Source organism: Pantoea sp. Fr-CA_6, from assembly GCF_024520895.1.
Taxonomy (GTDB): domain Bacteria; phylum Pseudomonadota; class Gammaproteobacteria; order Enterobacterales; family Enterobacteriaceae; genus Pantoea; species Pantoea agglomerans.
On the sequence record NZ_JALNPO010000007.1, the window covers coordinates 113,082 to 228,424 of the forward strand.

82 protein-coding genes (2 of these 82 cut by a window edge) are annotated in these 115,343 nt (G+C 56.7%); 61 read left to right on the forward strand and 21 right to left on the reverse strand.

Translation table 11 applies throughout. The annotated features are described in order from the left end of the window. Both fadJ and sixA read left to right on the forward strand, forming a co-directional pair. A protein-coding gene (gene fadJ, locus NR201_RS14420; RefSeq protein WP_256849922.1) for a fatty acid oxidation complex subunit alpha FadJ crosses the window boundary here: on the forward strand, nucleotides 1-1,747 show its 3' portion. The gene continues 350 nt to the left of window position 1, outside the view; the window shows 1,747 of its 2,097 coding nt (coding positions 351-2,097); its start codon lies beyond the left edge, outside the window; it ends in the stop codon at nucleotides 1,745-1,747. Between the two features lie 224 nt (nucleotides 1,748-1,971). Then, nucleotides 1,972-2,454 (forward strand): phosphohistidine phosphatase SixA, encoded by a 483-nt coding sequence (sixA, locus tag NR201_RS14425; protein WP_010257941.1) that lies wholly within the window; start codon nucleotides 1,972-1,974, stop codon nucleotides 2,452-2,454. A 29-nt stretch (nucleotides 2,455-2,483) separates the two neighbouring features. On the opposite strand, the gene smrB is transcribed toward sixA, so the two are convergent. Next, the gene (gene smrB / locus NR201_RS14430; RefSeq protein WP_010257944.1) at nucleotides 2,484-3,032 is read right to left on the reverse strand and encodes an endonuclease SmrB; all 549 of its coding nucleotides are present in this window, start codon (nucleotides 3,030-3,032) and stop codon (nucleotides 2,484-2,486) included. A gap of 159 nt (nucleotides 3,033-3,191) precedes the next feature. Between smrB and prmB the strand changes: the two genes are divergently transcribed. The 6 genes from prmB to NR201_RS14460 are packed head-to-tail and all read left to right on the forward strand — an operon-like array spanning nucleotide 3,192 to nucleotide 7,778. After that, nucleotides 3,192-4,124: a 50S ribosomal protein L3 N(5)-glutamine methyltransferase gene (gene prmB / locus NR201_RS14435; protein ID WP_182504370.1), complete on the forward strand. Its 933-nt coding sequence runs from the start codon at nucleotides 3,192-3,194 to the stop codon at nucleotides 4,122-4,124. Nucleotides 4,125-4,169: 45 nt separating this feature from the next. Beyond that, the gene (gene aroC / locus NR201_RS14440) at nucleotides 4,170-5,255 is read left to right on the forward strand and encodes a chorismate synthase (RefSeq protein WP_010257950.1); all 1,086 of its coding nucleotides are present in this window, start codon (nucleotides 4,170-4,172) and stop codon (nucleotides 5,253-5,255) included. 4 nt (nucleotides 5,256-5,259) lie between these two features. Next, nucleotides 5,260-6,084 (forward strand): penicillin-insensitive murein endopeptidase, encoded by an 825-nt coding sequence (gene mepA, locus NR201_RS14445; protein ID WP_010257953.1) that lies wholly within the window; start codon nucleotides 5,260-5,262, stop codon nucleotides 6,082-6,084. A gap of 8 nt (nucleotides 6,085-6,092) precedes the next feature. Then, nucleotides 6,093-6,896, forward strand: coding sequence for a sulfite exporter TauE/SafE family protein (locus NR201_RS14450; RefSeq protein ID WP_010671439.1), 804 nt, complete (start codon nucleotides 6,093-6,095; stop codon nucleotides 6,894-6,896). Between the two features lie 19 nt (nucleotides 6,897-6,915). Continuing rightward, a complete protein-coding gene (locus NR201_RS14455) occupies nucleotides 6,916-7,461 on the forward strand; it encodes an elongation factor P hydroxylase (RefSeq protein ID WP_003854284.1) in 546 nt (181 codons plus the stop codon). Nucleotides 7,462-7,493: 32 nt separating this feature from the next. Beyond that, nucleotides 7,494-7,778, forward strand: coding sequence for a YfcL family protein (locus tag NR201_RS14460; protein WP_010257960.1), 285 nt, complete (start codon nucleotides 7,494-7,496; stop codon nucleotides 7,776-7,778). A 33-nt stretch (nucleotides 7,779-7,811) separates the two neighbouring features. Here the strand turns inward: NR201_RS14460 and mnmC are convergent, their stop codons facing one another. Further along, nucleotides 7,812-9,818: a bifunctional tRNA (5-methylaminomethyl-2-thiouridine)(34)-methyltransferase MnmD/FAD-dependent 5-carboxymethylaminomethyl-2-thiouridine(34) oxidoreductase MnmC gene (mnmC, locus tag NR201_RS14465; RefSeq protein WP_256844622.1), complete on the reverse strand. Its 2,007-nt coding sequence runs from the start codon at nucleotides 9,816-9,818 to the stop codon at nucleotides 7,812-7,814. Between the two features lie 154 nt (nucleotides 9,819-9,972). On the opposite strand from mnmC, the gene fabB reads away from it, so the two are divergent. Continuing rightward, nucleotides 9,973-11,193: a beta-ketoacyl-ACP synthase I gene (gene fabB, locus NR201_RS14470; RefSeq protein ID WP_010257968.1), complete on the forward strand. Its 1,221-nt coding sequence runs from the start codon at nucleotides 9,973-9,975 to the stop codon at nucleotides 11,191-11,193. An 85-nt stretch (nucleotides 11,194-11,278) separates the two neighbouring features. Here fabB and NR201_RS14475 read toward each other — a convergent pair whose 3' ends face one another. Beyond that, on the reverse strand, nucleotides 11,279-12,703 hold the full coding sequence (locus tag NR201_RS14475; RefSeq protein ID WP_010671441.1) for a PLP-dependent aminotransferase family protein: 1,425 nt from the start codon (nucleotides 12,701-12,703) through the stop codon (nucleotides 11,279-11,281). Between the two features lie 87 nt (nucleotides 12,704-12,790). On the opposite strand from NR201_RS14475, the gene NR201_RS14480 reads away from it, so the two are divergent. Next, the gene (locus tag NR201_RS14480) at nucleotides 12,791-13,234 is read left to right on the forward strand and encodes a rhodanese-like domain-containing protein (RefSeq protein WP_010671442.1); all 444 of its coding nucleotides are present in this window, start codon (nucleotides 12,791-12,793) and stop codon (nucleotides 13,232-13,234) included. A gap of 1 nt (nucleotide 13,235) precedes the next feature. Here the strand turns inward: NR201_RS14480 and flk are convergent, their stop codons facing one another. Together flk and NR201_RS14490 are read right to left on the reverse strand one after the other, a co-directional pair. Further along, a complete protein-coding gene (gene flk, locus NR201_RS14485; protein ID WP_010257977.1) occupies nucleotides 13,236-14,285 on the reverse strand; it encodes a flagella biosynthesis regulator Flk in 1,050 nt (349 codons plus the stop codon). Nucleotides 14,286-14,488: 203 nt separating this feature from the next. Next, nucleotides 14,489-15,388 carry a DMT family transporter gene (locus tag NR201_RS14490; protein WP_187484429.1) on the reverse strand — a complete coding sequence of 300 codons (900 nt, stop codon included), beginning with the start codon at nucleotides 15,386-15,388 and terminating at the stop codon, nucleotides 14,489-14,491. Between the two features lie 97 nt (nucleotides 15,389-15,485). Between NR201_RS14490 and NR201_RS14495 the strand changes: the two genes are divergently transcribed. From NR201_RS14495 to hisP, 15 genes are all read left to right on the forward strand, one after another. Further along, complete coding sequence (locus NR201_RS14495) at nucleotides 15,486-16,265, forward strand: AraC family transcriptional regulator (protein WP_256844620.1); 780 nt, start codon at nucleotides 15,486-15,488, stop codon at nucleotides 16,263-16,265. A gap of 55 nt (nucleotides 16,266-16,320) precedes the next feature. Next, on the forward strand, nucleotides 16,321-17,454 hold the full coding sequence (gene pdxB / locus NR201_RS14500) for a 4-phosphoerythronate dehydrogenase PdxB (RefSeq protein WP_033778724.1): 1,134 nt from the start codon (nucleotides 16,321-16,323) through the stop codon (nucleotides 17,452-17,454). A 302-nt stretch (nucleotides 17,455-17,756) separates the two neighbouring features. Beyond that, complete coding sequence (locus NR201_RS14505; RefSeq protein WP_033778725.1) at nucleotides 17,757-18,764, forward strand: aspartate-semialdehyde dehydrogenase; 1,008 nt, start codon at nucleotides 17,757-17,759, stop codon at nucleotides 18,762-18,764. 2 nt (nucleotides 18,765-18,766) lie between these two features. After that, nucleotides 18,767-19,570, forward strand: a complete 804-nt coding sequence (truA, locus tag NR201_RS14510) for a tRNA pseudouridine(38-40) synthase TruA (RefSeq protein WP_045139793.1) — start codon at nucleotides 18,767-18,769, stop codon at nucleotides 19,568-19,570. 29 nt (nucleotides 19,571-19,599) lie between these two features. Beyond that, on the forward strand, nucleotides 19,600-20,262 hold the full coding sequence (locus NR201_RS14515; RefSeq protein WP_010257990.1) for a DedA family protein: 663 nt from the start codon (nucleotides 19,600-19,602) through the stop codon (nucleotides 20,260-20,262). Between the two features lie 144 nt (nucleotides 20,263-20,406). Beyond that, complete coding sequence (gene accD, locus NR201_RS14520; RefSeq protein ID WP_010257992.1) at nucleotides 20,407-21,321, forward strand: acetyl-CoA carboxylase, carboxyltransferase subunit beta; 915 nt, start codon at nucleotides 20,407-20,409, stop codon at nucleotides 21,319-21,321. A gap of 94 nt (nucleotides 21,322-21,415) precedes the next feature. Next, nucleotides 21,416-22,684 (forward strand): bifunctional tetrahydrofolate synthase/dihydrofolate synthase, encoded by a 1,269-nt coding sequence (gene folC, locus NR201_RS14525; protein WP_187492446.1) that lies wholly within the window; start codon nucleotides 21,416-21,418, stop codon nucleotides 22,682-22,684. Continuing rightward, nucleotides 22,674-23,456: a cell division protein DedD gene (gene dedD / locus NR201_RS14530; protein ID WP_010257997.1), complete on the forward strand. Its 783-nt coding sequence runs from the start codon at nucleotides 22,674-22,676 to the stop codon at nucleotides 23,454-23,456. Before folC ends, dedD begins: the two co-directional genes overlap by 11 nt. A gap of 265 nt (nucleotides 23,457-23,721) precedes the next feature. Then, nucleotides 23,722-24,207 carry a colicin V production protein gene (cvpA, locus tag NR201_RS14535; protein WP_003854265.1) on the forward strand — a complete coding sequence of 162 codons (486 nt, stop codon included), beginning with the start codon at nucleotides 23,722-23,724 and terminating at the stop codon, nucleotides 24,205-24,207. 37 nt (nucleotides 24,208-24,244) lie between these two features. Then, complete coding sequence (gene purF / locus NR201_RS14540; protein ID WP_010258001.1) at nucleotides 24,245-25,762, forward strand: amidophosphoribosyltransferase; 1,518 nt, start codon at nucleotides 24,245-24,247, stop codon at nucleotides 25,760-25,762. A gap of 112 nt (nucleotides 25,763-25,874) precedes the next feature. Continuing rightward, entirely contained in the window at nucleotides 25,875-26,444 is a 570-nt protein-coding gene (locus tag NR201_RS14545) for a UbiX family flavin prenyltransferase (RefSeq protein WP_010258003.1), read from the forward strand. A gap of 259 nt (nucleotides 26,445-26,703) precedes the next feature. Next, nucleotides 26,704-27,486, forward strand: a complete 783-nt coding sequence (gene argT, locus NR201_RS14550) for a lysine/arginine/ornithine ABC transporter substrate-binding protein ArgT (protein WP_010258004.1) — start codon at nucleotides 26,704-26,706, stop codon at nucleotides 27,484-27,486. A gap of 179 nt (nucleotides 27,487-27,665) precedes the next feature. Then, nucleotides 27,666-28,355, forward strand: coding sequence for a histidine ABC transporter permease HisQ (locus NR201_RS14555; protein WP_010258006.1), 690 nt, complete (start codon nucleotides 27,666-27,668; stop codon nucleotides 28,353-28,355). After that, nucleotides 28,348-29,064 (forward strand): ABC transporter permease, encoded by a 717-nt coding sequence (locus tag NR201_RS14560; protein ID WP_256844619.1) that lies wholly within the window; start codon nucleotides 28,348-28,350, stop codon nucleotides 29,062-29,064. Before NR201_RS14555 ends, NR201_RS14560 begins: the two co-directional genes overlap by 8 nt. Before the next feature lie 8 nt (nucleotides 29,065-29,072). Further along, nucleotides 29,073-29,846 carry a histidine ABC transporter ATP-binding protein HisP gene (gene hisP, locus NR201_RS14565; RefSeq protein ID WP_010258014.1) on the forward strand — a complete coding sequence of 258 codons (774 nt, stop codon included), beginning with the start codon at nucleotides 29,073-29,075 and terminating at the stop codon, nucleotides 29,844-29,846. 135 nt (nucleotides 29,847-29,981) lie between these two features. Here hisP and NR201_RS14570 read toward each other — a convergent pair whose 3' ends face one another. Further along, nucleotides 29,982-30,929, reverse strand: a complete 948-nt coding sequence (locus NR201_RS14570; protein ID WP_010258017.1) for a sugar-binding transcriptional regulator — start codon at nucleotides 30,927-30,929, stop codon at nucleotides 29,982-29,984. A 195-nt stretch (nucleotides 30,930-31,124) separates the two neighbouring features. Between NR201_RS14570 and dalD the strand changes: the two genes are divergently transcribed. Genes dalD through NR201_RS14585 form a run of 3 tightly spaced genes read left to right on the forward strand, consistent with a single transcriptional unit; the run spans nucleotide 31,125 to nucleotide 35,293 of the window. After that, the gene (dalD, locus tag NR201_RS14575; protein WP_010671449.1) at nucleotides 31,125-32,513 is read left to right on the forward strand and encodes a D-arabinitol 4-dehydrogenase; all 1,389 of its coding nucleotides are present in this window, start codon (nucleotides 31,125-31,127) and stop codon (nucleotides 32,511-32,513) included. A 2-nt stretch (nucleotides 32,514-32,515) separates the two neighbouring features. After that, nucleotides 32,516-33,985, forward strand: coding sequence for a xylulokinase (xylB, locus tag NR201_RS14580; protein ID WP_033758495.1), 1,470 nt, complete (start codon nucleotides 32,516-32,518; stop codon nucleotides 33,983-33,985). Nucleotides 33,986-34,012: 27 nt separating this feature from the next. Continuing rightward, nucleotides 34,013-35,293, forward strand: coding sequence for an MFS transporter (locus NR201_RS14585; protein WP_010258025.1), 1,281 nt, complete (start codon nucleotides 34,013-34,015; stop codon nucleotides 35,291-35,293). 33 nt (nucleotides 35,294-35,326) lie between these two features. Here the strand turns inward: NR201_RS14585 and NR201_RS14590 are convergent, their stop codons facing one another. Further along, nucleotides 35,327-36,223: a TIGR01777 family oxidoreductase gene (locus tag NR201_RS14590; RefSeq protein WP_010258028.1), complete on the reverse strand. Its 897-nt coding sequence runs from the start codon at nucleotides 36,221-36,223 to the stop codon at nucleotides 35,327-35,329. A gap of 182 nt (nucleotides 36,224-36,405) precedes the next feature. Here NR201_RS14590 and yfcF point away from each other — a divergent pair, with 182 nt between their 5' ends. Continuing rightward, on the forward strand, nucleotides 36,406-37,047 hold the full coding sequence (gene yfcF / locus NR201_RS14595) for a glutathione transferase (protein WP_033767474.1): 642 nt from the start codon (nucleotides 36,406-36,408) through the stop codon (nucleotides 37,045-37,047). Nucleotides 37,048-37,155: 108 nt separating this feature from the next. Beyond that, a complete protein-coding gene (yfcD, locus tag NR201_RS14600) occupies nucleotides 37,156-37,680 on the forward strand; it encodes an NUDIX hydrolase YfcD (RefSeq protein ID WP_010258035.1) in 525 nt (174 codons plus the stop codon). A 109-nt stretch (nucleotides 37,681-37,789) separates the two neighbouring features. Here yfcD and pta read toward each other — a convergent pair whose 3' ends face one another. Together pta and ackA are read right to left on the reverse strand one after the other, a co-directional pair. Next, nucleotides 37,790-39,922: a phosphate acetyltransferase gene (pta, locus tag NR201_RS14605; protein ID WP_031292718.1), complete on the reverse strand. Its 2,133-nt coding sequence runs from the start codon at nucleotides 39,920-39,922 to the stop codon at nucleotides 37,790-37,792. 85 nt (nucleotides 39,923-40,007) lie between these two features. After that, nucleotides 40,008-41,210, reverse strand: coding sequence for an acetate kinase (gene ackA, locus NR201_RS14610; protein WP_010258040.1), 1,203 nt, complete (start codon nucleotides 41,208-41,210; stop codon nucleotides 40,008-40,010). Nucleotides 41,211-41,547: 337 nt separating this feature from the next. On the opposite strand from ackA, the gene yfbV reads away from it, so the two are divergent. The 3 genes from yfbV (at nucleotide 41,548) to NR201_RS14625 (ending at nucleotide 43,313) form a co-directional block, all read left to right on the forward strand. Further along, entirely contained in the window at nucleotides 41,548-42,000 is a 453-nt protein-coding gene (gene yfbV / locus NR201_RS14615; RefSeq protein ID WP_010258042.1) for a terminus macrodomain insulation protein YfbV, read from the forward strand. Nucleotides 42,001-42,145: 145 nt separating this feature from the next. Continuing rightward, a complete protein-coding gene (locus tag NR201_RS14620; protein ID WP_010671451.1) occupies nucleotides 42,146-42,640 on the forward strand; it encodes a YfbU family protein in 495 nt (164 codons plus the stop codon). Between the two features lie 13 nt (nucleotides 42,641-42,653). After that, the gene (locus NR201_RS14625; protein ID WP_010258046.1) at nucleotides 42,654-43,313 is read left to right on the forward strand and encodes a sugar phosphatase; all 660 of its coding nucleotides are present in this window, start codon (nucleotides 42,654-42,656) and stop codon (nucleotides 43,311-43,313) included. Nucleotides 43,314-43,342: 29 nt separating this feature from the next. On the opposite strand, the gene yfbR is transcribed toward NR201_RS14625, so the two are convergent. Further along, nucleotides 43,343-43,942 carry a 5'-deoxynucleotidase gene (gene yfbR, locus NR201_RS14630; RefSeq protein WP_010258048.1) on the reverse strand — a complete coding sequence of 200 codons (600 nt, stop codon included), beginning with the start codon at nucleotides 43,940-43,942 and terminating at the stop codon, nucleotides 43,343-43,345. Nucleotides 43,943-44,017: 75 nt separating this feature from the next. Beyond that, nucleotides 44,018-45,235, reverse strand: a complete 1,218-nt coding sequence (locus NR201_RS14635) for a pyridoxal phosphate-dependent aminotransferase (protein WP_010258051.1) — start codon at nucleotides 45,233-45,235, stop codon at nucleotides 44,018-44,020. 960 nt (nucleotides 45,236-46,195) lie between these two features. On the opposite strand from NR201_RS14635, the gene lrhA reads away from it, so the two are divergent. The 15 genes from lrhA to NR201_RS14710 all read left to right on the forward strand — a co-directional run bounded on the left by lrhA (nucleotide 46,196) and on the right by NR201_RS14710 (nucleotide 63,503). Beyond that, a complete protein-coding gene (lrhA, locus tag NR201_RS14640; protein WP_010258055.1) occupies nucleotides 46,196-47,119 on the forward strand; it encodes a transcriptional regulator LrhA in 924 nt (307 codons plus the stop codon). Nucleotides 47,120-47,758: 639 nt separating this feature from the next. Next, nucleotides 47,759-48,202, forward strand: a complete 444-nt coding sequence (locus tag NR201_RS14645) for an NADH-quinone oxidoreductase subunit A (RefSeq protein WP_192072779.1) — start codon at nucleotides 47,759-47,761, stop codon at nucleotides 48,200-48,202. Between the two features lie 15 nt (nucleotides 48,203-48,217). After that, nucleotides 48,218-48,895, forward strand: a complete 678-nt coding sequence (locus tag NR201_RS14650; RefSeq protein ID WP_003854245.1) for an NADH-quinone oxidoreductase subunit B family protein — start codon at nucleotides 48,218-48,220, stop codon at nucleotides 48,893-48,895. 113 nt (nucleotides 48,896-49,008) lie between these two features. Continuing rightward, nucleotides 49,009-50,808, forward strand: coding sequence for an NADH-quinone oxidoreductase subunit C/D (nuoC, locus tag NR201_RS14655; RefSeq protein ID WP_010258063.1), 1,800 nt, complete (start codon nucleotides 49,009-49,011; stop codon nucleotides 50,806-50,808). 2 nt (nucleotides 50,809-50,810) lie between these two features. Continuing rightward, nucleotides 50,811-51,326 (forward strand): NADH-quinone oxidoreductase subunit NuoE, encoded by a 516-nt coding sequence (nuoE, locus tag NR201_RS14660; protein WP_010258066.1) that lies wholly within the window; start codon nucleotides 50,811-50,813, stop codon nucleotides 51,324-51,326. 2 nt (nucleotides 51,327-51,328) lie between these two features. Continuing rightward, complete coding sequence (nuoF, locus tag NR201_RS14665) at nucleotides 51,329-52,669, forward strand: NADH-quinone oxidoreductase subunit NuoF (RefSeq protein ID WP_029519446.1); 1,341 nt, start codon at nucleotides 51,329-51,331, stop codon at nucleotides 52,667-52,669. Between the two features lie 112 nt (nucleotides 52,670-52,781). Next, a complete protein-coding gene (gene nuoG, locus NR201_RS14670; RefSeq protein WP_256849923.1) occupies nucleotides 52,782-55,505 on the forward strand; it encodes an NADH-quinone oxidoreductase subunit NuoG in 2,724 nt (907 codons plus the stop codon). Further along, nucleotides 55,502-56,479, forward strand: coding sequence for an NADH-quinone oxidoreductase subunit NuoH (gene nuoH, locus NR201_RS14675; protein WP_003854240.1), 978 nt, complete (start codon nucleotides 55,502-55,504; stop codon nucleotides 56,477-56,479). The genes nuoG and nuoH overlap by 4 nt, the downstream gene beginning before the upstream one ends. 11 nt (nucleotides 56,480-56,490) lie before the next feature. Beyond that, on the forward strand, nucleotides 56,491-57,033 hold the full coding sequence (gene nuoI, locus NR201_RS14680) for an NADH-quinone oxidoreductase subunit NuoI (RefSeq protein ID WP_031590610.1): 543 nt from the start codon (nucleotides 56,491-56,493) through the stop codon (nucleotides 57,031-57,033). A 10-nt stretch (nucleotides 57,034-57,043) separates the two neighbouring features. Then, a complete protein-coding gene (nuoJ, locus tag NR201_RS14685; RefSeq protein WP_010258075.1) occupies nucleotides 57,044-57,595 on the forward strand; it encodes an NADH-quinone oxidoreductase subunit J in 552 nt (183 codons plus the stop codon). Beyond that, nucleotides 57,592-57,894 carry an NADH-quinone oxidoreductase subunit NuoK gene (gene nuoK / locus NR201_RS14690; protein ID WP_003854236.1) on the forward strand — a complete coding sequence of 101 codons (303 nt, stop codon included), beginning with the start codon at nucleotides 57,592-57,594 and terminating at the stop codon, nucleotides 57,892-57,894. Before nuoJ ends, nuoK begins: the two co-directional genes overlap by 4 nt. Further along, nucleotides 57,891-59,726: an NADH-quinone oxidoreductase subunit L gene (nuoL, locus tag NR201_RS14695; RefSeq protein WP_010258078.1), complete on the forward strand. Its 1,836-nt coding sequence runs from the start codon at nucleotides 57,891-57,893 to the stop codon at nucleotides 59,724-59,726. The genes nuoK and nuoL overlap by 4 nt, the downstream gene beginning before the upstream one ends. A gap of 210 nt (nucleotides 59,727-59,936) precedes the next feature. Continuing rightward, entirely contained in the window at nucleotides 59,937-61,457 is a 1,521-nt protein-coding gene (gene nuoM / locus NR201_RS14700; protein ID WP_010258081.1) for an NADH-quinone oxidoreductase subunit M, read from the forward strand. Between the two features lie 6 nt (nucleotides 61,458-61,463). Further along, nucleotides 61,464-62,921, forward strand: a complete 1,458-nt coding sequence (nuoN, locus tag NR201_RS14705; protein ID WP_010258083.1) for an NADH-quinone oxidoreductase subunit NuoN — start codon at nucleotides 61,464-61,466, stop codon at nucleotides 62,919-62,921. Nucleotides 62,922-63,044: 123 nt separating this feature from the next. Further along, a complete protein-coding gene (locus tag NR201_RS14710; protein WP_124890144.1) occupies nucleotides 63,045-63,503 on the forward strand; it encodes a GNAT family N-acetyltransferase in 459 nt (152 codons plus the stop codon). Between the two features lie 33 nt (nucleotides 63,504-63,536). On the opposite strand, the gene NR201_RS14715 is transcribed toward NR201_RS14710, so the two are convergent. Then, nucleotides 63,537-65,195: a glucan biosynthesis protein D gene (locus tag NR201_RS14715; RefSeq protein ID WP_029519710.1), complete on the reverse strand. Its 1,659-nt coding sequence runs from the start codon at nucleotides 65,193-65,195 to the stop codon at nucleotides 63,537-63,539. Nucleotides 65,196-65,530: 335 nt separating this feature from the next. Here NR201_RS14715 and elaB point away from each other — a divergent pair, with 335 nt between their 5' ends. Further along, nucleotides 65,531-65,842, forward strand: coding sequence for a stress response protein ElaB (gene elaB, locus NR201_RS14720; protein ID WP_256849924.1), 312 nt, complete (start codon nucleotides 65,531-65,533; stop codon nucleotides 65,840-65,842). A gap of 239 nt (nucleotides 65,843-66,081) precedes the next feature. After that, nucleotides 66,082-67,278: a nicotinamide mononucleotide deamidase-related protein YfaY gene (locus NR201_RS14725; protein ID WP_010671458.1), complete on the forward strand. Its 1,197-nt coding sequence runs from the start codon at nucleotides 66,082-66,084 to the stop codon at nucleotides 67,276-67,278. 333 nt (nucleotides 67,279-67,611) lie between these two features. Here NR201_RS14725 and yfaE read toward each other — a convergent pair whose 3' ends face one another. The 4 genes from yfaE to ubiG all read right to left on the reverse strand — a co-directional run bounded on the left by yfaE (nucleotide 67,612) and on the right by ubiG (nucleotide 72,615). After that, nucleotides 67,612-67,872, reverse strand: coding sequence for a class I ribonucleotide reductase maintenance protein YfaE (yfaE, locus tag NR201_RS14730; RefSeq protein WP_010258095.1), 261 nt, complete (start codon nucleotides 67,870-67,872; stop codon nucleotides 67,612-67,614). A gap of 2 nt (nucleotides 67,873-67,874) precedes the next feature. Further along, complete coding sequence (gene nrdB, locus NR201_RS14735) at nucleotides 67,875-69,005, reverse strand: class Ia ribonucleoside-diphosphate reductase subunit beta (protein ID WP_010258096.1); 1,131 nt, start codon at nucleotides 69,003-69,005, stop codon at nucleotides 67,875-67,877. A 72-nt stretch (nucleotides 69,006-69,077) separates the two neighbouring features. After that, entirely contained in the window at nucleotides 69,078-71,363 is a 2,286-nt protein-coding gene (nrdA, locus tag NR201_RS14740) for a class 1a ribonucleoside-diphosphate reductase subunit alpha (protein ID WP_010258098.1), read from the reverse strand. A gap of 526 nt (nucleotides 71,364-71,889) precedes the next feature. Continuing rightward, entirely contained in the window at nucleotides 71,890-72,615 is a 726-nt protein-coding gene (gene ubiG, locus NR201_RS14745) for a bifunctional 2-polyprenyl-6-hydroxyphenol methylase/3-demethylubiquinol 3-O-methyltransferase UbiG (RefSeq protein WP_010671459.1), read from the reverse strand. Nucleotides 72,616-72,792: 177 nt separating this feature from the next. Between ubiG and gyrA the strand changes: the two genes are divergently transcribed. Together gyrA and rcsC are read left to right on the forward strand one after the other, a co-directional pair. After that, on the forward strand, nucleotides 72,793-75,465 hold the full coding sequence (gyrA, locus tag NR201_RS14750; RefSeq protein ID WP_022625068.1) for a DNA topoisomerase (ATP-hydrolyzing) subunit A: 2,673 nt from the start codon (nucleotides 72,793-72,795) through the stop codon (nucleotides 75,463-75,465). A 704-nt stretch (nucleotides 75,466-76,169) separates the two neighbouring features. Further along, entirely contained in the window at nucleotides 76,170-79,022 is a 2,853-nt protein-coding gene (gene rcsC, locus NR201_RS14755; RefSeq protein ID WP_010248396.1) for a two-component system sensor histidine kinase RcsC, read from the forward strand. A gap of 54 nt (nucleotides 79,023-79,076) precedes the next feature. Here the strand turns inward: rcsC and rcsB are convergent, their stop codons facing one another. The 3 genes from rcsB to NR201_RS14770 are packed head-to-tail and all read right to left on the reverse strand — an operon-like array spanning nucleotide 79,077 to nucleotide 83,560. Further along, the gene (rcsB, locus tag NR201_RS14760; protein WP_009089068.1) at nucleotides 79,077-79,727 is read right to left on the reverse strand and encodes a response regulator transcription factor RcsB; all 651 of its coding nucleotides are present in this window, start codon (nucleotides 79,725-79,727) and stop codon (nucleotides 79,077-79,079) included. 1 nt (nucleotide 79,728) lies between these two features. Then, nucleotides 79,729-82,386 carry a phosphotransferase RcsD gene (gene rcsD / locus NR201_RS14765; protein WP_256849925.1) on the reverse strand — a complete coding sequence of 886 codons (2,658 nt, stop codon included), beginning with the start codon at nucleotides 82,384-82,386 and terminating at the stop codon, nucleotides 79,729-79,731. A 19-nt stretch (nucleotides 82,387-82,405) separates the two neighbouring features. After that, on the reverse strand, nucleotides 82,406-83,560 hold the full coding sequence (locus tag NR201_RS14770) for an MFS transporter (RefSeq protein ID WP_060680634.1): 1,155 nt from the start codon (nucleotides 83,558-83,560) through the stop codon (nucleotides 82,406-82,408). A gap of 737 nt (nucleotides 83,561-84,297) precedes the next feature. Between NR201_RS14770 and NR201_RS14775 the strand changes: the two genes are divergently transcribed. The 6 genes from NR201_RS14775 to ompC all read left to right on the forward strand — a co-directional run bounded on the left by NR201_RS14775 (nucleotide 84,298) and on the right by ompC (nucleotide 111,307). Continuing rightward, nucleotides 84,298-102,303, forward strand: coding sequence for an Ig-like domain-containing protein (locus tag NR201_RS14775; protein ID WP_256849926.1), 18,006 nt, complete (start codon nucleotides 84,298-84,300; stop codon nucleotides 102,301-102,303). Nucleotides 102,304-102,650: 347 nt separating this feature from the next. After that, nucleotides 102,651-104,594 (forward strand): Ig-like domain-containing protein, encoded by a 1,944-nt coding sequence (locus NR201_RS14780; protein ID WP_256849927.1) that lies wholly within the window; start codon nucleotides 102,651-102,653, stop codon nucleotides 104,592-104,594. 304 nt (nucleotides 104,595-104,898) lie between these two features. Next, entirely contained in the window at nucleotides 104,899-106,254 is a 1,356-nt protein-coding gene (locus tag NR201_RS14785) for a TolC family outer membrane protein (RefSeq protein ID WP_010248373.1), read from the forward strand. A 16-nt stretch (nucleotides 106,255-106,270) separates the two neighbouring features. Further along, nucleotides 106,271-108,424 carry a type I secretion system permease/ATPase gene (locus NR201_RS14790; protein WP_182504362.1) on the forward strand — a complete coding sequence of 718 codons (2,154 nt, stop codon included), beginning with the start codon at nucleotides 106,271-106,273 and terminating at the stop codon, nucleotides 108,422-108,424. Then, complete coding sequence (locus NR201_RS14795; protein WP_010248368.1) at nucleotides 108,421-109,590, forward strand: HlyD family efflux transporter periplasmic adaptor subunit; 1,170 nt, start codon at nucleotides 108,421-108,423, stop codon at nucleotides 109,588-109,590. Before NR201_RS14790 ends, NR201_RS14795 begins: the two co-directional genes overlap by 4 nt. Before the next feature lie 598 nt (nucleotides 109,591-110,188). Then, entirely contained in the window at nucleotides 110,189-111,307 is a 1,119-nt protein-coding gene (ompC, locus tag NR201_RS14800) for a porin OmpC (RefSeq protein ID WP_031292696.1), read from the forward strand. A gap of 17 nt (nucleotides 111,308-111,324) precedes the next feature. On the opposite strand, the gene NR201_RS14805 is transcribed toward ompC, so the two are convergent. Together NR201_RS14805 and NR201_RS14810 are read right to left on the reverse strand one after the other, a co-directional pair. After that, nucleotides 111,325-111,519 carry a hypothetical protein gene (locus tag NR201_RS14805; RefSeq protein ID WP_010248364.1) on the reverse strand — a complete coding sequence of 65 codons (195 nt, stop codon included), beginning with the start codon at nucleotides 111,517-111,519 and terminating at the stop codon, nucleotides 111,325-111,327. A gap of 149 nt (nucleotides 111,520-111,668) precedes the next feature. After that, complete coding sequence (locus NR201_RS14810) at nucleotides 111,669-111,779, reverse strand: hypothetical protein (protein WP_010248361.1); 111 nt, start codon at nucleotides 111,777-111,779, stop codon at nucleotides 111,669-111,671. A 171-nt stretch (nucleotides 111,780-111,950) separates the two neighbouring features. On the opposite strand from NR201_RS14810, the gene apbE reads away from it, so the two are divergent. From apbE to NR201_RS14825, 3 genes are all read left to right on the forward strand, one after another. Continuing rightward, on the forward strand, nucleotides 111,951-112,997 hold the full coding sequence (gene apbE, locus NR201_RS14815) for an FAD:protein FMN transferase ApbE (protein ID WP_201499660.1): 1,047 nt from the start codon (nucleotides 111,951-111,953) through the stop codon (nucleotides 112,995-112,997). Next, nucleotides 112,997-113,638 (forward strand): DNA oxidative demethylase AlkB, encoded by a 642-nt coding sequence (gene alkB / locus NR201_RS14820; protein WP_033758470.1) that lies wholly within the window; start codon nucleotides 112,997-112,999, stop codon nucleotides 113,636-113,638. Before apbE ends, alkB begins: the two co-directional genes overlap by 1 nt. 96 nt (nucleotides 113,639-113,734) lie before the next feature. Continuing rightward, nucleotides 113,735-115,343, forward strand: partial view of a multidrug ABC transporter permease/ATP-binding protein gene (locus tag NR201_RS14825; RefSeq protein WP_256849928.1) — the 5' portion only. The gene runs 44 nt beyond the window's last position; the window shows 1,609 of its 1,653 coding nt (coding positions 1-1,609); it begins with the start codon at nucleotides 113,735-113,737; its stop codon lies off the right edge, out of view.

Below are 115,343 nucleotides of genomic sequence, written 5' to 3' on the forward strand. Positions count from 1 at the left end.
ACTGGCGCTGGCCTGTGATGCCCGTATCTGCTCGCTGGATGATAAAACCCGCCTCGGTTTGCCGGAAGTGCAACTCGGCTTACTGCCAGGCTCTGGCGGCACTCAGCGGCTGCCACGCTTAATCGGCGTGCAGCAGGCGCTGCCACTGATTCTGACTGGCAAAGCCCTGCGGGCGAAACAGGCCCGTAAGCTGGGCGTGGTCGATGACGCGGTGCCGCAGGCGATTCTGCTGGAGACCGCCATTGCCCGGGTGAAAAAGGGCAAGGTTAGTGGACGAACGCTGCCGCTGCGCGATCGTCTGCTGCATGGTCCGGTTGGCCGTCAGGCGCTGTTTGCGCTGGCGACCCGACAGACCGCAGCCAAAACGCAGGGTAACTATCCGGCAGCAAAACGCATTATTGAGGTGGTGCGCATCGGGCTGGAGCAGGGCAGTCGGGCCGGACATGAGGCTGAAGCGCGCGCTTTTGGTGAGCTGGCGATGACGCCAGAATCTGTTGCGCTGCGCGGGATCTTTTTCGCGACTACGGCTATGAAAAAGGAGCGGGGCGGTGAAGCGGAACCCGGCACCGTCAAGCGTGTTGGTATCCTCGGCGGCGGCCTGATGGGCGGCGGCATCGCCAGCGTCACTGCAATCAACGCCGGGTTGCCGGTACGCATTAAAGATATCAGCCTGGAAGGGGTGAACCATGCGCTGAAAACCAGCTGGGAGCTGCTGAGCAAAAAGGTTAAACGGCGCCAGTTCACTCCGGCACAGCGTCATCAGCAGATGGCACGTATCACGGGCGGCATCGATTATCAGGGCTTCTCACAGCGCGACGTGGTAATTGAAGCCGTATTCGAAGATTTAGCCCTGAAGCAGCAGATGGTCAGCGAAGTGGAGGCACACTGTCAGCCGCATACGCTGTTTGCCTCAAATACCTCTTCGCTGCCGATTGAGGCGATCGCCGCCGGCGCCCAGCGTCCTGAGAACGTCATCGGGCTGCACTATTTCAGTCCGGTAGAGAAAATGCCGCTGGTGGAGGTGATTCCTCATCTGAATACCTCTACCGCGACGCTGGTGACGATTGTGGCGCTGGCGCGCAGCCAGGGTAAAACTCCGATTGTGGTGGCGGACAAGCCTGGCTTCTATGTTAACCGCATCCTGACGCCCTATATAAATGAAGCGATGCGCTGCCTGCTGGAGGGCGAACCGATTGACCATATTGATCGGGCGCTGGTGAAGTTTGGTTTCCCGGTCGGCCCGATTCAGCTGCTGGATGAGGTCGGTATCGACGTTGGCAGCAAAATCAGTCCCATCCTGTATCAGGCTTATGGTGAACGCTTTGCCGCGCCAGCCGCTTTTGATGCGGTGCTGAAAGATGGCCGCAAGGGACGTAAAAACAGCAAAGGCTTTTATCGCTATGACCAGCCGCGCTGGCAGCGTAAAAAACCGGACGCTTCGCTGTATACGTTGCTGAAAGTCTCGCCGCAGGCCAGGCAGAGTGAAGCGCAGATTGCTGAACGCTGCGTGATGATGATGCTGAACGAAGCGGCACGCTGTCTTGATGAGCAGGTGGTTCGCTGCGCCCGCGATGGGGATATCGGTGCGGTGTTTGGCATCGGCTTTCCGCCTTTCTTAGGCGGCCCGTTCCACTACATGGACAAACTGGGCGCGGCGGAAGTGGTCAACAGATTAACCCGGCTTGCGCAGCAGCATGGCGAACGATTCACACCCTGTGAGGCGCTGATTCAGGCGGCTGCAAAATAGACGAAATTTTACATTTCTGCTGAAAATGGAATAACCAATCCGATTCAGCGGCTTAGAAAAGCGCCGCCAGAGTGTGCGGCGCAGCATGATTCTGAGAAGTGCTTATTTAATAAACAACCGGTTGACTATACTAAAGCCATTAGGGTAAAACACAGCGTTCATTCGCAGAGTGAAGAGTCAGGCGCTACGCGTCGGGCGATGTCGACAAACAACAGCGGTGCTTTATGCAAGTTTTTATCATGCGTCACGGCGATGCGGCTCTGGAAGCAGCCAGTGATTCAGTCAGGCCTTTAACCTTATGTGGCTGCAATGAATCACGTCAGATGGCCAACTGGCTTAACAGCCAGACGCCGGACATTGAGCGTGTCCTGGTGAGTCCCTATTTACGCGCGCAGCAAACGCTCGCGACCGTGCGTGAAGCCTTTCCCCTGCCGGAAAGCCAGGACGTTCTGCCGGAATTAACGCCGGGCGGCGATCCGGAGATGGTCGGGTGCTATCTGCAGGCCCTGGCGAATGAAGGCGTGAAATCGGCTCTGGTGATCTCACATTTACCGTTGGTGGGGTATTTAGTCTCTGAACTGTGCCCGCAGGAAGCACCGCCAATGTTTGCCACTTCCGCTATTGCCTGCGTGGAATTCGATCCCGCGGCGAGTGCCGGTAAACTGCTGTGGCAGGTCAGTCCCAAAAAGCTGGCTAAAGCAATCTGACGTCTGTGGGCCGATCATTCCGGCCCCTCTCAGGGCAATTCAGGCGGTTGCCACTCCTCAATCTCAATCAAAACCAGCAGCGCGGCGTCACCGCCGAACATTTTGGGTGCCTGATGAAAAGCCATCACCCACGGATGCTGGGCCAGCCACAGCGGCGTCTGCTGCTTCAGAATATGCTTTCCATGACCGGTCATGACGCTGGCGCAGAACAGATGTTCACGGCGGCAGGCGGCGATCAGTGCCCCCAGTTCCTGCTTGGCCTGCTGCTGCGTTAAGCCGTGCAGATCGAGGAAAATCTCTGGCGTATAGTCGCCACGACGTAATTTCTTCAGCTCAAAATGGCTGACATCGGCGCGCACATAACGGGTGGCACCTTCCGTTGAGAGCAGTGGCTGAAACTCATCCGAAAAGTAATGACTGTTGTCCGCCTGCTCTGAAAGCAGACGCTTTACCGGAATGTGGCGGGTTTTAACCGGCGCTTTGTGGACAAACGTGTCCTGTTTTAACTGGCGTGTACCCGTCATTAACTGGCGAAACAGCGCCTGGTCATCCGGGCTTAGTGGTGTTTTTTTACTCATGGCAGGTCAGTCATATCAGAAAAGGCTGTCACACAGCAGAGTCGATACCTTACCGTTAAGCGTCATTAAATGTCAGCTTTTTCACCTCGCTGCGCTGAATTCTCCCCGGCTTCATGGCACACTACTGGCCGATTTAGCAAAAGGCCTGCGGAGGGCTACGTGGACAAAATTTTCGTCGATGAGGCAGTGAACGAACTGCACACCATTCAGGACATGCTGCGCTGGGCGGTCAGCCGCTTTTCCGCTGCCGGAATCTGGTACGGACATGGCACAGACAATCCCTGGGACGAAGCCGTTCAACTGGTCCTGCCGTCACTCTGGCTGCCGCTGCATATTCCTGAAGATATGCGCAATGCGCGTCTGACCGCCAGCGAACGTCTTCTGATCGTCGAGCGCGTCATTCGTCGCGTTAACGAGCGCATTCCGGTCGCCTATCTGACCAATAAAGCCTGGTTTTGCGGCCACGAATTCTTTGTTGATGAGCGCGTGCTGGTGCCGCGTTCACCGATTGGCGAACTGATTGAGAACCGCTTTGCCGGTCTGGTCAGCACGCCACCCCATCATATTCTGGATATGTGTACCGGCAGCGGCTGCATCGCGATTGCCTGCGCCTATGCCTTCCCGGAAGCGGAAGTGGACGCGGTGGATATCTCTACCGGTGCGCTGGCGGTTGCCGAGCAGAACATTGAAGAACATGGTCTGATTCATCAGGTTACGCCGATTCGCGCTGACCTGTTCCGCGAACTGCCACCGCTGAAATATGATCTGATCGTCACCAATCCGCCGTATGTTGATGCGGAAGATATGGATGATCTGCCGAACGAATATCGCCACGAACCGGAGCTGGGGCTGGCGGCAGGCAGCGACGGCCTGAAGCTGGTACGCCGCATTCTGGCCTGTGCACCAGATTATCTCAGCGAGCAGGGCGTCCTGGTCTGCGAAGTGGGCAACAGCATGGTGCACATGATCGAACAGTATCCCGACGTGCCCTTTACCTGGCTGGAATTCGACAACGGCGGTGACGGCGTCTTTACGCTGACGCGCCAGCAGATTGTCGACGCAAAACACCATTTCTCTTTTTACAAAGACTAAAAGTGGGGCGAAGCATCGCCCGCCGAACCCTGAGAAGGAAACAGCATGGCCGGAAACAGCATCGGGCAATTTTTTCGAGTAACGACCTTTGGCGAGTCCCATGGGCTTGCGCTGGGCTGTATCGTTGATGGTGTGCCGCCAGGTATTCCGCTGACCGAAGCGGATATTCAGCATGATCTTGATCGCCGCCGTCCTGGCACATCGCGCTATACCACGCAGCGCCGCGAGCCGGATCAGGTGAAAATTTTGTCCGGCGTCTTTGAGGGTGTGACTACCGGTACTTCGATTGGCCTGCTGATTGAAAATACCGATCAGCGTTCGCAGGATTACGGCGCTATCAAAGATCTCTTCCGTCCGGGCCATGCTGATTACACCTACGAGCAGAAATATGGTCAGCGCGACTACCGTGGCGGTGGACGCTCGTCGGCGCGCGAAACCGCGATGCGCGTGGCGGCCGGTGCGATTGCCAAGAAATACCTGCAGATGAAACACGGTGTCGTGGTGCGCGGCTATCTGTCACAGATTGGTGACATCGCCTGTGAGCTGAAAGACTGGAGCATCGTGGAAGAGAATCCGTTCTTCTGCCCGGATGCGGACAAGCTGGAGGCGCTGGATGAACTGATGCGCGGCCTGAAAAAAGAGGGCGACTCCATTGGCGCTAAAGTCACGGTCATGGCAGATCACGTGCCGCCAGGCCTGGGCGAGCCGGTATTTGACCGACTGGATGCCGATCTGGCGCATGCGCTGATGAGTATTAATGCCGTTAAAGGCGTTGAAATCGGCGACGGCTTTGCGGTGGTTAACCAGCGCGGCAGTCAGCATCGCGACGAGATCCGCCACGATGGTTTCCAGAGCAACCACGCCGGGGGCATTCTGGGCGGCATCAGCAGCGGCCAGACCATCAGCGCCAATCTGGCGATGAAACCAACCTCCAGCATCACCGTGCCGGGTAAAACTATTACCCGCGACGGCGAAGAAGTGGAGATGATCACCAAAGGCCGCCACGATCCCTGCGTCGGGATCCGCGCAGTGCCGATCGCCGAGGCGATGATGGCGATCGTCCTGATGGATCATCTGCTGCGCCAGCGGGCGCAGAACGGTGACGTTAACAGCTCCGTACCGCGCTGGTGATGCCATGAAGGCTCTTCTGCTTACCCTGAGTGCGCTGTTGATCAGCGCCTCCAGCCTGGCGGCGACGCCGTGGCAACGCATCCAGCAGCCGATCACCGGCGCACCGCAGTCAATCGGTGGCTTTGCCAACGGCTGTATTGTTGGCGCCGAGGCGCTGCCGCTGAATTCACCGCACTATCAGGTGATGCGTCAGGATCAGCGGCGCTACTTTGGTCATCCCGATCTGATTCAGTTTATTCAGCGTCTCAGTACGCAGGTGCATAACCTGCAACTGGGCAACGTGCTGATTGGTGACATGGGCATGGCAGCAGGCGGGCGTTTCAGCAGCGGTCACGCCAGCCATCAGACCGGGCTGGATGTCGATATCTGGCTGCAACTGCCGAAAACCCGCTGGAGCGCCCAGCAACTGCTGAAACCGCAGCCGCTCGATCTGGTCGGGCCGGGTGACAAAAATGTGATTGCGCGTCACTGGCAGCCGGAAATTGATAGCCTGATTAAACTGGCCGCCAAAGATGATGATGTGACACGGATCTTCGTCAATCCGGCGATTAAAAAGCAGCTTTGTGCCGATGCGGGTAACGATCGTGACTGGCTGCGTAAAGTGCGCCCGTGGTTTGCTCACCGGGCCCATATGCATGTGCGCCTGCGCTGCCCGGCGGGCAGTATCGGCTGTGAAGATCAGCCCGCACCGCCTGCTGGCGATGGCTGCGGCGCAGAGCTGCAGAGCTGGTTCCTGCCGAAACAGCCTGGTTCGGGCGCACCGGTGAAACGTGAGCCGCCGCCATTACCGCCTGCCTGTCAGGCCCTGCTGGATAAACATCTACTGTAAGGGATTCCATGGATTGGTTTGTGGTCAGCCCGCTGCTCGTCGGGCTGCTGTTTTTAATCGCCATGCTCGCCGGTTTTATTGATTCAATCGCGGGTGGCGGGGGATTACTTACGGTACCTTCGTTGCTGGCGGCGGGCCTTTCTCCGGCCCAGGCGCTGGCGACCAATAAACTGCAATCGGTCGGTGGATCGTTTTCCGCCAGTCTCTACTTTATCCGGCGTGGTGCGGTCAATCTGAATGAACAGTGGCTGAACATTGCCATGACGCTGCTGGGTTCCGTGCTGGGCGCGATACTGATTCAGCGCCTGCAGGCGGATTTCCTGCGCCAGATGCTGCCGCTGTTTTTAATCGCTATCGGTCTGTGGTTCCTGCTGATGCCGCGACTCGGCGAAGTGGATCGCGCGCGCCGTCTGCAGGGTCTGGCCTTTGCCCTGGTCGGCGGCGGAGCTGTGGGATTCTATGACGGATTTTTCGGACCGGGCGCAGGCTCTTTTTATGCGCTGGCTTTCGTCACGCTCTGCGGCTACAACCTTGCCAAAGCGACCGCCCATGCCAAGGTCCTCAATTTCACCTCGAACCTCGGCAGCCTGCTGTTCTTTATGTTCGGCGGCAAAGTGGTGTGGGGAACCGGCCTGATCATGATGCTCGGCGCTTTCTGCGGCGCGCGTCTGGGCGCAAGACTGGTGCTGAGCCGCGGACAGAAGCTGATCCGCCCGATGGTGGTGATTGTGTCTGCCGTCATGAGCATTAAATTACTGTGGGACAGCCATGGCAGCGCCGTTATGGCCTGGCTTGCCACGCTGCAATCGTAACCTAAAACCTGATACCGTCATGAACCCGACACATCATTATGAACAGCTGATCACGCTGTTTGATCGCTGTTTCAGCGATGAATTTCAGACCCGTCTAATTAAAGGCGATGATGAACCGATCTATCTTCCTGCTGATGCCGAATCGCCGTGGAACCGTGTGGTCTTTGCTCACGGCTTCTACGCCAGCGCCCTGCATGAGATCTCTCACTGGTGCATCGCCGGTGAAGCGCGCCGCAAACTGGTCGATTTTGGCTACTGGTACTGTCCGGATGGCCGCGATGCGCTGACCCAGAGTCAGTTTGAAGCGGTGGAAGTGAAGCCACAGGCGCTGGAATGGATGTTTTGTACGGCGGCAGGCTTTCCCTTCAACGTGAGTTGTGACAATCTCGACGGAGATTGTGAGCCGGATCGCATTGCGTTCCAGCGTAAAGTGCATGCTCAGGTCATGAGCTATCTGACGTCGGGCATTCCCGACCGTCCCGCGCGTTTTATTACCGCCCTGGCGGAATTTTATGGCAGGCCTTCATTAACAGCATCGCAGTTTCCCTGGCCGGACGATCTGTGATGCAGAAAGGCATTATTAAAAGAGGAATTGAGATGATCGCAGAATTTGAAGCGCGTATTCTGGCCCTGATTGACGACATGGTCGAGCATGCCAGTGACGATGAGCTGTTCGCCAGCGGTTATCTGCGCGGGCATCTGACACTGGCCGTCGCTGAAGTGGAGCAACTGGGCGAACATACGCCAGAAGCGCTGCAGATTCAGGTGACCCGCAGTCTGCAAAATGCCATTGCTGCCGGAGAACTCTCGCCGCGCGATCAGGCATTAGTGGTCGGGATGTGGGATAACCTGTTTGTTCAGGCACGCCAGCTCTCCGCGTAGTGGTGCAGGGCGGCGTGCCGCCCTTAGCGTCCGCTAAACGGCTTTTCCCTTCAGTAATTTCCTCACCCAGTAACGATTCGGATTGAGTGCTGCCAGGGTACTGGCATCCAGAGGCTGCGGCTCGCCCGCCAGCTGAGCTGCCAGCACTTCGGCTGCCAGCGGCGCACTGCACAGGCCGCGCGATCCCAGCGCCCCAAACAGATACAAGCCCGCAAGATCGGGTGCGTCAGCGATATCGCTGCCTGCCGCCTGCTGTGCCGGTAAATCAGCATACTGCGCCAGCGTAGCAGCATAATCCGGCACGCCGCCCACCATCGGCAGGTGATCCCGGGTGGCGCAGCGCACCCCCATTCTCGCCTCTCCGTCACTGACATCCACCGTTTCGGCCCAGCTGCTGTCAGGCAGGCAATGCAGCAGGCGGCTGCGGTTCTCCTGCTGATCCTCCTCCCGATACGCGGTTGCGGTATCGCCACGGTGATAGCTGGCCCCGATACAGTGCGTACCAAACTGCGGGCTGACAGGCGTCAGATAGCCGTCGTAACAGAGCACCGTTTGCAGCGCGTTGAGGCCCGGCGTGGAGGGAACATGGCTTACCTGACCGGCCACCGGATAGGTCGGCAGCGGGGCGCTTTGCGCAAAGTCGGCAATCGCATGACCGTTTGCCAGTACGACGGTCGGATGACGCACCGCCGGACGATCGCTGAACGTCAGCGTCCAGTGATCATCCTCCCGGGAAAGCGCGTTCACCCGGTGCAGCCAGTGAATGCGCAATCCCTGGGTCTCGCCATGCGCCAGCATCGCGGTGGTCAGCTCTGCCGGTGAGAGCCAGCCGCCTTGCGGATAGAAAATGCCGCCACAGCCATGTTCAACATTTGCCAGTTTTTCAGCTTCTGCCACATCGACGCCACAGGCGATGATTTCAGGCAGGTCCATCGCCAGCATCTGATCGATCTTCTTACGGCTTTTCTCATCCCAGCCCAACTGCAGCACACCGCTCCAGTGATGCTCATAGGTGACGGTTAATTGATCATAGAGCCGCCGGGCAAAGCTGAAGGCCGAGGGGAAAAAAGTGGCAAGCGCCGGGTCGTGCTGATTGAGCAGCGGATAGAGCGCTCCCTGACGATTGCCGGATGCGCCCAGCGCGGGCGCCTCATCGGCGCAATAAAGCGTTACCCGCCAGCCGCGACGCAGCAGCGCCAGCGCCAGGGTGGCACTGGCGACGCCGCCGCCAATCAGGGCTACATCACGCTGCTCCGCAGCCTGACGATGATACCAGGGCTGTGCGGCGGGCAGCGGAGGCGCATCCTGCAACGGCCCGCATAGCATTTCGCGCTTCGGACCAAATCCTTTGCGGCGGATGACCGCAAAGCCCGCCTGCTGCAGACCGCGCCGGACAATGCCTGCGGCGGTAAAGGTCGCGAAGGTCCCCTGCGGCCGCGCCAGTTTTGCCATCATGCCGAACAGCTCCGGCGTCCACATATCCGGGTTCTTTGAGGGCGCGAACCCATCCAGGAACCAGGCATCTACCTGACGATTCAGGCTCTCATCCAGCTGGCCCATCAGCAGGTTAATATCGCCCAGCCACAGGTCGAGCGTGATGCGGCCGCCATTAAACAGCAGACGCTGACAGCCGGGCAGGGCAGCGGGCCACTGCGCCTGCAGCGCCTCCGCCCAGGGGGCCAGTTCGGGCCAGTGCTGCTGCGCCGCAGTTAAATCTTCACGGGTTAACGGAAATTTCTCAAAGCTGATGAAATGCAGACGTTTTAAAGTGGCGTCGGGCTGTTCGCGCTGAAACGCATCGAACGCCTGCCAGAGCGTCAGGAAATTAAGACCGGTGCCAAAACCGCTCTCCGCCACGATCAGCAGATCGCGCGGATGCTCAGTAAAACGCTGGGGAAAACCGTTGCCGCCAAGGAAGACATAGCGTGTCTCTTCCAGACCGTTGTCATTAGAGAAATAGACATCGCCAAACGCTCGGGAAACAGGTGTACCCTGTTCATTCCAGTTTAGCTTTGCATGTTCAACCGGGGTCAATTTCACGGTAAAGGCTCGTTTTTCAGGCAGTGGCGCGATTCTAGCGACCCGCGTGACATGACGCAAATTTACAAAAGGAAATAGCTGATCGGACTTGTTCGGCGTACAAGTGTACGCTAGAGTGCATGCCAATTAAGAAGAAGTGGATGAGGAAGATTGAATGAAACGTGCTGTGATTACTGGCTTAGGGATCGTTTCCAGTATTGGTAATAACCAGCAGGAGGTGCTGTCATCTCTGCGTGAAGGACGCTCTGGCATCACCTTTTCTGAAGAGATGAAAGATTCCGGCATGCGTAGTCACGTCTGGGGTAACGTTAAATTAGATACCACCGGCCTCATCGATCGCAAAGTTGTGCGCTTTATGAGTGATGCGTCCATCTATGCTTATCTTTCCATGGAAGAAGCGATTAAAGATTCTGGCCTTAGCGCTGAAGCGTATCAGAGCAACCCACGTGTGGGTCTGATTGCGGGTTCAGGCGGCGGCTCCCCACGTTTCCAGGTATTTGGTGCTGACGCAATGCGCAGCCCACGCGGCCTGAAAGCGGTTGGCCCTTATGTTGTCACCAAAGCGATGGCCTCTGGCGTCTCTGCCTGCCTCGCAACGCCATTCAAAATTCATGGCGTAAACTACTCGATTAGCTCCGCCTGTGCCACCTCTGCGCACTGTATCGGTAACGCCGTTGAGCAGATCCAGCTTGGCAAACAGGATATCGTTTTTGCGGGCGGCGGCGAAGAGCTGTGCTGGGAAATGGCCTGTGAGTTCGACGCCATGGGCGCGCTCTCTACCCGTTACAACGACACGCCAGAAAAAGCGTCACGCACTTATGACAATGAGCGCGACGGCTTTGTTATCGCCGGTGGCGGTGGCATGGTCGTCGTTGAAGAACTGGAGCATGCGCTGGCACGTGGTGCGCATATCTATGCCGAAATCGTCGGTTATGGTGCCACTTCAGACGGTGCAGACATGGTTGCTCCATCAGGTGAAGGCGCAGTGCGCTGCATGAAGATGGCGATGCACGGTGTCGATACCCCAATTGACTATCTGAACAGCCACGGAACCTCTACCCCGGTGGGTGATGTGAAAGAGCTGGGCGCGATTCGTGAAGTGTTTGGCGATAACACGCCATACATCTCAGCAACGAAAGCGATGACCGGCCACTCTCTGGGTGCGGCTGGCGTGCAGGAAGCGATCTACTCGCTGCTGATGCTGGAGCATGGCTTTATCGCGCCAAGCATCAACATCACCTCGCTTGACGCGGCAGCAACCGGTATGAACATCGTCACTGAGCCGATGGAAAAAGAGCTGACTACCGTGATGTCTAACAGCTTTGGTTTTGGCGGTACCAACGCCACATTGACCATGCGTAAATATCAGGCGTAATTATTACGTCAGCACTCTGAAGGGCCGGCTTGCCGGCCCTTTTTGTTTTACAGCCCATCCGCTTTACCTCGTTCAACCCTCCGTTTTAGCCCTCCCGCTGCAGCAGCCGCAGCAATGTATCGCATCCTGCCACAATCTCGTCAGGCGTCAGTGCGGCAAAGCCCAGCATCCAGCCTTGCTGAGATGAAGGCCCGGCATAGAGCGGACTCAGACGCGGCAGCAGCAAACCCTGTTGAGCCGCCAGTGCGCTTAATCGCGCTTCATCCTGTTGCAGTCTGACAGTTACCTGTAATCCGCCGCTGCTGACAATCGGCGTGATCCACGGCGACAGTTGCTGAGCGATTAGCGTCAGCAGCAGATCGCGACGGCTGTGATAGAGCTGACGCATCAGCCGCAGATGGCTGGCGAAATGTCCCTGTTGCAGAAAGGCGGCGGTGACAGCCTGCGGCAGCAGGGCGCTGTGTCCATCCAGCACGCTGCGTGCCTGGCCTATGGGGGTAATCAGCGCGGGCGGGACCACCATCCAGGCCAGCCGCAGGGAGGGAAACAGCGACTTCGAGAAGGTGCCCAGCGTAATCACCCGCTGATGGCGATCCAGTCCCTGTAGCGCAGGGATAGGACGTTCGTCGTAGTGAAATTCGCTGTCATAATCGTCTTCGATCAGCCAGCACCGGTTGCGCTGCGCCCAGTCCAGCCACGCCAGGCGTCGCGTCAGGCTCAGCGTCACGCCGGTAGGGTAATGATGCGATGGCGTCAGATACATCAGTTTTGCACTGCCGCTGGCGGGGATGGCACCTTCGGCATCGACCTCAATCCCGCGCACCTGTGCGCCGGCAGCCAGAAAGGCGTTACGCGCACCAGGATAGCCCGGCTCCTCCATCCATACCTCATCACCGGGATCGACGAACATCATTGCCAGTAACTGCAGTGCCTGTTGTGAACTGGTCAGAATGATCACCTGTTCCGGCTGGCATGCCACGCCCCGGGAAAGTGCCAGATAATCCGCGAGTGCGCTGCGTAACGGCAGGTAGCCGCAGGGATCGCCATATCCCATTGCGGCACTGCCCAGTGAACGCTGCACGCTGCTGCCGAGGCGTCGCCACGTGTCATGGGGAAAAGCGCGTAACTCCGGTGAACCGGCGGCGAATGCATGGGGAAAAGGGGGATCCTGACAGCCACCGGTTGCCAGTACCTGCTGGCCCCGCGCTGAGAAACGGACGGGCTGAGGCCGGGCTGGAAATGATGATGAGTGGGTGGGGATGATGATGGCAACAAAAGTACCGCGACCGGTCTCGCGTCGCAGATAGCCTTCACTTTCCAGCTGTCCGTAGGCCGCTTCCACCGTCACACGTGACAGACGCAGATCCTGCGCCAGCTGCCGACTGGACGGCAACTGCTGACCAGCATGCAGATGGTGCCGGTTGATCGCCAGTCGCAGGGTAGAGCAGAGCCGCTCGCGCACGCCGCCACTGGTCTGATGCTGGAAAAGTTGTAATAACGGTGAAGACATATGGGTCTTATACCTGATGGGGAATGGGTATCAGTAAGCAGTCCACTTTGCCGTAAACTGCAGACTCACCACAACAGGAGAATCGCTATGTCATCGGTTTTACGAATTCCGGCCGCCACCCCGCAGCAAAGCCTCGACTATCTGCAGGCAAAACTCGCTTTTTACACCGACGCCTGGGATCTGGCGGAAGATCTGGGGCGGCAAATCCCGGATATCGTGGTAATCGATGCTCGCGCGCCGGAGGCTTATCGCGCCGGGCATATTTGCGGCGCGATCAACTTTCCGCATCGCGAGATGGATGCCACTACCACGGCCCGGCTCGATCGCAGCAAAGTTTATGTCACGTATTGTGACGGCATTGGCTGTAACGGCTCGACGAAAGCGGCCTGGAAACTGGCCTCGCTGGGATTTCAGGTGAAGGAGTTGATTGGCGGGCTGGATTTCTGGAAACGTGACGGTCATCCGCTGACCTGGGGTGATGCACCGGGCGAATGGCCAGTCGCCGCGCCCAAAGCATTCTGTGGCTGTTAACTCAGAGGACCACCCAGAGTAAAAGGGTGATGACGACCAGTGCGACAAAGAAGCCCAGCAGGGGGCGCTCTGCCAGAGGCTGAATCGCGGGCGGCAGCGACGCAACAAAGGGTGACCAGATCGGCTGGGGTTTTATCTCGCTGGCAGCCAGCGGCTGTTCGAGAAGTTTTTCTGCCCGGTCGGCGCGCCGGCTGAACAGGAAGTTCAGCAGATCCTGGGTCTGCGTTACGGTGAGCACCGTCTGCGGCGTGGCCTGGAAACGCTGCTGGCTGTAATCCTCCAGTTGCTGCCGCTCCTGCTGATCAAGCGGCTGTTTCAGGGACGCTTCCAGCAATTGCAGCGTCGGTGCGCTGTGCTGACTCAACGTCTGACGTACCTGCAGATACTGTGTCAGCAGTGGGAAGTGGCGCGACGGGATGGGATCACCGCTGGTCAGATTGACCAGTTTCAGCGCAGCCGTCCACAGCTTACCGGTGGATTCGCCAGTGGCAGCGGCCAGGCGTACCACCTGCTGATTCAGCGTATGGTGCTCGGCAGGCAGCAGCGTGCGATCGCTGACGCGGATCTGCTGCGGCTGAGGAATCGTCATCTGCCCGTTCTGCAGCATCGTCAGCACCTGGCGCAGCTGATCCTGGCTCAGCGCGCTCAGTACGGTCTGACCAAATTGCTGACGGATAAAGTCGCTGACGGCCTGACGGTTATTCCCTTTCGGCAGCAGATCGGTGAGCTGGGTCATCAGCTGGCGTGTGGCATGCCCATTTTGCGTCTGCGTAAGGCGGCCATTAAGGTACTGTTCCGCTGCCGGAAAATGACGCGACTGCAACTCCGCTTCACTTTTTACGCCCACTTCATGGCGTACGCCCGCCCACAGTTCAGGCGCTTTAAGATTACTGAGCGATGAGATACGCACGATCAGCCGTTCTAACGTCGTGCGCTGCGCAGGGGAGAGGGGCTGTTCACCGGCCACTGAACCGTGACGCGTAACGCCAGTTTGCGGATTGACAGATGAACGATCGCCGACCGGCACACCGGGGCCGCTGAGTGGTTGCATGGCGGATTCCTTGGGAAAACAGAACAGCGTGGGGTGCGCCGGAAAATGAATAGGCCATGATAGCAAAAGCCCCCGGGAAATCCCACGGGGGACATGCGTTTCGGCGCGAGATTTACGCTTCAGCTGTAGACTCTCTTCACTGCCATCCTCAACAGTACCCTCACTCGCCACAGCCGCTACCCGTAATCTGCCGGCCGCGCTATTCAGGGCAGCGGGTGACTCACCGGTTTACGGCGGGTTAAGGGGGTACGCAGCCGCTGCGCCAGTATCACACCGCCAAGCGTCAGACCGCCGCCAATCCAGTGGTAACTGTGTAGTTGCTCATGCAGAAAAATCACCGCGATCACCGCGGTAAATACCGGGATCAGATTCATAAAGATACTGGTGGTGCTGGCACCCAGACGCTGCACACCGTGGATCCACAGGAACGGCGCGATGATCGAAGCAAACAGACCGGCAAAGGCCACCAGCGGCAGGTTGTGCCGGTTAAGCGCCACCTCGGGGGCCAGCAGAAAACCAGGCAGCAGCAGAACGACGCCAAATAAAATCTGCACATACAGGCTTTGCCAGATCGGCAGCGGCAGTGCCCAGCGTCGTGTCAGCACGCCATACAGCGCATAGGCGGCGGAGGCGGCCAGCATCAGCAGTTCGCCTTTGCCCAGGCCATGATTCAGCAGCTGCATCACGTTACCCTCACTGACCAGCCACACCAGACCGGTAAAGGAGATGATGCTGCCAAGCAGGATGCCGAGCGTCGGCGCAATCCGCAGGATCACCACGCTCAGCAGCACGGTGAGCAGGGGGATGAGGGCGCCGATAATGCCCATAAAGAGTGCGCTGACACTGTGTGCTGCGTAGTAGGCGAGACTCTGATAGAGCACCATGCCGAGCAGGCCAAGGATCGCCAGCCGCCAGAGGTGCGGTTTAATGACCTGACGCGTGCGCCACACGCCGGGCAGCACAAAGGGCGTCAGCACCAGCAGCGCCAGTAACCAGCGGTAGAATGAGATCGCCGCCGGATCGATCGCATCCGCCGAGAGTTTGCTGACAATTGAGTTGATCGACCAGATTATTACCGCAAAGAGCGGGTACAGGAAAAACATGCTGACTCTCCACACGCCATAATGAGGCGCAGTGTACGCTTGTCCGGATTTATTCAGATAGTTAATATCGGACAAAATTAGTTGTGGAGCGGACAGAATGACCCTGAAAGTGATCTACCAGCCGCCCCTTGACGCGCCGCAACTGCGCTACTTTATGCGTTATGAGCAGGCCAATGCCCGCACCGAATATCTGCCGCATGCGCATGCCTGGGGTCAGCTCATTATGGTGAAAAGCCACGTACTGGAGATGCAGGTCGAGGGTGAGCGATTGCTGACACCGGCAGATATTCCGGTCTGGATCCCACCGGGTCAGCTTCACAGTAGCTATAACCATCGTCAGGCACAGTTCCGTACTTTTAATCTGGCGGCTCCGTTATGCGCCGATCTGCCCTGGCGCGCCTGCCTGCTGCTGGTCGATCCCATTGCACATGCCATTATGGATGAGTTTGCTGAGCAGCAAATCGAGCAACCCGAAACGGATGCGCAGTGGCGGCTGTGCGAGGTGCTGCGCGATCGCCTGCAGCTGGCGCAGGTACAGGAGAGTTATCTGCCCACCTCTGACGATAAATTTCTGGCGCCGGTGTTACATGCGCTGGAAGCGCATCCGGGCGATAACACCACGCTGGCAGGCTGGGCGGGGCGGGTCTTTACCACCGAACGGACGCTGGCGCGGCGCTGCCAGCAGCAGCTTCATATGACCTTTGGCGAGTGGCGGCAGCGGCTGCGGTTTCTGCGCGCCATTGTGCTGCTGGAGCAGGGGGAAAGCGTGCAGAGCATCGCCCATGAGCTGGGGTACAGTTCAGCTTCGGCGCTGATTGTGATGTTCCAGCAACAGGCGGGAACCACGCCCGAACGCTACCGTGCACGGTTAGGCTAACGCGTCGCTTTGTGCCAGAATAATTGCCTGATATGTAACTGACAGGAAAGCCGTGGTGAAAATTCTGGTCGATGAAAATATGCCTTATGCCCGTGAGCTATTCAGCCGTACCGGCGACGTGGTCGCGGTGCCGGGGCGTCCGCTGCCGGTGGCTGAACTGGCCGATGCCGATGGCCTGATGGTGCGCTCAGTCACCCAGGTTAATGAGGCCCTGCTGGCAGGAAAGCCGGTGAAATTTGTCGGAACCGCCACGGCGGGCACCGATCATATCGACGAGAACTGGCTGCAGCAGGCGGGCATTGCGTTCTCTGCCGCACCCGGCTGTAACGCCATTGCGGTGGTGGAGTATGTTTTTTCTGCGCTGTTGCTGCTGGCGGAACGCGATGGTTTCCAGCTGCGTGACCGCACTGTCGGCATCGTTGGCGTCGGTAACGTCGGTGGGCGACTGCAAAAGCGTCTTGAGGCCTGGGGCATCAAAACCCTGCTGTGCGATCCGCCGCGCGCCGATCGCGGTGATGAGGGGGATTTCCTGTCGCTGGAGGCTGTGACAGAGCAGGCTGATATTCTGACGTTCCATACGCCGCTGTTTAAAGAGGGCCCGTATAAAAGCTGGCATCTGGCGGATGCGGCGCTGCTGATGGCGCTAAAGCCTAATACTATTCTGATCAACGCCTGTCGCGGCCCGGTGGTGGACAACAGCGCGCTGCTGGAGGTGCTGAAAATGCGGCACGATCTTAGCGTCGTGCTGGATGTCTGGGAGCCGGAGCCGGATCTGTCGCTGGCGCTGCTGGATAAGGTCGATATCGCCACGCCGCACATCGCGGGCTACACGCTGGAAGGCAAAGCGCGCGGCACCACCCAGGTGTTTGAAGCCTGGTGCGACTTTATTGGTCAGCCGCAGCAGGTGCCGCTCAGTACCTTACTGCCGGTGCCGGAATTCAGTGAAATCACCCTGAATGGCCCGCTGGATCAGCCAACGCTGAAACGCCTGGCGCATCTGGTGTATGATGTGCGCCGCGATGATGCCCCCCTGCGTAAAGTGGCGGCGAAACCCGGCGAGTTTGATCGCCTGCGCAAGCAGTATCAGGAGCGCCGCGAGTGGTCATCGCTGCAGGTGAACTGCGATGACGCCACAACCGCTGAGCTGCTGAACCAGCTGGGCTTTAACGCAATCATCTCCCCGGAATAGCGGGCGCTGCAGGTCAGGCGCCCTGGCGCGGTTTCCGCACTGAATTAATCAGTGAACGGAAGGCGCGCGCTGCTGGCATGTCTGCATGACGGCGGGTTCTGGGGGGATATACCCAATGGATTTCGGGTTGCATTGAGGCGGCAAGAGAACGAATCCCGATGAGCTTACTCATGTAAGTGATTCGGGTGAGTGAACGCAGCCAACAAAGATGCAACGTGAAAGACGACGGGGATAAATCTGAATCCCTGGGCGGTGAATATCACCGCCTTCTGTTTTTATGTCATTGTCTGGAGTAAACCAACATGTCTGACGGCTGGAATATTGCGCTACTTGGCGCGACAGGCGCAGTAGGGAACGCTGTACTGGAACTGCTGGCGGAACGCCAGTTCCCGGTTGGTGAATTATATTTGCTGGCCAGCGAAAACAGCGCGGGCGAAATCAAACGTTTCGAAGGCCGCTCGGTGCGGGTCGAAAATGCGGAGACGTTCGACTGGTCACAGGCGCAGCTGGCCTTTTTCGTGGCGGGACGTGACGCCTCTGCGCGCTTTGCCGATGAAGCGGCCAATGCCGGTTGTCTGGTGATCGACAGCAGCGAGCTGTTTGCGCTGGAACCCGATGTGCCGCTGGTGGTGCCGGATGTGAATCCGCAGGTGCTGGCAGATTATCGCAATCGCAACATCATCAGCGTGGCGGATAACCTGGTAAGCCAGCTGCTGACCGCAATTAAACCACTGGTGGATGCGGCCGGATTGAGTCGTTTACAGGTGACTAACCTGATCTCAGTCTCCAGCTACGGCAAAGTGGCTGTTGATGCGCTGGCCGGGGAAAGTGCCCGCCTGCTGAACGGTCTTCCGGCCGATGAACACCATTTTGGTCGTCAGCTGGCGTTTAATCTGATGCCACAACAGGCCGACGCAGAAGGCAGCGTGGAGAGTGAGCGTCGCCTGATTGATCAGGTGCGTAAGGTATTGCAGGACGAAGGCTTACCGATTGCGGTCAGCAGCGTACAGGCTCCGGTGTTCTACGGTAATGCGCAGATTGTGCATATCGAAAACCTGCGCCCGCTCTCTGCGGAAGAAGCGCGTGCCGAACTGGCGCTGGCGTCAGATATTCGTCTGAGCGAAGAGGATGAAGTGCCGACGCCGGTCACGGATGCCTCAGGCAACGGCGAACTGAGCATCGGCGCAGTGCGCAACGACTACGGTATCCCGGAACTGCTGCAGTTCTGGTCAGTGGCGGACAACATTCGTTTTGGCGGCGCGCTGATGGCGGTGAAAACCGCTGAGAAACTGGTTCAGGAGTATCTGTAACCATGTCCGATGGTCAGACGCAAAAACTGGCGCTCGGCATCGAGTATGACGGCAGCCATTACTACGGCTGGCAGCGTCAGAATGAAGTCCGCAGCGTGCAGGAGAAGGTTGAGCGCGCGCTGTCGAAAGTCGCCGATCATCCGGTCAGCATTTTTTGTGCTGGCCGCACCGATGCAGGCGTACACGGGACGGGGCAGGTGGTCCATTTCGAGACCACCTCGCAGCGGCCTGATGGCGCCTGGACGCTGGGCGTCAACGCTAATCTGCCGCCGGATATTGCGGTGCGCTGGGTGAAAGCGGTGCCGGATGAATTTCATGCCCGCTTCAGCGCCACGGCCCGACGCTATCGCTACCTGATCTACAATCAGCGTCTGCGTCCGGCGGTGCTGGCGCAGGGCGTGACGCACTTTTACCATCCACTGGATGCGGAGAAAATGCAGCGCGCCGGGCAATGTTTGTTAGGCGAGAATGATTTCACCTCATTCCGAGCCGTGCAGTGCCAGTCGCGTACACCGTGGCGCAACGTGATTCACCTCAACGTGACGCGTCAGGGCCCCTACGTGATTGTGGATATCAAAGCCAACGCCTTTGTGCATCACATGGTGCGCAATATCGTGGGCAGCCTGATGGAGATAGGCTGCGGCAATAAGCCGGAGTCATGGATGGCAACGCTGCTGGCGGCGAAGGATCGGACATTAGCCGCAGCCACAGCCCGGGCAGAGGGGTTGTATCTGGTGGCGGTGGATTACCCATCCCACTTTGCGTTACCACAGCCGTCGATGGGACCGTTGTTCCTCGCGGATTAATTCACTTTCAGGACTTAAAAGGGCGCGCCATGGAGTTTCTCCATTTTCTGGTTGATTTTATTCTGCACATTGATGTGCATCTTGCCGAACTGGTTGCACAGTACGGTATCTGGATTTACGCTATTTTGTTCCTGATTTTGTTCTGCGAAACCGGTCTGGTGGTGACGCCCTTCCTGCCGGGTGACTCGTTGCTGTTTGTGGCGGGCGCACTGGCGGCGTTGCCGGGTAACGATCTTAATGTGCATGTGATGGTGGCATTATTAGTGGTGGCCGCGGTTCTGGGCGATGCAGTGAACTACACCATTGGCCGCCTGTTTGGCGAACGGTTGTTCAGTAACCCGAACTCGAAGATTTTCCGTCGCAGCCATCTGGATAAAACCCATGCGTTTTATGCCCGTCATGGTGGAAAAACCATTATCCTGGCGCGCTTCGTGCCGATCGTGCGAACCTTTGCGCCGTTTGTTGCCGGTATGGGCCATATGTCCTATCGCCACTTCGCGCTGTTCAACGTAACGGGTGCGCTGCTCTGGGTGCTGCTGTTCTCCTATGCCGGCTACCTGTTTGGCGATCTGCCGGTGGTGCAGGAAAACCTGAAGCTGCTGATTGTGGGCATTATCCTGGTCTCGATTCTGCCAGGTGTGATTGAAGTCTGGCGTCATCGCCGTCAGGCTAAGCAGCAGAAGCAGCCGTAAGGCTGCGCTCAGGGGTAAGACCAGATTTTTATCCACAGTCTGAACAGGTTGTGGTTTAATGAGCGACATTTACCGTCTGCTGAAGCGGTTTTCAGCAGTATCAAGACGACTGGACCAGGTCAGTTTTAAACAGAAAGGTCATCAATGAGCTGGATTGAACGCATTCTTAATAAAAGCACCGGAACGCCTGTGCGCAAAGCCAGTATCCCGGAAGGGGTCTGGACCAAGTGTGACAGCTGTGGTCAGGTGCTCTACCGCGCCGAGCTGGAGCGTAATCTTGAGGTCTGCCCGAAGTGTGACCATCACATGCGGATGCACGCCCGTGAGCGCCTCGGCAGTGTCCTCGATCAGGGCACGATGGTTGAGCTGGGTAGTGAACTTGAACCTAAAGATCTGCTCAAGTTCCGTGACTCCAAAAAGTACAAAGATCGTCTGATCGCGGCCCAGAAAGACACCGGTGAGAAAGATGCGCTGGTGGTCATGAAAGGTCAGCTGCACGGCATGCCGGTTGTTGCGGCGGCCTTTGAATTTGCCTTTATGGGCGGTTCAATGGGCTCTGTGGTCGGTGCGCGTTTTGTACGTGCGGTTGAGCAGGCGTTAGAAGATAACTGCCCGCTGATCTGCTTCTCCGCCAGCGGCGGGGCGCGTATGCAGGAAGCGCTGCAGTCGCTGATGCAGATGGCGAAAACCAGTGCGGCACTGGCAAAAATGCGTGAGCGCGGTCTGCCTTATATTTCCGTGCTGACTGACCCGACTATGGGTGGTGTTTCGGCCAGTTTTGCCATGCTGGGCGACCTCAATATCGCGGAACCTAAAGCACTGATTGGCTTTGCCGGTCCACGCGTTATTGAGCAGACCGTGCGTGAAAAACTGCCGCCGGGCTTCCAGCGCAGTGAGTTCCTGATTGAAAAGGGCGCGATTGATATGATTATTCGCCGTCCGGAAATGCGCTACAAACTGGCAAGCCTGCTGGCAAAAATGATGAACCTGCCGGCACCGCTGCATGACGGTGAACAGTCCGCTCCGGCGACGACTGAATCGGAAAGCAACGAGGCCTGACAGGAGATAGAGAGGTGCGTCCAAAGCACCTCTTACCAATGCACCGTATACCGCAGCAGCAGCCTGCCTGGTATAAATAAGCAAAACGGGACATATGGACAATCTTCACCTTCCCCAAGCCACGTCGCCTTTGGCCACGTGGCTTTATTATCTTGAGCACCTGCATACTCAGGCCATTGAACTGGGTCTGGACCGTATTCGTCAGGTAGCGCTTCGTCTCGACCTGCTGAAACCCGCTCCTTTTGTCTTTACCGTGGCCGGTACTAATGGCAAAGGCACCACCTGTCGCACCCTGGAAACGCTGCTGATCGCCGCGGGTTACCGCGTTGGCGTGTACAGCTCACCGCATCTGGTGCGCTATACCGAGCGCGTGCGGGTTCAGGGAGAGGAGCTGAGTGAAGCGCAGCACTGCGCCAGTTTTGCGGAGATTGAAGCCGGACGTGCAGATATTTCGCTGACCTATTTTGAATTTGGCACGCTCTCTGCGTTGAATCTGTTCCGCCAGGCGCAGCTGGATGTCGTGATCCTCGAAGTCGGCCTCGGCGGACGGCTGGATGCGACAAACATCGTGGATGCCGATGTCGCGGTGGTCACCAGCATTGCACTCGATCACACCGACTGGCTTGGTCCGGATCGCGAAAGCATCGGGCGTGAAAAAGCCGGTGTGTTCCGGGCGGGGAAACCTGCGGTAGTGGGTGAACCAGATATGCCGCAGAGTATTGCCGTGGTCGCACAGGAAAAAGGTGCGCAGCTGTTGCAGCGCAACCGTGACTGGTCGTGGCATGCGCAGGCAGAAAGCTGGTCACTGCGTGATGCGACAGGTGAGCTGAACGATCTGCCGCTGCCGCAGGTGCCGCTGCCTAACGCGGCGACCGCGCTGGTGGCGCTGCGGGTCTCCGGGCTTGAGGTCAGTGAGGCGCAGATTCGCGCCAGCCTGCCGCTGGCGATGCTGCCAGGCCGTTTTCAGACCCTCAGCGAATCACCGCGCGTTATTCTGGATGTCGCCCATAACCCGCATGCGGCAGCGTATCTGGCGTCGCGGCTGGCGTCACTGCCGAAACGCGGCAAAGTGCATGCCGTGGTGGGCATGCTGCATGACAAAGATATCGCCGGTACGCTGGCGGCGCTGGCACCGGTGGTCGATACCTGGTACTGCGCGCCCCTCGAGGGTCCGCGCGGCGCCAGTGCTGAGCAACTGCTGAACAACCTGTCGCAGGGCGAGGCTTTTAGTTCGGTTGAGCTCGCCTGGCAGCAGGCACGCCAGCGGGCAGCGCCGCAGGACATTGTGCTGGTCTGTGGTTCATTCCACACCGTTGCACAGGTCATGGAATCGATTGAAACGGAGAAAGGACGTGGCAAGTAAGTTTCAGAACCGTTTAGTCGGCACCGTTATTCTGGTCGCCGTTGGCGTGATTGTGCTGCCAGGGCTGCTGGATGGTCAGAAAAAGCATTACAAAGAGGAGTTCGCCGCCATTCCGCTGGTGCCGAAACCTGACGATCAGCAGGACAGCGAAATGGTGCCGCCGGTAACCCAGTCGCTGCCGGCACAGCCGCCGGAAGGCGCGGGCAATGCGGTCAGCAGCAGCAATGGCAACGGTAAAACCAACGCTACGGCAGAGCAGGGTCGGACTCAACCGGAAGACGAGAGCGATCCGGTAGTGGTCTCGCCGCCGCCGGTCCATCAGTCTGTGCCCGCACAGACGGTGACGAAGCCGAAGGTCGTTGAGCAGCAGAAACCGAAAGTAACAGAGCAGCCTAAGCAGAAGCCGGTCGAACAGCAGAAGCCAAAAGTCGTGGAGCAGCCTAAACCTAAACCGGTTGAACAGCCTAAAGTGGTCGAACAGCCGAAGCAGGAAGAGCCGCCGAAAACGGCAGAGACGACAGCGCCGGCAGGGCAGGCTTATGTGGTGCAGTTAGGTGCGCTGAAAAACGCCAGCAAAGTGAATGAGATTGTCGCGCAGCTGCGGCTGTCGGGCTATCGCGCCTTTACCGTTCCTTCAACGCCGGTACAGGGTCAGATCACCCGCATTTACGTTGGGCCTGATGCGTCGAAAGCCAAAATGCAGAGTGCGGTTGGCGAGCTGAAAAGTATCTCAGGACTGGGCGGTGTCGTGAAACCCTACAGCGCCCGCTAAAACGGGCGATTGGCGCTGCCGATAGCAGTAACAGGCAGCGTCTTTTACCCCTCAGGCAGCGCGTTTAATGCGCGCTGCCGTGAAAAAAATTGACGATTTTCAACGGCCTGTCCGGCTGAGAATCACCCGGGCGATAGCGTTTTTTTTCATCGCCTTTTTTATGGATGCAGAAAAAGAAAACCGCTACGCAAACGTTTTCTTTTTCTGTTAGAATGCGCCCCGAACTGGATGCAGGGGTGCAATTGCACTGGCGCTGGAAGAGTTCATGATCTGGATTGATTACGTCATTATTGCGGTAGTTGGTTTTTCGGCTCTGGTCAGCCTGGTCCGTGGGTTTGTCCGGGAAGCCTTATCTCTTGTTACCTGGGGATGCGCGTTTTTTGTCGCCAGTCATTACTACGCCTACCTTGCAGTCTGGTTTACAGGTTTTGACGACGAACTGGTTCGTAACGGTATCGCCATCGGTGTGCTGTTTGTGGCGACCCTGATTGTGGGGGCCATTGTGAACTACGTTATCGGCACGCTGGTGGAAAAAACCGGCCTGTCGGGAACCGACCGGGTGTTGGGCGTCTGTTTCGGGGCATTGCGTGGTGTGCTGATCGTAGCCGCTTTGCTGTTCTTCCTCGATACATTCACTGGGTTTTCCAAAAGTCCGGACTGGCAACAGTCTCAACTCATTCCCGAGTTCAGTTATATAATCAGGTGGTTTTTTGATTACCTGAAAAGCACGTCGAGTTTTTTACCCCGGTGATGTGACCGGGAGTGCGGCTTAATGAGGAAATGACAACATGTGCGGTATTGTCGGTATCACCGGTTTCATGCCGGTCAACCAGTCGATCTATGACGCGTTAACGGTGCTCCAGCACCGCGGGCAGGATGCCGCAGGCATTTGTACTATCGATGCGCTGAAATGTTTTCGCCTGCGAAAGGCAAACGGCCTGGTCAGCGACGTTTTCGAAGCACGCCACATGCAGCGTCTGCAGGGCAATATGGGGATCGGTCACGCGCGTTATCCAACCGCGGGAAGCTCCAGTGCCTCTGAAGCGCAGCCATTCTATGTAAACTCCCCGTATGGCATCACCCTGGCGCACAACGGTAACCTGACCAACGCCCATGTGCTGCGTAAGCACCTGTTTGAAAAGGGCCGCCGTCACGTTAATACCACCTCAGATTCTGAAATCCTGCTGAACATCTTTGCGCAGGAGTTAGATCGTTTCCAAAACGATCCGCTGACAGCCGACAACATCTTTGCTGCGGTTGCTGCCGTGCATCAGCAGGTGCGCGGAGCCTATGCGGTAGTGTCGATGATTATCGGCCACGGCATGGTCGCCTTCCGTGATCCCAACGGTATCCGTCCGCTGGTGCTGGGCAAGCGCGTTATCGCTGATGGCCGCACCGAATATATGGTCGCCTCCGAGAGCGTGGCGCTGGATACGCTGGGCTTTGAGTTCATCCGTGACGTTGCACCGGGTGAAGCGGTTTATGTGACTGAGGCGGGCCAGCTGTCTACCCGCCAGTGCGCTGAAAATCCGAAAAGCAATCCGTGCCTGTTCGAGTATGTCTATTTTGCGCGTCCCGACTCCTTCCTCGACAAAATCTCGGTCTACAGCGCCCGTGTCCGTATGGGCACCAAGCTGGGTGAGAAAATTGCGCGCGAGTGGGAAGATCTCGATATCGACGTTGTGATTCCGATTCCTGAAACCTCCACCGATATCGCGCTGGAAATTGCACGTATTCTCGACAAACCCTATCGCCAGGGCTTCGTGAAGAACCGGTACGTTGGCCGTACTTTTATCATGCCGGGCCAGCAGTTACGTCGCAGCGCGGTGCGCCGCAAGCTCAACGCTAACCGCGCCGAATTCCGTGATAAAAACGTGCTGCTGGTGGATGACTCTATTGTTCGCGGTACCACCTCAGAGCAGATTATTGAGATGGCGCGTGAAGCGGGCGCAAAAAGGGTTTATCTGGCGTCAGCGGCGCCGGAAATTCGTTTCCCGAACGTCTACGGTATCGATATGCCCAGCGCCACGGAACTGATTGCGCATGGCCGTGAAGTGGAAGAGATTCGCCAGCTGATTAAAGCCGATGCGCTGATCTTCCAGGATCTGGACGATCTGATCGAAGCGGTTCGCGAAGAGAATCCGGACATTGCACAATTTGAGTGCTCGGTGTTCAACGGCATTTACGTGACGAAAGATGTCGATCAGCAATATCTGGAGTATCTTGAGTCGCTGCGTAATGATGATGCCAAAGCGCTTCAGCGGCAGAACGAAGTCGAAAACCTCGAGCTGCATAACGAAGGCTGATACCTTCAGCAGGCGGGCAGCATAAAACAGGGCGGGAGCAATCCCGCCCTGTTTGTTTTCAGAAACCCGCAGGCCGCGTATGATGGCCCATTGGCTGACATAAGGTTGGAATATGAAACGACTCATCATTGGCATCTCTGGCGCAAGCGGGGTGATCTATGGCGTGCGCATGCTGCAGGTGTTGCAGCAGGTGGAAGAAGTAGAAACGCATCTGGTCATGAGTCAGGCGGCGCGTCAGACGCTGGGACTGGAGAGCGATTATTCGCTGCGTGACGTGCAGGCGCTGGCCGATGTGGTGCATGACGTGCGCGATATTGCAGCAAATATCTCATCTGGATCGTTTAAAACGCTGGGCATGGCGATTTTACCCTGCTCAATGAAAACGCTCTCTGGCATCGTCCACAGTTACAGTGACTCGTTGCTGACCCGTGCGGCTGACGTGGTGTTAAAAGAGCAGCGTAAGCTGGTGCTGTGCGTGCGCGAAACCCCGCTGCATGTTGGCCATCTACGAATGATGACCACTGCCGCAGAGCTGGGTGCCATTATTATGCCACCCGTGCCGGCATTCTATCATCGGCCTGAAACGATCGATCAGCTGATCGATCAGACCGTTAACCGGGTTATCGACCAGTTTGATATCGAATTATCGGAAGATCTCTTCACGCGCTGGCAGGGTGCATAAAGTTCCGCTGGCGCACTTATTTAGTGCATAAGCGCGCCTCGGATCACTCTTCGTGCATTTGACGCACCAAAAGTTAACAACGTCGCTTTTTCTCTTTTACTTCACTGCTATATTCCCCTCACAAACACAGCGTTTTCGCCTGTCTGACATCACGCTAACAGCGTGGTTAACTTGCAGAACTGGCATGAAACATGCAAATTACTTTGCGCAAACACATCACGAACCACATAACAAAAAGCACTTCACTTGAGGGTAATCTATGAAAAAGCGTGTTCTGGCTCTTTCCCTGATGCTGGGCTTATCCAGTGCTGCCAGCGTTTTCGCGGCGGTTCCGGGTTCAATCCGTATCGGCACAGATCCAACTTACCCACCGTTTGAGTCGAAAAACGCGCAAGGCAAGTTAGTGGGCTTCGATATCGACCTCGCTAACGAAATCTGTAAACGTATTCATACCCAATGTACCTATGTAGAGAGCGACTTTGATGCGCTGATCCCTTCGCTGAAAGCGAAGAAAATTGATGCCATCATCTCCTCACTTTCCATCACAGCGAAACGTCAGGAAGAGATCGCCTTCTCGGAAAAACTCTACGCCGCGAACGCGCGTTTAGTCGCGCCGAAGGGATCGAAAATTGAGCCGACCATTGAGTCGCTGAAAGGCAAAAACATCGGCCTGCTGCAGGGCACCACGCAGGAAACTTACGCCAATCAGAACTGGCGGCCAAAAGGGGTGAACGTCACGCCTTATGCAAACCAGGATCTGGTCTATCAGGATCTGAATGCCGGTCGTATTGATGCTGCCTTCCAGGATGAAGTGCAGGCCAGCGAAGGATTCCTGAAGCAGCCGGTCGGTAAAAATTACGCCTTCGCCGGTCCGGCCGTGAAAGATGACAAGATTTTTGGCGTCGGTACCGGCATGGGACTGCGTAAAGATGACAGCGAACTGAAAGCCGCCATCGACAAAGCCTTTGCTGACATGCGTAAAGATGGCACCTACGACAAGATTGCGAAGAAATACTTCGATTTCAACGTGTACGGCGACTAACCATCCTGTCGCTTTACCCTCTGTGTCCGTTTTGCCGGGTCTGAGCCGGTTCTGCCAGGTGCAGAATCGGGTTCTTTTCCGCTAATGGCGGATGGCATCTGCAACAGAGAGGTAAAGCTAAACTGCCCGTCTCGCTTGCGGGCAGCGTTTCGTTTTCACCCCACGACAGGACCCTCTCGATGCTGTATGGCTATTCTGATGTAATTCTTCGGGGCACGCTGGTGACGCTGGAGCTGGCGCTCACTTCCGTCGTGCTGGCAGTGCTGCTGGGCCTGATTGGCGCAGGCGCGAAACTGTCGCGCAGCCGGCCACTGGCGATGATTTTTGAAGGCTACACCACGCTGATTCGTGGCGTGCCAGACCTTGTACTGATGCTGCTGATCTTCTACGGTCTGCAGATTGTCCTCAACCAGATAACCGATGCGCTGGGTATGGCGCAGTTTGATATCGACCCGATGGTCGCCGGTATCATCACGCTCGGCTTTATCTATGGTGCCTACTTCACCGAAACGTTCCGCGGCGCCTTTATGGCCGTGCCTCAGGGGCAGATTGAAGCAGCAACCGCGTTTGGCTTTACCGGCGCGCAGGTGTTCCGCCGCATTCTGTTTCCGGCCATGATGCGCTACGCGCTGCCAGGCATCGGCAACAACTGGCAGGTGATTCTGAAAGCCACCGCGCTGGTCTCGCTGCTGGGGCTGGAAGATGTGGTGAAGGCGACGCAGCTGGCAGGAAAAAGTACCTGGCAGCCGTTCTACTTCGCCATTGTGGCCGGTGTGATTTATCTGGTATTCACCACGCTGTCAAACGGTGTGCTGTGGTGGCTGAACCGGCGCTATACGGTGGGTGTGAAGAGGGCGAGTTATGATTGATATTATTCAGGAATACTGGAAATCGCTGCTCTGGACTGACGGTTATCGTTTTACCGGTGTAGCTATCACCCTGTGGCTGCTGATCCTCTCGATCACCATTGGCGGATGTCTGGCAATCCTGCTGGCGATAGCGCGGGTTTCCCCTAACCGGTTTATCAGCTTTCCGGTCTGGCTCTTCACCTACGTCTTTCGCGGCACGCCGCTCTATGTGCAGCTGCTGGTGTTCTACTCCGGCATGTACACGCTGGAGATTGTGAAAGGCACTGAACTGCTGAATGCCTTTTTCCGCAGTGGTCTGAACTGTACGCTGCTCGCCTTCACCCTCAACACCTGCGCCTACACCACGGAAATTTTTGCCGGTGCGATTCGCTCGGTGCCACACGGTGAAATTGAGGCGGCACGGGCATACGGCTTCTCCACCTTTAAACTCTATCGCTGCATTATCCTGCCATCGGCGCTGCGTACGGCACTGCCGGCCTACAGCAACGAAGTGATTCTGATGCTGCACTCCACGGCGCTGGCCTTCACCGCCACCGTGCCGGATCTGCTTAAAATCGCGCGGGATATTAACTCGGCGACCTATCAGCCGTTTACCGCCTTTGGTCTGGCGGCTGTGTTGTACCTGATTATCTCTTACGTGTTGATCAGCCTGTTCCGCCTGGCGGAACGTCGCTGGCTGGCCCACGTGAAACCCTCTTCATCGCATTGAGTAGAACTATGGCTGACAATAAATTAAGCGTCACCGAATTGCATAAGCGTTACGGTGAACATGAAGTGCTGAAAGGGGTCTCGTTAACTGCTAAAGCGGGCGATGTGATCAGTATCATTGGATCGTCCGGCTCAGGGAAAAGTACCTTTTTACGCTGCATCAACTTCCTCGAAAAACCGAGTGAAGGCAGCATCATGGTGAATAACCAACAAATCACCTTAGTCCGTGACAAAGATGGTCAGCTCAAAGTGGCTGACAAAGAGCAGCTGCGCGCGTTACGTACCAGCCTGACCATGGTGTTCCAGCACTTTAATCTGTGGAGTCACATGACCGTGCTGGAAAACGTGATGGAAGCCCCGATTCAGGTGCTGGGGCTGAGTAAAGCGGCGGCGCGTGAGCGTGCCATCAAATACCTCGATAAAGTCGGGATTGATGCGCGGGCGCAGGCAAAATATCCGGTTCACCTCTCCGGTGGTCAGCAGCAGCGTGTGTCGATTGCGCGCGCGCTGGCGATGGAGCCAGAGGTGTTGCTGTTTGACGAACCCACTTCGGCGCTTGATCCGGAGCTGGTCGGGGAAGTACTGCGCATCATGCAGAAGCTGGCTGAGGAGGGCAAAACCATGGTGGTCGTGACCCACGAGATGGAGTTTGCCCGTCACGTCTCCAGCCATGTCATTTTCCTGCATCAGGGTAAAATCGAAGAGCAGGGACCGCCTGCGGAACTGTTCGGCAGTCCGAAAAGCCCGCGTTTACAGCAGTTCCTCAAGGGATCGCTGAAGTAACGGTTAGATGTTAGTTAAGGCGAGGGAATCAGGGCACCGGCGTAACGTGCCCTGCGCAGAATAAGTGCGAGCCGCGTTTGAGATTTTGCGTCATCTCTGCGTTCTGCCCTCGCACTCTGCATCCATGCTGAGATATCACTTTTGCAGTAGCTTCAGCGCCGTATCCTCATCGGTCACCAGTCCCGATACCCAGCCGCCCTGTAATGCGGCACGGATTGCTGGATACTTGCGCTCGCTACCCGCAAAGCCAATAATTTTACGCTGAGTCCGGCTTTCCAGTCGCACGCTGGTCAGTAGCTCATCCGTTTCGCCCCATACCCGCTCACCCTGCTGATTGAAAAAGTGACCGAGCATTTCGCCCACCACGCCGCGCCCATTTAGCGCCTCGACCTGCGCATCTGTGATGAATCCCTCGGCATTCAAAGGACAGCCCGGCATCACTTCGCCAATACCCACAAAAGCCACGTCCGCCTGTAATGCGCGATCAATGACGCGCTGGTAAACCTTATGCTGCACCCACATCGCTTTATCCTCTGGGGTGTCGGCGTATAAGGGGGCGGGGATAAAGAAATACTTACCTTGCATCTTTTCGGCCATCTTCAACGGTACGTCATAGCGTGTACCGGAATCATCCCGCGCAATGGCACCAATCATGGAAACGCAATGATGCTGCGGGCGATCAACCCAGGGTAGCGCATCGATCATTGAGCGCAGGGTTTTACCGGAACCAATACCGAACACCTGAGGCGTTTCCTCATTGATGAATTGTGTCATCACCGCCGCGCCTTCAACTGCCAGCATTTGTTGAATAGCCTCATCATTCAGACTGGCAGATGGCACAACGCGGCACAAATCCAGACCAAACTTCGCCTGTACCTCACGCGCCAGCTGCAGACAGTGTGTGACGGGATGATCAATTTTTACGTTCACCATGCCCATTTCACGTGCACTGGATACCAGCCGCTGCGCTACCTGTCGTGACAATCCCAATGCCTGCGCAATCTCCTGCTGTGTCACGCCTGCGACGTAATACATCCATGCGGCACGTGCGGCCAGCTCCTGCTTTTTTTCTTCTCTGCTCATCACGATGTTCCGTCGAATTTGAGGGGACATCTTAACGCCGTGCGGGTCGAAAAGCACTAACTGAGCAAAAGCCCAGGATGGGAGCAAAAATATTATTTGTGACTCAGCTCGCAGAAGGATCTTCGTAATAGGCACTATGCTACAGGTCATCGGGCAAATGCCCTTAGGTGTGGCAAATGTTTAAATGAGGCGATTATGAACAACCAATCAGTGTGGATGCACATCGGCGCGGGATCTTTTCATCGTGCACATCAGGCGTGGTATCTGCATAAACTGCGTGAGCAGGGTGATGAAAGCTGGAGCATCGCGCTCGGCAATATCCGTAATGACGCAGTGCCGCTGCTCAATCAGCTCGCGGCGCAGCAGGGAGAATATGTGCTGGAAACCGTGACGCCTGAAGGTAAGCGCGACTACGAAACCATCACTTCGCTGCGCAAAATTTTGCCCTGGGATAGTGATATCAGTGCGTTGATCGAGCAGGGGGCCAGTGCGGAAACGCGTGTGATTAGCTTTACCGTGACCGAAGCGGGTTACTACCTGACGCCCGCGTTTACCCTGGATCTCAATCAGGCAGATGTGAAGGCCGATCTGGGTGGCGATATCCGCACCCTCTACGGTGCACTCAGCCATATTCTGACACAGCGTGTTGCGCAAGGCGGTCCGCCGGTTACGCTGCTGAACTGCGACAATCTGCGGCACAATGGTGAGCGTTTCCGTGACGCCTTCCTGGCGTTTCTTACGGCCAAAGGCGATACCGCGCTGGCCGACTGGGTGCGCACGCAAACCCGTTCACCGAATACCATGGTTGATCGCATTACACCCCGTCCTACTCCGGAGGTGGCAGAACGCGTGCAGGCGGCGACCGGCAAACAGGATGGCGCAGCAGTAATGGCCGAATCTTTTATTCAGTGGGTCATTGAGGATGATTTTATTGCCGGGCGCCCGGCGCTGGAAAAGGTCGGTGTTGAACTGGTGGAATCGGTACTGCCGTGGGAAGAGGCGAAAATTCGCATCCTCAATGCGACACATGCTGCGATTGCCTGGGCGGGCACACTGATTGGTCTGAACTATATCGATGAGAGCACCAGCCATCCGGCGATTTATCAACTGGCTCACGACTATGTGACCCAGGATGTCATTCCTTCTCTGTCTCCCAGCCCGCTTGATTTAGCGGATTATCGTGACGTGGTGCTGGCCCGCTTCAGTAATCCTTACATTAAAGATACCAATCAGCGCGTCGGTGCCGATGGTTTATCCAAAATTCCCGGCATGGTGACGCCAACCCTGCAACAGTGCTACCAGCGCGGTGCGCAGCCCACCGCAACGGCGGTGATTCCGGCACTGTTCTTCCTGTTTATGCAGCGATGGGCCGATGACAATTTACCCTATTGCTATCAGGACGGTGCGCTACAGGTCGATACGCTGCGTAAGCAGTTCGCCAGCGCCGATCCGCTCCATGCATACCTGAGTGATAGCGCGCTGTTTGCGGAACTGGCATCTGATAAGGCGTTTCATGAATTAGTCACCCGCCGTGTTGCGAGTTTGCAGCAGTGGCTGAAACAGCCTGAACTGGCGGCGGTGTAATTATGTATCTCGGCATTGATATTGGTACCTCAGAGCTTAAAGCGCTGATCATTAATACGCACGGTGAGATTGTGGCGGCTCAGCACGCCACGCTGAGCGTGCAGCGTCCCCATCCCCACTGGGCTGAACAGGATCCTGAATGCTGGTGGCAAGCCTGCAGCGAGGTTCTGGCGGGATTACGTCATCAGTTTCCTCTGGCATGGGCCGCGATTCGCGCTATTGGATTATCGGGACAGATGCACGGGGCCGTGTTGCTGGATGCCGGGGGGAAGGTGCTGCGTCCGTGTATCCTCTGGAACGACACGCGCAGTGCACCGCAGTGTGAAAGGCTACGGAAGAGCAATCCCCGGATAATGGAAATTAGCGGCAATATGATTATGCCCGGCTTCACTTTGCCGAAACTGCACTGGGTCGCGGAAAATGAGCCAGAAATTTTCAGCCGCATCGATAAGGTCCTGCTGCCGAAAGATTACCTGCGCTGGCGTCTTACCGGGCGCTTTGTCAGTGAGCCTTCGGATGCTGCCGGAACGCTGTGGCTCGATGTCTCCCGGCGTGACTGGTCGGAAGAACTGCTGGCCATCACCGGACTGAAGCGTGCCCAAATGCCTGAACTGGTAGAAGGCAGTGCCATAAGTGGACGCCTGCAGCCGACGCTGGCGAGCGAGTGGGGTTTATCTACTGCGGTTACTGTCGCGGGAGGCGGCGGTGACAATGCCGCATCGGCAGTCGGTGTGGGGGCGGTGAATCCCGGTGATGCGTTTATCTCATTGGGTACCTCCGGTGTGATTTTTGTCGTAAACGACCGCTTACGGGCTGACCCTCAATGCGGGGTGCACGCCTTTTGCCATGCGTTACCGGGCCGCTGGCACCAGATGAGTGTGATGCTTAGCGCCGCCAGTTGTCTGCGCTGGTTGTGCAATCTGCTGTCGGTCAGTGAAAGCCAGCTGATGGAGGAGATGGTCCAGCTCAGTGATGAGCAAGTGCGTAGCGCCCCGGTTTTCCTGCCCTATCTGTCTGGTGAACGCACACCACATAACGATCCTGACGCATCCGGTTCTTTCTTCAATCTGCGCCATGAAACCCCGCGCGCCTTGCTGGGCTATGCGGTGGTTGAAGGCGTGGCATTTGGGCTGGCTGATGGGTTGAGTGTGCTCGGCGATGCCAGGCATCACATTCAGCAGTGCAGCCTGACCGGTGGTGGCGCACGTAGCACATTGTGGGCTCAATTGATTGCCGATGTGCTGCAACTGCCCATTGTTACCCATCCCGCCAGCGCATCTGGCGCGCTGGGTGCGGCACGTTTAGCGTGGCTGGCTGATGGCGGCCTTGAGCATGAGGTGTGTCTGAAGCCGGCTGTGCAGGCACGCTACCAACCGGACGAGACGCGCGGTGCCGTGCTGCAAAAGCGGCTATGTCTGTTCCGGGAACTCTACATCCAGCAACAACAGGTGCGCAGTTTGCTGCCTGCATAACGACTAACCAGACAGAAGGTAATTGTGATGCAATCGAACGAATACTGGTTTGGCTTACCGAAAAAGATGTTCTGGGGTTTCCTCGCTATCGCAATCTTTATGGCGGGTGATGGCTTTGAAATGGCGTTTCTGTCGCGCCATATCACCGATATGGGCTTTACGCCCGCGCAGTCTGCAGTCGTATTCACCTTCTATGGCTTAGCGGCAGCCCTGGCGGCCTGGGCATCTGGCGTGGTAGCCGAGTTGATCACACCGCAGCGCGCGATGATGATTGGCTTTGTGTTATGGATCGTGATGCATACGCTGTTTATGTCGCTGGGGCTTGGCCTGCGCAACTATCCGCTGATGGTGCTGTTCTACGGCATTCGCGGGCTGGCTTATCCGCTGTTTATCTACTCTTTCATGATGATGCTGGTGCAGGTCTTACCGCGCGAAAAACTGGCGGCGGCGACCGGCTGGTTCTGGGCGATGTATTCTGTCGGCATCGGGGTGATTGGCAGCTATCTGCCAAGTCTCACCATTCCGATGCTGGGGGAAACGGGGACGCTGTGGCTGGCTATTATCTGGGTGGCATGTGGTGGGATCCTCGCATACTTCAGCCTGCGCAAGGTACCGGTGGATCGCTCTCGTGTGAATTTGCCGATGCGTGACAAGATGACAGAGATGGCGCGTGCCGTGACCATCCTGTTCACCAATCAGAATGTGTTTTATGCCTGCCTGATTCGCATCATCAACACGCTGTCGCTGTTTGGTTTCGCCATTATCATGCCACTGCTGTTTGTCGATCGTCTCGGCTTTACCATCTCTGAATGGCTACAAATCTGGGCGGTGTTCTTCTTTGTCACTATATTTACGAATATCTTCTGGGGCCTCACGGGAGAGAAGCTGGGCTGGATCCGTCAGGTGCGCTGGTTTGGTTGCCTGGGGATGGCCATCTCCAGCCTGACCTTTTATTATCTGCCGCTGTATGCGGGTCATAACTTCTGGGTCGCATTAATCCCTGCGGTAATGCTGGGCATTTTTGTCGCCGCGTTTGTACCGATGACCGCTGTATTTCCCACGCTGGAACCGCATCATAAAGGCGCTGCGGTCTCTATTTACAACCTCTCCGCAGGACTCAGTAACTTTGTGGCACCGGCTATCGCCTCAGTCATGCTGCCGTTCTTCGACATTGTCGGTGTGGTATGGGCCTATACCGGGCTATACGTGTTCGCTGGCGTGCTGACCTTTATTATTCGTGTGCCACAACCGGGGCATACGCGTGAAGAGAAGGTAGTGAAGTCGCGTGTAGCAGAGCAGCGTAACTAACGAAACATACGGCGGCCCAGGGCCGCCGTATGTTTATCCTGCGACATCCTGCAGCGCTTCCTGCAAATCGTACCAGCGGAAGCCAAAGCCTGAGGCTTCCAGCCGTTTTGGCAGCACATGCTGTCCTCCCAGCACCAGCACCGACGATTCGCCCATCATCAGTTTAATGGCGCTGGCAGGCGTGCGCATAAAGGCCGGACGATGCATCACCCGGCCCAGGGTGGCGGCAAACTGCTCGTTACGCACCGCGTAGGGAGCGACCATATTGAACGGACCCCGCAGATCATCATGCTCCAGCAGCCAGATAATGGCGTTTAGCATGTCATCAATGTGAATCCACGGCATGTACTGTTTACCACTGCCAATCGGCCCGCCGATGCCGAGTTTAAAGGGCAGCTTCATTTTGCTGAGTGCGCCGCCCTCAGACGCCAGCACCACGCCGGTTCGCAGCAGGCAGACGCGGGTGCGTTCGCTTTCAGCCGCGAGCGCCAGCTGCTCCCAGCGGGCGCAGAGCTGATGAGTAAACTCATCCTGACCCTGATCCTCTTCAGTCAGTACCAGATCGCCGGTGTTGCCATAAAAGCCGGTTGCCGAACCTGAGATCAACACGGACGGTGGTGTGGCGCTGGCGTTGATCAGTGAGACGATCTGCTCGGTTATCTGCCAGCGGCTTTCACACAGCTGCTGTTTATGCGGCTCCGTCCAGCGTTTGTCGGCAATAGGTTCTCCCGCCAGATTAATGACCGCATCGATCGTATCCAGGTTCGACTGTTGCGCCAGCCCTGACCAGAGCGCGACCTCTTCGCCCAGTTTTTCACGTGCGCTGACCACGTCACGCGTCACCACACTGATCTGATGCCCCAGCTGTTGCAGGCGCGGAATCAGGTGACGGCCAATCAGTCCCGTGCCACCGGTAATAAGAATGTGCATGTTGCGGCTCCCTTGATGTTTTTGTTATTTGCATCTTTCAGCATAGAAGAGTCGAGCCACTCTATCGTGAGTCGCGTCGCGCTTTCTTATTCCGGAGGCAGAGATCGGATCAGCTCAGCGTTGCCTTCCCAAATAAAAATCGGTAAACATGATGCAACCCTGACAGCCAATTGAGGTAACCGATGAATTATCCGTCCATCACCCTGTGGTCAGATTCATCATTTTTCAGTCCTTACGCCATGTCGGCCTATGTTGCTCTTACCGAAAAAGGGATCCCTTTCCAGCTGAAGCGCGTCGATTTGTCGCAGAATCAGCAATACGCCGCGGCTTACCGCGAGCTGTCGCTGACCTGCCGGGTCCCGACCCTGCAGATTGATGCGTTCCTGTTAAGCGAATCCTCGGCGATTACCGAATATCTTGAAGAGCGCTTTGCGGCGCCCGAATTTGAGCGCCTCTATCCCCGCGACCGCGAGAAGCGTGCCCGCGCCAGAGAGATCCAGGCCTGGCTGCGCAGTGACTTCCTGTGGATACGTCAGGAGCGTCCCACAGAAGTGCTGTTTGCCGGTGAGCGCTTTGCGCCGCTGACCGCATCAGCGCAGCAGGCGGTGGATAAACTGGTTATGGCCGTCGATCGCCTGCTGCCGGACGGGCAACAGAACCTGTTTGGCGAGTGGTCAATTGCGGATACCGATCTGGCGGTGATGCTTAACCGGCTGGTATTGCATGGCGATCCTTTGCCCGCGCGTCTGCGGGATTATGCTGAGTTTCAGTGGCAGCGAGCCTCAGTACAGCTGTGGTTAGCAGAAAGTGGTAAAAATCGGTAACAGCCAGGGCTTGCTCAGGCTGCCGGAAGTGATTACCTTACGCCACATAAAAATAAAGACGTGGCAAACTGCGTACCCAAGTGTACGCCAAACAGGAAAGGGTTACGGATGGTGGATCAAACTGCGGGTGACGGCATCGAGTGGGTCGATATCGTAAACGAAGAGAATGAAGTTGTTGCTCAGGCAACACGTGCGCAGATGCGCGCTGAGTGCCTGCGTCACCGCGCTACCTATATTGTGGTTCATGACGGTATGGGCAAGATTCTGGTGCAGCGTCGTACTGAGATAAAAGATTTTATGCCGGGCAAACTGGACGCAACCGCAGGCGGCGTGGTGCAGAGCGGTGAAGATATGCTGGAGTCTGCGCGACGTGAAGCGGAAGAGGAGTTAGGGATTGCCGCGGTGCCGTTTGCTGAGCATGGCAAATTCTACTTCGAAGATCAGCACTGTCGCGTCTGGGGCGGACTGTTCAGTTGTGTGTCACACGGGCCATTCGCCATGCAGGAATCGGAAGTCGATGAGATTATCTGGATGACGCCCGATGAGATCACCGCACGTTGTGATGAGTTCACTGACGATTCGCTTAAAGCGCTCTCTCTGTGGATGAGCCGCAACGGCGATAACCGGGCCTGAAAACGGGCGCTTTAACGCGTCTCAGCGATCCGCATTAAAGCTTCCGGCTCTGTTACCGGCGAAAAAAAGGCATGCCCTGGGGCATGCCTTTTTCGTTCTTACCTGACGCTTAGCCTTGTTCAGCCTGCTGAGACTGAATGGCGGTTAAGGCGATGGTATAGACGATGTCATCAACCAGCGCACCGCGCGACAGGTCGTTAACCGGCTTACGCATACCCTGCAGCATCGGCCCGATTGAGATCAGATCGGCTGAACGCTGTACCGCTTTATACGTGGTGTTACCGGTGTTCAGATCCGGGAAGATAAAGACGGTGGCGCGACCGGCAACCTGTGAATCTGGCGCTTTCGACTTCGCCACATCTTCCATGATCGCGGCGTCATATTGCAGCGGACCATCAATGACCAGATCAGGACGTTTTTCCTGCGCGATACGCGTTGCTTCACGCACTTTTTCAACGTCGCTGCCTGCACCTGACGTGCCGGTAGAGTAGGAGATCATCGCAACACGTGGATCGATACCAAAGGCTTTAGCAGAGTCGGCTGACTGAATTGCGATCTCAGCCAGCTGCTCAGCGGTGGGATCCGGGTTAATCGCGCAGTCACCGTAAACCAGCACCTGCTCCGGCAGCAGCATAAAGAACACCGATGAAACCAGTGAGCTGTTAGGCGCTGTTTTGATCAGCTGCAGAGGCGGACGAATGGTGTTGGCGGTGGTGTGAACCGCACCTGAAACCAGGCCATCCACTTCGCCACTCTCCAGCATCATGGTGCCCAGCACCACGTTATCTTCCAGTTGTTCCTGGGCGACCACTTCGGTCATCCCTTTGCTCTTACGCAGCTCAACCAGACGCGGCACGTAGTTTTCACGCACCTGTTCCGGATCAACAATCTCAACCCCTTTGCCCAGTTCGACACCCTGAGCCGCAGCAACACGCTGAATCTCATCCGGGTTGCCTAACAGTACGCAGGTGGCGATACCGCGTTCAGCACAGATAGCGGCCGCTTTAACCGTACGCGGCTCGTCACCCTCTGGCAGCACGACGCGTTTGCCCGCTTTACGCGCCAGCTCAGTCAGCTGATAGCGGAAGGCCGGTGGCGACAGGCGACGGCTGCGCTCTGACGTGGCGGTCAGTGACTCAATCCAGTCGGCATTAATGTAGCTGGCAACATATTCCTGCACTTTCTCGATGCGCTGCGTATCATCAGCGGGCACTTCAAGATTAAAGCTCTGCAGGCTCAGAGAGGTCTGCCAGGTATTGGTTTTCACCATGAACACCGGCAGGCCGGTCTGGAAGGCACGGTCACAGAGGCGCGCGATACGATCGTCAATCTCGTAGTTACCGGTCAGCAGGATAGCGCCGATCTCAATGCCGTTCATGGCGGCCAGACAGGCGGCGACCAGTACATCCGGGCGGTCTGCGGAAGTCACCAGCAGTGAGCCTGGACGGAAATGCTCCAGCATGTGCGGGATACTACGGGCGCAGAAGGTGACCGATTTAACCCGGCGGGTCTGAATCTCACCTTCGTTGATGATGCGCGCATCCAGGTGGCGGCACATATCGATTGCGCGGGTGGCGATCAGATCAAAGCTCCATGGCACGCAGCCCAGCACCGGCAGCGGGCTGTCTGAGAACAGCTGCTTAGGATCGATATTGGCGATGCTGGCTTTTGACGAGTCATCAAAAATTTCTGACAGATCAGGGCGGGTACGCCCCTGATCATCGACCGGCGCGTTGAGTTTATTGATGATCACGCCAGTGATATTTTTATTCTTCTGACCGCCGAAGCTGCTCTGCGTCAGTTCAATGCGCTCTTTCAGCTGTGCCGGAGAGTCATTGCCCAGCGCCATCACGAAGACGATTTCCGCATTCAGGGTTTTCGCGATTTCATAGTTCAGCGCGTTGGCGAACTGATGCTTACGGGTAGGGACCAGACCTTCAACCAGCACCACTTCCGCATTCTGCGTGTTGGCATGGTAACGGGAGATGATCTCTTCCATCAGCACATCCTGCTGGTTCGATCCCAGCAGTGATTCAACACGTGACATCTGCAGCGGTTCAGCGGCAGGAATCGAGGAGTTCTTACGGATAATAGTGGTGGTTTGATCCGGCGTATCGCCGCCGGTACGCGGCTGAGCAATCGGCTTAAAGACGCTGAGCCGAACGCCTTTGCGCTCCATGGCGCGGATAACGCCGAGGCTGACGCTGGTCAGGCCGACGCTGGTGCCGGTCGGAATGAGCATAATTGTACGTGACACGTTTGAACCTCTCAGTAATGGCAGGGTGTCAAAAACAACTCCGTCAGCCTGAGCTGACGGAGAGAAGTGTTTACGCAGTCAGACGCGCGGCGTCCTGGGCGATGACCAGCTCTTCGTTGGTCGGGATCACCAGCGCCGGGCGGGTGCCTTCTTTATTGATGTAACCAGACTTGCCGAAACGGGCCGCCAGGTTGCGATCGTGATCGACGTCAAAGCCCAGCAGTGCCAGTTTTTTCAGTGAGAGTTCACGAACCATCGCGGCGTTTTCACCGATGCCGCCAGTAAATACCACGGCGTCCAGGCGGCCATCCATCAGCGCAGTGTAGCTGCCGATATATTTCGCCAGGCGATGACAGAAGACATCCATTGCGCGCTTCGCATCTTCTTTGGTGGTGTAGTTATCTTCCACGTAGCGGCAGTCGCTGGTGACTTCAGTCAGACCTAACAGGCCAGACTCTTTGGTCAGCAGTTTATTGATGGCATCGACGCTCATACCCAGCGTATCGTGCAGGAAGAAGATAATTGCCGGGTCGATGTCGCCACTGCGGGTACCCATCACCAGGCCTTCCAGTGGGGTCAGGCCCATTGAGGTGTCCACACACTCGCCGTTGCGAATGGCAGAGACAGAACCGCCGTTACCGAGGTGGCAGGTAATAATATTCAGTGACTCAAGCGGCTTGTTGAGCATTTTGGCCGCTTCGTGGGTCACATAGAAGTGGCTGGTACCATGCGCGCCATAGCGACGAACGCCATGCTCTTTATACAATTTGTACGGCAGCGCATAGAGATAAGACTCTTCCGGCATTGTCTGATGGAAAGCGGTGTCAAATACCGCGACATTCTTATCTGACAGGTGAGGGAAGTTTTTCATCGCTTCATCAATACCGATCAGATGAGCCGGATTGTGCAGCGGTGCAAAAGAAGAGGCGTCTTTGATGCCCTGTACCACTTCTTCAGTGATGATGACTGACTGAGTCAGCTTCTCGCCGCCATGAACGATACGATGGCCGATTGCAGCAATTTGTGCCGAAAGCTCAGGTTTTTGTGCCAGAATGGTTTTAACGATAAAGTTCAGCGCTTCACTATGCGCTGCGCCAGCACCCAGAGGCGCTTCCTGTTTTTCGCCTTCCAGCTTCCATTTGATGCGGGCTTCAGGAAGGTGGAAACATTCCGCCAGGCCAGACAGGAATTCTTCACCGCTGGCAGGGTTGAGGATGGCAAACTTAAGGGAAGAGCTGCCACAGTTCAGAACCAGAACTAACTTACTCGACATGGAAGTACCTATTTTTTGAGAGTGGCTAAATAAAACGCAATCAGACTAACAGCGTAGCCCATGAAAGCTGGTAGATTAATGACAAACATCATGCGGTAGACAGAATTCTGCATTTCCGCAAAAAATTTCGGCAATCTTACGCGAAAATTTGAAGATTGCCTCGTCTGAACCTGGCTCAGGCCTCTTCCCAAAAGCGCAATCCGCTTCCGGAAAGGGGGGAAAACGGCGTCAGAATAGCTGGAGTCACCTTTAAAGACAAAAATAATTGAAGGATGTCACGTAAAGTTGTGTAGTTATAACTATTTTTTAATTTTTACAGCATTAGTTGAGGTGAGCCATGGCGAATGAATCTGGCAGTACCAATTGGTTTCGGATGTTTCAGCGCGGCCAACACTATATGAAGACCTGGCCGGCTGATAAGCGCCTGGCACCCATGTTCCCGGAAAACCGTGTTTCATCGGCAACGCGTTTTGCTATTCGCTTTATGCCCCCTTTGGCGATTTTTACGCTGACCTGGCAGATCGCGATGGGCGGTCAGTTAGGCCCGGCCGTGGCGACCGCGCTGTTTGCCTGTACCCTGCCGATGCAGGGATTATGGTGGCTGGGAAAGCGTTCTGTAACGCCGCTGCCGCCGACGCTGCTTAACTGGTTTCATGAAGTTCGTGCCCGGCTGGAAGAAGCGGGGCAGGCGACAGCGCCAGTAGAAGGCAAGCCGACCTATCAGGCGCTGGCCGATCTGCTAAAGCGGGCGTTCAAACAACTCGACCGCACTTTCCTCGACGATCTCTGACCTATCCCGGGCTGGCGGTAAAATATTTACCGCTAACCTGCGGCCAAATCAAAGAATGGTGATACGGCGATTTCCGTGTCGCTAACGCTGTGCAATGATTTCTCCATTGTCGATTAACTGAGCGGTCTCTGACCGGGAGTAAATGATGGAAATGACCCATGCACAGCGTTTGATTCTCACTAATCAGTACAAAATGATGGCCATGCTTGAGCCGGAAAATGCGGAGCGTTTTCGTCGTTACCAGACTATCATCGAACGCGGTTATGCGCTGCAGATGCGGGAGCTGGACAAAGAGTTTGGCGAACTCAGCGAAGCGATCTGCCGGACGGTGATCGATATTATGGAAATGCATCACGCTCTCCACGTCTCCTGGTCGAACCTTAAAGAGAAAGGTGAGCTTGAAGAGCGCCGTCTGGCCTTTCTGGGCTTCGATGCGGCAACGGAAGCGCGCCTGCTGGGTTATGTCCGTTTTATGGTCAATACAGAAGGGCGTTATACGCACTTCGATTCCGGCACCCATGGTTTTAATGCGCAGACCCCAATGTGGGAAAAGTATCAACGGATGTTAGCTTTGTGGCAGACTTGTCCGCGCCAGTACCATTTAAGTGCAAACGAAATTGCGCAAGTGATTAATGCCTGATGAGGAGGAGCGCGTGACCTACAGAGGTTTTCTATTTGATTTAGACGGCACGCTGGTGGATTCACTGCCAGCGGTTGAACGAGCCTGGAGCCAGTGGGGTGCCCGTCATGGCATCGCGGCTGATGAGATTCTGGATTTCATTCATGGCAAACAGGCGATCACCTCTCTGCGTCATTTCATGGCAGGCCAGTCGGAAGAGGCTATTCAGGCGGAGTTTGTTGCGCTGGAGCAGGCTGAAGCGGCGGACACCGACGGTGTGCAGGCGCTGCCAGGGGCCAACGCGTTGCTGAACCGGCTGAACGAACTGCAGATTCCCTGGGCGATTGTCACTTCCGGTTCAGTGCCGGTCGCACATGCACGTCATAAAGCCGCAGGCTTACCGAAGCCTGCCGTGTTTATTACCGCTGAACAGGTGGCTAAGGGCAAACCGGAGCCCGATCCCTACCTGCTTGGCGCGGAGAAGCTGGGATTAGCGGCGACATCGTGCGTGGTTGCAGAAGATGCACCTGCCGGAATCTTATCCGGCCTGAATGCTGGCTGTGCGGTGATTGCCATCAATGCGCCGGCGGAGACACCCCGGCTGGATGAGGTAGCGCTTCAGCTCGACTCACTGGCGTCACTGGTGATAACCCGCGAGTCTGACGGCAGCTTTACCTTCCGTCAGCAGGCTTAAGGGCTGGCCCGGCGGCCAGACCGCCGGGCTTAGAGTGGCGTATCCTGCGAGATTTCATCCAGTGACAGGCTGAAGCTCGGAATAAACACCTCAACGAAGTAATCCATCTCCGGTGAACGCCGAAGTGCCAGGGTCTTTTCCAGCCGCGCTTTGGCCAGTAAAAATTCGTTGTTCCCGGCAGACAACTCCTCAAGACATTTTACATATGCACAGAGCGCATCCGCCTGTTTCACAACCGCCTGCTCCTCTTCGCTGTGCAGATGCTCATCGATCAACGGGCGATAGATCGCCTGAAACTCTTCAGGCAGCATCTCAATCAGCTTCTGCTGAGCAATCTTCTCGATTTTCTTGTATTCGTGGGCGATCTGCGCGTTGTAATATTTTACCGGAGTCGGTAAATCGCCGGTGAGCACTTCGCTGGCATCGTGGTAAAGCGCCAGCATGGCAATGTGATCGGCATTAAGCGACCCGTTGAATTTAAGGTTTTTGATCACGGCCAGGGCATGCGCCACCATAGCGACCTGCAGACTGTGTTCGGAGACATTTTCGGTGCGCACATTGCGCATCAGCGGCCAGCGATTGATCAGCTTAAGACGGGAGAGATGAGCAAAGAAGTGGCTTTGTGTCATGAGCGTTCCTGTTGGCTGGCGGGGGAGAGACAGGCTCTGGCTCTCCCCAAATAGCGTCAGTATACGCGGGCCCGATTATTGACGATAGCCTTGCAGGAAGCGGCCAAATTTATTGATCGCCATCTCAAGATCATCCACACGTGGCAGCGTAACAATGCGCAGGTGATCGGGCCATGGCCAGTTAAAGGCACTGCCCTGAACCAGTAGCACCTTCTCCTGTAACAGAAAATCCAGCACCATCTTCTGATCGTCGAAAATGTTGAATTTTTTGGCATCGATTTTCGGGAACATATAAAGCGCGCCCTGTGGCTTCACACAGCTGACGCCTGGGATATCATTAATCAACTCCCAGGCGCGTTGCCGCTGCTCGTAGAGACGACCACCCGGCATGATAAATTCGCTAATGCTCTGGTAGCCGCCCAGCGCCGTCTGAATCGCATGCTGCGCCGGTACGTTGGCACACAGGCGCATCGAGGCGAGCATCTCCAGTCCTTCTATATAGCCTTTAGCATGTTTCTTCGGCCCGTTCAGTACCATCCAGCCCTGACGGAAACCGGCAACGCGATAGGTTTTAGAAAGGCCATTAAAGGTAACAGTCAGCAGATCGGGTGCCAGCGCTGCGATGCAGTGATGCTGTGCATCGTCATAGAGGATCTTGTCGTAGATCTCATCGGCGAAAATAATCAGGTTATGCTGACGCGCAATTTCAACCACCTCTAACAGCAGCTCTTTGCTGTAGACCGCGCCAGTGGGGTTATTCGGGTTGATAATCACGATGCCGCGGGTACGAGGCGTTATCTTGCTGCGGATATCATCGAGGTCAGGGAACCAGCCTGCTGATTCGTCACACAGATAGTGCACTGCTTTACCGCTGGAGAGGGAAACCGCAGCCGTCCATAACGGATAGTCGGGGGCTGGCACCAGCATTTCGTCGCCGCTGTTCAGTAACGCCTGCATCGCCTGCACGATGAGTTCTGAAACACCGTTGCCAATGTAGATATCTTCTACGGTGACATCGCGCATGTCGCGCGCCTGGTAGTGCTGCATGATCGCTTTACGGGCGGAATAGAGACCCTTGGAGTCACAATAGCCCTGAGAGCTGGGAAGGTTACGAATAACATCGACCAGTATCTCATCCGGTGCTTCAAAACCAAACGGCGCCGGATTGCCAATGTTCAGCTTCAGAACTTTGTTACCTTCTTCTTCGAGGCGCTTAGCCTCTTTCAGTACCGGGCCACGGATGTCATAGCAGACGTTATCGAGTTTTCCGGATTTATCAATTTGAAAAGTCATTGTTACCGCCTTAATGGGCAGAATCCTTTTGGCTGCCACAGAAATCCAACCAGCACAATGTACTCTCCTGACAGTCACAAAAGAAGGGTGCCGCCCCGTTTTGGCGGGTTCAACAACTTTTTGCCCGGTGCGCAGCGTAAAAAATATTTGTTGTCGCGTAAACTGGTTAATAAAACCATAAATTGGCATTAATGCAGGATTTTAACTTGTTCAAAGCGCTGCTGAACCGACATATGGCTTTAGCATCATGAACGCTATCTGGAAGTTATTGAAATGGAACTTTTCTTTGCACCTGAAATATACACTTAGAGAAATAGTTAAAGGATATTTTATAAATGTTCAAATTATGGACGATTTTAGAACGTGCCTGAAGATTACGCCTTAACGCTGCTTAAGAGTGGCGCGTTTAAGGCCTTGTGTTCGCCGGAAAAGTGCCAAAAGCAGAGCTTCATATGGCACCTTTATTGCAGGATTGTGAGCCGTACTTAACACTTCCTCACTAAATTTCAGAACGCTGAAGGCTTAAAAAGTGATCAATAATGTGGCATAAGGGTCTGGAAATGCCTTTAGCACAAAATTTACAGCGCTTTTCACAAAATCATTTCCATTTTGAAGTCAAAAATGATTAAGTATAATTTATTATTTAGTGCACTTTGCCGCTTCGCTTTGATAGCCCGTAAAGTGCGCTTTCTATCCCACACGATTCTTTCTGGTGGGAATAAGACAACTACGCAGCTTCCTGCATTTGCGCACCCAGCGCCATCGGTTCAGAAGTTGTATCTGTCTTGAATAGCACTATGACCCTTCAGAGGAGTCAACAGTGCAGGATCCACATAAACTTTTTTTGTGTCAGTCTTCACACAGGACTGTCATTGAGCACCATTACTGCTTATCACTTTGATAAGCTTGTGATAACACCAGGGTAGTAGTTCGTAAAAATCTTATAAGTGAAGAAAAAACATGACTAATGCAAATCGTCCGATACTGAATCTCGACCTCGATCTGCTGAGAACCTTCGTTGCCGTTGCGGATTTGAATACCTTTGCAGCAGCCGCTGCAGCGGTCTGCAGAACCCAGTCAGCAGTCAGTCAGCAGATGCAGCGTCTGGAACAATTGGTAGGTAAAGAGCTGTTTGCCAGACATGGACGTAATAAGCTTCTGACAGAGCACGGTATCCAGCTTTTAGGCTATGCGAGAAAAATTCTTCGTTTTAACGACGAAGCCTGCACATCTCTGATGTACAGCAACATTCAGGGCGTGCTGACTATTGGCGCCTCTGATGACACCTCTGACACTATTCTGCCGTTCCTGCTAAACCGGGTGACCTCGGTTTATCCGAAACTGGCAATCGATGTGCGGGTTAAACGTAATCCGTTTATGATGGAAATGCTCAATCAGGGTGAAGTGGACCTGGTTGTGACGACTTCCAGCCCGGGCAATTTTACCTATCAGGTACTGCGTACTTCACCTACCTTGTGGTACTGCGCAGCGGATTATATCTTCCAGCGTGGCGAAGCCATTCCACTGGTATTGCTGGATGAGCCAAGTCCTTATCGTGATATGGCTATCGATCATCTCAACGAAGCGGGCATCCCGTGGCGTATCTCTTATGTCGCTTCCACACTGGCTGCAGTGCGCGCTGCGGTGAAAGCGGGACTGGGTGTGACGGCACGTCCGGTCGAGATGATGAGCCCGGAACTGCGTGTTATGGGTGCAGCTGAAGGACTGCCGGTACTGCCGGATACGCAATATCTGCTGTGCCGTAATCCAGACAGCGATAATGAACTGGCGCTGGCTATCTTCAATGCCATGCAGTCCACCAATGATCCTTATAACCTGAGCAATAATCCCGACGGTTCACTGTTGCTGGATGATGAAGAGTAATTTCGCTAACGTGTTGTACTCAATACCCGCGTGATTGCCTTAATAAACGCTTATAAATAAGCCTCTCCTTCCCTGAAAAGAACGAGAGGCTTTTTTGTGCCTGACCCCCGCCCGATGCTCCTTACTGACTCATCTGCCTCTTCTGACCCGACTAAAAAAATTTCACCATCTACTGAATTGAAATTTCCAGACCAAAAAACCGAACGCTTTGTTCCGAATCACCGTTTCAGGTGGGGAAAATTAACGCATAAAGGGCAAAAGTGTGTTCTGGATCAAAAAAATAGCCCTGGAAAGGGGAGGGAAAATTCAGTGATACCTGTCAAAATATGTTTGTTAAATGCACGATCCATGCATGTGAATACCCGCTACACTAAAATTAACCCTACAGACTGAAGCGATTTAGCTGGAAAGCGGGGCATCATTTGTTAATAATATGATGCAGGTGTGAAATAATGTTTGGATACTTTTGTCAAAGTTGACAAAAGGTTATAGAAAGGAGTAAAAAACCCCATAAAATAGCTGCTTATTACTTAATAACAGCGACATTTGAAAGGTTTTTATCCTTCCCTTGAATCGATGTGGTCAGTTTGCTGCGGGAAACGCGTGCAGGATGCCAGCGCCACTTTTGATGAGTAAGCAATGAGTATGTCAACTACCACCGAAATCATCGCTCAGCACTGGGCGTTTATCGTATTTATCGTTATTGCCTTTGGCCTGTGTGCTTTCATGCTGACCGGAGGATGGCTGCTTGGCGGCAGAGCGCGCGCCCGCTACAAAGACACGCCATTCGAATCGGGCATTGAATCCGTTGGTGATACCCATATCCGCCTGTCGGCGAAATTTTATCTGGTTGCGATGTTTTTCGTCATCTTCGACGTCGAAGCCCTCTTTTTATACGCATGGGCGACTTCAATCCGTGAAAGCGGTTGGATCGGCTTTGTGGAAGCCGCAATTTTCATTTTGGTGCTCCTGGCGGGTCTGGTCTATCTGGTACGCATTGGCGCACTGGACTGGGCTCCAGCTCGCCGTCGCGTGGTGGTAAAAACCTCTACGGTCAGCCACACCAATCCTCATAAGCAGTAAAAGAGAGGCAATAAGATGGACTATACGCTCACCCGCATAGACCCGAACGGTGGTGAGAACGACCGTTATCCTCTGCAAAAGCAGGAAATCGTCAGCGATCCGCTGGAGCAGCACGTTCATCGCAGCGTTTATATGGGCAAACTCGAAAATGCCCTGCATGACATGGTGAACTGGGGGCGTAAAAACTCCCTCTGGCCTTATAACTTTGGCCTGTCCTGTTGTTACGTTGAGATGACAACATCGTTCACCGCGGTCCACGACGTGGCACGTTTTGGCGCCGAAGTTATGCGCGCTTCGCCACGTCAGGCCGATTTCATGGTCATTGCCGGTACGCCGTTCACCAAAATGGCCCCGGTTATTCAGCGTTTGTACGATCAGATGCTGGAACCCAAATGGGTGATTTCCATGGGTGCCTGCGCCAACTCTGGCGGCATGTATGACATCTATTCCGTGGTGCAGGGTGTCGATAAATTCCTGCCGGTCGATGTTTATATTCCTGGCTGTCCGCCACGTCCTGAAGCGTATATGCAGGCACTGCTGCTGTTGCAGGAGTCGATCGGCAAAGAGCGCCGTCCGCTCTCATGGGTGGTTGGCGATCAGGGTGTTTATCGCGCCAACATGCCATCTGAGCGTGAAAGAAAACGCGGCGAGCGCATTGCAGTCACAAACCTGCGCAGCCCGGACGAAGTTTAAAACCGTATGGATGGAAAACAGCGCCTGCAGCAGAACATCACAATTTAATGCATGGCCCCATCCTGACGCCTTCATTTGAGTGCCTGAGACCAGGCCGGAATGGTGAGTAACGTATGACAGATTTGACCACGCAAGATCTCGCTCAGCCTTCATGGCAAACCCGTGATCACCTTGATGACCCGGTGATCGGCGAGTTGCGTAACCGTTTTGGGCCGGATGCCTTCACTGTTCAGCCAACCCGTACCGGTATTCCGGTGGTGTGGGTGAAGCGTGAACAGATACTGGAAATTATCGAGTTCCTGCGTAAATTACCCAAGCCTTACGTCATGCTGTATGACCTGCATGGCGTGGATGAGCGTTTACGTACCCACCGTGCAGGCCTGCCTGCGGCGGATTTTTCCGTTTTCTACCACCTGCTGTCGATTGAACGCAACCGCGACATCATGCTCAAGGTGGCACTCTCTGAAAACGATATGCATCTGCCGACCATCACCCGCCTTTTCCCGAATGCCAACTGGTATGAGCGTGAAACCTGGGAGATGTTTGGTATCACCTTTGATGGTCACCCGCATCTGACGCGCATCATGATGCCGTCGACCTGGGAAGGCCATCCGCTGCGTAAAGATTACCCGGCGCGCGCCACCGAATTCGATCCGTTTACGCTGACCAAACAGAAAGAAGATCTGGAAATGGAAGCGCTGACCTTTAAGCCTGAAGACTGGGGCATGAAGCGCAGCACCACCAACGAAGACTTCATGTTCCTGAACCTCGGGCCTAACCACCCGTCGGCGCACGGTGCGTTCCGCATCATTCTGCAGCTGGATGGTGAAGAGATTGTCGACTGCGTGCCTGACATCGGCTATCACCATCGTGGTGCCGAAAAGATGGGCGAGCGTCAGTCGTGGCACAGCTACATTCCTTACACTGACCGCATCGAGTACCTCGGCGGCTGCGTAAATGAAATGCCGTACGTACTGGCGGTGGAGAAACTGGCCGGTATCGTGGTGCCCGATCGCGTTAATGTGATCCGCGTGATGCTCTCTGAACTGTTCCGCATCAACAGCCACCTGCTCTATATCTCCACCTTTATTCAGGACGTCGGAGCCATGACGCCGGTGTTCTTTGCCTTTACCGACCGTCAGAAAATCTATGACGTGGTTGAGGCGATTACCGGTTTCCGTATGCACCCGGCGTGGTTCCGCATCGGTGGCGTCGCGCATGACCTGCCGCGAGGCTGGGAACGTCTGCTGCGTGACTTCCTCGACTGGATGCCAAAACGTCTTAAAGAGTATGACAAAGCGGCACTGCGCAACAGCGTACTGATTGGCCGTTCCAAAGGCGTTGCTGCTTACAACATGGAAGAGGCGCTGGCGTGGGGCACTACCGGTGCCGGTCTGCGTGCTACCGGTCTCGACTTTGACGTACGTAAATGGCGTCCCTACTCCGGCTACGAAAACTTCGATTTTGAAATCCCGGTCGGCGACGGCATCAGCGATGCTTACAGCCGCGTCATGCTGAAAATGGAAGAGATGTGGCAGTCGCTGCGCATTCTTGAGCAGTGTCTCAACAACATGCCAGAGGGTCCGTTTAAAGCGGATCATCCGCTGACCACGCCGCCACCGAAAGAGCGCACGCTGCAGCACATTGAAACGCTGATCACGCACTTCCTGCAGGTTTCGTGGGGGCCGGTGATGCCAGCCAATGAGTCGTTCCAGATGATTGAAGCGACGAAAGGGATCAACAGCTACTACCTGACCAGCGATGGCAGCACCATGAGCTACCGCACCCGCGTGCGTACGCCGAGCTTCCCGCATCTGCAGCAGATTCCTTCAGTAATCCGTGGCAGCCTGGTATCCGACCTGATCGTATATCTGGGTAGTATCGATTTTGTTATGTCAGACGTGGACCGCTAATTATGCACGATCAACACATTGCCATTAAAACGATCGACCCTAACGAGGTCTTCGTGCTGAGCGCGGAAGAGCATCACGCCATTGAGCACGAAAAACACCACTATGAAGATGCGCGTGCAGCCTCGATTGAAGCGCTGAAGATCGTGCAGAAACAGCGCGGATGGGTGCCGGACGGCGCCATCAATGCGATTGCCGAGGTACTGGGTATCCCGGCGAGTGATGTTGAAGGTGTGGCGACATTTTACAGCCAGATCTTCCGTCAGCCGGTTGGCCGTCATGTGATCCGTTACTGTGACAGCGTGGTCTGTCATATCACCGGTTATCAGGGCATCCAGTCAGCACTGGAACAGCAACTGAATATCAAACCGGGTCAGACCACTGCCGATGGCCGCTTTACACTGCTGCCAACCTGCTGTCTGGGTAACTGCGATAAGGGGCCAACGATGATGGTGGATGAAGACACGCATGTGCATCTGACGCCGGAAGGCATCCCTGGTTTGCTGGAGCAGTATCAATGACAATTAAACAGATCATTCGCACTGCAGAAACCCATCCGCTGACCTGGCGGATGCGTGACGACAAGCAACCTGTCTGGCTTGACGAATATCGCAGTAAAAACGGCTATGCCGGTGCGGAAAAAGCGCTGAAAAGCATGTCGCAGGATGAAATCGTTGCGGCAGTCAAAGATTCAGGCCTGAAAGGGCGCGGCGGTGCGGGCTTCTCCACCGGGCTGAAGTGGAGCCTGATGCCGAAAGATGAGTCGATGAACATCCGTTACCTGCTGTGTAACGCCGATGAGATGGAGCCGGGCACCTATAAAGACCGCCTGCTGATGGAGCAGATGCCTCACCAGCTGGTGGAAGGAATGCTGATCAGCGCCTTTGCGCTGAAGGCTTACCGTGGCTATATCTTCTTACGTGGCGAATACATTGAAGCCGCGGTGCATCTGCGTCGTGCGATTGCTGAAGCGACGGAAGCGGGCTATATCGGTAAAAATATTCTCGGTACCGGCTTTGACTTTGAGTTGATTGTCCACACCGGCGCAGGTCGTTATATCTGCGGCGAAGAGACGGCACTGATTAACTCACTGGAAGGCCGTCGTGCCAATCCGCGTTCGAAACCGCCATTCCCGGCGAGTGCGGGCGCGTGGGGCAAACCGACCTGCGTGAACAACGTGGAAACCCTCTCCAACGTTCCGGCGATTCTGGCCAACGGCGTGGAGTGGTACAAAAACATCTCTAAAAGCGAAGATGCCGGTACCAAAATGATGGGCTTCTCCGGACGGGTTAAAAATCCCGGCGTCTGGGAGCTGCCATTCGGTATCACCGCACGTGAAATCCTTGAAGATTATGCGGGCGGTATGCGTGACGGACTGAAGTTCAAAGCCTGGCAGCCCGGCGGGGCAGGGACTGACTTCCTGACCGACCAGCACCTGGATCTGCCCATGGAGTTTGCCAGCATCGGCAAAGCGGGCAGTCGTCTGGGTACGGCGCTGGCGATGGCGGTCGATCACGAGATCAACATGGTCTCGCTGGTGCGTAACCTGGAAGAGTTCTTTGCCCGTGAGTCGTGCGGCTGGTGTACACCGTGTCGCGATGGCCTGCCGTGGAGCGTCAAAATTCTGCGTGCGCTGGAGCAGAAGCAGGGTCAGCCAGGCGATATCGAAACCTTACTGCAACTCTGCCGTCAGCTTGGCCCGGGTAAAACCTTCTGTGCGCATGCGCCGGGTGCGGTTGAGCCCCTGCAGAGTGCGATTAAATATTTCCGTGAAGAGTTTGAAGCCGGCATGGCACCGCAGGTGTTTGGCAATACCCGTGCCATTGGCGGGATCCAGCCAAACCTGCTGAAAGCGCGCTGGTAATTCGCCGAAGAACACGGAACAGGCCTGGTGCCGCCGCCCCGACAATGTCGTGCGTCGGGGCAAGAATATGATTAACGCTCGTCTCTGACGAGCCTTACGGAAGCATGTCACTATGGCTACAATTCATGTAGACGGTAAAGAGTATGATGTGAACGGAGCGGACAACCTGCTACAGGCATGTCTCTCTCTGGGCCTTGATATTCCTTACTTTTGCTGGCATCCGGCGCTGGGAAGCGTTGGGGCCTGCCGCCAGTGTGCGGTAAAGCAATTCCAGAATGCCGAAGATACCCGCGGCCGTCTTGTCATGTCCTGCATGACGCCGGCCTCTGACGGCACATTCATCTCCATCGATGATGGCGAAGCGAAAGAGTTCCGCGAAAGCGTGGTGGAGTGGCTGATGACCAACCACCCGCACGACTGTCCGGTGTGTGAAGAGGGCGGTAACTGTCACCTGCAGGATATGACAGTAATGACCGGCCACAGCTTCCGCCGCTATCGCTTCACCAAACGTACCCACCGTAATCAGGATCTCGGCCCGTTCATCTCCCATGAGATGAACCGCTGTATCGCCTGTTACCGCTGCGTGCGTTACTACAAAGATTATGCCGATGGCAAGGATCTGGGTGTCTACGGCGCACACGACAACGTCTACTTCGGTCGTCCGGAAGATGGCACGCTGGAGAGCGAATTCTCCGGTAACCTGGTTGAAATCTGCCCGACCGGCGTCTTCACCGATAAAACGCACTCCGAACGCTATAACCGTAAATGGGATATGCAGTTTGCGCCGAGCATCTGCCAGCAGTGCAGTGTGGGCTGTAACACCAGCCCGGGTGAGCGTTATGGTGAGTTACGCCGTATCGAAAACCGTTATAACGGCACCGTAAACCACTATTTCCTGTGTGACCGTGGCCGCTTTGGCTATGGCTACGTGAACCGTAAAGATCGTCCACGCCAGCCGATGCTGCTGCGCGGCAACGACTGGGTGACGCTGAACGCAGAGCAGGCGGTCAATGCCGGTGCAGATTTGCTGCGTCAGGCGAAAAAAGTGATCGGTATCGGCTCGCCGCGCGCCAGCATTGAAAGTAACTTCGCGCTGCGTGAACTGGTCGGTGCAGAGAACTTCTCTACCGGCATGCCAGCGGGCGAGCAGGCCCGGCTTGAACTGATGCTGAAAATTCTGCGTGAGGGCGGTATCTATACGCCATCGCTGCGTGAAATTGAAAGCTACGATGCGGTGCTGGTGCTGGGCGAAGATCTGACCCAGGTTGGCGCACGCGTGGCGCTGTCAGTGCGTCAGGCCGTGAAAGGCAAAGCGCGCGACATGGCTGCCGCTCAGAAAGTAGCAGACTGGCAGATCGCCGCGATCCTGAACATCGGACAGAATGCGAAACATCCGCTGTTTATCACTAACGTCGATGAAACCCGTCTGGATGATATCGCGGCATGGAGCTATCGCGCACCGGTTGAAGATCAGGCGCGTCTCGGTTTCGCTATCGCCAGTGCGCTGGATGAAACCGCCCCGGCGGTGACCGATTTCGACAGCAAACTGAACGGCAAGATGGATGTCATCGTGCAGGCGCTGGCTGGCGCGAAAAAACCGTTAATTATTTCCGGGACCCATTCCGGCAGCAGCGCGATGATCGAAGCGGCTGCCAACGTGGCCAAAGCGCTGAAAGCGCGCGGTGCCGACGTCGGGATTACGCTGCTGGCGGGACACGCCAACAGCGTGGGTCTTGGCCTGATGGGCGGCAATCCTCTGGAGAGCGCGCTGGATCAGCTGAGCAACGGTGAAGCCGATGCGCTGGTGGTACTGGAAAATGACCTCTATCGCCATGCACCGAAAGCGCTGGTTGATGCGGCGCTGGCCCAGACCACTAACGTGATTGTGGTTGATCATCAGCGCACCGCGACGCTGGAGAAAGCGGGTCTGGTGTTATCAACCGCCAGCTTCGCCGAAAGTGATGGCACCTCGATCAACCATGAAGGCCGCGCACAGCGTTTCTTCCAGGTTTACGATCCTTCCTATTATGACAACAACGTAGTGATGCTGGAGAGCTGGCGCTGGCTGCATTCGCTGCACAGCACGCTGGAAAGCCGTCACGTCGACTGGACGCAGCTGGACCACGTGATCGATGCGGTGGTGAGTCATCTGCCACAGCTGGCCGGAATCAAGGATGCGGCACCGGATGCCAGCTTCCGTATTCGCGGACAGAAACTGTCGCGTTCACCGCACCGTGCCAGTGGCCGTACCGCGGCGCGCGCCAATATCAGCGTGCACGAACCGCGTCAGCCGCAGGATCAGGACACGATGTTCGCCTTCTCAATGGAAGGGAACAACCAGCCAGGCGCACCGCGTTCGCAGATTCCGTTTGCCTGGGCACCGGGCTGGAACTCACCGCAGGCGTGGAACAAGTTCCAGGTTGAAGTGGGCGGCAAACTGCGTAATGGCGATCCGGGTATACGGCTGTTTGAAGCCAGCGCAGCCAGTCTGCCCTGGTTCAGCAACGTTCCGGCGGCATTCGTCAGTGAAGCGCAGTGGCGCGTGGCCCCTCTCTACCAGCTGTTTGGTAGTGAAGAGATGTCACAGCGTTCACCGGTCTTCCAGCAGCGTATGGCACCGCCTGCACTGGTGATTAACCCGGAAGATGCAGCGAAGCTGGGCGTCAACAATGGCGCGGCGGTTGAGTTCATCTGTGCCGGTGAGACAGTGCGTCTGCCGGTCCGTTTCTCGGCGTCACTGCAGGCGGGACAGATTGGTCTGCCGCTGGGCATGCCGGGCGTTCCGCCATTCCTGGCGAACGGTAAAATCGACACTCTGCAGGAGGCGGCGCAATGAGCTGGTTAACACCGGACGTTATCGACATTCTGCTGGCCATTGTTAAAGCCATCGTGATTCTGCTGGTGGTTGTGGCCTGCGGCGCGTTCATGAGCTTCGCCGAGCGTCGTCTGCTCGGCCTGTTCCAGAACCGTTACGGACCAAACCGCGTAGGCTGGGGCGGCTCGCTCCAGCTGGTAGCGGACATGATCAAAATGTTCTTTAAAGAGGACTGGGTTCCGCCGTTTACCGACCGCTTTATCTTTACTCTTGCGCCGGTTATCGCCTTTGTTTCACTGCTGCTGGCCTTTGCTATCGTGCCGGTTTCGCCAACCTGGATGGTGACAGACCTGAATATCGGTCTGCTGTTCTTCCTGATGATGGCGGGCCTTGCGGTCTACGCAGTGCTGTTTGCCGGCTGGTCGAGTAATAACAAATACTCGCTGCTGGGTGCGATGCGCGCCTCGGCGCAGACCCTGAGCTACGAAGTGTTCCTGGGTCTGTCGCTGATGGGTGTGGTAGCGCAGGCGGGCTCGTTCAATATGAACGATATCGTCAACAGCCAGACGCACCTGTGGAACATCATTCCGCAGTTCTTCGGTTTCGTGACCTTCTGTATTGCTGGCGTGGCGGTGTGTCACCGTCATCCGTTTGACCAGCCAGAAGCGGAGCAGGAACTGGCGGACGGTTATCACATCGAATATGCCGGTATGAAGTTCGGCCTGTTCTTTGTCGGCGAATATGTGGCAATTACCACTGTTTCAGCGCTGATCGTAACGCTGTTCTTTGGTGGCTGGCACGGCCCATTCCTGCCGCCGTTCATCTGGTTCGCCCTGAAAACGGCGTTCTTTATGATGATGTTCATCCTGATTCGTGCTGCGCTTCCGCGTCCGCGCTACGACCAGGTGCTGTCATTCGGCTGGAAAGTGTGTCTGCCGTTGACGCTGTTGAACCTGCTGGCGACTGCCGCAGTGATTCTCTACACAGCGCCGTAAGGGGTTAACAAATGACTTTGAAAGATATTGTCACAGGCTTTGGCACGACAGTTCGCAGTATCTGGCTGATCGGGCTGCACGCCTTCGCCAAACGTGAAACTCAGATGTATCCGGAAGAGCCGGTTTATCTGCCACCCCGCTATCGTGGCCGTATCGTGTTAACCCGCGATCCGGATGGTCAGGAGCGTTGCGTCGCCTGTAACCTGTGTGCGGTTGCCTGTCCGGTTGGCTGTATCTCGCTGCAGAAAGCTGAAACCAAAGATGGCCGCTGGTACCCGGAGTTCTTCCGCATCAACTTCTCACGCTGCATCTTCTGCGGCATGTGTGAGGAAGCCTGTCCGACCACGGCGATTCAGCTGACCCCCGATTTCGAACTGGGTGAGTTTAAGCGTCAGGATCTGGTGTATGAGAAGGACGATCTGCTGATTTCGGGGCCGGGTAAATATCCGGAGTACAACTTCTACCGCATGGCAGGTATGGCGATTGACGGTAAAGATAAGGGCGAAGCAGAAAACGAAGCGAAGCCTATCGACGTCAAAGGCTTATTACCTTAAGGAGCAAGGCATGGAATTTGCGTTTTATCTTTGCGGACTGGTGGCGGTGCTGACGACGTTGCGCGTCATTACCCACACTAATCCGGTACATGCGTTGCTGTACCTGATCGTTTCGCTGTTATCGATCGCGGGCGTCTTCTTCTCTATGGGAGCCTATTTTGCCGGTGCGCTGGAGATCATCGTTTACGCCGGTGCCATTATGGTGCTGTTCGTCTTCGTGGTCATGATGCTGAACCTGGGCAAACAGACCGAGAAGCAGGAGCGTGAGTGGCTCAGCCCGTCACTGTGGATTGGTCCGGGTATCGTCTCGTTGCTGCTGCTGGTCGTAATGGTCTACGCCATCCTGACCGCCAACGATCAGGGCATCGATGGCACCATCATCGACGCCAAAGCGGTCGGCATCAGCCTGTTTGGTCCTTACGTACTGGCGGTTGAACTGGCCTCAATGCTGCTGCTGGCGGGTCTGGTCGTGGCGTTCCATATCGGTCGCGAAGAGCGTCAGGGCGAAGTCCTGAGTAACCGTAATGCTGACGCCGCTCAGGTGAAAAAGGAGAACGCATGATCCCGTTACAACATGGATTGATTCTTGCTGCCGTGCTGTTTGTCCTTGGACTGACGTCGCTGGTAATACGCCGCAATCTGCTGTTTATGCTGATCGGCCTTGAAATCATGATCAACGCCGCCGCCTTAGCCCTGGTGGTTGCCGGGAGCTATTGGGGTCAGGCCGATGGACAGGTGATGTATATCCTGGCGATCAGCCTGGCGGCAGCGGAAGCCAGTATTGGTCTGGCACTGCTGCTTCAGCTCTATCGTCGTCGTCAGACGCTGAACATTGATACTGTGAGCGAGATGCGCGGATGAATCTTCTCTATTTAACTGTCTTGTTTCCGCTGATCGGCTTTCTGCTGTTAGCGTTTTCGCGCGGTCGCTGGTCAGAGAACCTGTCGGCCACGATTGGTATGGGATCGGTGGGTCTGGCGGCCCTGACTACAGCGATGGTCGGTTTTGACTTCTTCGCCAACGGCCAGCAAGCCTACACGCAGGCGCTCTGGACCTGGATGCATGTCGGCAACTTCGACATGAAGGTGAACCTGACGCTGGATGGCCTGTCGCTGACCATGCTGTCTGTCGTGACCGGTGTCGGTTTCTTCATTCACATGTTCGCCTCCTGGTACATGCGTGGAGAAGAGGGCTACTCCCGCTTCTTCGCCTATACCAACCTGTTTATCGCCAGCATGGTTGTTCTGGTGCTGGCCGATAACCTGATGCTGATGTATCTGGGCTGGGAAGGGGTAGGGCTCTGCTCTTATCTGCTGATCGGTTTCTACTACAGCAATCCGGAAAACGGCAAAGCGGCGATGAAAGCGTTCATCATTACCCGCGTGGGCGACGTCTTCCTGGCATTTGGTCTGTTCATCCTCTACAACGAGCTGGGCACGCTGAACTTCCGCGAGATGATGGAGCTGGCTCCTGCGCACTTTGCCGCAGATAACCATATGCTGCAGTGGGCAACGCTGATGCTGCTGGGTGGCGCGGTCGGTAAATCGGCTCAGCTGCCGTTACAGACCTGGCTGGCAGATGCGATGGCTGGTCCGACACCGGTTTCGGCACTGATCCACGCCGCGACCATGGTGACAGCAGGTGTCTACCTGATTGCCCGTAGCCACGGTCTCTTCCTGCTGACGCCGGAAGTGCTGCATCTGGTCGGGATTATCGGGGCGATAACCCTGGTGCTGGCAGGCTTTGCCGCGCTGGTACAGACCGACATCAAACGTGTTCTCGCTTACTCCACCATGAGCCAGATTGGCTACATGTTCCTGGCGCTGGGTGTTCAGGCGTGGGATGCGGCGATTTTCCATCTGATGACGCACGCCTTCTTTAAAGCGTTGCTGTTCCTCTCTTCGGGTTCAGTGATTCTGGCCTGCCATCACGAGCAGAACATTTTCAAAATGGGCGGCCTGCGTAAGAGCATTCCGCTGGTCTACACCTGCTTCCTGGTGGGCGGCGCGGCGCTGGCGGCACTGCCGCTGATTACGGCGGGCTTCTACAGTAAAGATGAGATCCTGTTTGGCGCACTGGCTAACGGTCACATCAACCTGATGGTTGCGGGTCTGGTGGGGGCGTTCCTGACCTCTATCTATACCTTCCGTATGATCTTCATCGTGTTCCACGGCGAAGAGAAAATTCATGCGCACGCCGGTAAGGGTATTACCCATCATCTGCCGCTGATTGTGCTGCTGCTGCTCTCCACCTTTATTGGTGCGCTGATCACGCCGCCGCTGGCAGGGGTACTGCCAGCCAATGAGTTCGGTGAAGCGGGCAAAGTGGGACTTGAAATCACCTCGGGCGTCGTAGCGATTGTCGGCATTCTGATCGCTGCCGCGCTGTGGCTGGGCAAACGTGAGCTGGTTACCCGTATCGCAAACAGTGCACCAGGCCGTTTCTTCGGCACATGGTGGTTTGCGGCCTGGGGCTTCGACTGGCTCTACGATAAAGTGTTCGTCAAACCTTATCTGGGTATTGCGTGGCTGCTGAAGCGCGACCCACTGAATGGCCTGATGAACCTGCCTGCGCTGCTGTCACGTATTGCCAACAAAGGCCTGGTAGTCAGTGAGAATGGCTACCTGCGCTGGTACGTTGCGTCAATGAGCGTGGGCGCCGTGCTGGTGCTGGCTCTGCTGCTGGTGATTTAAAGATTGATGAGCGGGGCAGGTTAGCTAATCTGCCCATTGAGAATGTCAAAAATTGTCCTGAGCAAGGGCGTTATCGTCGCGGCCAGTTTGGTTACCGCCAGCGCACAGCAACCGGAGCATACCGAGGTATGTGAGGATTGCGAGCACTGCCGGGAGCCAAAATGGCAAGTAAGATAGCCCGAACTAAGACAAAGAAAAGGGAAGTGTGCCGTGTTATTACCTTGGCTAATTATCATACCCTTCGTCGGTGGTCTGATCTGCTGGCTCACTGAGCGCCTTGGCGCGAAGGTGCCACGCTGGATCGCACTGATCACTATGGGGCTGACGTTGGCGCTTTCACTGCAACTCTGGTTGCAGGGAGGCTATTCACTGACGCAGGCAGCGGGCATTCCGCAGTGGCAGTCAAGTTTCTCCGTTCCGTGGATCCCACGCTTCGGCATCAGCTTCCATTTAGCCATTGATGGCCTGTCGCTGCTGATGGTGGTGCTGACCGGCCTGCTCGGTCTGATGGCGGTGCTCTGTTCCTGGAATGAGATTTCAAAGTATCAGGGCTTCTTCCACCTGAACCTGATGTGGATCCTGGGCGGCGTAATCGGTGTTTTCCTCTCCATCGACCTGTTCCTGTTCTTCTTCTTCTGGGAAATGATGCTGGTGCCGATGTACTTCCTCATCGCGCTCTGGGGTCATAAAGCATCGGACGGCAAAACCCGTATTTCCGCCGCGACCAAATTCTTCATCTACACCCAGGCTTCAGGTCTGGTGATGCTGATTGCGATTCTGGGCCTGGTGTTTGTCCACTACAACGCGACTGGCGTCTGGACATTCAACTACGAACAGCTGCTGCAGACGCCAATGTCGAGCGGTGTTGAATATCTGCTGATGCTGGGCTTCTTTATCGCCTTTGCGGTGAAGATGCCGGTGGTACCGTTGCACGGCTGGCTGCCGGATGCTCACAGTCAGGCGCCAACGGCCGGTTCTGTCGACCTCGCGGGTATCCTGCTGAAAACCGCAGCTTACGGTTTACTGCGTTTCAGTCTGCCGCTGTTCCCGAATGCGTCAGCCGAGTTTGCGCCAATCGCCATGTGGTTGGGCATCATCGGTATCTTCTACGGTGCCTGGATGGCCTTCTCGCAGACTGATATCAAACGTCTGATTGCTTACACCTCGATTTCGCACATGGGCTTTGTGCTGATTGCCATCTACACCGGCAGCCAGCTGGCGCTGCAGGGCGCGGTGATTCAGATGATTGCGCACGGTCTCTCCGCTGCAGCACTCTTCATTCTGTGTGGTCAGCTGTACGAGCGTCTGCATACTCGTGATATGCGTCAGATGGGTGGCCTGTGGTCGCGCATCAAATGGATTCCGGGTCTGTCGCTGTTCTTTGCTGTTGCCAACCTCGGTATGCCAGGCACCGGTAACTTCGTCGGCGAATTTATGATTCTGACCGGCAGCTTCCAGGTGGTGCCGATGATTATCATCATCGCGACCTTTGGTCTGGTGTTTGCCTCGATTTACTCGCTGGTGATGATGCAGCGCGCTTATTACGGCGAAGCGAAATCGAAAGATCCGCTGCCAGGCATGTCACCGCGTGAGTTTATGACCATCGGTGTTCTGGTGGTGCTGCTGGTGCTGCTGGGCGTCTATCCACAGCCGATTCTGGATACTTCGCACGCTGCCATGAGCAATATTCAGCAGTGGTTTACCGCTTCAATTTCAACTACAAGGCCGTAATTCGCCATGACAATAACTCCTCACCAATTGATTGCGTTGCTACCGCTGTTAATCGTCGGATTGACGGTGGTGGTTGTGATGCTGTCCATTGCCTGGCGACGCAACCACTTCGTTAACGCCACGCTAACGGTAGTTGGCCTGAACCTGGCGCTGCTCTCGCTCTACTTTGTCGGTCAGGTCGGGGCGATGGATGTCACGCCGCTGCTGCGCGTCGATGGCTATTCGATGTTCTATACCGCGCTGGTCATGCTGGCGAGTCTGGCGACCTGTACCTTTGCCTATCCATGGCTGGCGGGCTTCCCGGACAACAAAGATGAGTTCTACCTGCTGGTGCTGATTGCGGCACTTGGTGGCATCGTGCTGGCCAGTGCTAACCATCTGGCCTCGCTGTTCATCGGCATTGAGCTGCTGTCGCTGCCGCTGTTTGGTCTGATTGGTTACGCCTTCCGCCAGAAACGTTCACTGGAAGCCGCGCTGAAGTACACCATTCTTTCGGCGGCGGCCTCGTCGTTCCTGCTGTTTGGTATTGCGCTGATTTACGCCGACTCCGGTAACCTGAGCTTTGTGGCGCTGGGCCAGAGCCTGACTGACAGCATGATCCACGAGCCACTGCTGCTGGTGGGTCTGGGTATGATGATTATCGGTCTGGGCTTTAAGCTCTCACTGGTTCCGTTCCACCTCTGGACCCCCGATGTTTATCAGGGTGCGCCTGCGCCGGTTTCAACCTTCCTGGCCACCGCCAGCAAGATTGCTATCTTCGGTGTCATCATGCGTCTGTTTATGTATGCGCCGGTGACCGACAGCGAAGCGGTGCGCACAGTGCTGGCCATGATCGCCTTCGTGTCGATTCTGTTCGGTAACCTGATGGCGATTTCGCAGAGCAACATCAAGCGTCTGCTGGGTTACTCCTCTATCGCCCACCTCGGATATCTGCTGGTGGCACTGATTGCGGTGAAAGATCATCAGCTGTCGCTGGAAACGTCGGGCGTTTACCTGGCCGGTTATCTGTTCAGCAGCCTGGGTGCCTTTGGTGTGGTGAGTCTGATGTCCAGCCCATATCGTGGCCCGGATGCTGACTCGCTCTACTCCTACCGCGGCCTGTTCTGGCATCGACCTATTCTGTCAGCGGTGATGACGGTGATGATGCTGTCACTGGCGGGTATCCCGATGACGCTGGGCTTTATCGGTAAATTTTATGTTATCGCTTCAGGCGTCAGTGCGCACCTGTGGTGGCTCACCGGTGCTGTAGTCGCGGGTAGTGCGATTGGCCTCTACTACTATCTGCGCGTGACGGTGAGTCTCTACCTCAGCCCGCCGGAACTGCATACCCGTGATACCCCGGCTAACTGGGCATTTACGGCCGGTGGTGTGGTAGTACTGATTTCTGCCATTCTGGTGCTGCTGTTAGGGGTTTACCCGCAGCCGCTGATCAGACTGGTGCAGATGGCTCAGCCGCTGATGTAAGCGCGTTGCTGCGACTGACGAATCAGGCCTCCGGGCCTGATTTTTTTTGCCTGTAACATAGTGTCACCAGCAGGTGCTGGCGACACCGCGCTGATGTAGAGTGTGTGGTTTAAAGGAGATACCATGGACATTAACTGGCAGGATAAACACCATAGCGAACTGACCCCCTCACAGCTCTATGCACTGCTGGCGTTGCGCAGTGCCGTGTTTGTGGTGGAACAGCAGTGCGCTTACCTTGATGTGGATGGCAATGATTTGCAGGCGGAAAACCGGCATCTGTTGGGAATGGCGGATGATCAACTAGTGGCCTATGCGCGACTGCTCTCCCCGGAGGATGAGACCAGCCCGGTGAAAATCGGACGGGTGATTGTTTCAGATCGGGTTCGTGGTGCGCGGCTGGGGAATCGTCTGATGGAGCAGGCAATCAACAGTTGTCAGCAGCACTGGCCGGGCCGCGATCTGTTTCTCTCCGCGCAGGCGCATCTGGAAAGTTTCTATGGGCAGCATGGCTTTGTCGCGGTGGGGGAGAACTACCTGGAAGATGGGATCCCTCACGTCGATATGCTGAAGAACGCGCCGTAAAAAAGGCGAGGCCTGAGCCTCGCCTTTTTTACATCAACCCACCGTCATCTGGCGGTCATCGACATATTTACGCTGATCCGGCGCAGGCGGGAAATATTGATAGAGCCAGGTTTCACTCAGCGTCTCATCTTTGCTGCGCAGGAACAGACGCATCTCTACCGGCTCGGTGGAATCGCTATTCGGATACCAGTCAAACAGGATGCGATAGCCCTTAAGCGGATCGACATACAGAATCTCAACCTGCTTCACGCTACCGGATGAAACGGTAATCACCGGCTCAATCCCTTTCGGCGCAGCAGCCTGCAGATCGCCACCAATAAAATCGATGGCGAAGCGGCGGCACCAGGTTTCCGGGAAGTGTTCGCCAGGCGCCCAGCCTTCCGGGAAACCACCGATACCGGTACGGGTTGCATCCACGCGTGCCAGACCGCTACGCACCGGCGGCAGACCACTCCAGTAAAGCTTGTAGGAGAAGTTCAGCTCGCTGCCCGCTTTGACCGGCTCAGCCGGTTGCCAGAAGCAGACCACGTTATCCAGCGTTTCACCCGTGGTCGGGATCTCCATCAGGTTGATCGCGCCTTTGCCCCACTTACCGACCGGCTCAACCCACAGGCTGGGACGTTTGTCATACCAGCCAATCACATCCTGATAATCTTTGAAGTCGTGATTAAGCTGCAACAGGCCAAACCCACGCGGATTCTCATCTTCATAGGCGTTGAACTGCAGACGCTGAGGATTATTCAGTGGGCGGGCAATCCATTCGCCTTTACCGGTCCACATCGCCAGGCGATCGGAGTCATGGATCTGCGGATGGTAAGTGTTGCACATGCGGCGTTCGTTGGTGCCGCAGCTGAACATGCTGGTCATTGGCGAGATGCCAATCTGACGGATCTCTTTACGGGCAAACAGGTGGTTTTCCACCTCCATCACCACGCGTTTCTCTTCGCAATGGATGATGAATTTATAAGCACCGGTGACGCTGGCACCATCCAGCAGGGCGTAGCAGGTAAAGGTGGTATCTTCCGCTTTTGGCGTTTCAAACCAGAAGGCGGTGAAATCGGGAAACTCCTCCTGGCCATTGCTGAAGGTGTTGATCGCTACGCCACGCGCCGAGAGGCCGTACTGGAAAGTATCGTCAACGGCACGGAAGTAACTAGCGCCAAGGAAAGAGACGATGTCGCGACGGGCCAGTTCCGGTTTTTTAAAGGCGCGGAAACCAGCGAAGCCGAGGTCAGTTTTGCCCTCCAGCTGCTTCGTATCAACTTTGGCGTCGTTGTAGTTGAACAATTCGGGACGGAAGTGAATTTCGCGTGCTTCGCGACTCTCACCGTCAACAGAGAACATGCGGATGCGCCGCTTGAAGCCCATACCGACATGGAAGAACTGAACGTCCAGTTGACGATCGGGCAGGTTGTTCCAGAGTGAGTGGTTGGCGTCATACTGAATTTCGTTGTACGCCTGCGGGGTCAGTGTGGCCAGCGTCTCCGGCAGCGCGCCCGGTGCTCCGCCCCAGGGTTTTTTCGCCAGCGCAGCCGCGTTTTTCTTCAATACGTCGAAATCGAAGCGTACGGCGGTTCCGTCAGCAATGCCATCTTCTGCCCATGCGGATTGCGCAAACAGCGTTGACAGGCCGGTCATGCCGCTGACGGCGGAGAAGGCCATTGACGCTTTCATAAACATTCTTCGATTCATGCCAGAGATTATTCCTTAGCTGTTCGAGGGTGTCGTGACTGTCGTGCAAAATGCACTTTCATGGCCCGATAATCACAGGCAACAGAAGGGTACGACAGTAGGGTTACTGGAAAATTCAGTCACGACAAAATTTATCAGATTAATCAAAGAAGCGAAGCGAAATTCCGCGGTTGCCGCTGCGTCTTACACTTCTTTGCGTAGCGAAACGGCGCACAGCCTGCACTGAGCAAGATTAACAGATGAAAAATCAGGTGATTCCTGGAGCAGGAAATCAGCAGAGCGCCAGATTATGACTATAGTTAATGAACTGCTTTGCAATTCACACGGAGGAAACGATGGTAAATCAGACAAATCAATTCGAAACGGGCCTCGATGACGATATTGCGTTACTGACTGAAACGCTGGAAGAAGTTCTTAAGGCATCAGGTGATCCGGCCGATCAGAAGTACATTGAGCTTAAGAGCAAAGCCGAACAGGCGCTGAACGATGTGAAATCCCGTGTCAGCCAGGCGTCCGATAGCTACTACTATCGCGCTAAACAAGCGGCTTACCGTGCAGACGACTACGTGCGCGAAAAACCGTGGCAGGGTGTCGGTATCGGTGCAACAGCCGGTCTGGTACTTGGTCTGCTGCTGGCGCGTCGTTAATCGCGATTCGCTGACCCAGTTGTAGCAGACAATAGTAGTAAAAAAGCGGCGGGGCAATCCCGCCGTTTTTATTGGTTTTTAACTCCCTGAACACCTTTACCACCCTTGATCCTGCTTCACCCTCGCTATCTTTATGCGCAACGTGCCTGAGACGCAATGGTCACAATCCCTGGTGATGCCGATTGTGTCTGGCGGGAGGAGTTCGTACAGTAAAGCAAACGTGAAAAGGAGAACTCAACGTGATTAGAGTAGAGATGCTGTCGACCGGGGATGAGGTGCTGCATGGCCAAATCGTCGATACCAACGCAGCCTGGCTGGCGGATATGTTGTTCCAGCAAGGGTTGCCTATGACCAGCCGTACCACGGTAGGAGATTCACTCGAATCGCTAATCGCCACGCTACAGGCGCGCAGCCATGAGGCAGATGTGCTGATTGTGAATGGCGGTCTGGGGCCGACCAGTGACGATCTCAGTGCGCTGGCAGCAGCCAGAGCCTGTGGCGTTGAGCTTGAGGTGCAGCAGGAGTGGCTGGAACAGATGGAAGCCTGGTTCGCCAGCCGGGGACGCGTGATGGCGGCCAGCAATCGCAAGCAGGCGGAAATCCCGGCCAATGCGGAACTGATTGATAATCCGGTCGGTACCGCCTGTGGCTTTGCCCTGCAACTCAATCGCTGCTGGATGTTCTTCACGCCTGGTGTGCCGTCTGAATTTAAAGTGATGGTGGAGCAGCAGATCATCCCCCGTCTGAAAGCGAAATTTTCACCGCCCGAGCCACCGATTTGTCTGCGGCTGACCACCTTTGGTCGCGGTGAAAGCGATATTGCCGCCGAACTGGAGCCGCTGGCGCTGCCGGAAGGCGTGGTCATGGGATATCGCTCGTCCATGCCGATCATTGAGATCAAGCTCACCGGCCCGGCCAGTCAGCGGGTGGCGATGGAGCAGGTGTGGCAGCAGGTGCGCCTGCAACTGGCGGAGTGCACCATTTTCGAAGGCACCGAAGGCTTACCGGCGCTGCTGGCACGTGAGCTGGAGCAGCGCGGTGAGCAGCTGGCAATCAGTGAGCAATACACCGCCGGACTGCTCTACTGGCAGTTGGCTGGCGCCAGCGTGCCGCTACGTGGGGCTGACATCCTGCCATCCCGGCAGGAGACGCTGGAGCAGCAGGTGATCCGCACCCGCGAACTTGCTGCACAGCAGCAGGCCGCGCTGGCGCTCTCTGTTGGCAGCCTGGAGCAGGAGGAGATTTCGGTGGCGCTGCATACACCGGATGGCAGTTTTGGTCAGCGCGTGAAGTTCAGTACCGGTCGCCATAATCTGGAGACGCGGCAGAAGGTGGTGGCAATGATGGCGATGAACATGCTGCGCCGCTGGTTACACGGCAGCGAAGTGAGCACCGGTCACGGCTGGATCGATGTGGTTGAAACTGTCAGACAGTAATGTCAGTAAAAAAAACGGGCGCCTGAGGCGCCCGTCTTGTATGTGACTGCGAATTAATCCCATACAGCGTCATTCTCGCAGCAATAAATTAGCTCAAAGCGCAGGGAACACGGGCAGAGGAGGAAAGCGTCCCGCGCCTGGGACAAAAACGCCGGGAGCGTTTTTGAACAACGCAACGCGTTGGCCCGGCTACGGGCGCACCTCAGGGATGAGGTGCGTAATCGCGCGGGCCGAGCTGTCAGGGATGACGCTTTTTGCGTCTTTCCGATCTGACCGTGTTCCCTAAGCTGACTCGCTCTCACAGCAAATCAAGCCAGACTTATCCCACCTCAGTTATAACTCCAGCTCAATCTCGCCTTTGGCTTTGCAGCAGCAGGGCAGAATCTCATCTTGCTGCACAAAAGCCAGCGGCCGTTGTGGGTAATGCACTTCGCCTTTCAGCAGCCGCATCCGGCAGGAGCCGCAATAACCTTCGCGGCACTGAAACTCCACGCAGAGATTGTTGGCTTCCAGCAGCGTCAGCAGATTGGTATGCTCGTCTGTGCATTCCAGCCGGGTGCCGGAACTGCGCAGAATAACAACGTCGCGGCTCATAATTAAAGCTGGAAGTCGTCGAAGTCGTTAGCGCCTACTTCAGAATCGATCTGACCCACCAGATAGGAGCTCACTTCCACTTCCTGCGGCGCAACCTGAACGTTGTCAGAGACCAGCCAGGAGTTAATCCATGGGATTGGGTTTGAGCGCGTCTGGAACGGCAAATCAAGTCCGACAGCCTGCATACGGATATTGGTGATGTACTCAATGTACTGGCAGAGAATATCTTTGTTCAGGCCGATCATTGAGCCGCCGCTGAACAGATATTCTGCCCACTCTTTCTCCTGCAGCGCTGCTTTCTTAAACAGCTCGAAGCACTCTTCACGGCACTCTGCCGCAATCTCTTTCATCTCCGGATCGTCTTCACCGCTGCGCAGCAGATTCAGCATGTGCTGGGTGCCGGTCAGGTGCAGCGCTTCATCGCGGGCAATCAGCTTGATGATTTTGGCATTGCCTTCCATCAGCTCGCGCTCGGCGAACGCGAATGAACAGGCGAAGCTGACATAGAAACGGATCGCTTCCAGCGCATTGACGCTCATCAGGCAGATATAGAGCTGCTTCTTCAGGGCGCGCAGGCTGACGACAACCGGTTTGCCGTTGACCTGATGCGTGCCTTCACCCAGCTGATGCCAGTAGTTGGTCATCTCAATCAGATCGTCGTAATAGCGTGAGATATCCTGAGCACGCGCCAGAATCTGCTCATTGGTGACGATATCGTCAAACACCACTGCCGGATCGTTAACGATATTACGGATGATGTGGGTGTAAGAACGGGAGTGAATCGTCTCTGAGAACGCCCAGGTTTCAATCCAGGTTTCCAGTTCAGGAATCGAGATCAGCGGCAGCAGCGCGACGTTCGGGCTGCGGCCCTGAATAGAATCCAGCAGCGTCTGATATTTCAGGTTGCTGATAAAAATATGTTTTTCGTGGTCCGGCAGCGCCTGGTAATCGATGCGATCGCGTGAAACGTCGACCTCTTCCGGACGCCAGAAGAAGGAGAGCTGCTTTTCGATCAGCTTTTCAAAGATGTCATATTTTTGCTGGTCGAAGCGCGCCACGTTTACGGACTGACCGAAAAACATCGGCTCTTTCAGCTGATCATTTTTGTTCTGTGAGAAAGTGGAGTAAGCCATAAAAGTTGTCCAAAAGTAGACGAAGCCAGGCCTCGTGAAATGAATGAGGCGGGAGATTCTCCCGCCTGACCATTAGATCTTACAGGCGCCGCTCTCGCAGCCATCATCCTGGATAGAAGGTGCCAGGTCATCCTGCGCATCTTCAGCACCGTCACGGGTGTTTTGATAGTAGAGCGTTTTCACGCCGAACTTATACGCCGTCAGCAGATCTTTCAGCAGCTGTTTCATCGGCACTTTACCGTTGGTGAAGCGCGACGGATCGTAGTTGGTGTTGGACGAAATCGCCTGGTCGATGAATTTCTGCATCAGACCCACCAGTTGCAGGTAGCCGTCGTTGTTCGGCATTTCCCACAGCAGTTCGTACTGATCTTTCAGACGCTCATACTCCGGCACGACCTGACGCAGGATGCCATCTTTTGACGCTTTGATGCTGATGTGACCGCGCGGAGGCTCAATACCGTTGGTGGCATTGGAGATCTGCGACGAGGTTTCAGACGGCATCAGCGCAGACAGGGTCGAGTTGCGCAGGCCGTGCGTTTTAATCTCTTCACGCAGGCTTTCCCAGTCGAGATGCAGCGGTTCGTTGCTGATCGCGTCCAGATCTTTCTTGTAGGTGTCGATAGGCAGAATGCCCTGCGCATAGGTGGTTTCATTGAACCACGGGCAGGCACCTTGCTCTTTCGCCAGCTCGTTTGAGGCTTTCAGCAGGTAATACTGAATCGCTTCAAAGGTCTTGTGCGTCAGGCCATTGGCGCTGCCATCGGAGTAGCGCACACCATGCTTCGCCAGATAGTAGGCGTAGTTAATGACGCCGATACCCAGGGTACGACGACCCATTGCGCCACGCTGGGCAGCCGGAATCGGGTAGTCCTGATAGTCGAGCAGCGCATCAAGCGCACGTACGGCCAGGGTAGCCAGCTCTTCCAGATCGTCGAGGCTTTCGATGGCGCCGAGGTTGAACGCAGAGAGCGTACACAGGGCAATCTCACCGTTTTCGTCGTTAACATCTTCCAGCGGTTTGGTCGGCAGGGCGATTTCCAGGCAGAGGTTAGACTGGCGAACCGGCGCAATGCTCGGGTCAAACGGGCTGTGGGTGTTGCAGTGATCGACGTTCTGAATGTAGATACGGCCGGTAGAGGCGCGTTCCTGCATCATCAGTGAGAAGAGATCGACCGCTTTAACACGCTGCTTACGGATGCTCTGATCCTGCTCATATTTGGTATAGAGGCGCTCAAACTCATCCTGATTGGCGAAGAATGCGTCATACAGGCCAGGCACGTCAGACGGGCTGAACAGGGTGATATCTTCGCCTTTCAGCAGGCGCTGATACATCAGCTTGTTGAGCTGTACACCATAGTCCATGTGACGCACGCGGTTGCCTTCAACACCACGGTTGTTCTTCAGCACCAGCAGGCTTTCGATTTCCAGATGCCACATCGGGTAGAACAGGGTGGCTGCGCCGCCACGAACGCCGCCCTGAGAACAGGACTTCACCGCGGTCTGGAAATGCTTGTAGAACGGGATACAGCCGGTATGGAACGCTTCACCGCCGCGAATCGGGCTGCCCAGCGCACGGATACGACCGGCGTTGATACCGATGCCGGCACGCTGAGAGACATATTTCACAATTGCGCTGGAGGTGGCGTTGATGGAGTCCAGGCTGTCGCCGCACTCGATCAGCACACAGGAGCTGAACTGACGTGTTGGGGTGCGTACGCCAGACATGATTGGCGTCGGCAGGGAGATTTTAAACGTCGAGATCGCATCATAGAAACGCTTGATGTAATCCATACGCGTGTCGCGCGGGTAGCCGGAGAAGAGGCAGGCGGCGACCAGAATGTAGAGGAACTGCGCGCTTTCGTAGATTTCACCCGAAACGCGGTTCTGCACCAGATATTTGCCTTCCAGCTGCTTCACAGCGGCATAGGAGAAGTTCATGTCACGCCAGTGGTCGAGGAACTCGTCCATCTGCGCAAACTCTTCCTGGCTGTAATCTTCCAGCAGGTGCCGATCATATTTGCCCATGTCGACCATCTTAACGACCTGGTCATAGAGCTTTGGCGGCTCAAACTGACCATACGCTTTTTTGCGCAGGTGGAAGATCGCCAGGCGGGCAGCCAGGTACTGATAGTCAGGGGCATCGCGGGAGATGAGGTCTGCTGCGGCCTTGATGATGGTCTCATGAATGTCAGAGGTTCTGATGCCATCATAGAACTGAATGTGAGAGCGCAGCTCAACCTGTGAAACTGAGACGTTGTTCAGCCCTTCAGCTGCCCAGTCCAGCACACGGTGAATTTTGTCGAGATCAATGCGCTCCTGGCGGCCATCGCGTTTAGTAACGAGCAGACTCTGGTTCATGTCGCGTTTTTACCTTTGCGTGAGTATCCAAAAATTAAAAGAAATCCCGGTTTATACACAGCCTATTCATTGTGAATAATGTGTGGATAAACACTACATCTAGGGGGTGATGGGAAAAGCCATAACTACATGGGGGCATATTTTAGTATTTTACGGCCGCTTAACAAGAGCAAAAAATGATGGCTGGAGGGGTTGTAATTCTTGCGAAATTTCTTAGCCCACGCCTTGTAAGGCCTGGCATCATGTCAACCAGATCACACTTTTTTTTCTTATTATGATCGGGCGCGTGTTTCTTATTCAATCCTCAGGATTCAGCAGGAAAAGGGATGAAAAATGGCTAAAAGCCGCTAGCGGGTTGCTGGTCAGCAGAGAATTGGATGCGGTAACGCTGAAGAGGATGGAACCGGGCTGATGTAACCTATTGGCAGACATCAGAATGCCTCTGGCGCGGTGAGTGCTGTGACCGGCACAGGGAGAACGGGCGCAGAAGAGGAGATGCCCGCCCTGATTCAGGCGGGCGGGTCACTCAGACGGCGCGGTGGGTGTGCACCATATAATTCACGTCAGTGCCGGGAGCCAGTTTGAATCGGTTAGTCACCGGGTTGTAATGCAGGCCAATGATGTGGCGTTCACGCAGGGCCGTTTCATCGACCCAGCCCAGCAGTTCGGAAGGACGGATAAATTTCTTCACGTCGTGAGTGCCGCGCGGCAGCATGCGCAACACATATTCCGCACCAAATATCGCCAGCAGCCAGGCTTTTGGATTGCGGTTCAGCGTAGAGAAGAAGACTTCGCCGCCGGGTTTGACCAGCTTCGCACAGGCGTGAACGACTGAGCGCGGATCCGGCACGTGCTCCAGCATCTCCATGCAGGTCACCACATCATATTTTCCGGCGTGCTGCTCCGCATGCTCTTCGACGGTCTGCTGCACGTAGTCCAGCGTCACTCCGCTCTCCAGAGCATGCAGGCGCGCCACGGCCAGCGGTTCCGCGCCCATGTCCAGACCCGTGACCACGGCGCCTTCGCGCGCCATACTTTCGGCTAAGATGCCGCCGCCGCATCCGACGTCGAGCACGGTTTTACCGAATAAGCCGTTGCTGTGCTGCGCGATATAGCCCAGGCGCAGCGGGTTAATGCGGTGCAACGGTTTAAATTCACCCTCCAGATCCCACCAGCGCGAGGCAACGGCCTCAAACTTGGCAATTTCCTGCGCATCGACGTTCTGCTGATGATTCTGCGGTTGTGCATTCATTGAATCGTAACTCCTGACAAAATGTGCCCACAGTATAAACGCTTAACCGCAGATGGCACACCTTTCAGGCGCAAGGAAAAGCGGGTGAAATCGGTGGTTAGCGTTCACCAGAGCATTGCAGTGTGATATACTTTCGCACCTTTAAAATCCGGGATTAAGTAGAGGGATAGCGGCTCCATGAGCGACCTTGCGAGAGAAATTACACCGGTCAATATCGAAGAAGAATTAAAAAATTCTTACCTCGGTTACGCCATGTCGGTCATCGTTGGCCGAGCTTTACCCGATGTGCGTGATGGCCTGAAGCCGGTTCATCGTCGCGTACTTTTTGCGATGAGTGTACTGGGTAACGACTGGAACAAACCCTATAAAAAATCTGCCCGCGTCGTCGGTGACGTTATCGGTAAATATCACCCGCATGGTGATTCCGCCGTTTACGACACCATTGTACGTATGGCCCAGCCTTTCTCCCTGCGTTACATGCTGGTGGACGGACAAGGCAACTTCGGTTCCATCGACGGCGACTCCGCCGCGGCGATGCGTTATACCGAAATTCGCATGTCGAAAATCGCCCACGACCTGTTAGCTGACCTGGAAAAAGATACCGTCGATTTCGTACCGAACTACGACGGCACTGAGCAGATCCCTGAAGTTCTGCCGACCAAAATCCCTAACCTGCTGGTGAACGGCTCTTCCGGTATCGCCGTAGGTATGGCAACCAACATTCCGCCGCATAACCTGCGTGAAGTGATTAACGGCTGTCTGGCTTACATTGAAAATGAAGACATCAGCATTGAAGAGCTGATGGAGCACATTCCGGGGCCTGATTTCCCGACCGCCGCTATCATCAATGGTCGCCGTGGCATCGAAGAAGCGTACCGCACCGGACGCGGTAAAATTTATATTCGTGCGCGTGGCGAAGTGGAAGCTGATGCTAAAACGGGCCGCGAGACCATCATCATTCATGAGCTGCCGTATCAGGTTAACAAGGCACGCCTGATTGAGAAGATTGCGGAGCTGGTGAAAGAGAAGCGTGTCGAAGGCATCAGCGCACTGCGCGATGAGTCTGATAAAGACGGCATGCGTATCGTGATTGAGATCAAGCGCGATGCGGTCGGCGAAGTCGTGCTGAATAATCTCTATTCACTGACCCAGTTGCAGACCTCGTTTGGTATCAACATGGTCGCCCTGCATCAGGGTCAGCCGAAGATCATGGCGCTGAAGGAGATTCTGGACGCCTTTGTTCGCCATCGTCGTGAAGTTGTGACGCGTCGTACTATCTTTGAGCTGCGTAAAGCGCGCGATCGTGCGCATATCCTGGAAGGTCTGGCGATTGCGCTGGCGAATATCGATCCTATAATCGAGCTGATTCGTCGTGCACCAAACCCGGCAGAAGCGAAAGCGGGTCTGATTGCGCAGTCGTGGGATCTCGGTAACGTGTCAGCGATGCTGGAGCGTGCCGGTGATGACGCCGCGCGTCCGGAGTGGCTGGATCCACAATATGGCATCCGTGATGGTCAATACTATCTGACCGAGCAGCAGGCTCAGGCGATTCTGGATCTGCGTCTGCAGAAACTGACCGGCCTTGAGCACGAGAAGCTGCTGGATGAGTATAAAGCGCTGCTGGAGCAGATCGCTGAGTTGCTGCGCATTCTGTCGAACGCGGACCGTCTGATGGAAGTGATCCGCGAAGAGCTGGAGCTGATGCGTGATCAGTTCGGTGATGAGCGTCGCACAGAGATTACTGCCAACACGGCTGACATTAATATCGAAGACCTGATCAATCAGGAAGATGTTGTGGTGACATTGTCGCATCAGGGCTATGTGAAGTATCAGCCGCTGACCGACTATGAAGCGCAGCGTCGTGGTGGTAAGGGCAAGTCAGCCGCACGTATCAAAGAAGAGGACTTCATTGATCGTCTGCTGGTCGCCAATACGCATGACACGATTCTTTGCTTCTCCAGCCGTGGCCGTCTCTACTGGATGAAGGTTTACCAGCTGCCGGAAGCAAGCCGTGGTGCACGTGGACGTCCCATCGTCAACCTGCTGCCGCTGGAAGCCAACGAGCGTATTACGGCGATTCTGCCGGTACGTGAGTATACCGAAGGCTTTAATATCTTTATGGCGACCGCGCTCGGTACCGTGAAGAAGACCGCACTGAAAGAGTTCAGCCGTCCACGCAGCGCGGGCATTATTGCCGTGAATCTGCGTGACGACGATGAGCTGATCGGTGTGGCGCTGACCAACGGTAACGATGAGGCGATGCTGTTCTCAGCGGCCGGTAAAGTGGTGCGCTTTGCAGAAACCGCAGTCCGTGCGATGGGTCGTACCGCCTCTGGCGTACGCGGCATCAGGCTGGCTGAAGGCGATCGCGTTGTGTCATTGATTGTGCCGCGTGAAGAGGGTGCAATTATGACCGTGACGCAGAATGGTTACGGCAAGCGTACGGCCAACAGCGAATACCCGACCAAGTCGCGTGCGACTCAGGGTGTTATTTCAATCAAAGTGACCGAACGTAATGGTCCGGTGATTGGCGCCGTTCAGGTCGTTGATGGCGATCAGATTATGATGATCACCGATGCCGGTACGCTGGTGCGTACCCGCGTTTCAGAAGTGAGCGTCGTGGGTCGTAATACCCAGGGTGTGATTCTGATTCGTACCGCAGAGGATGAGAACGTCGTGGGTCTGCAGCGTGTTGCCGAGCCGGTTGAAGAAGAAGAGCTGGATTCAATCGACGGTAGCGTGGCGGAAGGCGAGGAAGATATCGCGCCGGAAGCAGAGAACGACGATGAAGAGATTGCGCCGGAAGCGGATGCAGAAGACGAAGACGACGCGGCTGAAGACGAAGAGTAATTTGTCTGGCGTGAGCTGAGGTTCGTTGCAGAAACGGCAGGTCAGGGGAAACCCGGCCTGCCGTTTTTTTTTGTGTGATGGGGAGATTGCAGGGGGCAGAGAGCTTATGGCGGGTGGCTGGGAGCTGATGGCTGTGAGTCGGGAGTCGTCGCAAGGCCTGCTGTGCCCGATCGCAAAGGATTCCCGCATCCATGCGGATCGGCCACGCCATCCCTGGCGTGGACGCTTTGCTCTTCGGGCATAGCAGGCCTTTCTTGTTGGGATTTGGGTGTCGCTTTGAGGGGATGGGCGTGTTGTTTGAGGTCTTAGAGGCGGGTCGGGAAAATGGCTGGTGGCTGGTGGCTGGTGGCTGGTGGCTGTGAGTCGGGAGCCGTCGCAAGGCCTGCTTTGCCCGATCGCAAAGGATTCCCGCATCCATGCGGATCGGCCACGCCATCCCTGGCGTGGACGCTTTGCTCTTCGGGCACAGCAGGCCTTTCTTGTTGGGATCTTGCCGTCGCTTTGAGGGGGGATGTGTGTGTATTTGTTTAAGCCGTGAGAGGCGGCCATTTTTTGTTGGGATAAAGATGTTGCTTTGGCTGTCTTAAAAGATTCCCAAACCGCCCGCTAAGCCTGCGGCTGGCTGGCTTTTTACGCCCGATAAAGCTAGTGTATGGGCATTAAAAATCGATGATGCGACTAACCTTGCCAACTGCGAGTTACCTTTGAAATATCCTGTCTCTTTCCGCACTACGCTTCGCATCTCGCGCTATCTTTTCCGCGCGCTGGCGCTGCTAATCTGGACGCTGGGCGCCGTTCTTACTGCGTTTTACATTATCAGCGTGCTGCACAATAAAGAGACGCAGGTTCGGCAGGAGTTTGCCAGCAACTACGGCACGATACAGTGGTATGTGCGCCATTCGGCGGACATGATGCGTGAGCTGAAATATATCACCGAGAACCGCTTAACCAACGCCAGCAGCGGTCTGGATGTGCTGACCGGTATGATGCCAGGCAAAACATCCCAGCCGCAGTTTACGCCCCTGTTTTCGGATGGCGACTGTACCTCGATGAGCAATACCTGGCGCAACTCGCTCGATTCACTCAGTTACTACATCAATTACTGGAAAAGTAACTTCGCCTCATCGTATGAGCTGAATCGGGTGTTCTTTATCGGTGGCGAGAGTCAGTGTCTGGCCGACTTCACGATTGGCAGCAGCAATGCTGACCGGGAACGCAGCCTGAAATCGCTGCGTGAGAATGTGCTGCGCTATCGCAATAGCAGCGAAGAAGATCGCCGCAATCCGATGTACTGGATTAACAGCAGTGCTCAGCCAGGCGTCGGAACCTTCTTTATGGTGGTGCCCGTCTACGTTGCTAATAAGTTACAGGCGCTACTGGGCGTCGAACAGAATATCCGGCTGGATGAGTTTATTCAGCCGGGCAGCCTGCCGATTATCGCGTCCATTACCGATGAAAATTATCGTCCACTGCTAAATTCGCGGCGCGGCGGGCTGGGCTTCTCGCTCGATAGTCTTCCTGATGATAAAACCTGGTTCGGATACCTGAATGGTTATCGTCAGCTGGTTCTGAAAAAGCCGCTGCCGCCTTCCGATCTTAACGTGGTGTGGTCGATATCTACCGACGTGATGGTGGATCAGCTCAAGCTGATGATCATTAATGCGCTGCTGCTCAATATTTTCAGCGCCGTTATTCTGTTTACCCTCGCCTGGCTGTTTGAGCGCCGGATGTTCCTGCCGGCGGAGGAGAACGCGCACCGGCTGGAAGAGCATGAGCAGTTTAACCGTAAGATTGTCGCCTCTGCGCCGGTCGGGATCTGTATTTTACGCACCAGCGACGGCACCAATATTCTGAGTAACGAGCTGGCGCACAATTATCTGACGTTGCTGACGCAGGAAGATCGCCTGCGGCTGAATGAGATTATTGGCGGGCAGCAGGTCAACTTTGTCGATGTGCTCACCGGCAGTAATACCAATCTGCAAATCAGCTTCGTGCATTCGCGCTATCGTAATGAGAACGTGGCGATTTGCGTGCTGGTCGACGTCTCGGCGCGCGTGCGGATGGAGCAGTCGCTGCAGGAGATGGCCCACGCGGCAGAGCAGGCGAGCCAGTCAAAATCGATGTTCCTTGCCACAGTCAGTCACGAACTGCGCACGCCGCTTTATGGCATTATCGGTAATCTCGATCTGCTGCAGACCAAAGAGCTGCCCAGCGGTATCGACTCGCTGGTGACGGCGATGAACAACTCCTCCAGCCTGCTGCTGAAAATCATCAGCGATATTCTCGACTTCTCAAAAATCGAGTCAGAGCAGCTGAAAATTGAGCCGCGTCCGTTTGCACCTCGTGAAATCGTGACCCACATCGTCGGCAACTATCTGTCGCTGGTGGTGAAGAAGCGGCTTACGCTCTACTGCTTTATTGAACATGACGTTCCGCAGGTGCTGGACGGCGATCCGCTGCGTCTGCAGCAGGTGATCTCTAACCTGCTGAATAACGCGATTAAGTTCACGCATACGGGCTGTATTATCCTCCACGCTTACGTTGCGCAGGGCTATCTGGCATTCCGCGTCCGTGATACTGGCGTCGGCATTCCGGCAAAAGAGCTGCCACGCCTTTTTGATCCCTTCTTCCAGGTGGGAAATGGCGTGCAGCGTAATTTCCAGGGCACCGGGCTGGGACTGGCGATCTGTGAAAAGCTGATCAATATGATGGACGGCGACATTGAGGTCGACTCAGAGCCAGGTATGGGCAGCCAGTTTATTGTGCGTATTCCAATCTACAAAGGGCAGAAGCCGTCACTGATGCTGCTGGAGGATTTACAGGATAAGAAAATCTGGCTGGCGATGCGTAACGAGTACCTCGCGGAATTTATTACGCGTCAGATTCAGCAGCAGGGCATTCAGGTCGGGGAGTATAACGGTAAGCCTGGCCATGACGATGTGGTGATGACCGATTACGAACTGGATATTGATGTTCCGTTGCGGGCACTGGTCACTTTCGATGGATCGCATGTGGATATGCCGCGTGAACGTCAGCCTGGCCGCTGGATCCACTCTACCGCCACGCTGCACGAGGTTCCGGCGCTGCTGGCGCGCATCTATCGGATCGCACTCGGCAACGACGCCGCAGATGCGCTGTTGCTGGCTGCACCGGTAGAAGAGAAAGTGCATAACGATGACATCATGGTGTTGATTGTCGATGACCATCCGATTAACCGCATGCTGCTGTCGGAACAGCTCGGCACGCTGGGCTATCAGGTGAAAACTGCGCAGGATGGCGTTGATGCGCTTAACGTACTGAGTCGTAATGAGATTGATATCGTACTGACCGACGTGAACATGCCGAATATGGATGGTTATCGCCTGACGCAGCGGTTGCGTCAGCTGGGCCATCTCTTCCCGGTCGTTGGCGTGACGGCGAATGCGCTGGCGGAAGAGAAACAGCGTTGCATGGATGCGGGCATGGATAACTGCCTGTCGAAACCGGTGACGTTAGATGTGCTGAAAGTGACGCTGGCAATCTATGCTGATCGGGTACGTAAAACGCGGATGGGGTAGGGCAGGAAAGGGCAGAGGCGAGGCGGTGCAGGCTGCACCGCCTCAGGAAGTAACTTAGTCTCTTTCGACCTGAGTCTGGCTGACAGACGACAGGTAGTTCAGCAGTGCGATATCGTTATCCACGCCCAGTTTCATCATCGCTGATTTCTTCTGGCTACTGATGGTTTTGATACTGCGGTTCAGCTTCTTGGCAATCTCGGTGACCAGGAAACCTTCTGCAAACAGACGCAGCACTTCGCTCTCTTTCGGTGACAGGCGTTTGTCGCCATAACCACCCGCGCTGATTTTCTCCAGCAGTTTCGCAACGCTTTCCGGCGTATATTTCTTGCCTTTCTGCAGTGCAGCCAGTGCCTTTGGCAAATCGGTTGGCGCGCCCTGTTTCAGTACAATCCCTTCGATATCGAGATCAAGCACTGAACTCAGAATCGCCGGGTTATTGTTCATGGTCAGAACAATAATCGAGAGATCCGGGTAGTGGCGTTTAATATATTTAATCAGCGTAATACCATCGCCATACTTCTCACCTGGCATAGAGAGGTCGGTGATCAGGACGTTGGCGTCAAGCTTGGACAGATTATTGATCAGTGCTGTTGAGTCTTCGAACTCACCTACAACGTTAACCCATTCAATTTGTTCCAGAGATTTTCGGATACCGAAAAGGACAATTGGATGGTCATCGGCAATAATTACGTTTAAGTTATTCATCTTATTGGTTACCTTGCTGCAGCAGTTGATTGACGTAAGCGTCAATATCACTGGTGGTATTTGTAATGTTTGAATCGTCACACGCTTTAATGTGGTGTTCTAACTCTTCACAAAGCTGTTTGCCGGGAGTCAGATTGAGCATGGCAAACACGCCCTTTAGGCGATGCGCTGTCTGAGCAAGCGAGGCGTAGTCCTTTTCCGCCGACTCAGTATACAGCCTCTTCACATCAACCGGTACTGTCTCCGTAAACAGCTGGAAATAGCCGCCGCTCATCAATGGCGTGGCCGCGTCGTCTTCCGTGTCGTTATCCATCACATCATGCGACAGTTGCTTCTCTATCAGTGCCAGCAATGCATCCAGCAGCGCATTACTGAGATTGAAATTGACCCGATACTGCTGGTCGTTCAGTGCATGGTGCCCCAGTTCATCTTCCGCCAGCAGCAGTGCCCAGCCGCTAAGCTTTGATGGATCGTCGGTCACCAGCACATCGTGATCCTGACCGGAAATGCGCTCGTCGGGTGTCAGACAACGCGCTCCCCAGTTTTCCAGATGGCGGCAGACAATTTTATGCACGTCCTCCACGGTGATCTCCACCAGCGCGGTAACGCCATCCAGAATTTTTTCCTCTTCTTCTTCGCGCTTCTGCTCCAGCACCAGCGGCAACTGCATGTTGTAGCGCGTGCCGATATCCGCTTTTGCCACGATATCCAGGCTGCCGCCCATCTGCTTGCAGAGCTGCTTACAGAGGAAGAACGCCATGCCAGAAGCCTGTCCGTAGCGATCCTGACTGGTATCACCCAGGAACGGGAAGTCGACATTGGCCAGTTCATCCACCGTCAGGCCCGCACCGGTGTCCACCAGTTCGATAATCAATCTATCGGCCTGCTTGTCCGCAGCCTTAACTTCCAGGGTGATTTTCCCCCAGCGGGTGGTGGTCAGGGCGTAGTGCATCAGCGTGGTCAGCACTTTACGCAGGGCGCGACGGTCGCCAAAGCGCGTCTCATCATTAGCCAGGTGATTATTCACCACCAGCGACAGCCCTTTGCGGCGCATCAGCGGCAGGCTTTCCAGTGCGATCTCATCCAGCAGTTCCTGCAGGTTAAAGACGGTCGCATCGGGTGACCAGTCGTGCGCCTCAAGCCGGTTCAGCAGCACAATATCATCCACCAGCCGCGCCAGCCCCTGACTCTCATCGAGCAGGTCCAGCACGGTCTCATCGGCATCACGCTGGCTGAGCTGTACCAGCTGCGTCACCATCTTCTCCAGGGGTTGATTCAGCGCATGGCCCAGATTGTGCAGCAGCTGCTGTCGCATCTGATGGTTACGATCCAGCACCTGCTGCGCTTTTTGCAGCTTCTTATTCACCAGCAGCTCGCGATCCTGGTCACGCATCATAAACAGCTGGGTATGCGGCGACAGCACGCTGCGGGCGTGGCGAATCTCATACACTTCGTTATTGATGGTGGCCTGCAGCACGCCCTGATGCTGGTCGGACATATTAATGATCTTCTGCAGATTGAGGTGAGGCAAAAGATGTTCAGCAATCTTATTGCTCAGCAGGGTGCGGTTGCTGGCAAAGTCATACACCAGCAGACCGACCGGCAGACTGGCCACAATCTCTTCATTCAATACCCGCAGCGAATCGAGTTCAGCGCTCTGGTTCTCGCTGGGACGCAGCGACTGCTGGCGCAGCAGCACGATACCCGCCAGTGAAAGCAGGAACAGCAGCAGGTTAATCAGCAGCGGCCAGAGCAGATTATGCAGGGTGTCGATAATCAGACGGCTAATCGGCACCTGATAAACCAGCTGCAGCGAGGTGCTGGGCAGGGTGGCCGTAATCTCGATATTGGGATTAACCAGTGAGATGCGGGTATTTTCCACCTCCTGCTGTTCACTGCTGCTGGCAGGCATTGAGCTGTCCTGACGCAGCTGGAAATTTTCCAGCGGCATGTTCTGCGGAACAATATCGTTAACCGGCAGATCAAAGGCGACCACCGTGGCCAGATGGCCTGGCTGGTTAAAGGTGGTACGCAGCGTGAAATAGTGATCGTTCTGGAAGGCGAGGTGGCGCAGCGGTGAGAAACTCTCGCGCTCATCGAGCGCATTCGCCTGCTGCAACATCTCAGCACGACGGCCATCAACCATTGAACTGATGGCACTCTCTTTATAACGCGTCGCCATATCTTTCAGCGGCAGGGTCGAGATCATAATCAGGCTATTGTCCTGACCATTTAAAAAGTACATCGACCAGGTGGGATTTTCTGCGCCCCACAGCGTGTCGAGATAGTTCGACATCCGCATGGTCATATCCAGCGTGCTGCTGTCATGTGAGCCGAAAATCAGCGCTTCCGTTTTACGCCGGGTTTTTTCCAGGTAGTAGACGTCGGGACGCAGTCGCGTCTCCTGCAGGTTACTGCCGGGTGTTGCACCTGCCGCACTGGTAGAGAGGTTTTCATAGATCTGCCAGGTGGCAAAGCGATAGGCATCAATGCGCTTCTGAACGTCACGAGCCAGATCGTCCATGGCATAGCGCTTCCCGGTCAGCCAGGCATTCACCGAGTTATGCACCATAAAGCCCAGCGCCAGCAGGAGCACCAGATTGAAAACCACAAAAAAGCGGGTGACGTTGCCGGAGGTCAGTGGAAACTTATACAACATAGCGTGTCAGGTACCTGAATTATTGCGCAACTTTTCGCGCACTGGCGGCTACCGCTAACAGCAACAGGGCGATCGCTAAAAATGCGCCGCTGAGGCTGATCCATTGCGAAATGAATCCGATTAAAGCCGGACCTGAGAGAATACCCGCATATCCCAGCGTTGTCATGGCAGAAATCGCCAGGTTCGCAGGCATATCCTGTTGATTCCCGGCAGCATTGAACAACATCGGCACCGTGTTAGATAAACCAAAGCCGACCAGCAGGAAAGCCAGCAGGGCGATCTCCGGCCACGGCAGCCAGACGGCCAGACTCATGCCAGCTGCGGCGGTCAGCGCGCCGGTCAGCATCACCGGGTAGCGACCAAAACGCTCGATGATCTTATCGCCGCTAAAACGGCCCAGCGTCATCGCTACGGAAAACACCGCATAGCCCAGTCCAGCCCATGCGGGTGACATCTCCGGGTTCTGCAACAGCAGCAGCGCGCCCCAGTCCAGCACGGCCCCTTCCGCCAGGAACAGGATAAAGCAGAGCAGGCCAAGAAACGCGACCCAGCCGCGTGGGATCACCAGCCAGGGTTGATCGGGCTGATGCAGGCGTTCATTCATTAAGACCGGCAGTCGCCACAGCAACAGCAACAACATCACTGCCATTACCACCAGCGTGGCGGCCAGGGGTGAAAAAGACTGGCTCAGCAACAGGCTGACCGTGCCCGCACCCAGAATCCCGCCAAGACTGAAGAAGCCATGGAAGCCGGACATCATCGGTTTATCCGCCGCCTGCTCAACCTGAACCGCCTGATAATTCATCGCCACATCAAGCATGCCCAGCCCGGCGCCAAACAGCATCAGCGCAGCCGCCATGACCAGATGAGAGTCAGCCGTGGCCAGTAGCGGCATCATCATCAGCACTAACAGGGTAGAGAAGCACATCACCCGACGGCAGCCAAATCGCGCCACCAGTGTGCCGGTCACCGGCATCGCGGCCAGCGAACCAATACCCAGACAGAGCAGTAACGCGCCCAGTGATGCGCCGCTGAGCTGCAGACGATCGCGGGCAAACGGCACCAGCGGAGCCCAGGCTGACATTCCTAAGCCATTGATCAAAAAGATGGTGCGCGTGCCCCAGTTCAGGCGGCTCTGATGTTTGTTTTGTTGTGCAGCGTCCAGTGCGGTCATAGGTCAGATTCATCAATGGTAAAGCGGAAAAGTGTAGCACTGGCCGTGAGTCAGTGGTCGTTGCGCCTCTTATCAGGAAGGGGATTGCAACATGGCATAAATGGCAAAACCGGGAGTTTACCGACTTTTGTCGCGCTGCGAATTTTTTCCAGAACTTTCCTGGCATGACCACCGCCCCGCAGAATGACTTAACTCAAATTTCACTGTCGTTTTTCAACGACTTGCTGCTGAAAAATCGGATCAGGGCCACTGATAAATGATGGCTGAATCGCTTAATGAACAAATTTTTTTTACAGCCCTGATGTTCCGGTAGTGGTGGTTTTTTAACCTTTCCGCATCATTTCCGGAAACAGTCAGCAATAAATTGACATGTAAAAACAAAGGCAAAGCGGATTTTATGAAAGCCTTATTTCAAGTGAGGCTTATGTAATGAAGATTAAAACATAATGAAATCTGTACATTGAAATTGTTTTTTAACACGGCTACGCTAAAACTTAATCTGTCAGAAACGTTACATTTTGCGTGAGTCTGTACAAGTAAAACTAACAATAACACCGTCACTCGCCACTCTGATTAGAGCGTGTGACCAGCTTTGGCTTTGCCGTTTCGACATACACCAGGTTAAGACATCTTCTGATCTTCAGAAGGTGAAACTATGTGTGAACACTGTAAGCATAAAATAATTTTATGTTTATGGATTCAGTATATTAGCTAATCTGGTGGAGTAGAGGTTACAAATGGCAGAACTCACGCAAGGCCGTGTAGACATTATCTCGCGCGAAAACGGCACACTCATCTCGCAGTCCGTCAGCGGTTCGTCACAATCCATTAACCTCACCGAGCCCAGCGTCGTGCGCATCAGCGGCACCCGCGACATGGTGACGCAGTATGAGCGCCAGGGTAACGATCTGGTGCTGCATATGCGCGACGGCAAGACTGTCCGCTATCAGAAATTCTTCCTCGACGACGCCGATGGCCAGCACAGCGAACTGGTGTTCGATGATGGCGTCAACCCACCGGAACACGCGCTCTTTCCGCAGACCGCAGAAGGGGCTGAACTCGCTTCCACGTCGGTCACGCCAACCTATGAATCACTCGACAGCGTAGAGCCGCTGCTGCTGGCAGATAACGCCAACACCTCGATGGGTGTGATAACGGCGGGCGGTCTGGGTGTGCTCGGCTTAGCCGGTCTGGCCGTTGGCGTCGGCGGCGGTGGTGGTGGCGGCGGTGGGGGTAACGGTGGCGGCAATGACGGTGGCACCGATCCTGGAACACCGGTCACGCCGGGGACGCCTGCCATCACGCTCAATGCATTCGCTGGCGATGATGTTCTGGATAACGCGGAAAAAAGCAGCGATCAGGTACTGAGCGGCACCACCAGTAATGTCGAAGCGGGTCAGATTGTCACTGTCACGCTGGGCGGCCAGACCTACAACGCCACCGTCGGTGCTGACGGCAGCTGGAGCGTCACTATTCCTGCTGCCGCGCTGGCGGGACTCGCCGCAGGCACCACCACCATCGACGTCAGCGTCACTAACGCGGCGGGCACGACGACCACCGGCAGCCTGCCCATTACCGTCGCGGCCGCCGATCCCGGCACACCGGCTGCGCCGTCCATTAGCCTGAACCCGTTTGCGGGCGATAACCTGCTGGATAACAGCGAAAAAACCACGCCACAAACGTTGTCCGGCAGCACCAGCAATGTCGAAGCGGGCCAGCAGGTCAGTGTGACATTGGGCGGACAGAGCTATAACGCCACTGTGGGGGCGGATGGCAGCTGGAGCGTCTCAATTCCGGCTGCCGCACTCTCGGCGCTGGCTGCAGGCAGCAGCACCATTTCGGTCAGTGTGACCAGCGCCGCGGGCACGGCGGCTGCCGCCAGCCTGGGTATCCAGGTGCAGGCACCTGACACCACCCCTGGTGTGCCAGCCCTGACGATCGCCCCGTTTACCGGCGACGACGTGCTGAGCAACGCAGAAAAAACCAGCGATCAGATTCTTAGCGGCAGCACCACCAACGTCGAAGCCGGGCAGATCGTCACGGTTACACTGGGCGGCCAGAGCTACAGCGGCAGCGTGGCAGGCGACGGTAGCTGGAGCATTACCGTGCCTGCTGATGCGCTGACCGCACTGGCATCCGGCACCACCACGGTGACTGCCACCGTTGCTAACCAGGCAGGAACCGCCGCCAGCGGTAGCCTGACCGTAAACGTAGAGCCACCACTGACTCAGCCGGGTACGCCCGTTATCACCATCGATCAGTTTGCCGGTGATGACATTCTCAGCAATGCCGAGAAAAGCAGCAATCAGGTTCTTAGCGGCACCACCACCAATGTGGAAGCGGGCCAGATTGTCACCATCACGCTGGGCGATCAGACCTACAGCGCAGTAGTGGATGCGCAGGGCAACTGGAGCGTCACGCTCTCGCCTGCGGCACTGAATGCGCTGGCAGCCGGTTCGGTGGCGATTTCCGCGGTCGTCACCAGCCAGGCTGGCATTGAAGCCAGTGAAAACCGCGCGATCAGCATTGATACGCCGGTCGTTCCGGGCCCGCCATCCGTCACGCTGGATGATTTTGCCGGGGACAACGTGCTGAGTAATGGGGAGAAAGTCACCGATCAGACACTCACCGGCAGCACCAGCAATGTTGAACCCGGTCAGCTGGTAACCGTCACCCTGGGCGGCCAGACTTACAGCGGCAGCGTTGATTCGCAGGGCAACTGGAGCGTTACTTTGCCATCGGCGGCCCTGAGCGCCCTGGCGGCAGGTGAAACGACGCTGACGGTTTCAGTCAGCAATGTGGCCGGTGATACCGTGACCGGCACGCTGCCCATCACCGTGGAAGCGCCTGTCACATTGCCGGGCGAACCCACAGTCACCATTGGTCAGTTTGCCGGGGATGACATCCTCAGCAACGATGAAAAAGGGACGGCCCAGACGCTCTCCGGCTCCACCACCAACATCGAAGCGGGCCAGACGGTGACAGTCACCTTCGGTGGCCAGACTTACCTCGGCACCGTCGATGGCAGTGGTAACTGGAGTGTAATTGTTCCGGCAGCCGCGCTGGGTAATCTGCCGGCGGGAGCTAATACCATCAGCGTTACCGTCAGCAATGCCGATGGCGTGAGCACTACCGAAATCCGCGATATCGCAGTTGAGGCGCCAGTAACGGAACCGGGCGTGCCGTCTCTGATCCTGAATGATTTCGCCGGCGATAACCTTCTGAGCAACGACGAAAAAGCGGTCGATCAGCTTGTCAGCGGTAGCACCAGTAATATCGAAACCGGGCAGATCGTGACGGTCACCCTGGGCGGTCAGACCTACAGTGCCAGCGTGCAGGGTGATGGCAGCTGGAGCGTCGCCGTGCCGTCAGCCGCGCTGAATGCGCTGGCAGCAGGCACCACCACACTGACCGTCTCGGTCAGTAATGCAGCGGGCGACACAGTCACTTCAACGCAGCCAGTCACTGTCGAAGCCCCGGTAACGCAGCCGGGTGAAGCCACCGTAACCATCGACGCCTTTGCCGGGGATGACATCCTCAGCAACAGCGAGAAAGCCAGCGATCAGCTGCTGAGCGGCACCACCACCAATATCGGTGAAGGCCAGCAGGTCACTGTCACTCTGAACGGAGAGACTTTTACCGCCACGGTCGGCGCGGATGGCAGCTGGAGCGTGTCGATTGCTGCCAGTTCACTGGCAGCGCTGACAGCCGGTAGCGCAGCCCTGAATGTGACGGTGACAGATCAGTCTGGTACTCAGATCACTGAAACCCGCGACTTCCTGGTGGAGTCCTCGGGCACCGGGCCAGGCACCCCGACGCTAACCCTCAATGCCTTTGCTGACGACAACATCCTGAGCAACGATGAGAAGCTGGAAGCGCAGGCGGTCTCCGGCAGCACCACCAACGTCGAGGCGGGCCAGATTGTCACGGTGACGCTGGGCGGCCAAAGCTACAGCGGAACGGTTGGCGCCGACGGCAGCTGGAACATTGCCATTCCGGCCGATGCACTCGGTGCGCTGGCAGCAGGTTCTGCCTCGCTGGTGGTCACGGTCAGCAACGCGGCAGGCACCACCGTCAGTGACACGCTGCCGATCACGGTTGAGCCGCCGGTTACCGAGCCGGGCCAGCCCACTATCACGCTCGATCAGTTCGCCGTGGATGACGTGCTGAGCAACGATGAGAAAACCAGCGATCAGCTGCTGAGCGGCAGCTCAACCAATGTCGAGGCGGGTCAGGTCGTGACCGTTACGCTGGGCGACCAGACTTACAGCGCCACGGTCGGCGCGGATGGCAGCTGGAGCCTGAGCGTCCCGGCCAGCGCGCTGGCGGCACTGACGGCGGGCAACGCGACTATCGCGGCCACAGTCACCAATCAGGCGGGCGTAACAGTCAGCGAAGATCGGGTGATTGCGGTGGAAGCGCCAGCGGAACCGGGTACGCCGACGGTGACGATCGCCCTGTTTGCCGGTGACGATCTGCTGGATAACAGCGAAAAAGCGCTGGACCAGACGCTGTCCGGCAGCACTAGCAACGTGGAGGCGGGCCAGACGGTCACCATTACCCTGGGCGGCCAAAATTACACTGCGCTGGTCAACGCGGATGGCAGCTGGAGCACGCAGATCCCCTCTGCGGCGCTCAGCGCACTGGCGGCGGGCAGCAGCACCATCGCGGTCAGCGTCACAACGGCGGCAGGCGCCTCAGCTACCGACACCCGCGATATTAACGTCGCCCCGGCGGCAGGCGAACCTGGCGTGGTTTCCATTAGTGAACCTGTCAGCCTTGATGGTTTCCTGAACCAGCAGGAGCTGAGCAGCGATCTGATCATCAGCGGATCTGCAGTCGGCGTTAACCCGGGCCAGGCAGTGCAGCTTAACTTTAACGGCAGCAATTACAGCGCGGTAGTGAACAGCAATGGCTTCTGGAGCGTCACCGTTCCGGCAGGCGATCTCACCACTATTACCGACGGCGTAAAACTGATTTCGGTCACCACCACCGACGCCACCGGCGCACTGCTGACCGACTCCGCTCAGCTGAATGTAGTCGCAGCCACGCTGCCGCAAATCACGCTGGAGGAGAGCGCAATCACCGATGGCCTTCTCAACCGGGTGGAAGCGGGCAGCGATCTGCTGATCGGCGGCAGCACCGGCAAAGCCGTGCCGGGCCAGCAGGTTGAACTGGAACTTAACGGTAAAACCTACAGCACCACGGTCAATCCTGACGGTAGCTGGAGCCTGGCGCTGCCGGCCGCCGATCTCGCCTTACTGCCACAGGGCGCCAACAGCCTGATCATTACCGCGATTGATGAAGCAGGCAACCGCGTGTACGAGACGCTCAACTTCAGCGTCGACACGCTGCCACCGAATCTGATTGTGGCAGAGGTCGCAGGCGGCGATGGCATTCTCAACAGCAGCGAAGTGGCTGCCGGTCTGCCGGTCAGCGGTTCAGGTGCGTTGCCGGGCGAAGTGGTTTCTGTCTCGCTGAATAACGTGAGTTACAGCGCCACCGTAGATGGGCAGGGCAACTGGACGGTGGATCTGCCGCCAGCGGCGCTGCAGGCCCTGTCAGATGGCAGCAGCTATACGCTGGTGGTTACGCTGACAGATGCCAGCGGTAACACCACCACCCAGACGCAGCCGCTGGCGGTCAGCACGCAGTCTCCGGTTGCGACCGTTACCGCACCGGGCGGTGATGGCGTCCTGACCAACAACGAACTCACTACGCCGCTGCAAATCAGCGGAACCGGCACCCCGGGCGACAGCGTGACGGTGGAGTTAAACGGTAAGTCCTACACCGCCATTGTTGACGAAAACAGTAACTGGAGTGCATCCGTCCCGGTGGCCGATCTCGGCACGCTGACCAATCAGACCTATCCGGTGACCGTCACCGTGACCGATCCGGCCGGTAACATCAGCACTCAGAATACGGAACTGCGGGTGGCTACCGCGGTGCCCGCTCTGACGCTCAACGATCTCAGCGATGATGGCGTGATCAACGTCAGCGACGCGCAGCAGCCGCTAATCGTCAGCGGAACCGGCGACGAAGGCGACATCATCCGCGTCACGCTGAATAACGTGGCCTACAGCGCCGTGGTGGCGCAGGGTGGCAGCTGGAGTGTCACCGTTCCGGCATCCGACCTGGCAAATGTGCCCAACGGTACCCAACCGGTATCGGTAGTGGCGACAGACGCCGATGGTAATACCACGCCAGCCAGCAGTTCACTGATTTTCGCCACCACACCGCCGCTGCTGGAAGTCTCCACGCCGGGCAGTGATGGTTATATCAATATCGCTGAACACACTCAGGATCTCACACTCGACGGACGCGGGGGGGCCCAGGGCGACACCGTCACGGTGAGTTTCAATGGCGAGACCTACACCGCCACCGTGGATACCGATGGCGCGTGGAGTGTTACGGTGCCCGCCGCGATTATCAGCCAACTGGGTGACGCAACCTATCCGGTGGATGTGGTACTCAGCGATGCATATGGTAACAGCAGCACCGTACCGACCAGCGTCACTGTGCTGGCGGCAACGTCGCCGGCGCTGACCATTAATCCCGTGACCGGCGATAATCAGGTCGACAGCGCTGAACAGCTCACCGACATTATGGTCACCGGTAACGTCACCGGCGTACCGGCAGGTCAGCCGGTATTGCTGACCATCAATGGCCAGTCTTACGATGGCGTAGTACAGGCGAACGGTAGCTGGAGTGTGTCGCTGCCAGCCGGATCGCTGGGCGGTGCAGGCGATAAAACCTTCACCGTGGCGATTACCGATGTGGCCGGTAACCCGGCGCTGCCTGCTGAAGGGCAGTTCAGCGTGATTACTTCACCCGTACCGTCGCTGTCGATTGCCCCAATCAGTGACGACAATGCGCTGAATGCCCTGGAGGCGCAGAGCGATCTTATCCTCAGCGGCGGTTCAGCGAACCTGCCGGCTAACAGCCCGATCAGCGTAACGCTGGTGACTGGCGGCACCGTCTACAGCACGACGACCGATGAAACCGGTGCGTGGACCCTGACCGTGCCGGCTGCCGATCTGGCGACGCTGCCGCAGGGCACGACCACCGTTACCGTCTCTTCGGGTGATGTGCAGAACAGCCTGCCGCTGCTGGTGGCGACCGCGCCGCTGGCAGACCCGCAAATCAACACGCCATTCACTGACGGCATACTCAATACCGATGAAGCCAGCGCGGCGCAGACGCTGACCGGCACAGTGCTGCCAGGCCAGGCCGTCAGCGTGACCCTGGGCGGTGCCAGCTATCCGGCCACTGTAGACGCGAATGGTGAATGGAGCGTGACGATACCCGCAGACAGACTGCAGGCACTTGCGCAGGGCAGCAATCCGATTACCGTGACGGTGAGTGATGAAGCGGGTAACAGCACCAGCATCAGCGAGCCGCTGATTGTTGATACCGGCGTACCGGCGCTGACCGTTAACCCGATTGCTACCGATGGCACGATTAATGAGGCTGAAACCGCCACCGATCTGACCCTCAGCGGCACCGTTACGCCGGGCAGCAGCGTCAGCCTTGCGCTGAATGGCCAGACCTATGACGCAGTGGTTGCCGCCGATGGCAGCTGGACCGCCACCGTGCCTGCTGCGAATCTGCAACAGTTGCCAGATGGCCGTTACGATCTCAACGTGACCGTCACCACCGTCAGCGGCAACGTCGCCACTACGCCAGTGTCGGTTACCGTGGATACCACGGCACCAGACTTCAGTATCGCTGCGCCCGCGGGTGATGGCGTGCTGAACATCGCTGAGCAGGCGGCAGGGTTCAGTTTCAGCGGCGCAGGCAGTGAAGGCGATCGCGTCAGTGTGACGCTGAATGGCGTGACCTACACCGGCACCGTTGATGGTGACGGAAACTGGGCGCTGGCTGTTCCGCCAGCGGCGCTTGCCGGTCTGACCAATGGCAGCAGCTATCCGGTGGTGGTCACCGTCACCGACGCAGCCGGTAACAGCAGCAGCCAGAACAGTGCCCTGACGGTTGCGACTACGCCGCCTCCGCTGGTCGTCGCGCCGGTCAGCGGTGATAACGCGCTGAACGTCGGGGAACTGGCAGAGCCGCTGGTGGTAAGTGGCAGTGGTCAGAATGGTGACGTGGTCACAGTCCAGCTCAATGACCAGCTCTACAGCACCACCGTTGGCGTTAACGGCCAGTGGACGCTGCAGATCGCCCCTGAAGCGCTGGCGGCACTGCCTCCAGGCAGTAATCTGGTGACGGTGACGGAAACCAGTGCTAACGGGAATCAGAGCAGCCAGGTGGTTGATCTGAATGTGGCAACCGCGCCGGACGTGCAACCTGTACTGACCATCGACAGCAGCACCTTCGCCGGTGACGGCATCGTCACGGCAGCGGAGCAGCTGCAGCCGATAACGGTGCGCGGCAGCAGCACGAATGTCGAACCGGGCCAGCAGGTGATCATCTCCCTGAATGGCATCGAATACAGCGGTGTGGTTGAGGCCAGCGGCAACTGGAGCATTATTCTGCCTGCGGGCGCCCTGGCTGAACTGGGAGAAGGCAACCAGACACTGAACGTCAGCGTCATCAACGCCGTGGGTAACACCGCCAGCAGCCCGCTTGACTTCAGTGTGGACAACACCCTGCCGTCGATCGCGCTGGCACCCGTCAGTGACGACAACTACCTCAATGCGCAGGAATTGGGTGGCGCCGTTGTAGTCAGCGGCAGCACCAGCGGTCTGCCTGACGGCAGCATTGTCACCGTGCTGGCCAACGGCACCACGGTCAGCACCACCGTGACGGCAGATGGAAGCTGGAGCCTGACCTTACCGGCAGGCACCTTTACCGGAACGGCAGATGGCCCGCAGACCATCACCGCCACCGCCAGCGACGCTAACGGACAGCCGCTGGCGACCAGCGACGCTACCCTGACGGTGATCGCCAGCGCATTGCCGGTGGCGACCCCGGGCGTGGCCTTTGATGATGGCATTCTGAACGGTGAGGAAGCCGCCGCCGGTGGCACGATCACCGGTAACACGGGCGTGACCGGCGACGGCCAGACCGTCGTCGTGACGCTGGGCGGCAACAACTACAGCGGCACGGTCGATGCCGCAGGCAACTGGCAGGTCGCCGTTCCGGCCGATGTCTTGTCTGCGCTGCCACAGGGCAATAGTGGCTACACCGTGGTCGTCAGTGATGTGGCGGGCAACAACAGCCAGGCGGATGGCAACCTCGTGGTGGATACGCTGCCTCCGGTGGTGAACTTCATTACGCCATCCGATGGCATCATTAACGCCGCTGAAAGTCAGCAGCCGCTGACGCTGACCGGCAGCAGTGAAGCTAACGCCCTGATTGTGGCCAGTTTTAACGGCACCACCCTGAGCACCACCGCTGACGTCAACGGCGTCTGGTCGCTGGATCTGCCCGCCACGGTTTACACCGGGCTGGGCAACGGCAGCTATCCGCTGACCGTGACCGCCAGCGATGCGGCAGGAAATGCCACCACCACCAGCCGCGACCTGGCGCTGAAAGTGGAGCCAGGCACACTGCCGACCCTGACGCTGGATGCCTTTGCCGGTAACAACGTGGTCGATGGCGCGGAGCGCCTCACCGATCAACGTCTCTCCGGCACCACCACCAACGTCGAAGCGGGTCAGCTGGTTACCGTCACCGTTGACGGCACAGTCTACAGCGCCGCCGTGCAGGCGAGCGGGGCATGGAGCATGATCGTGCCAGCCGGTGCGCTGGCCGCGATTAATGATGGCAGCGCCAGTTTTACCGTGGCGGTCAGCGATGTGGCGGGCAACACCACCACCAGCAATCTCACCTTTGACGTCAACAGCAATGCCTCTGGCCTGGCGATGGATGCCATCAGCGAAGACAACTACCTGAATGCGCAGGAGCTGGGTCAGGCCCTGATCGTCACCGGTACGTCGGTGAACGTGACAGAGGGCAGCACGGTCACGTTGCTGTTTAACAACATCAGCTACACCGCGCAGGTCTCGGCCAGCGGCCGCTGGACAGTGATCGTTCCGGCTGAGGCACTGACGGCGCTCGCCGATGGACCTTACACCCTGACGGTCACCGCAACGGACAGCGGCGGGGCGACCCTGAGCAGCGAGGCAGCGCTCAGCGTGCTGGCGACGCTGCCAGCACCGCAGATCGTCTCGGCCTTTGGCGATGGCCTGCTCAACAGCAGCGAGATCGCCACAGCACAAACCCTGAGCGGCACCACCGGCATAACCGGTGACGGCCAGACGGTGAGCGTGCTGCTGAATGGCGCAACCTACAACGGCACCGTCGACGGCAATGGCAACTGGCAGATCAGCGTGCCGGCTTCCGCGCTGGCCGGCCTGCCGGAAGATCTCCTGAACTATACCGTCACAGTCCAGGATGCAGCGGGTAACACCGGCAGCAGCCAGGGCAGCGTGACGGTGGATCTGACGCCACCGACCCTGACACTGAATACGGTTGCGGGCGATAACAGTATCAATATTGCCGAAAGCACCGCGCCGATTGTTCTCAGCGGCAACAGCAATGCCGAAGCGGGACAGCAGGTCACCATTACCCTGAACAACCAGACCTGGACCACCACGGTTGACCAGAACGGCGAGTGGAATCTGACGCTGCCTGCGGGTTCGCTGGCCGGCATTCCGGCCGGGGCGTACATTCTGACCGTGACGGTCAGCGATGCGGCGGGTAACCCGGTAACCGAAACCCGTGAAATCACCGTGGCGACGGCGTCGCTGGCCGTCAGCATAGACACCCCGTTTGGTGATGGTTATCTGAACCTGGCGGAACAGGGGGTCGGTCAGACGCTGACTGGCAGCACCGGTGTAGCGGGCAACGGCCAGACCGTCAGCGTGACGCTGGGCGGGAATGATTATTCCGCTACGGTGGATGCGCAGGGTAACTGGACGCTGACCTTAACAGCAGATCAGGTGCAGACGCTGGGCGAGGGGGTTACTACGCTGGTGGTCAATGCCAGCGATGCCGCCGGTAACAGTGGTTCGCTGACCAGCGCCGTTACGGTCGATCTCACGCCGCCAGTGCTGACCGTCAATGCCATCGGCGGCGACAACATCATCAATTCGGTAGAGGTGCTGGAAGCGGTCGCCATCAGCGGCAGTGCGTCGGTAGCGGATGCCGGACAGACGGTCACCGTCAGCTTCCAGAACGTCGATTACACCACTCAGGTGCTCTCTGACGGCACCTGGGAGGTGACACTGCCAGCCAGCGTCGTGCAGGGGCTGGCTGACGGCAGCTACACCGTTGCTGTCTCGATGACCGATGCGGCGGGGAACCCGGCCACGGCCACCCAGACCCTGACGCGTGATGCTGACACTCTGAACCTGCCAACCCTGACCATCGGGACCATCAGTGACGATAATTTCCTTAACCAGGCGGAGTCGCTACAGGATCTGAACATCGGCGGCACCAGTAACAACCTGGTGGAAGGCCAGCTGGTGACGGTGACGCTGAATAACATTCAGTACAGCGGCACGGTGGCAGCCGACGGCAGCTGGACGGTGACCGTTCCGGCCGCCGATCTGGGTAATCTGCCGGATGGCGATCAGCTGCTGGTCGTGGTCTCAGCGGATACGTCTGGCAATCCGGCCAGCGCCAGCACCAGCCTGGTCGTGCTGGCCAGCGCGCAGGTTCAGCCGACGCTGACCATGAACGTGGTAGCCGGCGATGATGTGATTAACGCCACCGAGGCCACAGCGGATGTCGCGGTCAGCGGCAGCAGCACCCTGCTGGCAGCGGGTACGCTGGTGACGGTGTCGTTTAACGGCACTGACTACAGCACCACGCTCGACGCTGACGGCAACTGGACGGTGAATGTGCCGTCTGCTGCCTTTACCAGCGTGGCTCCGGGCAGCACGCAAATCTTTACCGTGACCGCCACTGATGTCGCAGGCAATCCGGCGACCGCCACTCAGGAGGTCAGTTTCATTACCACACCGCCTGCGCTGACGAATATCACGGTCGATGCGGGAGATACCCTTAACCTGGCGGAGTCGCTGCAGGATCTCACCATCAGCGGCAGCACCACCGGCGCATTGCCGGTGACGGTGACGCTAAATAACGTCAGCTATACCACCACGGCCGATGCCGACGGTAACTGGTCACTTACTATTCCGACCGCTGACCTGCAGCAGCTGGCGGACGGCCCCAATGCGATTACCGTTTCGGTCACCGACGCGGCGGGCAATATCACCACGGATAGCACCACGACACTGGACGTAGCATTTAATACCCTGCCAGCGCTGACGCTGAATACGCCGTTTGGCGATGCGCTGATCAGTGCGGCAGATGCGGAAGGGGCGTTAACGCTGAGTGGTGACAGTACCAATCTGCCGGAAGGCAGCGTGGTGAACATCTCTGTAGGCGGGCAGAACTTCAGCACCACCACGGATGTCAGCGGTAACTGGACGCTGAACCTGGCACCGGGCGCGCTGACGGGCCTGGCCGATGGATTGACACAGGTGGTGGTCAGCGCCGCGGATGGTGCCGGTAATCCGGCGCAGGTTACCGCAGGCGTTGAGATCCTGCAGAGTGATCCTGTTTCAGCCGCCTTCGACACGACACTGTTCGGCGATAACATCATTAATATCAGCGAAGCAGGCTCCGTTCAGCTGGTCACCGGCACCTCCACCGTCGTGCCGGGCCAGACCCTGAGCGTCACGGTAGGCGATGACAATATCCCGCTGTCGGTGACGGTCGATGCCAATGGCAACTGGACTGCCAGCCTGCCCCCAGAGTTCATTGCCAGCCTGGGAACCGGTGAACATACCCTGACCCTCACCACCACGGATCGGGCCGGTAACAGCATTGAAACGACCAAAACGTTCGTCGCCGCGATTACGCCGATTGCTAATCCAACGCTGGATACGCCATTTATTGATGGCCGTATCAATGCTGAGGAGGCCGCCGCAGGCGGATCACTGACCGGTGCGGTAAACATTGATAATGCCACCTCGGTTACGGTAGCCGTTAATGGCACGGTCTATTCCGCTACGCTCAGTGCGGATGGTTCGCGCTGGTCGCTGGATCTGCCGCCTTCTGTATTGCAGTCATTGCCGGATGGCAACTGGCCGGTGAGCGTGACGGTTACCGATGCGAACGGCAACGTCGGCAGCACCAGTGGCACTGTGCTGGTGGCCGTGAATGCGCTGCCGGACGTGACGCTGAACCTGCCGTTTGGCGACGGTGCGCTGAACGCAGCAGAGGCGGCCGGTGAACAGATCCTCAGTGGCACAACCGGCATTACTGGTGCCGGACAGACGGTAACGGTGCTGATCTCCGGCTTTAACAACGGTCAGCCGCTGGCAGCCACGGTGCAGACCGATGGCAGCTGGTCTCTGGCCCTGTCGCCGGCGCAGTTAGCCACTTTCACCAGCGGCACCCACACCATTACCGTGACGGCGACCGATATCGCGGGTAACAGCGACGCGACGGCGCAGAACGTGGTGACAGAGGTGGCGCTGCCTGTGCCGACCTTCAACCCAGGCGCATTTGGCGGCGACAACCTGCTGAACATCAGTGAAGCCGCGGCAGGGGTGACCCTGACCGGCACCACCGGCAGTGTCGGGGCGAACCAGGCGGTCAGCATTACCGTGGATGTCAACGGCAGCCTCTATTCTGGCACCGTGGCGAGCAACGGTAACTGGACTGTTAACATTCCTGCCAACGCCCTGAGTTCACTGGGTGACGGTGCGCAATCACTGACGGTTAACGTCGTGGATGCGGCGGGCAACAGCGCGTCGGCGCAGCTGCCGTTCACCGCGGATCTCAGCGCGCCGCAGCCTGCGGTCAATCCGGAATTCCTTGGCAGTTATGTGAATGGCGGCGATGTTGCCGCAGGAGTGACGCTGAGCGGAACCACCGGTGAGGCGGGCGCGAATCAGACTGTGCAGCTTACGCTTGGCGGCACAACCTATTCTGCGACAGTGGATGCCAATGGGAACTGGACGGTGCCACTGACAACGGCGGAGCTTTCACTGCTGCCGGATGCCACCTATCCGGTTACCGTGACGGCAACCGATGCGGCGGGCAACAGCACCACCATTAACAGTTCGCTGGTGCTCGACACCACACCACCGGTGCTTAATGTTGCCGCCTTTACCGGTGACAATGCGCTGAACTACGCCGAGAGCATTCAGCCGCAGAGTCTCAGCGGCACCGCAGAGGGAGCCGAGCCGGGATCAGTGGTCTCAATCTCTCTGAATGACACGCTGCTTGGCACCGCGATAGTGACAGCCAACGGCAACTGGAGTGTAACGCTGACGCCAGAACAGATGGCCACCTTTGGTCCATCGACGACCCTGGCGCTGGCAGTGACCGATCTGGCAGGCAATACCGCCAACGGCACGGTTGCGCTGACGGTAGATCTTACCCCACCGCCAGGGCCGCTGGTTACGCTGGGCACAGTCTCGGGCGACAACATCATCAGCACCCAGGATGTGGCGGGTGGTGTGGTAGTGAGTGGCACCTCCGCTAACCTCGGTGCGGGTGGGGTAGTGACGGTGTCGATCAATGGTCAGGAGTACGCGACTACGCTGGATGCGTCGGGCAACTGGTCAACGGCGGCATTGCCGGTCAGCGCCTTTGGCAATGCGGACGGCAGCGTCGCCATCACGGTGAATGCTACCGATGGCACTACCCCTGTGACCACCAGCGGTAACGTGCTGATCGACCTTACGCCACCGGCACTGACTCTCAATCCGTTTACCGGTGACAACCAGGTCAATGGCAATGAAAGTGCCACCAGCCAGGCCATCAGTGGCACCGCCGATCTCAGCGAAGTGGGTCGCACGGTGGTGGTGACCTTCAATAATCAGACCTACAACGCCGTGGTGCAGAGCAACGGCACCTGGTCCGCAACGGTTCCTGCCAGCGCGATGCAGGCTCTTCCCGATGGCAGCTCGCCGGTGATCACCGCGCAGCTGGCGGATGCGGCCGGTAACGTGACGACGACCACCCAGACGGTGACGGTGGATACCGCCGCGCCGCTGGTCCAGGTCGACGCGTTCCTCGGCGACAACGTGATCAACGCCGCTGACCTGGTGCTAAGCCAGGTGCTGACCGGCAGCGCGCAGGGAGCAGAAGGCCAGACCATCGGTCTCTATCTGGGCGATGCCGCGCCGATCGCCACCGCGACGGTGGGTGCTGACGGACGCTGGAGCATCGATCTCGCGCCGGATGTCCTGTCGAGTCTCACTGACGGTGCGCTGGTGTTTGGCGTGAGGGTCAATGACGGTGCGGGCAACCAGACCGACGCCACGCTGACGGTCAACAAAGTGGTCAACAGTGCGCTGACGCTGGTGGTCGATTCGGTGTTCGGCGACGGCACGCTCAGCGCGCTGGATACCACGGTGGCGCAGACTATCTCCGGGGTTGCGACCTCGGCGGGTGTGGGTGCCACGGTATCGGTGGTACTGGGCGGCACTACGCTCTCTGCGTCAGTGGGCCAGGATGGTAAATGGGCCATCGTGGTGCCGCCTTCGGTGCTGGGCCTGTTAAGTGATGGCAATCTTGCGCTTGACGTCACCCTGACCGATGCCGCGGGCAACACCCGCACCGTCGGTGAAACCGTCACCGCGATTGTCGATGCGGTGCCGGTGGTTGGCGCGCTCACCGGGCTGTTTGGCGGTGATAACCTGCTGAACATTGCGGAAGCCGCTGCCGGACAACTGGTCAGTGGCGTGATAGAAAATGCGGCTGTGGGTTCCCAGGTAACGGTCACCTTTGGCAGCAAGAGTTACAGCACGACGGTGCAGGCGGGTGGAGTGTGGAGCGTTAACCTGCCGGGCAGCGATCTGACCTCTCTGCTGGATGGCAATCTGACGCTGGGCGTCAGCGTCAGAGACGTGGCGGGCAATGTCGCCTCCAGCAGCGCATCCATCGGCATCTTTACTCAGACGCCATCAATCTCGCTGACCTCACTGTTTGGTGATGGGGTGCTGAACCTGGCTGATATCGCCACCGGACAGGTGATCAGCGGGGTGGTGAACAACGTCGCGCAGGGCAGTGTGGTGACGCTCTCGGTTGGCAACAGCCAGGTGACCGCCACCGTGGGTGCGGGCGGGGCGTTCAGCGCCACGGTGACGCCAGATATTCTGGGCACGCTGGCGCAGGGCAACCTGACGGTGGGCGCATCGGTAACGGATGCGGCGGGCAATACCGCCAGCACCAGCGCCGGTATCCGGGTCGATACGCTGCTGCCGACCATCACCGTGAATCCGCTGTTTGGCGACGGTCTGCTGAACGTGGCGGATTCGCTGGTCACCCAGGTGATCGGTGGGGTGATTGGCGGCGCGGAAGCGGGATCGCGCGTGGTGGTGTCGGTAGGTTCACAGCAGTTGGTGACGGCGACCGATGCCAATGGCAACTTTAACGTCTCGCTGACGCCAGCGCTGTTGCAGGGGATTGCAGATGGCAATCTGACCGTGGGCATCAGCGTCACCGACAGCGCGGGTAACACCAACAGCACCACGGCCGGGGCACTGGTCGGTATTCACAACCTGCCGAAAGTTACCCTCAATCCGCTGTTTGGCGACGGCGTGCTGAACCTGGCGGAGTCGCTGGTGACTCAGACCATCAGCGGCACGGTCTCCGGGCTGGCTGCGGGTAGCAGCGTCAGGCTGGCAATTGGCAGCACCATCGTCAACGCGCAGGTCAACGCGGATGGCAGTTTCTCAACCGCCGTCTCGCCAGCGATTCTGTCAACGCTGCTGAACGGGAACTTCACCGTCAGCGCGGCCGTCACCGATCCGGTCGGAAACGTCAGCAGCACCAGCGCGGGCGTGTCACTGGGACTGTTCCAGCCGACCCTGTCGGTGAATACGGTGTTTGGCGATGGCGTGCTGAGCGCCGCGGATCTGGCCTCTAACCAGACCCTGAGCGGGACGTCCAGCCTCTCTGCCGGTTCAACCGTCAGCGCCACGCTGAATGGCCTGACCTACACCACCAAAGTGGTCAGCGGCGGCAACTGGAGTATTACCGTCCCGAAAGCGGATCTTGTTGCTATCACTGACGGCAGTAAAACCGTCACGGTCACCGGCACCGATGCCTACGGTAACGTGGCAAACAGCAGCGGAACGCTGAGCGTCATCAGTCAGTCGACGCCGGTGGTCGCCATTACCTCGCTGTTTGGTGACAGTGCGCTGAGTGCGGCAGATGTCAAAACGGCGCAGACTATTAGCGGCACCGCCAGCAACGCCGAGGGATCGGTCGTGCGCGTCACGCTGGGCGGCCAGACTTACAGCACCACGGTGAGCAGCAACGGCAACTGGAGCCTCTCTGTTCCGGCGGCTAACCTTGCTGCCATTACTGACGGTCTGCAGACCGTCACCGCCAGCGTGACCAACGGTGCGGGCAGCATTGGCAACACCTCGGCGTCGCTGGGTGTGGTCAGTCACACCACGCCGACGGTCAGCGTCAACAGCTTCTTTGGCGGCGATGGCTACCTCAATATTGCGGAAGCCAACAGTACTGAAACCATCAGAGGAACCAGCACCAACGCGGCGGGCGGCACGGTGACGGTGAACGTGGCGGGTAATATCCTTACCACGACCATTGGTGCGAATGGCGCATGGAGCATCAGCGTGCCGTCAGCGACGCTGAAAGGGATCGCCGATGGCAGCCATCCACTCACCGTTACGGTGGCGGACATTGGCGGCAACACCGCAACCAGTACCAGCAGCTTTACCGCGCTGTCGCACAATCAGCCGCTGGTCGGGGTCGATCCGGTGCTGAGCATCGTCGGTTCCTTACTGGCGGGTCTGGTGGTGCAGGGGGGATCGCTGAATGCCGCGCAGGGCTCGAAAGTGAACGTTACGCTGCTGCTCTCCAACGGCAACAACGGCCCGACGCTGAACACCACGACCGATGCGCTGGGGCGTTACGCGGTTAACTTCTCACCTTCACTGCTGTCGGTGGGTGGCCTGCTGCTGTCGCTGGGAACGCTGGCGAAAGTCACGATTACCGACGCGGCCGGTAACAGCTACTCGACCACCAATACCCTGTTGCTGGGTGCGCTGCTGCCGGTAACGCTGGCAGCAAACGAATCGGTTGCGCTGTTCTCGGTGGCGGATGACAGCGCCACTGTCGCCAGCGCGGAGACGCAGCATAACAGCAGCACCAGCAGCGATGAGAGCAGCGCCCATGTGGCGGTGGCTTCCACGCTGATCACCGAAGCGGATACCGTGACGCCAGTCAGCAGCAGTGAAAACGCGGCGGCAAATGACGCCGCGGTGGCAGCGGCACCGGCAGAGGAGGTGGGTTACACCATCGGCGGCGTCGTGATTACGCTGGCCGATGGCAGCACCATTGAGGGGGCGACAGTGACCGGCAGCAGCGGGGCGGATATCGTGACGGTCAGTGACCTTAACTTTACCCATATTGATGGCGGCGCAGGCACCGATACCCTGGTGCTGAATGGTGAGCATCTCAGTCTGGATCTCACCGCGCTGGGCCTGAAGGTCGAACACATTGAGGTGCTCGATTTGGGTAAAACCGGAACCAACTCCGTGAAGCTCGATCTCAATGAAGCACTCAATATCACGGATAAGCAGAGTGACGATTTGCTGATCAAAGGCGCAGATGGCAGCCAGGTGACACTGGCTAACAGCAACGGCGGAATCTGGGAAGTGACGGGCGAGCGTACCGTTGAGGGCAGAGTCTTTGAGATCTACCACAACTCGGCGCTGACCAGTGATAACACCCTGGGCGATGTGCTGGTGCAGCAGAACCTGCAGGTTCATGTTGTGTAGTGACTGAAAGGTCTGTTCAGAAGATGAATAGAGCGGGTGCGAAAGCACCCGCTTTTTTTGTTTTAGTCACGTGATAATTGCATTTTCCAGATTATCGCCACTATTCATTAGCAGGATGAAAGATTAGGGTAGGCGCAACAAACGGCGTCACGCCGTAAAATCAGCATTCTGACTCTATTTGGCGCTTTTATTAGCGTCCTGTTTATCAATCCTTGTTACCTGCGGGTAACCGGTTCCGACCAGCGGAAACGGGCAGCTTCAGCTGTCCCACTACCATGTCGTCAGACTAAACGATCGGTTTATCCGATGGTTTTTGTCTGCGTTTCTGTTCTGAACTGAGGTTACCTATGTCATCACGCGATACGCTTCGTACTACCCGGCTTGAATCCATTTTTCAGACGGCGGTAAGCGACTTTGCCGTCGCCGATAGCGCAGTGCCAGCCATTGCGCCGGTCACCACGCAAAGTCTGAGCCTTCCTTTCGCCACGCAGAGCCAGAGCCTGCCGATCACCACGCTCTACACGGAGTCACCGCCTAGCAGCTCGCTCAACGACAGCACACTGGCTGTCAGCGCGGTCAAAAGTTCGCCGCCCGCTATGCTGCGACCCTATGAACCGATCGCCAGTGATGGCGTGATCGCCGGCTGGGAAGCGCAAAAGCCGGTGCATCTGCGCGGTCGTGCTGAAGGTGAAGCGGGCTCCACCGTCACGCTGACCTTCAACGATCAAAGCTGGCACAGCACCGTCAATAAGTGGGGCTACTGGAACGCCTCAATGCCGGCTGATACGCTGAAAGGCGTAGCGGATGGCAATCACACGCTGACGCTGACCATTACCGATAAAGCAGGGCAAAGCACGGTAACCACCGTAGATTTTGGTCTCTATACCGACCGTACGATCAAACCTACGCTGACCGTGGACACGGTCAGTGGTGACAACGCGGTGAGTATTGCTGAGAGCATTTATGGCGTTGAGATCAGCGGCAGCGCAACGCATTTGCCGGTGGGGTCGGTGCTGAAACTGACGCTGGGGACGCAAACCACCACCGCCAGCATGGGAAACGACGGTAAGTGGTATGGCACATTTCATGAAAGCGATATGCAGGCGCTGAAAGACGGGGTCTACAGCCTGAAAGTCACGGCGACCGATCCCAATGGAAAAACCGCCACCGAATATCACGATCTGACGCTGATCACCCATCTGAGTAGCCTGCCAAAAATTAGCTTCGATAAGGTCACTGCGGACGATGTGATAAATCTGGCAGAAAGCCAGCAGGACCTGCTACTGAGCGGCACGCTCTCCACCGTCATGCCGGGCCATCGCCTGGTGATCACGGGTGCCAACCAGAAAGATTATGCCGCCACCATAGGCGATGATGGACACTGGCAGGTGGTGATCCCGGCAGCGGATGTGCACGCCTTTATCAACGTTGGGGAAATCCGCGCCTGGTCGATCGACGGGGCCAAAAACTACATCGACGTCACGCATGAGCTGAATATCCACACCGGCTTTATTCCGATCTACACCGAAATGGATATCGGCGGTGACATGACGCTCAACTATCAGGAGGCGCAGCACGATCTGAGCTTCTACGTTGAAGGCGCCAACACCCTGGAGATCAACGGTAAAACCTACCAGCCCGATGCCAAAGGTATGGTAACACTGACCTCCAGCGAGCTGCTGGCGCTGCCGGATGGCCCGGTCGCCGCCACCTTTCACCGCTGGGATGAATATGGCAACAGCGACACCCAGACCAGCGATAAACTCTTTACCGTAGCCGTGCACCAGCGGCCAACGCTGACCCTGGACACGGCTTTTGGTGATAACAAAATTGATGCTGCCGATGTCAACAGCTGGCATCTGATTCAGGGCAGCTCCAGTCATCTGCAACCGGGCAGCCTGGTGGAATTAACGCTGGGCGATCAGCACTACAGCGCCAGTGTAAAAGCCGATGGCGGCTGGGCGCTGACTATTCTGGCCGGGCAGCTGGCACCGCTGGACGATGGTGAATACCAGATGACAGTCAGCGGCAAAGACAGCGCCGGTAATCTGGCCAGTGCCAGCCAGACGGTGCAGGTGGCATCACATACTGAAAGTGCCAACCCGCTGGAGGGTCAGACGGTGGACCAGCTGCTGGAGACGGTCAGCCTGACCCAGCAGGCGGAGACGGCGCACATGGCGCAGGCATCTTCTGCCGCCGCCGCACCGCAGGAAAGTCATCTGTTCTCTGATATTCCTTATACGCTCGCCGACCACCTGCTGCAGCATCCTGCGGCACACCCCTTGGTCTGACGCTGACACATTAGTAAACGTACTGCCTTCCGGACAGGTCTGTTAAGCCTGTCTGGATTGGCGCGAGCTCGCTCAGTGGTTGCTTTTCGTTCGTTCAGCAGAAATATTAACGATTTCATCTGTTTTTAGCAGGAATAAGCGCGGGATCTGATCTAATAATGTTAAAGGTCGTTTAGCGTCTCGCTTGCGAACCATAAATAAAATAATGCATTAAATCTGTCAGACGCTGAGTAGCACCCCTTTTTGCTCGCTTTGTTCACCAGGAAAAACACCATGATGATAAGAACCCCTGTTGGTATGGATAATGAACAAAGCGCGATTAACTTTTTTGTTGTGCGCCCTGAGTGGCGTTGCAGTGCACGCGGCCTTTGCCGCACCGTTACCTAAAGCCGAATTTAACTGGCGCGCCGCGCCCACCGAAGAGCAGATTGCCAGCTTAACCCTGCGTGACGCCATTCTTCGGGCCTTTGCCCGCAATCCGAAAATCTCGGAAGCGGCGGCACAGATCCACATCGGTGAGGGGGATCTTGATGCCGCCCGCAGCGCCTGGTATCCGCAGATCTCACTGCAGGGCGCGGCGGGACGCTCTCATCAGACCGACTCCGCCGGGAGCCTGAACAACAACGGCTCCGGTGGCATCACGCTCAGCCAGCTGCTCTACGACTTTGGCCGCACCGGCAGCGCCATCGATGAGCAGCACGCGCTGTCGGATGCTTATCGTTACAGCCTGTTCGACTCCATGACCACCGTGGCGGAAGATACGCTGCAGGCCTACCTCGAAGTCAAACGTTACCAGGCGCTGGCAGAAACGGCGCATACCAATATTGCCTCACTGAAGCGCGTGCGGGATATCGCGAAGCTGCGCGCCGATGCCGGCCTCAATTCCCAGTCCGACGTGCTGCAGGCAGAAACCCGCATCGCCGCCATGCAGGCCACGCTGGAGCAATATCGTGCCCAGCATCGTTCCGCCACCGCGCAACTGACCGTGCTGACCGGCGTGGTCCCCGCCACGCTGCCTGAACTGCCACAGGCGCTGCTTAAGCAGCAGATCACCCTCGACAAAATCGCCTATGAAAGCAGCGCGGCAGTGCGCAGCGCGCAGTCGAAGCAGGAAGCCGCTCGTGAACGGGTGCGCCAGGCAGAGTCCGGTCACTGGCCGACGATTAAAGTGCAGGCGGGCCGGACCCGCTATGAAAACGATCGTCAATCTTACTGGGATGATGAAGTGCAGCTGCAGGTGGAAGCGCCGCTTTATCAGGGCGGCCTGGTGAATGCGAAAACCCAGTCAGCAGAGGGCGATCGTGAAGCGGCGCAGGCCGCTATTCAGCAGGCCAAGCTCGCCATCAATCAAAACGCTTCTACCGCCTATGCCGACATGATTGGCGCGCAGCAGCGGCAGGCTGCCGGGGAAGTGCAGCTGGCCAGCGCCGACCATACCCGTAATGTCTACGCCGATGAATATCGCCTGAGTAAGCGCAGCCTGAACGATCTGCTTAGCGTGGAACAGGATGTGTTTCAGGCTGACAGCTCACGTATCACCGCGCTTTATGATGGCTGGGACGCCACCGTGCGTTATGCCGCCGCGGTAGACAATCTGCTCGATATCATGGGTATCGATCGCCAGCAAAGCAGCGGCGATCTCCTTCCTTCGCTGCAATAGCGATAAGGCATTAATAATGAGTACATCAACCCTGAATACCGATAACTGGATTGCCGCCATGCTGCGCGTAGCCGCGCGATTCGGTAAACCTGCCGATGGCAAAACCCTGCGTCAGCAGATGCGCTGGTTTGAACATCTGCCGGTGTCACAGCAGCTGGAACGACTCTCCGGCCTGCTGGGACTGCATCTGACCATGGTGCCGCAGAACAAACTGCGCTGGCGTCAGGAGATCACCCCGGTAGTGCTGGTGCTGGAGAATGCCAGCGTGGCGGTGCTGGAGAGCATCGATTCAGACAACAGCGCGCGCTACTGGCTCAGTGAAGGTGGCGATGTGGTGCGTGAAAGCGCGTTATCAGAACTGCTGGCACGCGCCCAGGGCGATGTAGGCGTGATTGGCGTAGCGGCGCGTGGCCGTGATGCGCGCATCGACGAATTCGTTCAGCCTTATGAGCCACACTGGTTCTGGAAAAATTTTCGCGGTATGGGCCGCCGTATCACGGAAATTTCGCTGGCCTCGGTGATCAGTAATGTGCTGGCACTGGCCGGTATTCTCTTTTCGATGCAGGTCTACGATCGGGTCATTCCGGCCCAGTCGCAGTCCACGCTGTGGGTACTGTTTGTCGGCGTGCTGATCGCTGCAGCCATTGAGTATCTGATCCGGCTGATGCGGACCCAGGTGTCAGACTTAATGGGCAAACGCATCGACCTGAAAGTCTCGGCCATGCTGTTTGCCCGGGCGATGAGCATACGTAATGAGGCGCGTCCGAAATCGACCGGTTCGTTTATCTCGCAGCTGCGTGAGATCGACCAGGTGCGTGAGCTGCTCACCTCGACCACGGTAGGCGCAGCGGCCGATCTGCCGTTTGTTATCCTGTTCCTGTTTATCATGTCGTTTGTTGGCGGCTGGCTGGTGCTGATTCCGCTGGCAGCGATCCCGCTGATCGTCATTCCCGGTCTGCTGGTGCAGATCCCGATGGCGCGGCTGGCCAAAGAGGGGCTGCGCGAGGGCGCGCTGCGCAATGCGGTGCTGGTAGAGACCATTGAAGGGATTGAGGATATTAAGGCGCTGCAGGCGGAACCCTATTTTCAGCGTCAGTGGGAGCAGACGCACGAAGTCAGCGCCTCAATCAGTAACCAGCAGCGGTTGTGGGGCGCGCGTCTCACCGGCTGGGCCTCGACTGTGCAGCAGCTCACCTATGCGGGCATGCTGGTATTTGGTGTCTATCTGGTGCTCGATTCGCAAATCACTACCGGTACGCTGGTTGCCTGCAGCCTGCTCTCATCACGCACCATCGCCCCGCTGATGCAGCTGACCATGGTCTTCTCGCGCTGGCAGCACGCCAAAATGGCGATGAAAGGGCTGGATGAGTTGCTGAAAAAGCCGCTTGATCAGCCTGAAGCGACCACGCTGGCACACTGCCCGACGCTCACCGGCCAGTACGATCTGCGCAATGTGCACTACAGCTATGACGAAGAGAATGAAAAGAATGTGCTCAACGTTCAGCAACTGCAGATTAAGCCCGGCGAGAAGATTGCCATTCTGGGCAAAGTCGGGGCAGGGAAATCGACGCTGCTGAAGATCCTCGCCGGTCAGGCGCTGGCTACCCAGGGCAAAGTGATTGTCGATGGCGTCGATATTGAGCGTATCGATCCCTCCGATTTACGTCGTCAGCTCGGCTGGCTGTCGCACGACTCCCGCCTCTTTTTTGGCACGCTGCGGCAGAATCTGATGCTGGGCAATCCCCATGCCAGCGAACAGGAGATGCTGCAGGCGCTGCGCATCAGCGGCGCGCTGTCGCTGGTCCAGCAGGATGCCGCCAGCCTGGACCGCATTATCAATGAAGGCGGGCGCGGACTTTCGGGCGGCCAGCGTCAGATGGTGATGCTGAGCCGGTTGATCCTGCGTCAGCCGCAGGTGGTGTTGCTGGATGAACCCACCGCGGCGATGGATGAACAGCTGGAGGAGCATGTGATCCGTCAGCTACAGGGCTGGATCAGCGGCCGGACGCTGGTGCTGGTGACGCACCGTCCGGCGCTGCTGAAGATGGTCGATCGTATTGTGGTGATGGATAACGGCCGGATTGTGGCCGACGGCCCGCGCGACGAGATCCTGCGCCGCGCGACGACACCCGCGCCGGCACCGTCGCCAGGTAAAGGAGACACCGCATGAGTCTGGTTATTGTTGATAAAGATCTTGCTCGTCATGAGCGCCGGACATCGGCGATTATCTGGCTCTGCACCGCCGCGCTGGCGATTTTTCTCATCTGGGCGCACTTTGCCATTCTGGATGAGGTCACGGTCGGCACCGGTAAAGTCACCCCTTCCAGCCGCGCGCAGGTGATCGACAGCCTGGATGGCGGCATCGTCAAACAGCTTAACGTGCATGAGGGCGACATTGTCGAAAAAGGGCAGGTGCTGGCGACCCTCGATCCGACACGCTTCCAGTCGAACTTCGGCGAGGCGCAGGCCAAAGTGCGCACCCTGCGCGCCTCGTCCGAGCGGCTGGAGGCGGAGCTGTCGGGCACGCCGCTGACATTCAGCGCCGAAACGCTGAAGGAGCCGAACCTGGTGACGCGCGAACGGCAGCTCTACGAGTCGCGACGCCGTAATCTCACCGAAACCATCAGTAATCTGCAGCAGTCGCTGCGACTGGTGCAGGATGAACTGCGCCTGACGGAACCGCTGGTTGCCAAAGGCGCAGCAGGGCAGGTCGAGGTGATTCGACTGCGTCGTCAGGTCAGCGATCTGCGCGGCAAAATCGATGAGGCGCGCAATGACTATCTGGTGCGCGCCCACGAAGAGCAGGTAAAAAATAATGCCGAACTGGATGCGCAACTGCAGGTTGCTGCAGGCAAAGAGGATCAGCTGACGCGTGCCACGCTCTATTCACCGGTGCGCGGCATTGTTAAAGATATTCAGGTCACCACGGTCGGTGGGGTACTGGAGCCTGGCGGTAAACTGATGGAAATCGTCCCGCTGGAGGATCAACTGCTGATTGAGACGCGCATCAATCCACGCGATATCGCTTATATCCGGCCCGGTCTGGCGGCTACCGTCAAAGTGACCGCCTATGACTCCTCCATCTATGGCGATCTGCACGGCGAAGTTGAAACGGTCTCGCCAGATACCCTGCAGGATGAGGTAAAACGTGATCAATATTACTATCGTGTTTATGTTCGTACCCAGAAAGCCGAGCTGACTAACCGTGCCGGACGAAAATTCCCGATCGTGCCCGGTATGGTGGCCAATGTAGAGATTAAAACCGGTCAGAAATCGGTTATGGATTATCTGATTAAGCCCCTGAATAAAGTCAAAGAATCGATGCGCGAGCGCTGAAAATCCGCACCAGCTAAAATATCCGCCTGCTTAATTACGGTGATAAATTAACATGGCGGATATTTGGGCAGTCAGGGCGCAAAGTGTGCGTATTTTAACAATATGTGCGGAAACAGGCCGTAGTTAATTTAACCCGGTTAAGAAAGTTTACGAAGATATAACGGAACGGCAAACAGCAGGCAAAAAAATGCCGGACAACTTGTCCGGCGGGAAATAATAAGTTGTACATCTCATTCGGGGAGAATGAAGGTAATAATGGAATAAATGATGATAGCGGGGTCTATTCTATTACCAGATTCCGTATAAGTTTTATCATTCAGTGCTTCGGAATACTCTGATGTAACCCATTGATAACATAGCTCTCTGAATCGGTTTATCGATTTGTGCGCCATTTTTTATCGATCCGTGCTGGTTATTAGTTCCCCGTTATTTACATTATGAAATAACTGTTTCGACGTATGAAACACTTTTGGAAATTTAGTAGCATTTTCCTGGTGGATTATTGCCCGTTATAAAACAACAATGGCCTGCCGGCTGAATTTTTAATCATTCAGTTAGCAGTGGCAAATAATAAAGGCACATAACAGAGGGTAATAAAATGAAACGTCGCGTTCTCTCCCTGATGATCCCTGCGTTGCTGGTTGCAGCAGGATCAGCAAACGCAGCTGAAATCTATAACAAAGACGGCAACAAATTAGATCTCTTTGGTAAAGTTGACGGTCTGCACTACTTCTCTGATAACGATGGTTCTGATGGCGATCAGTCTTACGTTCGCTTCGGCTTCAAAGGCGAAACCGAAATCAGCAATGAGCTGACCGGTTACGGCCAGTGGGAATACCAGGCGGCGCTGAACAACGCCGAGTCTGAAGGTACGGCTGACAGCTTCACCCGTGTTGGCTTTGCCGGTGTGAAATTTGGTGATGCAGGTTCGTTCGACTACGGTCGTAACTACGGCGTAGCTTACGACATCGGCGCATGGACCGACGTGCTGCCAGAGTTCGGCGGCGACACCTACGGCGCAGATAACTTTATGTATCAGCGCGGTAACGGCATGGCGACCTACCGTAACAATAACTTCTTCGGTCTGGTGGATGGCTGGAACTTTGCAGTCCAGTATCAGGGCAAGAATGGCAACAGCACCGAGTCTCCGAATGGCCGTGACGTACTAGGTCAGAACGGCGACGGCTGGGGTCTGAGCACAACTTATGATCTGGGTTCAGGTTTCGGCATTGGTGCGGCTGCTTTCCAGTCTGACCGTACCAACGACCAGAACAGCGCAACATCAGGCATCCTCGGGAGTGGCGATAAAGCGGAAGTCTATACTGGCGGTCTGAAATATGACGCGAACAACGTCTATCTGGCGGCTATGTACTCACGCTCGTACAATGCGACCCGCTTCGGTGACAGCACCAATGACTCTTCAGCTTATGGCTATGCGGATAAAGCGGACAACTGGGAACTGGTTGCGCAGTATCAGTTCGACTTTGGCCTGCGTCCATCCCTGGCGTACGTCACCTCACGCGGCACCGATGTTCAGAACTGGGGTAAACAGAATCTGAAAAAATATATCGACGTTGGCGCGACCTACTACTTCAACAAAAACATGTCCACCTATGTTGATTACCAGATCAACCTGCTGGACGACAACGCTTTCACCGACGCAGCCGGTATCAATACCGACGACGTGGTGGCACTGGGTCTGGTTTACCAGTTCTGAGTTGTACGGGAGCGCAGTTACCGCTGCGCTCCTGCGTCACCTTTCGGGCTGAGCGCTTCAGCCTTTCGCCACTTGGTGGCTTCCGGCGCGGTTGTCACTGACGACACCACGCTGCCGAATCGCGCGCCTTCAAATGCCACGCCTGCCAGGGTGAAGGCTGAAAAGCTCAGCCAGTGATGCCATGCTGACTGCCACTTCTGTGAATTTTTCATTCTGCACCTCTCAGAGATAAACACTGTTTCAACAGTGCAGAATTCATGCCAGCTTTACCGCTCTCACAGCCACAGACCTCGCGCGCACTTTGGTACACTTGCCGCGCGCGTCAGGGCGATCTTGCCCCAATCAGGTGCAGTGAAGCCTGTTATTGGCGCGGGCGTGAGGGTGTCATGTGACGATGACGACGCTGATGCAAGACTTTATAGCTACTGAAGATAAACAGCCCCAGGGCAATGACGAGAATCAGATAGATCATCTGCCGCTCCTTACTTTGATTAACGTTAGTCGCCTGATAAAAGGCGGATACAGGGTAGATGACCGGTGAATACTGATAGGTTTCAGAGAAATATTCAACTCTCTTTAAGCGTCTTTACCCGAAGTTTATGCTTTGTAGCAGAGCTGAATAAAGTGTTACAAGTGAGGAAAGATGCGTTCTCAGATTAATCTGCTGTTTATAGCGATGTTAGCGTTGATGTTAACGGCCTGTGATAAGCCAGCGACCACATCCGCGCTGGTGCTGGAAGGAAAAACCATGGGAACCGTCTGGCGGGTAAGCCTGGCCGGTGTGGCGAGTGAGCGCAGAGCGGAACTGCAACAGCGGATTCAGCAGCAGCTGGATGCGGACGATGCGGAACTCTCTACCTGGAAGCCAGACTCCGCCTTATCGCGCTTTAACCAAAGCCGTGACCTGTCACCGCAGCCGGTGAGTGAAAACATGGCAGATATTGTCACGACCTCACTGCGGATTGGCCGTAAAACCGGCGGGGCGATGGATATTACCGTCGGGCCACTGGTCAACTTATGGGGCTTTGGCCCGACGAAGCAGCCCGGCCATACGCCGGATGCGTCACAAATCGCCGCCGCCCGGGCGCAGACCGGATTGCAGCATCTGCGGGTGGTGCAGGGCGCAGATGGACAGTGGCTGCAGAAAGATCTGCCAGGTCTCTATGTCGATCTCTCGACGGTGGGCGAGGGCTTCGCCACCGATCATCTGGCGCGACTGATGGAGCAGCTCGGCATCAATAACTATCTGGTGTCTGTGGGCGGCGCCGTGCTGAGCCGTGGCCTTAATGCGCAGCAGCAGCCGTGGCGGGTGGCGATTCAGAAACCGACCGATCGTGAGAATGCGGTTCAGGCGCGCGTTAATCTGCAGGGACACGGCATCAGTACCTCCGGCAGCTATCGCAACTATTATGAACTGGACGGCAAACGCATTTCTCATGTGATCGATCCCGTTACCGGACGGCCAATTGAGCATAAACTGGTTTCCGCCACGGTGATCGCCACCACGGCGCTGGAAGCCGATGGCTGGGATACCGGACTGATGGTACTTGGCACGGAAAAAGCCCAGGCGCTGGCGATTGAACAGCATCTGGCGGTCTATCTGATCAGCAAGCAGGGCGATAAATTTGTCAGCTGGATGTCGCCGCAGTTCGCTGCTTTCCTGATCCCCGCTGAATCCGGAGAACCCTGATGTTAGATCTGTTTAGTGAAGAACAACCCTGGCAGGAGACGCTGGCTGAGGGCGCGGTGATCCTGCGGCGTCGCGCACGTGAGGATGCAGAGGCGCTTTATCAGCAAATAATGGCAATTGCGGAGCAGAATCCGTTTGCCCATCGCATTACGCCCGGTGGCCATCGCATGTCGGTGGCGATGACCAACTGTGGCGATTTCGGCTGGTCGGTGGATTCACGCGGCTACCAGTATCAGCAGCAGGACAACCTGAACGGGCGTAAATGGCCGGCTATGCCGCCGCTGTTTCGTACTCTGGCGCAGCAGGCGGCGACTGAGGCGGGGTTCCCTGGCTTTAATCCGGATGCCTGCCTGCTTAATCGCTATGAGCCGGGCGCGAAGCTGACGCTGCATCAGGATAAAGATGAGAAAGATCTGCGTCAGCCTATCGTTTCGGTGTCGCTGGGTTTACCGGCGGTCTTTCAGTTTGGCGGTTTCGAACGGGGTGATAGTACCCAGCGTGTGCTGCTGGAGCATGGCGACATTGTGGTGTGGGGCGGGCCGTCGCGCCTGCGTTACCACGGCATCCTGCCACTTAAGCCAGGCGTTCATCCGCTGGTGGGTGCCTGGCGTTATAACCTGACGTTTCGACGCGCTTTCTGACCCACCACGCCGGTTACGGCGTGGTACGAATAACTATTGCTATCATTTTGCATCCCATTACACTGCAGGCTGTTTTTTGACTGCTGGATTGCCTGCATGACGTTGCTAAGCGTTGTTTTTCGCCAGTTCCGCTGGCCTTTTATCGGGGTGATTGCGCTCACGTTGTTAAGCGCCGTGCTGGGTATCGGCATGATCGCCTTTATCAATCGCGAAATGATTGTCGCCATCAACACCTCATTCGCGGTACTGCCGCAGTTTCTGTTGCAGCTGGTGGTGCTGATGGCGGTGACGCTGGCCTCGCAACTGGCGCTGACCATGCTTGGCCATCAGTTTGTCTGGCGACTGCGCGGCGAATTTATCAAGCGTATCCTCGATACCCGCATTGAACGCATCGAGCAACTCGGTAGTGCGCAACTGCTGGCGGGCCTGACCAGCGACGTGCGGGCTATTACTCTGGCCTTTGTGCGCCTGCCGGAGCTCTTTCAGGGCGTGATTATTACGCTTGGCTCGGCGATCTATCTTGCGTGGCTGTCGCCTAAAATGCTGCTGGTAACCAGTGTCTGGCTGGGTGTCACGCTGGTTGGCGGCTGGCTGCTGGTCTCGCGGGTTTACCAGCACATGGCAAAGCTGCGGGAAATCGAAGATAACCTCTATCGTGATTATCAGACGGTGATTGAAGGGCGCAAAGAGCTACAGCTTAACCGCTCACGCGCTCAGCAGGTCTACGACACGGTTTATCAGGAAGATGCCCGCGCCTGGCGACACCACATTGTCCGCGCCGATACTTATCACCTCAGTGCGGTCAACTGGTCAAATATCATGACGTTAGGCGCTATCGGCATGGTCTTTTTTATGGCCAACAGCCTGGGCTGGGCCAATACCGCCGTCGCCGCCACCTTTTCCCTGACGCTGCTGTTTTTACGCACGCCGCTGCTCTCCGCGGTGGGCGCGTTACCGACGTTGCTCAGTGCCCAGGTCGCATTCCGTAAACTCAATGCCTTTGACCTCGCTCCTTATCAGTCAGGATTCCACTCCGCCTCCACGTCCTCAGACTGGCAAACGCTGGAGTTGCGCGATGTCTCTTTTCACTATGGTGATAACGGCTTCCAGGTCGGGCCGGTTAACCTGACGCTGCGCCGGGGCGAACTGGTCTTTCTGATTGGCGGCAACGGCAGCGGGAAATCGACGCTGGCGATGCTGCTGACCGGGCTGTATCAGCCTCAGTCCGGCACGCTGCTGCTGGATGGCAAGCCGATAACGGCGGATGAGCTTGATGTGTGGCGCAGTCAGTTCTCGGCGGTCTTTACCGACTTACACCTGTTTGACCGGTTAATGGGGCGGGAGGGGATTGCGGCCAATCCGGCGCTGGTTCAGCTCTGGCTGGAGAGACTGAAGATGCAGGATAAGCTGAAGATTGAAGGCGACAAAGTGCTGAATCTGCAGCTTTCTAAAGGACAGAGTAAGCGACTGGCACTGCTGCTGGCGGTGGCAGAAGAGCGCGATGTGCTGCTACTGGATGAGTGGGCGGCGGATCAGGACCCTCACTTCCGGCGTATCTTCTATCGCGAGCTGCTGCCGTGGCTACAGCAGGCGGGTAAAACGGTGTTTGCCATCAGCCATGACGATCACTACTTCATTCATGCCGATCGGCTGCTGGAGATGCGTGAAGGCAAGTTGACGGAGCTGACCGGTAATGAGCGCGATC

What these genes read in the sequence shown, in the direction of transcription:
- NR201_RS14495 (WP_256844620.1), top strand. Translation starts at nt 15,486, where the DNA reads ATGACCCTGAAAGTGATCTACCAGCCGCCCCTTGACGCGCCGCAACTG.
- rcsD (WP_256849925.1), bottom strand. Translation starts at nt 82,386, where the DNA reads ATGTTGTATAAGTTTCCACTGACCTCCGGCAACGTCACCCGCTTTTTT.
- sixA (WP_010257941.1), top strand. Translation starts at nt 1,972, where the DNA reads ATGCAAGTTTTTATCATGCGTCACGGCGATGCGGCTCTGGAAGCAGCC.
- nrdB (WP_010258096.1), bottom strand. Translation starts at nt 69,005, where the DNA reads ATGGCTTACTCCACTTTCTCACAGAACAAAAATGATCAGCTGAAAGAG.
- NR201_RS14455 (WP_003854284.1), top strand. Translation starts at nt 6,916, where the DNA reads ATGAACCCGACACATCATTATGAACAGCTGATCACGCTGTTTGATCGC.
- NR201_RS14460 (WP_010257960.1), top strand. Translation starts at nt 7,494, where the DNA reads ATGATCGCAGAATTTGAAGCGCGTATTCTGGCCCTGATTGACGACATG.
- NR201_RS14775 (WP_256849926.1), top strand. Translation starts at nt 84,298, where the DNA reads ATGGCAGAACTCACGCAAGGCCGTGTAGACATTATCTCGCGCGAAAAC.
- NR201_RS14780 (WP_256849927.1), top strand. Translation starts at nt 102,651, where the DNA reads ATGTCATCACGCGATACGCTTCGTACTACCCGGCTTGAATCCATTTTT.
- NR201_RS14590 (WP_010258028.1), bottom strand. Translation starts at nt 36,223, where the DNA reads ATGCACATTCTTATTACCGGTGGCACGGGACTGATTGGCCGTCACCTG.
- NR201_RS14790 (WP_182504362.1), top strand. Translation starts at nt 106,271, where the DNA reads ATGAGTACATCAACCCTGAATACCGATAACTGGATTGCCGCCATGCTG.
- NR201_RS14785 (WP_010248373.1), top strand. Translation starts at nt 104,899, where the DNA reads ATGAACAAAGCGCGATTAACTTTTTTGTTGTGCGCCCTGAGTGGCGTT.
- accD (WP_010257992.1), top strand. Translation starts at nt 20,407, where the DNA reads ATGAGCTGGATTGAACGCATTCTTAATAAAAGCACCGGAACGCCTGTG.
- nuoN (WP_010258083.1), top strand. Translation starts at nt 61,464, where the DNA reads ATGACAATAACTCCTCACCAATTGATTGCGTTGCTACCGCTGTTAATC.
- argT (WP_010258004.1), top strand. Translation starts at nt 26,704, where the DNA reads ATGAAAAAGCGTGTTCTGGCTCTTTCCCTGATGCTGGGCTTATCCAGT.
- smrB (WP_010257944.1), bottom strand. Translation starts at nt 3,032, where the DNA reads ATGAGTAAAAAAACACCACTAAGCCCGGATGACCAGGCGCTGTTTCGC.
- NR201_RS14560 (WP_256844619.1), top strand. Translation starts at nt 28,348, where the DNA reads ATGATTGATATTATTCAGGAATACTGGAAATCGCTGCTCTGGACTGAC.
- NR201_RS14515 (WP_010257990.1), top strand. Translation starts at nt 19,600, where the DNA reads ATGGAGTTTCTCCATTTTCTGGTTGATTTTATTCTGCACATTGATGTG.
- NR201_RS14585 (WP_010258025.1), top strand. Translation starts at nt 34,013, where the DNA reads ATGCAATCGAACGAATACTGGTTTGGCTTACCGAAAAAGATGTTCTGG.
- yfbV (WP_010258042.1), top strand. Translation starts at nt 41,548, where the DNA reads ATGGCGAATGAATCTGGCAGTACCAATTGGTTTCGGATGTTTCAGCGC.
- elaB (WP_256849924.1), top strand. Translation starts at nt 65,531, where the DNA reads ATGGTAAATCAGACAAATCAATTCGAAACGGGCCTCGATGACGATATT.
- NR201_RS14770 (WP_060680634.1), bottom strand. Translation starts at nt 83,560, where the DNA reads ATGACCGCACTGGACGCTGCACAACAAAACAAACATCAGAGCCGCCTG.
- NR201_RS14490 (WP_187484429.1), bottom strand. Translation starts at nt 15,388, where the DNA reads ATGTTTTTCCTGTACCCGCTCTTTGCGGTAATAATCTGGTCGATCAAC.
- dalD (WP_010671449.1), top strand. Translation starts at nt 31,125, where the DNA reads ATGAACAACCAATCAGTGTGGATGCACATCGGCGCGGGATCTTTTCAT.
- pta (WP_031292718.1), bottom strand. Translation starts at nt 39,922, where the DNA reads ATGCTCATTCCGACCGGCACCAGCGTCGGCCTGACCAGCGTCAGCCTC.
- nuoI (WP_031590610.1), top strand. Translation starts at nt 56,491, where the DNA reads ATGACTTTGAAAGATATTGTCACAGGCTTTGGCACGACAGTTCGCAGT.
- hisP (WP_010258014.1), top strand. Translation starts at nt 29,073, where the DNA reads ATGGCTGACAATAAATTAAGCGTCACCGAATTGCATAAGCGTTACGGT.
- nuoG (WP_256849923.1), top strand. Translation starts at nt 52,782, where the DNA reads ATGGCTACAATTCATGTAGACGGTAAAGAGTATGATGTGAACGGAGCG.
- yfbR (WP_010258048.1), bottom strand. Translation starts at nt 43,942, where the DNA reads ATGACACAAAGCCACTTCTTTGCTCATCTCTCCCGTCTTAAGCTGATC.
- aroC (WP_010257950.1), top strand. Translation starts at nt 4,170, where the DNA reads ATGGCCGGAAACAGCATCGGGCAATTTTTTCGAGTAACGACCTTTGGC.
- NR201_RS14645 (WP_192072779.1), top strand. Translation starts at nt 47,759, where the DNA reads ATGAGTATGTCAACTACCACCGAAATCATCGCTCAGCACTGGGCGTTT.
- nuoC (WP_010258063.1), top strand. Translation starts at nt 49,009, where the DNA reads ATGACAGATTTGACCACGCAAGATCTCGCTCAGCCTTCATGGCAAACC.
- fabB (WP_010257968.1), top strand. Translation starts at nt 9,973, where the DNA reads ATGAAACGTGCTGTGATTACTGGCTTAGGGATCGTTTCCAGTATTGGT.
- NR201_RS14635 (WP_010258051.1), bottom strand. Translation starts at nt 45,235, where the DNA reads ATGACTTTTCAAATTGATAAATCCGGAAAACTCGATAACGTCTGCTAT.
- flk (WP_010257977.1), bottom strand. Translation starts at nt 14,285, where the DNA reads ATGCAACCACTCAGCGGCCCCGGTGTGCCGGTCGGCGATCGTTCATCT.
- nuoH (WP_003854240.1), top strand. Translation starts at nt 55,502, where the DNA reads ATGAGCTGGTTAACACCGGACGTTATCGACATTCTGCTGGCCATTGTT.
- NR201_RS14505 (WP_033778725.1), top strand. Translation starts at nt 17,757, where the DNA reads ATGTCTGACGGCTGGAATATTGCGCTACTTGGCGCGACAGGCGCAGTA.
- NR201_RS14480 (WP_010671442.1), top strand. Translation starts at nt 12,791, where the DNA reads ATGTCATCGGTTTTACGAATTCCGGCCGCCACCCCGCAGCAAAGCCTC.
- NR201_RS14650 (WP_003854245.1), top strand. Translation starts at nt 48,218, where the DNA reads ATGGACTATACGCTCACCCGCATAGACCCGAACGGTGGTGAGAACGAC.
- cvpA (WP_003854265.1), top strand. Translation starts at nt 23,722, where the DNA reads ATGATCTGGATTGATTACGTCATTATTGCGGTAGTTGGTTTTTCGGCT.
- NR201_RS14805 (WP_010248364.1), bottom strand. Translation starts at nt 111,519, where the DNA reads ATGAAAAATTCACAGAAGTGGCAGTCAGCATGGCATCACTGGCTGAGC.
- gyrA (WP_022625068.1), top strand. Translation starts at nt 72,793, where the DNA reads ATGAGCGACCTTGCGAGAGAAATTACACCGGTCAATATCGAAGAAGAA.
- NR201_RS14715 (WP_029519710.1), bottom strand. Translation starts at nt 65,195, where the DNA reads ATGAATCGAAGAATGTTTATGAAAGCGTCAATGGCCTTCTCCGCCGTC.
- NR201_RS14710 (WP_124890144.1), top strand. Translation starts at nt 63,045, where the DNA reads ATGGACATTAACTGGCAGGATAAACACCATAGCGAACTGACCCCCTCA.
- NR201_RS14555 (WP_010258006.1), top strand. Translation starts at nt 27,666, where the DNA reads ATGCTGTATGGCTATTCTGATGTAATTCTTCGGGGCACGCTGGTGACG.
- ompC (WP_031292696.1), top strand. Translation starts at nt 110,189, where the DNA reads ATGAAACGTCGCGTTCTCTCCCTGATGATCCCTGCGTTGCTGGTTGCA.
- rcsB (WP_009089068.1), bottom strand. Translation starts at nt 79,727, where the DNA reads ATGAATAACTTAAACGTAATTATTGCCGATGACCATCCAATTGTCCTT.
- ackA (WP_010258040.1), bottom strand. Translation starts at nt 41,210, where the DNA reads ATGTCGAGTAAGTTAGTTCTGGTTCTGAACTGTGGCAGCTCTTCCCTT.
- yfcF (WP_033767474.1), top strand. Translation starts at nt 36,406, where the DNA reads ATGAATTATCCGTCCATCACCCTGTGGTCAGATTCATCATTTTTCAGT.
- folC (WP_187492446.1), top strand. Translation starts at nt 21,416, where the DNA reads ATGGACAATCTTCACCTTCCCCAAGCCACGTCGCCTTTGGCCACGTGG.
- nuoE (WP_010258066.1), top strand. Translation starts at nt 50,811, where the DNA reads ATGCACGATCAACACATTGCCATTAAAACGATCGACCCTAACGAGGTC.
- alkB (WP_033758470.1), top strand. Translation starts at nt 112,997, where the DNA reads ATGTTAGATCTGTTTAGTGAAGAACAACCCTGGCAGGAGACGCTGGCT.
- NR201_RS14545 (WP_010258003.1), top strand. Translation starts at nt 25,875, where the DNA reads ATGAAACGACTCATCATTGGCATCTCTGGCGCAAGCGGGGTGATCTAT.
- truA (WP_045139793.1), top strand. Translation starts at nt 18,767, where the DNA reads ATGTCCGATGGTCAGACGCAAAAACTGGCGCTCGGCATCGAGTATGAC.
- nuoJ (WP_010258075.1), top strand. Translation starts at nt 57,044, where the DNA reads ATGGAATTTGCGTTTTATCTTTGCGGACTGGTGGCGGTGCTGACGACG.
- NR201_RS14475 (WP_010671441.1), bottom strand. Translation starts at nt 12,703, where the DNA reads ATGTCTTCACCGTTATTACAACTTTTCCAGCATCAGACCAGTGGCGGC.
- NR201_RS14450 (WP_010671439.1), top strand. Translation starts at nt 6,093, where the DNA reads ATGGATTGGTTTGTGGTCAGCCCGCTGCTCGTCGGGCTGCTGTTTTTA.
- yfaE (WP_010258095.1), bottom strand. Translation starts at nt 67,872, where the DNA reads ATGAGCCGCGACGTTGTTATTCTGCGCAGTTCCGGCACCCGGCTGGAA.
- apbE (WP_201499660.1), top strand. Translation starts at nt 111,951, where the DNA reads ATGCGTTCTCAGATTAATCTGCTGTTTATAGCGATGTTAGCGTTGATG.
- nuoL (WP_010258078.1), top strand. Translation starts at nt 57,891, where the DNA reads ATGAATCTTCTCTATTTAACTGTCTTGTTTCCGCTGATCGGCTTTCTG.
- nuoK (WP_003854236.1), top strand. Translation starts at nt 57,592, where the DNA reads ATGATCCCGTTACAACATGGATTGATTCTTGCTGCCGTGCTGTTTGTC.
- NR201_RS14620 (WP_010671451.1), top strand. Translation starts at nt 42,146, where the DNA reads ATGGAAATGACCCATGCACAGCGTTTGATTCTCACTAATCAGTACAAA.
- xylB (WP_033758495.1), top strand. Translation starts at nt 32,516, where the DNA reads ATGTATCTCGGCATTGATATTGGTACCTCAGAGCTTAAAGCGCTGATC.
- ubiG (WP_010671459.1), bottom strand. Translation starts at nt 72,615, where the DNA reads ATGAATGCACAACCGCAGAATCATCAGCAGAACGTCGATGCGCAGGAA.
- NR201_RS14570 (WP_010258017.1), bottom strand. Translation starts at nt 30,929, where the DNA reads ATGAGCAGAGAAGAAAAAAAGCAGGAGCTGGCCGCACGTGCCGCATGG.
- nrdA (WP_010258098.1), bottom strand. Translation starts at nt 71,363, where the DNA reads ATGAACCAGAGTCTGCTCGTTACTAAACGCGATGGCCGCCAGGAGCGC.
- purF (WP_010258001.1), top strand. Translation starts at nt 24,245, where the DNA reads ATGTGCGGTATTGTCGGTATCACCGGTTTCATGCCGGTCAACCAGTCG.
- NR201_RS14810 (WP_010248361.1), bottom strand. Translation starts at nt 111,779, where the DNA reads ATGATCTATCTGATTCTCGTCATTGCCCTGGGGCTGTTTATCTTCAGT.
- mepA (WP_010257953.1), top strand. Translation starts at nt 5,260, where the DNA reads ATGAAGGCTCTTCTGCTTACCCTGAGTGCGCTGTTGATCAGCGCCTCC.
- NR201_RS14795 (WP_010248368.1), top strand. Translation starts at nt 108,421, where the DNA reads ATGAGTCTGGTTATTGTTGATAAAGATCTTGCTCGTCATGAGCGCCGG.
- lrhA (WP_010258055.1), top strand. Translation starts at nt 46,196, where the DNA reads ATGACTAATGCAAATCGTCCGATACTGAATCTCGACCTCGATCTGCTG.
- yfcD (WP_010258035.1), top strand. Translation starts at nt 37,156, where the DNA reads ATGGTGGATCAAACTGCGGGTGACGGCATCGAGTGGGTCGATATCGTA.